General features: G+C 72.9%; 88 protein-coding genes, 3 pseudogenes and 1 riboswitch. Of the genes and pseudogenes, 43 read left to right on the top strand and 48 right to left on the bottom strand.

Translation table 11 applies throughout. The features are described from left to right. Positions 1–126 precede the first annotated feature (126 nt). Positions 127–744, bottom strand: coding sequence for a hypothetical protein (locus tag ACFVZH_RS29125; protein WP_384901830.1), 618 nt, complete (start codon positions 742–744; stop codon positions 127–129). Between the two features lie 118 nt (positions 745–862). Between ACFVZH_RS29125 and ACFVZH_RS29120 the strand changes: the two genes are divergently transcribed. Next, positions 863–2,113 (top strand): MFS transporter, encoded by a 1,251-nt coding sequence (locus ACFVZH_RS29120; RefSeq protein ID WP_384901828.1) that lies wholly within the window; start codon positions 863–865, stop codon positions 2,111–2,113. 14 nt (positions 2,114–2,127) lie between these two features. Here the strand turns inward: ACFVZH_RS29120 and ACFVZH_RS29115 are convergent. The 6 genes and pseudogenes from ACFVZH_RS29115 to ACFVZH_RS29090 all read right to left on the bottom strand — a co-directional run. Continuing rightward, positions 2,128–3,819, bottom strand: a pseudogene (locus tag ACFVZH_RS29115) (Tn3 family transposase); the annotation flags it as partial. A 308-nt stretch (positions 3,820–4,127) separates the two neighbouring features. Continuing rightward, positions 4,128–5,516, bottom strand: coding sequence for a hypothetical protein (locus tag ACFVZH_RS29110; RefSeq protein WP_384901826.1), 1,389 nt, complete (start codon positions 5,514–5,516; stop codon positions 4,128–4,130). 504 nt (positions 5,517–6,020) lie between these two features. After that, entirely contained in the window at positions 6,021–7,457 is a 1,437-nt protein-coding gene (locus tag ACFVZH_RS29105) for a DEAD/DEAH box helicase (protein ID WP_384901824.1), read from the bottom strand. Between the two features lie 213 nt (positions 7,458–7,670). After that, entirely contained in the window at positions 7,671–7,874 is a 204-nt protein-coding gene (locus tag ACFVZH_RS29100) for a cold-shock protein (protein WP_057577999.1), read from the bottom strand. 210 nt (positions 7,875–8,084) lie between these two features. Then, positions 8,085–8,873, bottom strand: a complete 789-nt coding sequence (locus ACFVZH_RS29095) for a DUF817 domain-containing protein (RefSeq protein ID WP_384901823.1) — start codon at positions 8,871–8,873, stop codon at positions 8,085–8,087. 112 nt (positions 8,874–8,985) lie between these two features. Then, positions 8,986–10,431: a glyceraldehyde-3-phosphate dehydrogenase gene (locus ACFVZH_RS29090; protein WP_384901821.1), complete on the bottom strand. Its 1,446-nt coding sequence runs from the start codon at positions 10,429–10,431 to the stop codon at positions 8,986–8,988. 137 nt (positions 10,432–10,568) lie between these two features. Between ACFVZH_RS29090 and ACFVZH_RS29085 the strand changes: the two genes are divergently transcribed. Continuing rightward, the gene (locus tag ACFVZH_RS29085; protein WP_384901819.1) at positions 10,569–13,733 is read left to right on the top strand and encodes a BTAD domain-containing putative transcriptional regulator; all 3,165 of its coding nucleotides are present in this window, start codon (positions 10,569–10,571) and stop codon (positions 13,731–13,733) included. A 53-nt stretch (positions 13,734–13,786) separates the two neighbouring features. Here ACFVZH_RS29085 and ACFVZH_RS29080 read toward each other — a convergent pair whose 3' ends face one another. The 4 genes from ACFVZH_RS29080 to ACFVZH_RS29065 form a co-directional block, all read right to left on the bottom strand. Continuing rightward, complete coding sequence (locus ACFVZH_RS29080) at positions 13,787–14,254, bottom strand: helix-turn-helix domain-containing protein (protein ID WP_384901817.1); 468 nt, start codon at positions 14,252–14,254, stop codon at positions 13,787–13,789. Positions 14,255–14,513: 259 nt separating this feature from the next. Further along, positions 14,514–15,167 carry a GNAT family N-acetyltransferase gene (locus ACFVZH_RS29075; RefSeq protein ID WP_384901815.1) on the bottom strand — a complete coding sequence of 218 codons (654 nt, stop codon included), beginning with the start codon at positions 15,165–15,167 and terminating at the stop codon, positions 14,514–14,516. Positions 15,168–15,381: 214 nt separating this feature from the next. Continuing rightward, the gene (locus ACFVZH_RS29070) at positions 15,382–16,413 is read right to left on the bottom strand and encodes a serine hydrolase domain-containing protein (RefSeq protein WP_384901813.1); all 1,032 of its coding nucleotides are present in this window, start codon (positions 16,411–16,413) and stop codon (positions 15,382–15,384) included. Between the two features lie 174 nt (positions 16,414–16,587). Beyond that, positions 16,588–18,327 carry a VanW family protein gene (locus ACFVZH_RS29065; protein ID WP_384901811.1) on the bottom strand — a complete coding sequence of 580 codons (1,740 nt, stop codon included), beginning with the start codon at positions 18,325–18,327 and terminating at the stop codon, positions 16,588–16,590. A gap of 237 nt (positions 18,328–18,564) precedes the next feature. Here ACFVZH_RS29065 and ACFVZH_RS29060 point away from each other — a divergent pair, with 237 nt between their 5' ends. The 5 genes from ACFVZH_RS29060 to ACFVZH_RS29040 all read left to right on the top strand — a co-directional run bounded on the left by ACFVZH_RS29060 (position 18,565) and on the right by ACFVZH_RS29040 (position 26,331). Beyond that, positions 18,565–19,326 carry an IclR family transcriptional regulator gene (locus tag ACFVZH_RS29060; RefSeq protein ID WP_384901809.1) on the top strand — a complete coding sequence of 254 codons (762 nt, stop codon included), beginning with the start codon at positions 18,565–18,567 and terminating at the stop codon, positions 19,324–19,326. A 45-nt stretch (positions 19,327–19,371) separates the two neighbouring features. After that, positions 19,372–19,701, top strand: coding sequence for a putative quinol monooxygenase (locus tag ACFVZH_RS29055; protein WP_384901807.1), 330 nt, complete (start codon positions 19,372–19,374; stop codon positions 19,699–19,701). A gap of 93 nt (positions 19,702–19,794) precedes the next feature. Beyond that, positions 19,795–20,829, top strand: coding sequence for a LacI family DNA-binding transcriptional regulator (locus ACFVZH_RS29050; RefSeq protein WP_384901805.1), 1,035 nt, complete (start codon positions 19,795–19,797; stop codon positions 20,827–20,829). A gap of 139 nt (positions 20,830–20,968) precedes the next feature. Beyond that, positions 20,969–25,555, top strand: a complete 4,587-nt coding sequence (locus tag ACFVZH_RS29045; protein ID WP_384901803.1) for an aminotransferase class I/II-fold pyridoxal phosphate-dependent enzyme — start codon at positions 20,969–20,971, stop codon at positions 25,553–25,555. After that, a complete protein-coding gene (locus ACFVZH_RS29040) occupies positions 25,555–26,331 on the top strand; it encodes a class I SAM-dependent methyltransferase (RefSeq protein ID WP_384901801.1) in 777 nt (258 codons plus the stop codon). The genes ACFVZH_RS29045 and ACFVZH_RS29040 overlap by 1 nt, the downstream gene beginning before the upstream one ends. A gap of 24 nt (positions 26,332–26,355) precedes the next feature. Here the strand turns inward: ACFVZH_RS29040 and ACFVZH_RS29035 are convergent, their stop codons facing one another. The 3 genes from ACFVZH_RS29035 to ACFVZH_RS29025 all read right to left on the bottom strand — a co-directional run bounded on the left by ACFVZH_RS29035 (position 26,356) and on the right by ACFVZH_RS29025 (position 30,929). After that, a complete protein-coding gene (locus tag ACFVZH_RS29035) occupies positions 26,356–27,456 on the bottom strand; it encodes a glycosyltransferase family 4 protein (protein WP_384901799.1) in 1,101 nt (366 codons plus the stop codon). A 51-nt stretch (positions 27,457–27,507) separates the two neighbouring features. Further along, entirely contained in the window at positions 27,508–29,430 is a 1,923-nt protein-coding gene (locus ACFVZH_RS29030; protein ID WP_384901797.1) for a glycosyltransferase family 4 protein, read from the bottom strand. 716 nt (positions 29,431–30,146) lie between these two features. Beyond that, positions 30,147–30,929: a glycosyltransferase family 2 protein gene (locus ACFVZH_RS29025; protein ID WP_384901796.1), complete on the bottom strand. Its 783-nt coding sequence runs from the start codon at positions 30,927–30,929 to the stop codon at positions 30,147–30,149. A gap of 215 nt (positions 30,930–31,144) precedes the next feature. Between ACFVZH_RS29025 and ACFVZH_RS29020 the strand changes: the two genes are divergently transcribed. Further along, positions 31,145–32,986, top strand: coding sequence for a glycoside hydrolase family 15 protein (locus ACFVZH_RS29020; RefSeq protein ID WP_384901794.1), 1,842 nt, complete (start codon positions 31,145–31,147; stop codon positions 32,984–32,986). Positions 32,987–33,031: 45 nt separating this feature from the next. Continuing rightward, a complete protein-coding gene (locus tag ACFVZH_RS29015) occupies positions 33,032–33,325 on the top strand; it encodes a hypothetical protein (RefSeq protein ID WP_384901792.1) in 294 nt (97 codons plus the stop codon). A gap of 117 nt (positions 33,326–33,442) precedes the next feature. Here the strand turns inward: ACFVZH_RS29015 and ACFVZH_RS29010 are convergent, their stop codons facing one another. Further along, a complete protein-coding gene (locus tag ACFVZH_RS29010; protein ID WP_384901790.1) occupies positions 33,443–33,691 on the bottom strand; it encodes a hypothetical protein in 249 nt (82 codons plus the stop codon). Between the two features lie 137 nt (positions 33,692–33,828). Between ACFVZH_RS29010 and ACFVZH_RS29005 the strand changes: the two genes are divergently transcribed. The 4 genes from ACFVZH_RS29005 (at position 33,829) to ACFVZH_RS28990 (ending at position 39,132) form a co-directional block, all read left to right on the top strand. Continuing rightward, positions 33,829–34,902, top strand: coding sequence for a phosphatase PAP2 family protein (locus ACFVZH_RS29005; protein WP_384901788.1), 1,074 nt, complete (start codon positions 33,829–33,831; stop codon positions 34,900–34,902). 44 nt (positions 34,903–34,946) lie between these two features. Beyond that, positions 34,947–37,169: an NADP-dependent isocitrate dehydrogenase gene (locus ACFVZH_RS29000; protein WP_384901786.1), complete on the top strand. Its 2,223-nt coding sequence runs from the start codon at positions 34,947–34,949 to the stop codon at positions 37,167–37,169. A 95-nt stretch (positions 37,170–37,264) separates the two neighbouring features. Then, the gene (locus tag ACFVZH_RS28995) at positions 37,265–37,558 is read left to right on the top strand and encodes a hypothetical protein (RefSeq protein ID WP_384901783.1); all 294 of its coding nucleotides are present in this window, start codon (positions 37,265–37,267) and stop codon (positions 37,556–37,558) included. Positions 37,559–37,671: 113 nt separating this feature from the next. After that, positions 37,672–39,132: a sigma-70 family RNA polymerase sigma factor gene (locus ACFVZH_RS28990; protein ID WP_384901781.1), complete on the top strand. Its 1,461-nt coding sequence runs from the start codon at positions 37,672–37,674 to the stop codon at positions 39,130–39,132. A 78-nt stretch (positions 39,133–39,210) separates the two neighbouring features. On the opposite strand, the gene ACFVZH_RS28985 is transcribed toward ACFVZH_RS28990, so the two are convergent. The 4 genes from ACFVZH_RS28985 to ACFVZH_RS28970 form a co-directional block, all read right to left on the bottom strand. Then, entirely contained in the window at positions 39,211–40,029 is an 819-nt protein-coding gene (locus ACFVZH_RS28985) for a CAP domain-containing protein (protein ID WP_384901780.1), read from the bottom strand. 151 nt (positions 40,030–40,180) lie between these two features. Further along, a complete protein-coding gene (locus tag ACFVZH_RS28980; protein ID WP_384901779.1) occupies positions 40,181–41,053 on the bottom strand; it encodes a universal stress protein in 873 nt (290 codons plus the stop codon). A gap of 147 nt (positions 41,054–41,200) precedes the next feature. Continuing rightward, positions 41,201–42,565 (bottom strand): acyl-CoA dehydrogenase, encoded by a 1,365-nt coding sequence (locus ACFVZH_RS28975; protein WP_384901777.1) that lies wholly within the window; start codon positions 42,563–42,565, stop codon positions 41,201–41,203. A 309-nt stretch (positions 42,566–42,874) separates the two neighbouring features. After that, positions 42,875–43,330 (bottom strand): RrF2 family transcriptional regulator, encoded by a 456-nt coding sequence (locus tag ACFVZH_RS28970; protein WP_384901775.1) that lies wholly within the window; start codon positions 43,328–43,330, stop codon positions 42,875–42,877. A 476-nt stretch (positions 43,331–43,806) separates the two neighbouring features. Between ACFVZH_RS28970 and ACFVZH_RS28965 the strand changes: the two genes are divergently transcribed. Next, a complete protein-coding gene (locus tag ACFVZH_RS28965; RefSeq protein ID WP_384901773.1) occupies positions 43,807–44,667 on the top strand; it encodes a glutathione S-transferase C-terminal domain-containing protein in 861 nt (286 codons plus the stop codon). Positions 44,668–44,689: 22 nt separating this feature from the next. Here the strand turns inward: ACFVZH_RS28965 and ACFVZH_RS28960 are convergent, their stop codons facing one another. Continuing rightward, the gene (locus tag ACFVZH_RS28960; RefSeq protein WP_384901771.1) at positions 44,690–45,727 is read right to left on the bottom strand and encodes an NAD-dependent epimerase/dehydratase family protein; all 1,038 of its coding nucleotides are present in this window, start codon (positions 45,725–45,727) and stop codon (positions 44,690–44,692) included. 142 nt (positions 45,728–45,869) lie between these two features. Here ACFVZH_RS28960 and ACFVZH_RS28955 point away from each other — a divergent pair, with 142 nt between their 5' ends. Together ACFVZH_RS28955 and ACFVZH_RS28950 are read left to right on the top strand one after the other, a co-directional pair. Next, positions 45,870–46,148, top strand: coding sequence for a DUF5133 domain-containing protein (locus tag ACFVZH_RS28955; protein WP_384901768.1), 279 nt, complete (start codon positions 45,870–45,872; stop codon positions 46,146–46,148). Positions 46,149–46,238: 90 nt separating this feature from the next. Beyond that, complete coding sequence (locus tag ACFVZH_RS28950) at positions 46,239–48,641, top strand: ATP-binding cassette domain-containing protein (protein ID WP_384901767.1); 2,403 nt, start codon at positions 46,239–46,241, stop codon at positions 48,639–48,641. 154 nt (positions 48,642–48,795) lie between these two features. On the opposite strand, the gene ACFVZH_RS28945 is transcribed toward ACFVZH_RS28950, so the two are convergent. Next, on the bottom strand, positions 48,796–50,028 hold the full coding sequence (locus tag ACFVZH_RS28945) for a D-alanyl-D-alanine carboxypeptidase family protein (protein WP_384901765.1): 1,233 nt from the start codon (positions 50,026–50,028) through the stop codon (positions 48,796–48,798). A 312-nt stretch (positions 50,029–50,340) separates the two neighbouring features. Here ACFVZH_RS28945 and ACFVZH_RS28940 point away from each other — a divergent pair, with 312 nt between their 5' ends. Beyond that, a complete protein-coding gene (locus tag ACFVZH_RS28940) occupies positions 50,341–52,269 on the top strand; it encodes a potassium channel family protein (protein WP_384901838.1) in 1,929 nt (642 codons plus the stop codon). A 106-nt stretch (positions 52,270–52,375) separates the two neighbouring features. Beyond that, positions 52,376–53,581 (top strand): cytochrome P450, encoded by a 1,206-nt coding sequence (locus ACFVZH_RS28935; protein WP_384901836.1) that lies wholly within the window; start codon positions 52,376–52,378, stop codon positions 53,579–53,581. Positions 53,582–53,612: 31 nt separating this feature from the next. On the opposite strand, the gene ACFVZH_RS28930 is transcribed toward ACFVZH_RS28935, so the two are convergent. From ACFVZH_RS28930 to ACFVZH_RS28910, 5 genes are all read right to left on the bottom strand, one after another. Next, on the bottom strand, positions 53,613–53,858 hold the full coding sequence (locus ACFVZH_RS28930; RefSeq protein ID WP_384901763.1) for a hypothetical protein: 246 nt from the start codon (positions 53,856–53,858) through the stop codon (positions 53,613–53,615). A gap of 62 nt (positions 53,859–53,920) precedes the next feature. Then, positions 53,921–54,397, bottom strand: coding sequence for an NUDIX domain-containing protein (locus ACFVZH_RS28925; RefSeq protein WP_384901761.1), 477 nt, complete (start codon positions 54,395–54,397; stop codon positions 53,921–53,923). A gap of 56 nt (positions 54,398–54,453) precedes the next feature. Further along, complete coding sequence (locus ACFVZH_RS28920; RefSeq protein ID WP_384901759.1) at positions 54,454–55,662, bottom strand: FAD-dependent oxidoreductase; 1,209 nt, start codon at positions 55,660–55,662, stop codon at positions 54,454–54,456. Beyond that, on the bottom strand, positions 55,659–57,077 hold the full coding sequence (locus tag ACFVZH_RS28915; protein WP_384901757.1) for an FAD-dependent oxidoreductase: 1,419 nt from the start codon (positions 57,075–57,077) through the stop codon (positions 55,659–55,661). Before ACFVZH_RS28915 ends, ACFVZH_RS28920 begins: the two co-directional genes overlap by 4 nt. Then, complete coding sequence (locus ACFVZH_RS28910; protein ID WP_384901755.1) at positions 57,074–58,540, bottom strand: FGGY family carbohydrate kinase; 1,467 nt, start codon at positions 58,538–58,540, stop codon at positions 57,074–57,076. Before ACFVZH_RS28910 ends, ACFVZH_RS28915 begins: the two co-directional genes overlap by 4 nt. Before the next feature lie 298 nt (positions 58,541–58,838). Between ACFVZH_RS28910 and ACFVZH_RS28905 the strand changes: the two genes are divergently transcribed. The 3 genes from ACFVZH_RS28905 (at position 58,839) to ACFVZH_RS28895 (ending at position 62,212) form a co-directional block, all read left to right on the top strand. Further along, on the top strand, positions 58,839–59,813 hold the full coding sequence (locus ACFVZH_RS28905) for a hypothetical protein (protein ID WP_384901753.1): 975 nt from the start codon (positions 58,839–58,841) through the stop codon (positions 59,811–59,813). Between the two features lie 103 nt (positions 59,814–59,916). Next, positions 59,917–61,449, top strand: a complete 1,533-nt coding sequence (locus tag ACFVZH_RS28900) for an amino acid permease (RefSeq protein WP_384901752.1) — start codon at positions 59,917–59,919, stop codon at positions 61,447–61,449. A gap of 409 nt (positions 61,450–61,858) precedes the next feature. After that, entirely contained in the window at positions 61,859–62,212 is a 354-nt protein-coding gene (locus ACFVZH_RS28895) for a hypothetical protein (RefSeq protein ID WP_384901751.1), read from the top strand. A 125-nt stretch (positions 62,213–62,337) separates the two neighbouring features. On the opposite strand, the gene ACFVZH_RS28890 is transcribed toward ACFVZH_RS28895, so the two are convergent. Further along, positions 62,338–63,102 (bottom strand): winged helix-turn-helix domain-containing protein, encoded by a 765-nt coding sequence (locus ACFVZH_RS28890; RefSeq protein ID WP_384901749.1) that lies wholly within the window; start codon positions 63,100–63,102, stop codon positions 62,338–62,340. Between the two features lie 183 nt (positions 63,103–63,285). Between ACFVZH_RS28890 and ACFVZH_RS28885 the strand changes: the two genes are divergently transcribed. Next, complete coding sequence (locus ACFVZH_RS28885; RefSeq protein ID WP_384901747.1) at positions 63,286–64,626, top strand: DUF2252 domain-containing protein; 1,341 nt, start codon at positions 63,286–63,288, stop codon at positions 64,624–64,626. Between the two features lie 91 nt (positions 64,627–64,717). Here ACFVZH_RS28885 and ACFVZH_RS28880 read toward each other — a convergent pair whose 3' ends face one another. From ACFVZH_RS28880 to ACFVZH_RS28820, 13 genes are all read right to left on the bottom strand, one after another. After that, a complete protein-coding gene (locus ACFVZH_RS28880) occupies positions 64,718–66,109 on the bottom strand; it encodes an NAD(P)/FAD-dependent oxidoreductase (RefSeq protein ID WP_384901745.1) in 1,392 nt (463 codons plus the stop codon). Between the two features lie 414 nt (positions 66,110–66,523). Continuing rightward, complete coding sequence (locus ACFVZH_RS28875; RefSeq protein ID WP_384901744.1) at positions 66,524–67,060, bottom strand: PadR family transcriptional regulator; 537 nt, start codon at positions 67,058–67,060, stop codon at positions 66,524–66,526. Between the two features lie 46 nt (positions 67,061–67,106). Further along, positions 67,107–69,122 (bottom strand): FAD-dependent oxidoreductase, encoded by a 2,016-nt coding sequence (locus ACFVZH_RS28870; protein ID WP_384901742.1) that lies wholly within the window; start codon positions 69,120–69,122, stop codon positions 67,107–67,109. Positions 69,123–69,285: 163 nt separating this feature from the next. Next, the gene (locus ACFVZH_RS28865) at positions 69,286–70,185 is read right to left on the bottom strand and encodes an ATP-binding cassette domain-containing protein (protein ID WP_384901740.1); all 900 of its coding nucleotides are present in this window, start codon (positions 70,183–70,185) and stop codon (positions 69,286–69,288) included. Further along, a complete protein-coding gene (cbiQ, locus tag ACFVZH_RS28860; RefSeq protein WP_384901738.1) occupies positions 70,182–70,931 on the bottom strand; it encodes a cobalt ECF transporter T component CbiQ in 750 nt (249 codons plus the stop codon). Before cbiQ ends, ACFVZH_RS28865 begins: the two co-directional genes overlap by 4 nt. A 6-nt stretch (positions 70,932–70,937) precedes the next feature. Continuing rightward, on the bottom strand, positions 70,938–71,465 hold the full coding sequence (locus tag ACFVZH_RS28855; protein ID WP_384901736.1) for an energy-coupling factor ABC transporter substrate-binding protein: 528 nt from the start codon (positions 71,463–71,465) through the stop codon (positions 70,938–70,940). Then, positions 71,462–72,160 (bottom strand): energy-coupling factor ABC transporter permease, encoded by a 699-nt coding sequence (locus ACFVZH_RS28850; RefSeq protein ID WP_384901734.1) that lies wholly within the window; start codon positions 72,158–72,160, stop codon positions 71,462–71,464. The genes ACFVZH_RS28855 and ACFVZH_RS28850 overlap by 4 nt, the downstream gene beginning before the upstream one ends. Positions 72,161–72,188: 28 nt before the next feature. Beyond that, positions 72,189–72,424, bottom strand: a riboswitch (cobalamin riboswitch). A gap of 50 nt (positions 72,425–72,474) precedes the next feature. Then, positions 72,475–72,867: a PTS-dependent dihydroxyacetone kinase phosphotransferase subunit DhaM gene (locus ACFVZH_RS28845; protein ID WP_384901732.1), complete on the bottom strand. Its 393-nt coding sequence runs from the start codon at positions 72,865–72,867 to the stop codon at positions 72,475–72,477. 131 nt (positions 72,868–72,998) lie between these two features. Next, a complete protein-coding gene (gene dhaL / locus ACFVZH_RS28840) occupies positions 72,999–73,673 on the bottom strand; it encodes a dihydroxyacetone kinase subunit DhaL (RefSeq protein ID WP_384901731.1) in 675 nt (224 codons plus the stop codon). Positions 73,674–73,725: 52 nt separating this feature from the next. Continuing rightward, positions 73,726–74,718, bottom strand: coding sequence for a dihydroxyacetone kinase subunit DhaK (gene dhaK, locus ACFVZH_RS28835; RefSeq protein ID WP_384901729.1), 993 nt, complete (start codon positions 74,716–74,718; stop codon positions 73,726–73,728). Between the two features lie 220 nt (positions 74,719–74,938). After that, positions 74,939–76,180 carry a serine hydrolase domain-containing protein gene (locus tag ACFVZH_RS28830; protein ID WP_384901727.1) on the bottom strand — a complete coding sequence of 414 codons (1,242 nt, stop codon included), beginning with the start codon at positions 76,178–76,180 and terminating at the stop codon, positions 74,939–74,941. 79 nt (positions 76,181–76,259) lie between these two features. Next, positions 76,260–76,667: a DUF1048 domain-containing protein gene (locus ACFVZH_RS28825; protein WP_384901726.1), complete on the bottom strand. Its 408-nt coding sequence runs from the start codon at positions 76,665–76,667 to the stop codon at positions 76,260–76,262. A gap of 2 nt (positions 76,668–76,669) precedes the next feature. After that, positions 76,670–76,999 carry a PadR family transcriptional regulator gene (locus ACFVZH_RS28820; protein ID WP_384901724.1) on the bottom strand — a complete coding sequence of 110 codons (330 nt, stop codon included), beginning with the start codon at positions 76,997–76,999 and terminating at the stop codon, positions 76,670–76,672. Positions 77,000–77,268: 269 nt separating this feature from the next. Between ACFVZH_RS28820 and ACFVZH_RS28815 the strand changes: the two genes are divergently transcribed. From ACFVZH_RS28815 to ACFVZH_RS28795, 5 genes are all read left to right on the top strand, one after another. Beyond that, entirely contained in the window at positions 77,269–78,324 is a 1,056-nt protein-coding gene (locus tag ACFVZH_RS28815) for a magnesium and cobalt transport protein CorA (protein WP_384901722.1), read from the top strand. 267 nt (positions 78,325–78,591) lie between these two features. Beyond that, positions 78,592–79,125, top strand: a complete 534-nt coding sequence (locus tag ACFVZH_RS28810) for a universal stress protein (protein WP_384901721.1) — start codon at positions 78,592–78,594, stop codon at positions 79,123–79,125. 190 nt (positions 79,126–79,315) lie between these two features. Beyond that, positions 79,316–79,570 carry a hypothetical protein gene (locus ACFVZH_RS28805; RefSeq protein ID WP_384901719.1) on the top strand — a complete coding sequence of 85 codons (255 nt, stop codon included), beginning with the start codon at positions 79,316–79,318 and terminating at the stop codon, positions 79,568–79,570. Positions 79,571–79,579: 9 nt separating this feature from the next. Beyond that, positions 79,580–80,929 carry a diaminopimelate decarboxylase gene (gene lysA / locus ACFVZH_RS28800; protein WP_384901717.1) on the top strand — a complete coding sequence of 450 codons (1,350 nt, stop codon included), beginning with the start codon at positions 79,580–79,582 and terminating at the stop codon, positions 80,927–80,929. A gap of 339 nt (positions 80,930–81,268) precedes the next feature. Further along, positions 81,269–81,637, top strand: coding sequence for an SAV_915 family protein (locus tag ACFVZH_RS28795; RefSeq protein ID WP_384901716.1), 369 nt, complete (start codon positions 81,269–81,271; stop codon positions 81,635–81,637). Positions 81,638–81,684: 47 nt separating this feature from the next. On the opposite strand, the gene ACFVZH_RS28790 is transcribed toward ACFVZH_RS28795, so the two are convergent. Continuing rightward, complete coding sequence (locus ACFVZH_RS28790; RefSeq protein WP_384901714.1) at positions 81,685–83,640, bottom strand: amino acid transporter; 1,956 nt, start codon at positions 83,638–83,640, stop codon at positions 81,685–81,687. A gap of 314 nt (positions 83,641–83,954) precedes the next feature. Between ACFVZH_RS28790 and ACFVZH_RS28785 the strand changes: the two genes are divergently transcribed. Continuing rightward, complete coding sequence (locus ACFVZH_RS28785; protein ID WP_384901712.1) at positions 83,955–85,793, top strand: APC family permease; 1,839 nt, start codon at positions 83,955–83,957, stop codon at positions 85,791–85,793. A 179-nt stretch (positions 85,794–85,972) separates the two neighbouring features. Continuing rightward, a complete protein-coding gene (locus tag ACFVZH_RS28780; protein WP_384901711.1) occupies positions 85,973–86,731 on the top strand; it encodes a DUF4118 domain-containing protein in 759 nt (252 codons plus the stop codon). Here the strand turns inward: ACFVZH_RS28780 and ACFVZH_RS28775 are convergent. The 4 genes and pseudogenes from ACFVZH_RS28775 to kdpB (ACFVZH_RS28760) all read right to left on the bottom strand — a co-directional run bounded on the left by ACFVZH_RS28775 (position 86,709) and on the right by kdpB (ACFVZH_RS28760) (position 90,698). Beyond that, positions 86,709–87,245 carry a hypothetical protein gene (locus ACFVZH_RS28775; RefSeq protein WP_384901709.1) on the bottom strand — a complete coding sequence of 179 codons (537 nt, stop codon included), beginning with the start codon at positions 87,243–87,245 and terminating at the stop codon, positions 86,709–86,711. The two genes, ACFVZH_RS28780 and ACFVZH_RS28775, sit on opposite strands and share 23 nt — an antisense overlap. Before the next feature lie 54 nt (positions 87,246–87,299). After that, positions 87,300–88,079 (bottom strand): GNAT family N-acetyltransferase, encoded by a 780-nt coding sequence (locus ACFVZH_RS28770; protein ID WP_384901707.1) that lies wholly within the window; start codon positions 88,077–88,079, stop codon positions 87,300–87,302. Positions 88,080–88,157: 78 nt separating this feature from the next. After that, positions 88,158–88,283, bottom strand: a pseudogene (locus ACFVZH_RS28765) (SDR family NAD(P)-dependent oxidoreductase); the annotation flags it as partial. Positions 88,284–88,544: 261 nt separating this feature from the next. Next, positions 88,545–90,698, bottom strand: a complete 2,154-nt coding sequence (gene kdpB, locus ACFVZH_RS28760; RefSeq protein ID WP_384901705.1) for a potassium-transporting ATPase subunit KdpB — start codon at positions 90,696–90,698, stop codon at positions 88,545–88,547. A gap of 1,258 nt (positions 90,699–91,956) precedes the next feature. Here kdpB (ACFVZH_RS28760) and ACFVZH_RS28755 point away from each other — a divergent pair. The 11 genes from ACFVZH_RS28755 to ACFVZH_RS28705 all read left to right on the top strand — a co-directional run bounded on the left by ACFVZH_RS28755 (position 91,957) and on the right by ACFVZH_RS28705 (position 104,316). Then, positions 91,957–92,748 carry a hypothetical protein gene (locus tag ACFVZH_RS28755; RefSeq protein ID WP_384901704.1) on the top strand — a complete coding sequence of 264 codons (792 nt, stop codon included), beginning with the start codon at positions 91,957–91,959 and terminating at the stop codon, positions 92,746–92,748. Continuing rightward, a complete protein-coding gene (locus tag ACFVZH_RS28750) occupies positions 92,745–92,834 on the top strand; it encodes a potassium-transporting ATPase subunit F (RefSeq protein ID WP_384901702.1) in 90 nt (29 codons plus the stop codon). Before ACFVZH_RS28755 ends, ACFVZH_RS28750 begins: the two co-directional genes overlap by 4 nt. A gap of 98 nt (positions 92,835–92,932) precedes the next feature. Then, positions 92,933–95,329, top strand: coding sequence for an ATP-binding protein (locus tag ACFVZH_RS28745; protein WP_384901700.1), 2,397 nt, complete (start codon positions 92,933–92,935; stop codon positions 95,327–95,329). A gap of 154 nt (positions 95,330–95,483) precedes the next feature. After that, entirely contained in the window at positions 95,484–96,197 is a 714-nt protein-coding gene (locus ACFVZH_RS28740) for an NAD-binding protein (RefSeq protein ID WP_384901698.1), read from the top strand. Positions 96,198–96,265: 68 nt separating this feature from the next. Next, positions 96,266–96,886, top strand: a complete 621-nt coding sequence (locus ACFVZH_RS28735; protein WP_384901834.1) for an NAD(P)-binding protein — start codon at positions 96,266–96,268, stop codon at positions 96,884–96,886. Positions 96,887–96,943: 57 nt separating this feature from the next. After that, complete coding sequence (locus ACFVZH_RS28730) at positions 96,944–97,099, top strand: hypothetical protein (protein ID WP_384901697.1); 156 nt, start codon at positions 96,944–96,946, stop codon at positions 97,097–97,099. Then, positions 97,096–97,185 (top strand): K(+)-transporting ATPase subunit F, encoded by a 90-nt coding sequence (gene kdpF, locus ACFVZH_RS28725; RefSeq protein WP_384901695.1) that lies wholly within the window; start codon positions 97,096–97,098, stop codon positions 97,183–97,185. Before ACFVZH_RS28730 ends, kdpF begins: the two co-directional genes overlap by 4 nt. A gap of 8 nt (positions 97,186–97,193) precedes the next feature. Next, positions 97,194–98,858: a potassium-transporting ATPase subunit KdpA gene (kdpA, locus tag ACFVZH_RS28720; protein WP_384901694.1), complete on the top strand. Its 1,665-nt coding sequence runs from the start codon at positions 97,194–97,196 to the stop codon at positions 98,856–98,858. After that, a complete protein-coding gene (gene kdpB / locus ACFVZH_RS28715) occupies positions 98,855–100,990 on the top strand; it encodes a potassium-transporting ATPase subunit KdpB (RefSeq protein ID WP_384901692.1) in 2,136 nt (711 codons plus the stop codon). Before kdpA ends, kdpB (ACFVZH_RS28715) begins: the two co-directional genes overlap by 4 nt. Before the next feature lie 6 nt (positions 100,991–100,996). Continuing rightward, on the top strand, positions 100,997–101,662 hold the full coding sequence (locus ACFVZH_RS28710) for a potassium-transporting ATPase subunit C (RefSeq protein ID WP_384901690.1): 666 nt from the start codon (positions 100,997–100,999) through the stop codon (positions 101,660–101,662). A 110-nt stretch (positions 101,663–101,772) separates the two neighbouring features. Next, entirely contained in the window at positions 101,773–104,316 is a 2,544-nt protein-coding gene (locus tag ACFVZH_RS28705; RefSeq protein WP_384901688.1) for an ATP-binding protein, read from the top strand. Between the two features lie 63 nt (positions 104,317–104,379). On the opposite strand, the gene ACFVZH_RS28700 is transcribed toward ACFVZH_RS28705, so the two are convergent. Beyond that, the gene (locus tag ACFVZH_RS28700) at positions 104,380–105,045 is read right to left on the bottom strand and encodes a DUF4097 family beta strand repeat-containing protein (RefSeq protein ID WP_384901687.1); all 666 of its coding nucleotides are present in this window, start codon (positions 105,043–105,045) and stop codon (positions 104,380–104,382) included. Positions 105,046–105,340: 295 nt separating this feature from the next. Between ACFVZH_RS28700 and corA the strand changes: the two genes are divergently transcribed. From corA to ACFVZH_RS28685, 3 genes are all read left to right on the top strand, one after another. Continuing rightward, positions 105,341–106,423 (top strand): magnesium/cobalt transporter CorA, encoded by a 1,083-nt coding sequence (gene corA, locus ACFVZH_RS28695; protein ID WP_384901832.1) that lies wholly within the window; start codon positions 105,341–105,343, stop codon positions 106,421–106,423. Positions 106,424–106,560: 137 nt separating this feature from the next. Beyond that, complete coding sequence (locus ACFVZH_RS28690) at positions 106,561–108,204, top strand: adenosine deaminase (protein ID WP_384901685.1); 1,644 nt, start codon at positions 106,561–106,563, stop codon at positions 108,202–108,204. A gap of 221 nt (positions 108,205–108,425) precedes the next feature. Further along, positions 108,426–109,019 (top strand): hypothetical protein, encoded by a 594-nt coding sequence (locus tag ACFVZH_RS28685; protein ID WP_384901684.1) that lies wholly within the window; start codon positions 108,426–108,428, stop codon positions 109,017–109,019. 30 nt (positions 109,020–109,049) lie between these two features. On the opposite strand, the gene ACFVZH_RS28680 is transcribed toward ACFVZH_RS28685, so the two are convergent. Next, a complete protein-coding gene (locus tag ACFVZH_RS28680; protein ID WP_384901682.1) occupies positions 109,050–109,241 on the bottom strand; it encodes a hypothetical protein in 192 nt (63 codons plus the stop codon). A 502-nt stretch (positions 109,242–109,743) separates the two neighbouring features. Further along, positions 109,744–109,944, bottom strand: a pseudogene (locus ACFVZH_RS28675) (hypothetical protein); the annotation flags it as partial.

The following is a 109,944-nucleotide window of genomic DNA, read 5'->3' as shown; positions in this document are numbered from 1 at the left end:
CTGATGTCCCTGTTCAGCGAGGTGTCCTCCGCCCTGCTGGTGCCGACACAGCAACTGTCGCCAGTTCGCATCCGATGCAATTGGCGGCGCTTGGAGGATCGGTACAGCGGTTATCGGTGAGAACAATCATGGTCCGGGCGGCACGAGGGTGCTGACCCGGTTCTCGTACTCGCGGCGGGCCTTGCGCTGGGCCGGGATCGCCGGGACGCCCTGGGCGCCGTCGAGTGGCTGGCAGCGGGCGAGGAGCCTGCGGTGCACGGCGGGGGCGGCGGTGACGCGCAGGGTGTAGCCCTGGCCGCGCCGCACGGTCACCCCCTGGTCGGGCGCTGCCCGTTCGGCGGCTTCCAGGTCGGCGGCGTGGAGGAAGTCGGCGACCTTGCCCGGCACGTCGAGGGTGACCGGCAGCCCCGGGGCCGGGCCGGCCTCCTGCTCGATGGCGGTGTGGTCGGGCATGAGTTCGGCGACGGCCGTGCGGATGGCACCGCGACTGACGCCGTGGTCGCGGGCGAGGGAGGCGATGGAGCGGCCCTCCAGGTACGCGGTGCGCACGTCGGCGGTCTTGCCGGCCGGGACGGCGGGGCGGCGTCCGCCCTTGTTGCCCTTGGCCTCGGCGGCGCGTAGGCCGTCGTAGGTCAGCTCGCGCTGGAGGTCGCGCTGGAGTTCGCCGGCGGCGGCGAGGGTCTGCACCATGAACTTCACGGTGGACAGCAGCTCGCCGGTGCGTTGACCACTTGAGGGTGCCATCGTTTGACGACAGAACCTTCGGGGTGGAGCGCTCCTCGTCCGGTCCTGTGGTGCAACCAAAGCACGCGATCTTGGTGCGACTGCTGCTGGATCAGCGGCCGCTGTTAGCCTGCCGTCCATGATCAAGGGCAGCCTGGCAGGCCGAATAGGCCGCTTAGTGGGGGACAGCAGGCCGGAGCGCGTGCTGATCGCCGCCAGTTTCGTCAACCGAGTCGGCAATGGTCTGTTCAACGCGGCGTCGGCGCTCTATTTCACGTTGGTCGTGGGCCTGCCCGCGGTGCAGGTCGGCGCCGCGCTCACCATCGCCGGAGTGATCGGCCTGTGCGCGGGGATACCAGGCGGGCATCTGGCCGACCGGCGCGGGGCGCGCACGATCATGATGGTGGCCCTCGCGGTCCAGGCGGTGTCGATGGCGGCCCTCGTCCTCGTCGAGAGCTGGGCCGCGCTCACGGTCATCGCGACGGTCGACCAGGTCGCCGCTGCGGCCGGCGGGGCGGCGGCGGGCGCTTTGGTGGTCCGGGTCGGGGGTGATCGCCCGGCCATGTTCCGGGCGAAGCTGCGCACGTTCGTCAACTTGGGCGTCATCCTGGGAACGGTGGGTGCGGGGCTGGCGCTGGCCGCGGACACCCGCGGCGCCTATGTCACGCTGATCCTCGGCAACGCGGCGAGCTTCGCCCTGTCCGCGGTGCTTCTGTTCCTGCTGCCCCGCTATCCGGTACTGGCAGCGCCGCCGCAACAGCGGCGCTGGCTCGTCCTCACGGATCGTCCCTTCCTGGCGTTCACCGCCCTCTACGGGGCCATGGGACTGCAGTACCCGGTGGTCTCGCTGCTCCTGCCGATCTGGATCTCCGAGCACACCGAAGCGCCGCGCTGGACGGTGGCCGCGCTGTTCGCCGTCAACTCCCTCTTCTGTGTGTTGATGCAGACCAGGATCGGCTCGCGTATCGAGACCCCGCGCGACGGCGGCCGGGCGTTTCGCACGGCGGGGCTGCTCTTCCTCGTCAGCTGCCCGATGATGGCGCTGGCGGCGTACACCCCGGTCTGGGCCGCGGCAGGACTGGTCCTGACCGCGATCTTCGTCCACAGCCTGGGAGAGGTCTGGGAGTCATCGGCGGGCTTCGCCCTGGGCTTCGGTCTTGCCCCCGACCACGCCCAGGGCCAGTACCAAGGTGTCCTCGGTCTCGGCTTCAGCGCGGGCCAGGCTCTCGCCCCCGCGATCCTCACCACGGTGGTGCTCGGCCTCGGCACGAAAGGCTGGCTGCTGCTGGCGGTGTTCTTCGCGGCAGTGGGCGCTGTCGGCCCATCTCTTGCCCGCTGGGGCACGCGGACCCGGCCGCAGCCAGGCGTTGCCGCGGAAGCGACGGGATGACCAGCGAGTAGGTGTCAGAAGCCTTCTTCCGCGTCGTCCCCTTCCAGCTCCGGCGCGTCCGGGTCGCGCAGCGGGCGCAGGGCGCCGGCGGCCGGGACGCTTGCGGTGAAGCTGTAGCGGCCGAGAAGGTTCAGGTTGCGGTGCTTGAGCGGGGACAAGCGGGCGATGTCTTCCTCGCGGAGCTCGTGGCCTTCGGCGCGGAGTTGGGCGACGGCGGCGTCGATGTACTTCGTCGTCCAGAGCACGATGGCGTTGAGGGCCAGGCCGAGCGCGCCGAGCTGGTCCTCCATCCCTTCGCGATCCGTCCGTACTCGGCGAATGCCTGGCCCAGCGGGGTCGGCCGTCCCTCCCGGCCGAACATCCGCAGGAGGTCGTAGGCGCGGACCTGTTTGGTGACCAGGGAGCCGGCGACCCGCAGCATGTCCGGCCAGTGCGTGATCACCTTGTTCAGGCTGACCCGGTTGCGGGCCAGGTCCTCCAGTACCCCGTACGTCCCTGTCTCGACCCCGGGCATCGTCGCGCGTCGGAACCGCAGGTAGTACTGGTCGACGTGCACGAGCCGGGCGCCCGCGTGAGCGCCTCGTGGCCCGGGTTCACCACCGGGGTCAGGCCGATGTTGCCCGCTTCCGAGACCAGCAGCGCGACCACCGAGGTGGTCAGGTCCTTCATCCGGGTCGTGCCGTCGCCGAGGTGGACGAAAGCGTTCAGGAAGCCGGTCCAGGCGTGCACCTCGAAGAGCAAGTCCGGCAGGTCGACCTTCGGGAGCATCTTCTCGACCCGGCCGCGCAGCCAGGCCAGGGACTTCGGCTCGCCGAGCGCGCCGAGCTTGTTCACGTTCAGCTTCGCCCGGCCGCTCTCGGTCGTCTCGATGCTGACCTTCGCGGCCGGGCCCGCTTCTGCGAGGCGTTCCGCGAGCTGCTTCCACCCGGCGTCCAGGCCCCGGACGAGCTCGGCCAGGTACTCATGGACCGGCATGTCCACGCTCAGCCCTGCCAGGACGTCCTCACGCACAACCTCCCACTCCGGGCCGTCCAGCAGCCGGGACCGCGGGTCGGACCAGCGGTGCGAGGGGGAGGCGAACACGTCGCGGCGTTGAAGCGCGCGGTGCAGCTGCTCCAGTACGCACACCACGTACGCGTCCCGGTCCACCGCCCCCTGCGGCAACCCCGGGTTGGCGTACACCGCCTTCCGCCAGGCCGGCGGCACGAGCTTGTCGTCGACCTCGCGCGGCAGCAGCGGCTTCACGCCGTGGCCGCCGCGGACAGCACCGCCGAACGCGGCGCGACCTCCTCCACCGCCGCCCACAGCGCCGCCACGTCCAGGTCCGCGCCGTGTTCCTCGACCAGTTCCGGCTCCTCGAACAGCACCTTCGCCGCCCGCGCGAGCGTCCGCGCCGCCTTCTCCAACTGCGGCAGCGTCGACAGCCGCTCCTTGTCCGTGGCCCGCTTCGCCGTGCTGATCAGCCGCGTCGCCATCAGCACCTGGAACAGGTCCAGGGCCTCGTCGATCGCCTTCGCATCCAGGTGCCGCATCACCGCCGTCCGCTCCAGCAGCGGTGCCTTCGACCCGAGCGCGTACCGGGCCAGAGCCGCCGGCCGGTTGGGTGGGATCTGCGACAGCCGCAGCCGACCGAGCTGGAACGCGCCGATCTCGTCCACCCGCTCCAGCGCGCGGGCGAACGCCGTACCCGCCTGCTCATCAGTCGGAAATTCCACCGGCACGCGGCGGACGGTAGCCGCCCCTCACCGGCGATCGACGATCTTCCCGGGAACCCCAGCGCAGCGCCGGATCGCTGTGCTGGCCGACCATGATCGTTCTCACTGATAACCGCTGTACCGCTGTACCGCTGTTCCCCGAGGCCGGCTCAGCGCACGCGGTCGTGGACCGGAGTCGACGTGCTGTGCTCGTCCGCCGGCCGGCTGACGAGTGCGCACTGCCCGGGCGCGCTGACCTCCTCGGCTCCTGGCGCCGTGGCCATGGAGCCCGGCGGGCCGAACTGCCTCCGGGGGGACCGTCAGCCGGTGCAGCCCGGGACCGCACCGGCCGGGCTGCAGTTGTTCGGCCGGTTGTCGCGAATGGCATCGCCGCTCAGGGTGAGGACGCCGGACGCCTTGAAGATGCCGCCGCCGTCGCCCGCCCGGTTGTGGGTGATGACGTTCTTCTCCAGCGTGGTGGTGCCCAGCCCGGCGGGTCCCCCGGCGGCGTAGAGGCCGCCGCCCTGTGCGGTGCCGTTCTTGGCGGTGACCGTGTTCCGGAGAACCTTGTTGCGCCTGGCCGTCAGGGTGCCGCCGTCGGGGTTGTCGATGCCGCCGCCCTGAGCCGTACCGTTCGGCGCGTCGGCGGTGTTGCCGGTGATGTGGCTGTCGGTCAGGTCGAGGGTGCCGAAGGGGCCTACGCGGACTCCGGCACCGCGTGCGGTGCCGTCCTTGGCCACCGCCCGGTTGCCGGTGATCTCCACCCCGCTCACGGTCATCAGGCCGTTGTTCGCGATGCCGCCGCCCTGGGCGACACCGTGCGGAGCGTCCGATGTGTTGTGGCTGATGGCGCCGCCGGTCACGGTCAGCCTGCCGGGCTCCGGGATGCCGTTGGAGACGGCGGCACGCGCGAATCCACCCGGGGCGAAGGAGCGGTTCCTGCTGATGACCGTGTCCTTGACCGTCGTCTCGGCGAAGCTGATGATGCCGGCCGCGAAGGCGGTGCTCTGGGTGTCCTCGGTGACGGTCGCGGTGTTCCCGGTCAGCCGGGAGCGGGTGACCGTCAGCGGGCCGTCGTTCGCGATACCGGCGCCGGCGGCGCCGCCGCCGGTTTCGCTCCCGCTGTAGATGACGTGGTTTCCGGTGACTTCGGTCTCGCTCACGCTTCCGGTGCCGGGGCTGTCGATGCCGCCGCCCTGGGCGAACACGTCGGACCGGGCCGTGTTGCCGGTGAACTTGCTGCGGGTCACCTTCATCGTTCCGGTGTTGGAGATGCCGCCGCCGCAGGCCAGGCCCGGAGGGTCGGGGAAAGCGGGGCAGTCCGTGGCGTAACCACCGCTGATCGTCGTGTGGGTGAGCGTGAGGTTCCCCGTCGGTCCGACGAAGAGGATCCGGAACTTCGGCGCGTCGTCCGCTCGTCCGTCGCGCCTGATCGTGGCCCCGCGCCCGTCGATGGTGATCTCACTGGCGATCACCGGCAGCCCGTTGCCGGGGGTCACGGGGTCCGGCGCCGTCAGCCTGTACGTGCACGTGCGCGCCAGCCGGAGTGTGTCCGGCCCCGGTGAGCTGTTCGCGGCGTTGATCGCCGCGACGAGATCCGGGACCGAGCAGCGAACCTGCGCCGTGGCGGCTTGAGCGGCCGGGACGGGGACCGCCACGAGCGCGCCCGCCACGAGGCCGAGGACGGCCGGGACATGCCGACGAGACATCGGAGACTCCTCCTTCTGCGGGGTACGGCCGGCCGTCAGGGGACCGCAACCAGCCGAGCCCAGCCGACCTGCGCAACCGCCGCCGGCTTCCCGGCCTGATCCGTACGGGCCTGCGGACGGCCCGTACGGAGCATGAGGACGCGCGGACGGGCCAAGACGCGCGAACGGGGCCGCCCTGGAGGGCGGCCCCGTTCGCCGTGACGCAGCTCGCTGCCCCTGGCCCGTGCTTCCCGCTCGACCGCGCTGCGGCCCCGCAGGCGTCCGGCCTTCCGATGTCCGTTCCCCGACGGGTCCGGCACTCTGGGCGCCCGGCACGTCAAGGGGGCGGATTCGTGGCGAGCTGCCGGCCGCGTCAGCCCTTGATCATCGCCTCGAAGACGTGCTCGTCCGGCCGCGGCTGAGGCGGACCGTCGATTTCTCCGGCCGCCGCGCGGAGCGGCCCTGGTGTCTGCCCCACAGGGAGACGGCGCTCACGTCGTGCGACGAACGGCCGGCCGGCCCGGGTCAGCCGCCGCGGCGGATGCGCGCGGCCTGCCGGGCCTCGGCGGTCTTGCGGGCCTCGGACGCGCGGCGGGACTCGTTCTTGGCGCGGCCCGGCCGTCCGGGGACGGTGCCGATGCCGCGGAAGGCCGCGCCGCCGCGCTTGACGCCCTCCTGGCTCGGCGCGCTGCCGTCGACGGGCACGCCGGACGGGGTCCGGGCGCCGGTGATCCGGGTCAGCTCGGCCTCGCCCGAGCGGACCTGGGTGACCTGGGGGCGGATGCCCGCGTCCGCCATCAGACGGGCCACGTCACGGCGCTCGTCGGGCGTGACGAGGGTGACGACGAGACCGGACTCCCCGGCGCGCGCGGTCCGGCCGCCGCGGTGGAGGTAGTCCTTGTGGTCGGCGGGCGGGTCGACGTTGACGACGAGGTCGAGCTCGTCGACGTGGATGCCGCGTGCCGCCACGTTGGTGGCGACCAGCACGGGGACCTCGCCGCTCCGGAAGCGGTCCAGGGTCCGGGTCCGCAGCGGCTGCGACTTGTCGCCGTGCAGCGCCGCCGCCCGTACGCCGCTGCCGAGCAGGTGCCGGGTGAAGCGGTCGACGGCCTGCTTCGTGCGCAGGAACATGATCACGCGACCGTCGCGGGCCGCGATCTCCGTGGCGGTGGCGAACTTGTCGGCGCCGTGCACGTGCAGCACGTGGTGGTCCATGGTGGAGACGGTGGCGGCCGACGGGTCGACGGAGTGGACGACCGGGTCGACGAGGTAGCGCTCGACGACGAGGTCGACGTTGCGGTCGAGGGTGGCCGAGAACAGCATCCGCTGGCCGTCGGCGTTCACCCGGTCGAGCAGCTCGGTGACCTGGGGCAGGAACCCCATGTCGGCCATCTGGTCGGCCTCGTCCAGGACGGTGATCGTCACCCGCTCCAGCCGGCAGTCCTTGCGCTCGACGAGGTCCGTCAGCCGGCCCGGCGTCGCGATCACGACCTCGGCGCCGTCGCGCAGCGCGGTGGCCTGCCGGCCGATCGACATGCCGCCGACGACCGTCGCCAGGCGCACCTTCAGGGCGCGGGCGTACGGCTCCAGGGCGTCCGTGACCTGCTGGGCCAGCTCGCGGGTGGGGACCAGGACCAGGGCCAGCGGCTTGCGGGACTCGGCGCGGCGCCCGGCGGTGCGCACCAGCAACGGCAGGCCGAAGGCCAGGGTCTTGCCGGAGCCCGTCCGCCCGCGTCCGAGGACGTCGCGGCCCGCGAGGGCGTCGGGCAGGGTGGCGGCCTGGATCGGGAACGGCGTCTCGACGCCTTCGCGGGCCAGTACGTCGAGCACCTCGGCCGGCAGGTCGAGCTCGGCGAAGGAGGTGGCGGCGGGCAGCGCCGGGGTGACGGTGGGCGGCGTCGCGAATTCGTCCTTCGGCGTGGAGCCGCCGCGTGCCTTGCTCGTACGGGGGGTGCTGTTCATGGGGGACCTTCCTCGAAACGGTGCGCTTCGAGGAATTCGCGACGGGCCGCGGCCCATGAATTACCAGAACGTACCGAACGCCAATTGCGTACGGATCCGGCCACGCCGGCGGGGTGAATGCGGCGTCCGGTCCGTGAAAAAGCCTGGAAAAACCAACGAGCCGAGGCCCTCACCTTGACGGTGGGGACCCCGGCTGCGTCGGACGTGTCAACGTCAGGCGGGAAGGATGTTCTCCGCCTGCGGGCCCTTCTGGCCCTGCGTGACGTCGAAGGTCACCTTCTGGCCTTCCTGGAGCTCACGGAAGCCGGAGGTGGCGATGTTGGAGTAGTGGGCGAAGACGTCCGGGCCGCCACCCTCCTGCTCGATGAAGCCGAAGCCCTTTTCGCTGTTGAACCACTTCACGGTGCCAGAGGCCATGTCAAAATCTCCTTCGGGGCGTAACCCGGGAAACCACACTGTGTGGAACCCGGCGTCGCCGTGATGATTGCCCCGTCGGAAAACTGCACCGAAAACACATAAAGTGCCTGACGATGTTTCCACCGTCGAAGGCACTCATAAGTTCTTTGGGAACCACAACTGCAACTGCCTTGACTGTAGCACGTCGTCCGCCGGGGTGCACGAAATTGTCTATTCGCGGGCCTCCCGCCGCGGCGGGAGGAGATATCCCGCCCGGTGCGCCGTCAGGACGAAGGTGACCGTGATGAGGAGGGCCCAGGCGCCGAACTTGGCGGGGGAGACCGGCTGCCAGCCGTCCAGCTGGTCCGGGTAGCTCCAGGCGCCGACGTACGTGGCCGCGTTCTCCGCGACCCAGAGGAAGAAGCCGATCAGGACGAACGACAGGGCCAGCGGCATCCGGAGGTCGTCCTGCCCCACCCGGAACCGCACCCAGGTGCCCGCCGTGGCGGCGCACAGCAGCGCGGCGAGGACCCAGCGGGCGTCGGGCAGCCAGTGGTGGCTGAGGAAGTTCACGTACACGGCGCCCGCGAGGACCGCCGTCACCCGGGGCCGGTAGCCCGTGAGCCGCAGGTCGAAGAGGCGCCAGGCCCGGCAGACGTAGCTGCCCAGGGCCGCGTAGAGGAAGCCGCCGTACAGCGGGACGCCGCCGAACTTGGTCAGCCCGTCCTCGGGGTAGCTCCACGAGCCCATCCGCACCTTGATCAGCTCGAAGAGCAGGCCGATGGCGTGGCACCCGGCGATCACGGCGACGTCCCGGCCGGTGTCCCAGCCGACCTTCCACGCCAGGACCGTGAGCCCGATCCCGTAGAGCAGGAGCAGGTCGTAGCGGGCGACGGGCAGTTCGGGGAGCAGGGTGGAGGCGGCGATGCCGCCGACGAGCGCGACGGCGAAGGCGCAGCAGCGCGCCTCCAGCACCGCGAAGCGCAGGAGCTGGCGTATCCCGTACGTGAGCGTCTTCATGGCGGGAGGGACGCCGGAGCGGCCCCGGTCGGTTCGCCGCCGGGAACGGCGGAGCGCCGCACCCCGAACGGGGTGCGGCGCTCCGCCGTGCCGTGGCGCCGTGCTGCGGGGATCAGACCGCCGGGGCCGGGAAGGTCGGGTACTCCACGCCGGAGACGTGCTGGACGACCCGGATGACCTGGCACGAGTAGCCGAACTCGTTGTCGTACCACAGGTAGAGGATCGCGTTGTCGCCGTCGACCTTGGTCGCGCCGGCGTCGACGATGGACGCGTGGCGCGAGCCGACGAAGTCCATCGAGACGGCGTCGGGGGCCGTGGTGAAGTCGATCTGGCGCTTCAGCGGCGAGTGCAGCGAGACGTCGCGGAGGTACTCCAGGACCTCCTCGCGGGTGGTCTCGCGGCCCAGGCGCAGGCTCAGGATGGCGATCGAGACGTCCGGGACGGGGACGCGGATCGAGCTGCCCGTGATGGGGGCCTTGAGGTCCGGCAGAGCCTTGGCGACGGCCGAGGCGGCACCGGTCTCGGTGATGACCATGTTGAGCGGCGCGGAACGGCCGCGACGGTCGGCCTTGTGGTAATTGTCCAGGAGGTTCTGGTCGTTCGTGAACGAGTGGACCGTCTCCACGTGGCCGCGCAGCACGCCGTACTCGTCGTCCATCGCCTTCAGCGGCGGGACGATCGCGTTGGTGGTGCAGGAGGCGCAGGACAGGATCTGCTCGTCCGGCTTGACCGTGTCGTGGTTCACACCGTGCACGATGTTCGGCACGTCGCCCTTGCCGGGCGCGGTGAGGACGACCTTGTCGATGCCGGGGCGCAGGTGCTTCGAGAGGCCCTCGCGGTCCCGCCACTTGCCGGTGTTGTCGATGAGGATGGCGTTCTCGATGCCGTACGCCGTGTAGTCGATCTCGGAGGGGTCGTTGGCGTAGATCACCTTGATGGTGTTGCCGTTGGCGACGATGGTGCTGTTCGCCTCGTCGACCGTGATCGTGCCCTGGAACTGGCCGTGGATGGAGTCGCGGCGCAGCAGCGAGGCGCGCTTCACGAGGTCCTGGTCGCCGCCGCCGCGGACGACGATCGCGCGCAGGCGCAGACCGTTGCCGGAGCCGGCCTTCTCGATGAGGAGGCGGGCGACGAGGCGGCCGATGCGACCGAAGCCGTAGAGGACGACGTCGCGTCCGTCACGGCGCTCGATCTTGTTCTCGCCGGTGGCGCCGGCGACGGCCTCGGCGGTGAACTCGGCCACGGTGAGACCGCGGGCGTCGGTCTTGTAGTCCGCGGCCAGCACGCCGATGTCGATCTGGCACGGGCCCAGGTCGAGGGTCGTGAGCGTCTGGAGGAAGGGGAGCGTCTCGGTGACCGAGAGCTCCTCGCCGTCGATCTGCCGGGCGAAGCGGTGGGTCTTGAGGATGCTGACCACCGACTTGTTCACCAGGGAGCGGCTGTGGACCAGGACGGTGACGTCCTGCTCCCGGTGCAGCTTCCCGATGATCGGGATCATCGACTCCGCGATCTCCTCGCGGTTCTTCCAACTGGTGAACGAGTCGTCATTGACAGTCACAAGATTATCTTTCGAGCTAGGCGGCGCTCATATGGTAACCCCCGGCCGCTTTGATCAATCAAGGGGTCCCGAACCGTACGATGGGGACCGTCGGGATCCGCCGCAGGCTGGCGGCCCGCCTACCTTGATGCGGGGGCATGGTGGTGAAGTTCGGGCTGCTGGGACCGCTCGTCGTCCACGACGGGACCGAGCCGCGGCCGGTGACCGGCCCCAAGGTCCGTGTCCTCCTCGCCGCGCTGCTGCTCCAGGCGAACCGCACGGTGTCCAGGGACGCCCTCAAGGAGGCGCTCTGGGGCGCGTCCGTGCCCGCCAGCGCCGACGCCGCCCTCGCCAACCACCTCACCCGGCTCCGCAGGGTCCTCGCCGCCGCGGACGGCGGCGCCGAGGAGCGCCTGCACACTGTGGCCCCCGGCTACCGGCTGCTCGTCCACGACGGCGAGTTCGACGCCGACGTCTTCGAGGAACGGGTCCGGGCCGTGCGCGACGCCCACCGGCGGGAGGACTGGGAGGAGGTCCGGCGCCAGACCGCGCTCGCCCTGCCGCTGTGGCGCGGCACACCCCTGGCGGATTTGGCCCCCTTCTCCGACACGGAGACGCCCGCCCTCCGGGTCCACCAGCTCGCGGAGGCCCGCCTCCAGGCCCTGGAGTGGAACTTCGACGCCGAACTCCGCCTCGGCCGGCACCACGAGGCCGTCGGCCCCCTGACCACCCTGGCGGCCGAGCACCCCCTGCGCGAGGAGTTCCACGGGCTGCTCATGCAGGCGCTGCACCGGTCCGGCCGCCAGGCCGAAGCCTTCTCCGCCTTCCAGCGGCTCCGAGGGAGCCTCGTCGAGGAGCTCGGCACGGAACCCGGCGCCGCCGTCCAGCAGGCCCACCGGGAACTGCTCGCGGGGGAGCCCGCGCCCCGCCCGGAACCCCGCCGGGCACCGCCCGCCGCCCCGCCGGCCCGTCCGCCCTTCCAGCTGCCCTGCGAAGGAGGCGCGTTCACCGGCCGCGAGGCCGAGGCGGCGACCGTACGGTCCCTCCTCGGCGTGCACCTCGCCGACGGAGGGACGCACCCGCACGCGGGGACACCCGAGAGCGCTGCGACCGATGCGGCCGGCCCGCCCCACCCGAGCGGTGCGGTCCACGGCAGCACCGTGTCCCACGGCGTGCCCCACGCGAGCACCGCGTCCCACGCGGCGGGTGCGCCTGACGAAAGCACCGCGCCCCACGCGCCCGGCCCGCCCCACCCGAGCGGTGGGGCGCCCGTGATCCCGGCCCAGTACCGTCCGGGCCCCTCGCAGGCGCCCTCGTACGTGAGGCCCGTGGTCATCTCCGGCATGGGCGGAGTGGGCAAGACGGCGCTCGCCGTCCACGTGGCGTACCGCGTCCGCGAGGCGTTCCCGGACGGCGCGCTCTACGCCGACCTGCGGGGCTACTGCGGTCACGGGGCGCGCACGGCCCACGAACTGCTCGCCCGCTTCCTGTCCGACCTCGGCGTGCACCACGAGGCGCTGCCCGACGACACCGACGACCGGGCCCTCCTGCTCCAGGCGGCGCTGGCCGACCGCCGCGTCCTCCTGGTCCTCGACAACGCGCGCGACGCCGCCCACGTGGCGCCGCTGCTCCCGGCCGGCGGGCCGAGCGCCGCGCTGATCACCAGCCGGCAGCTCCTCGCCGACCTGCCCGGCTCCGTCAGCGTCCCCCTGTCCCCGCTGCCGCCGGGCGATCAGCACGCGCTGCTCGCCCGCCTCGCTGGCGCCGACCGGGTGCGCAGCGAGCCCGAGGCCCTGGCCGACATCATGGCCGCGTGCGGCGGCCTGCCGCTCGCCCTGCACATCGTCGGCGGCCGGCTGGCGTCCCGCCCCCACTGGCCCCTCGCGCTGCTCGCCCGCCGGCTCACCCCGCACCAGGGACGCCTGGAGACCCTCTCCATGGGCACCTTCGACGTCCAGCGGACCTTCGACATGAGCTACGTGGCCATGCGCGACAGCGACCGCCCGCTGGAACGCGAGGCCGCCCGCGCCTTCCGGGTCCTCGGCCGGGTGTGGTCGGCGCACCCCGTCACCCCGCGGTCCGCCGCCGCGCTCTTCGACCTCCCCGAGGCCCGGGCCGCCGCCGTCCTCGACGTCCTGGCCGACGCGCACCTCGTCCTCAACCCCGAGCCCGACCGGTACGTGCTCCACGACCTGCTCGGCGAGTACGCGGCGCAGCGGGGCGACGAGGAGGATTCGGAGGAGGAGCGCACGGCGGCCGTCCTGCGGATGATCACCTGGTACGTCGCCGCCCTCGCGTCGGCGACCCGCACCGCCACCCGGGAGACGCAGTCCCCGCCGCCGCTCGACGGCGAGCCCGCGACGCCCCTGTCGCTGCCGGTGTTCGCCGACGACGACGAGGCGATCCGCTGGGCCGCCAAGGAACTCCCGGCCATCAGGGACGCGCTGGGCCAGGCCGGGGAACTCGGCCGCTCCGACATGGCGTGGCGGCTGGCCGTGGGGCTCTTCGGCTACGCCAGCACGCACTGGTGGACGATGGAGTGGGACGCCTGCCTCGCGCAGGCGATGGACGTCGCGCGCGCCCACGACGACACGCTCGGGCAGGCATGGCTGCACCGGCGGATGGCCGTCGCCCACGGCATGGCCTTCCGCAACGAGGCGTGCCTGGAGCACCTGCGGATCGCCCTCGACCTCTTCACCGCGCGCGGTGACCTGGTGGCCCAGGCGTCGATCCTCGGCAACATCTCCGCGCTCTACATCCAGGTCGAGGACGCCGACCAGGCACTCGTGCACGCCGAGCTCTCCCGCGACCTGTACCAGCGGACCGGGAACACCCGCGGCGAGGCCCTGCTGCTCAGCCGGATCGCGGATGTCCGGAAGCTGCGCGGCGAACTCGACCTGGCGGCGGCGGACTACCGGCGGGTCATCGAGCTGATCAGTGGTGCCGGTCACTGGGTGTTCCTGGCCACCGCCCTCACGAACCACGCGGACGTCCTCCGTGCCCTCGGGCGGCGCGACGAGGCGTTCGCCGCCCTCACGGAGGCGCTCGCCATCCGCCACCGGATGGACGACCACGGCGGCACGGCCGACTGCCTCGTCTTCACCGCCCGGGCCCACCACCACTTCGGGGAGTGGGCCGCCGCCCGCCGGACCTGGGAGACGTGTCTGGAGCTGGCGCGCAAGCACAACCTGCCCAAGCGGGTCGACGAGTGCCTGGAGGGCCTCGCCGAGCTGCCCCGGATGGCGCACACGGCACCGGGAGCACGCCCCGCACCGGCCGTACCCGTCACCCCGTGCACCTCCGGGACCTCAGGCGGACGCTAGGGCCGATCAGGCCGGGCGTGCCGGCGCCCGGCTCACGCCGCCGTACGCCCTGCCTAGGCCGCCCGTCGCCTCCCGCCGGACGCGGCGGCCCGCGCCACCGCGGCGGTGAGGACGCCGCCGACCACCATCCCGGCCGCGGAGACCAGCGCCAGGGTGCGGACGTCGGCCGGGGCGAGGCGGGCGGGCTGCGCCGGCCGGGAGCCCGGCCCGTGCTCCGCGGCGGCGGGGGCCGACGCGCGGGACAGGCCGGTCCGGGAGTGCCGCCGGCACCGGTCGAGCTGTTCGAGGAGCGGCCGGGGGTCCTGCCCGGCCGCCTGGGCGAACTGCTCGATCACCAGCCGGGTCGGCAGCTGCTTCTGGTTGAGGAACCGTTCCCACGAGGAACGGCTGTAGTGGGTGCGCTGGGCCAGGCCGGCGTAACTGAGCTCCGAGGTCTCCTTGATCTGTCGCATCTCCCTGGCCAGTCGATCCCACGGGTTCTGCTCGTCCGCCCCGCACCTCGTGCCGCTGTCCGTCGCCATACCCTGCCCCCTCCGGTCACGAGTCGTCCCTCGTCACCGACGATTCTCGGACCGGGCTCCAACGGATCGCCAACAGGCGCCCAACGGCCGTTCCCGCCCGTTGTCTGCGCCCGCCTGTGCCGACGCAGAAGCTAGCAACGACGCGCCGGTGGGGGACAGGGCCCGAGCGCCGTCCCGGAGCGGACGGGAGCCCCCGGGACGGCTCCCGCGCCGTACCCGGAAGGCCGCGCGGCGGGCGTCCCGACCGCGTCCCGGGAGGTCAGTCCCGGGAGGGGACGGCCGCCGCCCGGCGCTCCCGGTAGCCGGCGAGCCGCCGCTCCAGGGCGGCCCGGCGCTCCGGCCACTCCTCGGCGATGACCGAGAAGACGGCGGAGTCGCGGAGGCGGCCGTCCTCGCCGGGGGCCCAGGAGCGGGCCGAGCGCCGCAGGACACCCTCGAAGGTCGCGCCGACGCTCGCGATGGCGGCGCGCGAGCGGGCGTTGCGGGCGTCGGTCTTCAGGTCCAGCCGGGCCACGCCCCAGGTCTCGAAGGCGTGCCGGAAGAGCAGGTACTTGGCCTCGGCGTTGATTCCGGTGCCCTGGGCGGAGGCCGCGAGCCAGGTGAAGCCGACCTCGATGGCGCAGAGCCCCTCGCCGGTGGGCCACAGGCGCGGCTCCCAGAAGGAGGTGGCGCCCACGACCCGGCCGGTCGCCGCGTCCACCTGGACGTAGGGCGCGAGCCGGCCGTCGGCGGCGCGGCCGAGCTGCGTGTCGATGTACCCCTCGACCTCCTCCCGGCGCGGCACCCAGGTGAAGCCGTACGAGTCCCGTTCCTCCTCCGCCGCGTCGGCGAGACCGGTGGCATGGTGGTGCCCCAGCGGCTCCAGGCGCACGAACGCGCCCTCCAGAAGCGGCCCTTCCAGCGTGAAACCCATCGATCAGCACTCCGTACGTGTCGAACCCGTCAAAGATCGTCCAGCCGCTGTGCAGCGTCGCAGAGCCCCGCCCGCGCGAGCACCTCATTTCCGGGCCGGACGCGGGCGCGGGACTGTCACGCGACAGGGGACCGCCACGGGAGGGGGAGGGGGAGGGGGAGGGGCACGGGACAGGGAACCGCCACGGGAGGGAGGGGCACAGGACCGAGGACCGTCACGGGAGGGCGAGGGCCCGGAAGGTGTCCCGGACCCGGGCCAGCGGGCCGGCGTCGCGGGTCAGGTAGAGCCGGTTGGTGAGCAGGACGGCCCAGCGGCCCCGCGCCGGGGAGACCCACAGGGCCGTGCCGGTGAAGCCGAAGTGCGCCCAGACGTCGTCCGACGGCGCGGTGCCGGGCGCCGGGTGCCAGAAGAGGCCGCGCGGCGGGACGAGCGCGCCGGTGCGGACGCGCAGGGAGGCGGCCGTCCAGTCGGCGGAGAAGGCACCGGGCACCGGATCGAGGACCTGGCGCAGGAAGCGCCCGATGTCGGCGGTGGTGGTGAAGACCCCCGCGATGCCGCAGGCGCCGCCGAGGAGCCGGGCCGAGAAGTCGTGGACGGTGCCCTTGAGCCGGGTGCCGCTCTCCTCGTCGTACTCGGTGGGCGCGCACCGTTCCCTCGCCGCGGCGGGCAGCGGCCCGTAGCGGGTCTCGGTCATGGCGAGCGGCGTCCAGATCCGCTCCTCGGCGAGGCGGGGCAGCGGTCGGCGGGTGAGGTGCTCCGCGAGGTAGCCGAGGATCAGCGCCGCCCGGTCGGTGTAGGCGACGGCCTCGCCGGGGCGGTGCCGGAGCGGTTCGGCGAGGACGCCGTCCCGGACGTCCTGCGGGTCGGAGCCGTACAGGGCCTTCAGGTTGGCGCGGAGCGGCAGGCCCGCCGTGTGGGTGAGGAGGTCGTGCGCGGTGACCGTGGCCGCGGGCCGGCCGGCGGCCTCGGGCCAGTACGTGCCGAGGGGGGCGGCCGGGTCCAGTTTTCCGCCGTCGACGAGGGTGCCGGTCACGGCCCAGACCGCGAGGATCTTGGTGAGGCTCGCGACGTCGAACAGCGTGTCGTCGCGCATCGGTTCACCGGGGTGCGCGGGGTCCAGCAGGCCGGTGGCGCCGTGCGCCAGGGTGGTGCGGGCGTCGCCCACGGCCCATGCGGCACCGGGGATGACACCCGCGCGCACGGCGTCGTCGAGGAGCCGCTCGAAGGGGTCGCTGCGCTGTGCCAAAGCCTGCCTCCGACGGGTCGGGCGGGGCGGGCCTGTCGGACGGGGCTGACGGGCCGCGCTCCGAAGTGATGCCCCGGCCGTACGGGAAGACACCCTTCCGGCGCCGGCTGTCCCGGCCTGCCCGGTGTCGTCGCCCGGGCGGCCGGTCCGCTTCCCCGGCCGGTCAGCCGCGGGTCATTTGCAGGTCACCTCGTCGCGCGGGGTGTAGTGGGTCTTGAACGTCTCGCGCTTCACCTCGGCGCCGTCGTTCTTGAACACCCGGTCCACCGAGATGTCGAAGCCCTCGAGCGGCGGCTGCACGAGGCACTCCTTGCCGGTGCCCTCGCGCTTGGCGGGCTCCTTGAGGTTGGTGCGCGGTCCGGCGACCGCCTCCACGGAGTCGTACTTCTTCGTGCCGAGGAAGCTCACGGTGACCGACGAGTCCGTCGCGCCCGCCTTGATGTAGATCGGCTTGCCCGTGTCGTTGCGGAACTTCAGGTCGAGGCTGCCCCAGGCGACGGTGGCCTCCCGCCCGGCCGGGTAGCGCTCGATGTAGAAGGAGTGGGCGCCGTACTCGACCGGCTTCACCCCGGCGAAGAACATGGCGTTGAAGACGGTGGTCGCCATGGCCGACACGCCGCCGCCCGGGGCCTCGCGGTACTGGCCGTCGAGGATCATCGTGCCGTCGACGAAGCCGTTGTCCGGGGTGCGCTCGCCGACGGTCCTGTTGAAGCTCCATACCTCGCCGGGCTGCACGACGGAGCCGTTGATGAGCTCGGCCGCCCGGCCGATGTTCGTCGTCCGGTACGGCGCCGTGGGGAAGTTCACCGTGAACGTCGACATCTCCTCGGTGATGCCGAGCCGGGCCAGCGAATCGGAGGTCAACGCCGGCTGGGTGACCTTGGTGGCCACCGGAGCCGTCCGGGCCGTCTCGCCGGACCGGGTGAGCAGCGGGCGTACGGCGTCGCCGAGGGCCTTCGCGGTCACCTCGTGGCCCGGCCGCCCCTCCTTCTCCACCACGACCCTGCCGTCCCGTACCGCGAGGGCCGCCTCGACGGGCGCGCTCGTCAGCCCGGCGAGCGGCCGTGCCACGTCGGGGTCGCGCAGCAGCGCCTCCGGGTCGAGGTCGGCGGTCAGCCGGCCGCCCTCGCTCTTCACGGTGAGGTGGTCGCCGAGGGTGGCGGCCGATATCCGGAGCCGCTCGCTGCCCGCGGTGAGCGTCACCGGTCCGGACACGGCGGGCTTCGCGTACGAGTCGAGGAAGCGGGACACCTCGGCGGCGGGCAGCTTCGGCTCGGTGACGGAGACGGGGAGGTTCACCGCGGAGGCGCCCGTCGTGGCGGGGTAGGCCGCGCGCAGGGTCTCCACGGCCCGGCCGGTGTCCAGCTTCTGGCCGGTCACCGGCTGCGTGGCGACGGGCTTGCCGTCGCGGAAGGCGACCGATCCCTCGCGGACCGTCCGGTCGTTCCCCTTCGCGAGCACGGCCACGGCGGCCTCGGCCTTGGACTCGTCGTAGGCGAACACGGGGTGGATGTCCCGCTCGCCGGAGGAGAACAGCCGCCCGATGACGGTGATCGGGTCGCGGGCCGGGTCGGCGGCCAGGTCGGCGGTCTTCGCCACGTCCACGGTCATGCCCGCGGTGGCGGGGGCGACGGTGGTGGTGAGGTCGCCGACCTTCACGGGTATCGGCGCGGTCCACGAGGCCGGTGCCTCGGCCGCGAGTTTCGCCCGCGCCTCGGCGCGGCTCATGCCGCCGATGTCCACGCCGCCGACCCGGGTGCCGGCCGATATGTCGTCCCCGGCGGTGAGCAGCCCCGCCGCGTAGAGTCCGCCCACGGCGACGGCGACCACACCCGTCGCGATCGCCGCCGTGCGGAGACGAGGGCTGCGCCCCTGGCGGGGCGTCGGGGCATGGTCGGTCCTGGAGCGGGGCACACGCTCTCCCGTGGCGTCGAGGATGGGGAATCCACACGACGGTACGCCGAAAGAGTGTCTTATGCACATAAGCCCCCTTTGACCTGCGGGGATACGGAGCGGGGCAAAGCGGGCACGGAGCGTTCCCGGCCGGCGCCGTACCTCGCCGGGACACCGCCCCAGGGATGTCCCGCCGATCAGGCCAGGATCGACGGACAGGCAGGGATCGACGGACAGGGCACCGCCTAGGCTGGAGCGATGGCCACCCCCAGCCCGAGCCCAGGGCCCCAGTCCGTCGACAGGGCTCTCGCCGTCCTCGACGCGGTCGCCGACGCGGACCGGCCCGTCGGGGCGAAGGCGCTGGCGCGACGGCTCGGCTGTGCCCTCTCGACCGTCTACCACCTCACCGGGCCCCTGATCGCGCGCGGCTACCTCGTCCGCACCGCCGAGGGATACGCCCCCGGGCCCCGCGTCCCGGCCCTGCACCGCTCCCACCAGCGCCACCACGGACTCGGCGCGGGCACGGGCGAGCTTCTCGGCCGGCTGCGGCGCGCCACCGGGGCCGAGGCGTACCACACGGCCTACCGCGAGGGCCGGATCACCGTGGTCGACACCACAGCCCCCGTCACGGACACCGCCCACCCCTTCACACCCGGCCCCGAGGACCGCGCGCACGCCACCGCCCACGGCAAGGCGCTGCTCGCCGCCCTGCCGCGCCCGCTGCGCCGCCGGTATCTGGCGGAGCACGGCATGGCCCGCTTCACCGCGCGCACGATCACCGACGCCGAACGCTTCGAGGCCGAGACCGTCCGGGTGCGCGAGCAGGGCTTCGCCGTGTCCGTCGGCGAGGCGGACCTCGCGTACACCTGTCTCGCCGTGGCACTGCCGGAACGCGGCGACGGGATCGTGCACGCGCTCTCCGTCTCGCTGCCCACCGCCGACTTCGGGCGGCGGCAGGGCGAGCTCAGGGCGGCGCTGACCCGGGCGGTCCCCGGCTTTCCGGCCCTGCCGGAATCCTGACCTCCCCGGCTGGCCGCCGCGGGCGGGCCGCCGCAGAGTGAACGCATGATCTTCATCGCCGTGCGATTCACCGCCCGCCCCGACCACGCCGACCGCTGGCTCGACCTGGTCGCCGACTTCACCCGCGCCACCCGCGAGGAGCCGGGCAACCTGTTCTTCGACTGGTCCCGCAGCGTCGACGACCCGAACGTCTTCGTCCTCCTGGAGGCGTTCGCCGACGCCGAGGCGGGTGCCGCCCACGTCGCCTCGCCGCACTTCGCCGCCGGCCTCGCCGCCATGGCCGGAGCCATCGCCTCCACCCCCGAGATCATCAATGTCGAGGTCCCGCAGCAGGGCTGGGGCGCCATGGCCGAACTCGCCCCGACCGGCGTCTGAGCCGCCCCCGGCCGTCCGGGAGACGCGCCGTCCCGCCTGATAGGTTCGCGTGCACACGCAGGCGGGGCGGCGGCCCGAGGGGAGAAGCGGCACATGGCGGTGAGCGGACGGCAGACCGGCAGGCCCACCCTGGAGGAGGTCGCGGCCAGGGCCGGAGTCGGCCGCGGCACGGTGTCCCGGGTCATCAACGGCTCGCCCAAGGTCAGCGAACAGGCCAAGGCCGCCGTCGAGCGGGCCGTCGCCGAACTCGGCTACGTCCCCAACCGAGCCGCCCGCGCACTCGCCGGCAGCCGGACCGACGCCGTCGCCCTGGTGATCCCCGAGACCGAGGCCCGACTCTTCGCCGAGCCGTACTTCCTCGACATCATCCGCGGCGTCAGCAGCGAACTCGCCGACGCGGACAAGCAGTTGCTGCTCACCCTGATCCGCAGCGACCAGGAGCGGCAGCGCTTCGAGCAGTACCTCGCCGCCCAGCGCGTCGACGGCGTCCTCCTGGTCTCCGTGCACGGCGCCGACCCGCTGCCCGACCAGGTCAGGGCCCTCGGCCTGCCCGCCGTCCTCAACGGCCGCCGGACCGAGGACGAGCGCGTCGCCTTCGTCGACTCCGACAACACCGGCGCCGGCCGGACCGCCGTCGCCCATCTCGCCGCCCGCGGCCGCCGCTCCATCGCCACCATCACCGGCCCGCCCGACATGTACGTCGCCCGCTGCCGCCTCGACGGCTACCACGAGGGCCTCGCCGACGCCGGACTCGACGCCGACCCCGACCTCGTCGCCGCCGGAGACTTCACCGAGGAGGGCGGCCGCCGCGCCATGCGCGAACTCCTGGACCGCAGGCCGGACCTGGACGCCGTCTTCGCCGCCTCCGACGTGATGGCCGCCGGAGCCCGCGGCGTCCTGCGCGAGGCCGGCCGCCGCGTCCCCGAGGACGTCGCCCTCGTCGGCGTCGACGACTCGGCCGTCGCCCGGCACATGGACCCGCCGCTGACCAGCGTCCGGCAGCCCATCGAGGAGATGGGCCGCACGATGGCCCGCGTCCTCCTCCAGGAGATCGCCGACCCCAGCGGCCCCGACGACCAGCCGCGCCGGATGCTGCCCACCGAACTCGTGGTCCGCGCCTCCTCCTGACGCCGGCGGCCCGATCCAGGGCTCCGGGCGCCGAGATGCAACCGCCCCGGGAGCCCCGGAGAATGGACACCGTACGGGGTCCGTACCCGCGACCAGGGCGCTGCCGACTGCGTCCGACCCGACCAGGGGGCGGTCGACGATGCCACTGGGTCAGCCCGACCGGCCGCCCGCCGCGAGCGGGAAACTCCGCAGATGGACGCTGCTGTACCTGCTGGCCGTGACGCTTCTCACCGTCGCCTACCTGAAATACCCCGAACGGCACACCACGCTGTGGGCCCTCATCGGACTGAGCGGCGTCGCCGCCATCCTCGTCGGGGTCCGCATCCACCGGCCCTCCCGGCGCTGGCCCTGGCTGGTGCTGGCCGCCGCCAACCTCGCGTTCGTGGGCGGAGACACCACGTACAACGCCCTGGAGGCGTTCTTCGGCCAGACCAGACCCTTCCCCTCTGTCGCCGACGCCCTGTACCTGGTCACCTACCCGCTGTTCGCCCTCGGCCTCTTCGGCTTCATCCGCTACCGGGCCGTCGGCCGCGACCTCGGCGTCGTCCTCGACGCGCTGATCCTCACCTCCGGACTCGCGCTGCTCTCCTGGGTCAACCTCATCACCCCGCTGGCCCGCAGCGAGGAGATGAGCTGGACCGAGAAGGCCATCTCCATCGCCTATCCGCTCGGCGACGTGCTGATGCTCGCCATGCTCGCCCGGCTCCTCGTCCCCGGCGGTCTGCGCTCCCGCTCCGTGCAGCTCCTCACCCTCGGCACCTGCGGCATCCTCGCCTCCGACGTCATCTACGGCACCCTCCAGCTCAAGGGAACCTGGCAGGTCGGCACCCCCTGGGACCTCGGCTGGGTCGTCTTCTTCACCGCCTGGGGCCTCGCCGCCCTGCACCCCTCGATGACCGGGCTCACCGAGCGGGCCCCCGAACCGGCCCCGAGAGTCGCCGAGCGACGGCTCGCGCTGCTCGCCGGAGCCTCCCTCGTCGCCCCCGCCCTCCTCCTCCTGCAGTCGCTGCGCCACGACCGGGACCAGGACATCGCCGTCATCGCGATCTTCTCGGCGATCATGTTCCTGCTGGTCCTCACCCGGCTCTGGGGCATGATGAACGAGCACGACAGGGCCGAGGAACGCGAGCGCAGCCTCAGGACCGCCGCCGCCTCCCTCGTCGCCGCCCTGAGCCCCCGTGAGGTCGCCGGGGCCGTGGAGACGGCCTCCGCGACGCTCTTCGGCGAGGACACCGACCACCGGGTCCTGCTCCTCACCCGGGACCGCCGGGGCGGTCTCAACGCCGTGGCCACCAACGCCCACCCCTGGAGCTGCCGCACCGAGGCGCTCACCCGGCCCCCCGCCACCGCCTGGCCGCAGCTGGTCGCCGACGGCGCCCGGCTCCTTCCCGTGACCCGGCTCGACCCCGCCGTCGCCGCCGAGGTGGACTCCGAGACCCACGCCCTGCTCTGCCCGCTGGAACTCCAGACTCCCGCCGGACGCGAACCGCTGCTCGGCGTGCTGCTCTTCGCCGGCCCGGAGAAGAAGCTGGCCGAGATCGCCGCCTCCGCCCAGTCCCTCGCCTCCCAGGCCGCCCTGGCCCTGGAGCGCTTCGGACTCACCGAGGAGGTCAACCGCCGGACCAGCGAGGCGTACTTCCGGACCCTCGTGCACAACACCTCGGACGTCATCCTCATCGTCGACGACGACGACACCGTCCGGTACGCCAGCCCGTCGGCCGAGTCCATGTTCGGCCACACGCTCGTCCCGGGCACCCCGCTCACCGATCTGCTCGCCCCCGGGGACGCGGCCGGCGCCCTGCGGGTCGTCGCCGAGGCACGCACCCGTGACTCCTTCGACGACCGCGACGACTGGAAACTCCTCCACGGCGACGCCGCCGACCTGGAGGTCGAGGTCCGGTGCAGCAACCTGCGCAACGAACGCACCGTGCACGGTCTCGTCCTCACCCTGCGGGACGTCACCGAACAGCGGAAGCTGGAGCGCGAGCTGACCCACCGGGCGTTCCACGACTCCCTCACCGGGCTCCCCAACCGGGTGCTGCTCCTGGAACGGATCGAGCGGGCCCTGCTCCGCGGCCGCCGCGAGTCCACCCTCACCTGCATGCTCTTCGTCGACCTCGACGACTTCAAGGTCGTCAACGACACCATGGGGCACTCCGTGGGCGACGAACTCCTCGTCGCCGTCGCCCGCCGCCTCACCGCCGTCCTGCGGCTCACCGACACCGCGGCCCGGCTCGGCGGCGACGAGTTCGCCGTCCTCATCGAGGGGGCCCGCGAACCCCGCGACGCCGAGGCGCTGGCGGCCGAGATCGTGCACTCCCTGAGCCAGCCCTTCCATCTCACCGACGGCGCCGTCTCCGTCTCCACCAGCGTCGGCATCGCGACCGTCCTCGACAGCGCGCACGCCGAGGAACTGCTCGGCCACGCCGACCTGGCCCTGTACGCGGCCAAGGCGGCCGGAAAGAAGCGCTGGCGGCTCTTCCACCCCGAGCTCCACTCCCGGCTCGTCGCCCGGCACGAACTCCAGGCCGGCATGGACACGGCCATCGCCGACCACGCCTTCGCGCTGCGCTACCAGCCGATCGTCGAGGTCGACAGCGGCGCTCCGGCCGGGCTCGAGGCACTGATCCGCTGGCCGCACGCCCGGCGCGGGATGGTGCCGCCCGACCAGTTCATCACCCTCGCCGAGGAGAGCGGCCACATCATGCCGCTGGGCGCCTGGGTCCTCGAACACGCGGCCCTCGACATCGCCCGCTGGCAGCGCGCCCACCCCCGGGCGGCCCCGCTGTACGCCAACGTCAACGTCTCCGCCCGCCAGTTCCGCGACCCCGGGCTGCTCGAAGAGGTACGGCGCACCCTCCACTCCTCCGGACTCGCGCCCGGCTCGCTCGTCCTGGAGCTCACCGAGACCGTCCTCATGCGGCAGGACGCGCAGATCCGGACGACGATGGCCGCCCTCAAGGACATGGGCGTCGCCATCGCCATCGACGACTTCGGCACCGGGTTCTCCTCGCTCAGCTACCTCCGCGAGTTCCCCATCGACGTCCTGAAGGTCGACAAGTCGTTCATCGACGACATCACCACCGACCCCCAGCAGGTCGCGCTCGTCGAGGGCATCGTGCGCATCGCCGACGTCCTCGGCCTCCAGGTCGTCGCCGAGGGAATCGAGCACGAGGAGCAGCGGGCGCTGCTGGCCGACATGGGCTGCCGGTTCGGGCAGGGATTCCTCTTCGCCCGCCCGATGACCGCCCACCAGACCGAGTCGTACCTGCACCGCGCCCCGCCGCCCCCCGGCGACCGCCCGGCCGTCCGGCTCGCCGATCCCCCCGCGACAGGGCCGGCCGTTCCCGCCGCAGGGCCCGCCACCTTCCTCACCGCACCCACCACCCCCACCGCCCCCGTCGTCAGCCCCGCCGCCCGGATCACCGGCCGCGCCCCCGGTCCGGGCGCGGCGGCCCGCACCGGACGGCCCCCGCGCCCGTCCCGCTGGCGGGACCTGGAGCACCTCAAGCGGACCAGCCGCATGTGCGACGCCGTCATCGACGAGATCGACGGCCGGCGCATCCGGGTCGGCGACGACTGGCTCATCGACTTCGCCTCCTGCAACTACCTCGGCCTCGACCTCGACCCCACCGTCATCGACGCGATCGAACCGCAGGTCAGAGAGTGGGGTACGCACCCCAGCTGGTCGCGGCTCATCGGCAGCCCCCGGCTCTACCCGCGGATCGAGGAGCGGCTCACCGAACTCCTCGGCGCCTCCGACACCCTGCTGCTGCCCACCATCACCCTCATCCACCAGTCGGTCATCCCGCTGCTCGCCGGCACCGGACAGGTCTTCGTCGAGGCGCAGGCCCACCGCACGGTGTACGACGGCTGCGTCGCCGCCCGCGGCCAGGGCGCCGAGCTCCACCGCTTCCGCTCCGAACGGCCGGAGGAGCTGGCCGGCCTGCTGCGCGGCGCGCCCGCCGACGCCGGCCGGCTCGTCTGCATGGACGGCGTCAACAGCATGACCGGGAACTTCCCCGACCTGCCCGCCCTGGCCCGGATCTGCCGGGAGCACGGCGCCCTGCTGTACGTCGACGACGCCCACGGCTTCGGCGTCATCGGGGAACGGGGGCCCGGCGAGAGCAGCCCGTACGGCTCGCGCGGCAACAGCATCGTCCGCCATCTCGGCGAGACCTACGACGACCTCGTGCTGGTCGGCGGGTTCTCCAAGGCGTTCTCCTCGCTGCTCGCCTTCCTCGCCGTACCGAAGTGGCTGAAGGACCACCTCAAGGTGGCGGCGGCCCCGTACCTGTACTCGGGGCCCTCGCCGACCGCCTCGCTGGCCACCGCCCTCGCCGGCCTCGACGTCAACGACGAGCGCGGGGACGAGATCCGGGCCGGGCTGTACCGCAAGACGGCCCGCGTCCTCGCCCATGTGCGCGGCCTCGGGATCGCCACGCCCAACACCGACGGGCTGCCCATCATCGAGATCCCCCTCGCCGTCGCCGACGACCTCGACGCCGTCGCCGCCTTCCTCTGGGAGCACGGCATCTACGTGACGCTCGCCTCCTACCCGCTCGTCCCGCGCGACCGGGTGGGCTTCCGCGTGCAGATCACCGCGGCCAACACCGACGAGGAGATCGGCGAGCTGTGCTCGGCCCTCACGGTCCTCGCCGGCCGCTTCCGCCTCCAGTCCACCGACACCGGCCCCGTCGCCGCCGGCCGGCCGGCGGAACCGTGATGGACCGGACCGGGCGGCGTCCGCCGGTGGAGCCCCGCACCCGGCGCAACCGGGACGCCGACTGGAACGCCTGGCCCGTGGCCGACTACCTCGCCGAGAACTACCGCCGGCTCCACCCGTGCGACGTCGGCGTCATCCGCCACCACTCGGCCGTCTACCGGCGCCACGCCCCCGGCAGCCTGGCCCGCACGCTGGAGCTGGGCGCGGGCCCCAACCTCTACCCCCTGATGCTGGCGGGCGCGGCCGCCAGCCGCGTCGACGCCCTGGAACCGAGCGCCGCCAGCGTCCGCTACCTCCGCCACCAGCTCGCCCACGGGGCCGACGCCAGCTGGCGGCCCTTCTACACGCTCTGCCGCTCGCTCGACCCGGCGCTCCCGGCGAGCTGCGCCGAGGCGCTCTCCCGGGTGCGGGTGGTGCGCGGCACGGCCGACGACCTGGTCCCCGGCCGGTACGACCTCGCCTCGATGAACTTCGTCGCCGAGAGCGTCACCGAGGACTTCGAGGAGTTCAGTGCCCTTTGTGCCGCCTTCGTCGGCGCGGTCCGTCCCGGCGGCCGGCTCCTGGCCTCCTTCATGGAACGCATGCCGAGCTACCGCATCGGCACGGGACCCGTCTGGCCCGCGTGCCCCGTCGACGGGGCCACCCTGCGGGGCGTGTTCGCCCCCCGCACCGCCGGCCTGCGGATCGTCCGCCTGGCCAAGGACCTCACCCTGCCCGAGTACGGGGACACCGGCGTGCTCCTGCTGTCGGCGCGGCGTCCCCCGGCCCACGGGTGACGGCGGCCTCCCCGGGGGCCGTCGTCATGCCAGCAACTCACGGTAGAGGGCCGCGTAACGGGCGGCGAACCGCTCCGGGCCGAAGTGGTCCTCGGCCAGTGCCCGCCCCCGCTCGGCGAGCATGTCCCAGGAACGCGGCTGGTCGAGCAGCCAGGCCAGCTGCTGCCCCGTGCGGCGCGGGTCCCCGGCGGGGGCACGCAGCACGGCGGGGCCGAAGTCGGCGAACTGGGGGAGGTCGCTGAGGATGGCGGGCCGGCCCGAGGCGAGGGCCTGGAGCACGGTGAACGGGACGTCCGCCTTGCCGCCGAGGCCGGTCGGCGGGAACAGCAGCACCTGCACGGAGGCGAGGAGCGCGTGCATGTCCTCGACGTAGCCGCGTACCTCGACGTCGACGAGGCCCGCCGCACCGGCCCGTTCCCGCAGCGCCTCGTTGAGGGCCTCGGTGTCCTGCCCCGGCCGGCCGCGCATCGCGAGCACCAGCCGGAAGTCGCTCCCCGCGCGCCGGGCCTCCGCCGCCGCGTCGATCGACTCCTCCGCCCCGCCGTGCGGATCGTGGTGCCCCGAGAAGAGGACGGCGGGGTAGCCCTCCGGGCGCGGCAGGTACGGCCACTCGTCCAGGGCGATCATGGGCGGGATCACCCGTACGTCCCCGAACTCGGCGGCCCGCATCCGGCGTGCCATCGACTCGGACAGGGCCACGGTCGTCCCCAGCGGCCGGCCGCGCGCCAGGAACCGGGTGTCCATCACGCCGGGCACGGTGTGGACCACCGGCCGCCTGCCGAGCAGCAGCGGGCGCAGCCACGAGAAGGCGGGGAAGCCGCGGCCGACGGTCAGGAAGGCGTGCACCAGGTCGACCCGGCGGGCGAACACCGCCCCGGCGAGCACGGCCTGTACGCGCCCCGCCGGGTGCGGCGCGCCGTTCCGGGAGACGATCCGGACGGGCCGCCCGCGCGCGGGCGGGGCAGGCGTCGGGTGGCGGCCCGGCCGGGGCGAGAACCAGACGAAGTCCACATCCGGCAGGGACTCCAGGACGTCTGCGGCGAGCCGCACGTCGGACCCCTCCACCCCGTCCAGCGGACTGCCGGTCAGGAGGAGGACGCGGGGCCGCCGCTCAGCGCCGGGCATCGGGCGCCTCCGCGCCGGTGGCGCCGACGACCGTCCGGGCGGAGCGGCCGGTCAGCGGGTCGTCTGCCACGACGCACCCCTCTTCGTCGGCCGCCGCGGGGAGGCGGGCGTGTCGAGGAGCCGGTGGGCCAGGGCCAGGTAACGGCCCGTCGTCTCGTCCCACGTGTAGTGCTGCGCGGCCAGCGCCGAACGCCGTCCCAGACGGCGCCGGAGCGCCGCGTCACCGGCCAGCTCGGTCATCCGCTCCCCGAACGCGGCCACGTCGAACGGCGCCACCGCCACGTCCCCGCCGTCGCGCATCCAGTGCAGCGCGGGCAGGTCGAAGTGGAGGACGGGCTTGCCGTACGACATGGCCTCGAGGGCCACCCGGCCGAATGCCTCGTGGCGGGACGGCATCACCAGGAACGCGCTGTCACGCAGGAGTTGACGCTTGCGGTCCTCCTCGGCGTACCCGACCCAGTGGATCCTGGGCTCGGGTCCGCTCGTGCGGGCGGCGACGAGGGCGGCGAGCCGGCGTTCCTCGGCCGGGGCGCCGCTCCCGGCGAGCAGCAGGTCGAGGGGCGGCCCGGCGCGGTCGTACGCGTCGAGCAGCAGGTCCAGGCCCTTGCCCCAGGTGTCGATCCGGCCCAGGTACAGGATGAACTGCCCGGAGCCGAGCCGGGCCTCGTCGAGGCCGCGCTGCTCGACACCGTCGGCGAAGACCTGCACGTCGGCCCGTGGGCTGAGGCGCCGGACGGCCGGGCCGTCCGCCGCGTTCATCACCACGATGTGCCGGTAGCAGCGCAGCCCCAGCCGCTCCACCAGGGAGAACGGGACGTGGCGCCGCAGCCCCGGGGCCCGCGCGCCGCGGCCTTGGTCGATGCCGATGACGGGAGCGGCCGTCGTCAGCGGCAGGAAGCTCGTCGAGAACGGGGGAGTGAAGCTCTCCAGCCACAGGTCGTGCCGGATACGGCGGGAGACGAGCGGCAGCAGCGCCAGGAACAGCAGCCGTCCGGCGCGCGGCCCCGCCCGGCGGACGGGCAGCCGCACGTACCGGATGCCGTCGCGCTCCACGGCGCCGCCGTCCCGCCCCGCCGTCACCACGGTCACCCGGAAGTCCTCGGCCAGCCTCCGGGCCACCTTGCCGGCCACCAGGGCTCCGCCACCCCGGTGGCCGGGGTCCTCCGCGTCGTCGTACACCGACACCACCACGTGACGCCGCCCGCTGCCGTCCGGGCCTCCCCGTGGGCCCCGCGCGGCCTGGTCCGGCGCGGGTGCGGCGGCCGCCCTGCGCGCGCGTACGGCGGCGGCCTCCTCCCGCGCTCGTACGACGGACTCGTCCCGTTCCCGCAGCGCGCCGAGGACCCGCTCCAGGGCCGCACCCGCGACCAGGGACGGGGGTCGTTCGCCGTCCAGCCGCGCGATCCCCGGCAGCCGGCGCGACCAGCACCGGTACCGGGCCCACCAGGCGGCCGCAGGGCCGGCGCGGGAGTCCCGGTCGTGGCCTCGGGCCGGGTCCGGCCCGCTCTCCACGAGAAGCGTCAGGGCATAGCCCCGGGCGATCCGGTGGAAGGCGCGCGCCGCCCCGGAGGCGGCCGGGGGGTCGAACTTCACCAGGCCGTCCAGTGGGCCCCGGTCGGTCACGACCACGGCCGGTCCGCCGCGCGCCCGCTTCCGGGCCACGGCGCGGGCCCATGCGACGCGGGCGGTGAGCTCGCCCGCGTCGAGGAACGCGTGGGCACGGCGCAGCCGGGATCCCCGGCGCTCGGGATCCGAGGCGCGCCGCGCCCACCCGTCCCCACCCGGTTCCCCCGCATCCCTCACCCGTGGCGGAACCGGGAATCTGCGGCACAGGAAGCAGTCGTGGCCGTGTACGCCGACGACGGTGAGCCCGCGCTCGCGGAGCAGGGGCACGAGCCTGCCGGCCAGCGAGGACCCGCCCGTGCCGTCGGGGCCCGACACGGCGATCAGCAGAGGACCTCGTGGGGTGCTCACGGCACCCGCCTCCGGGCCCCGTCACGGAACGCCCGGGCGCGTGATCCGGGGTGCCGCGACGGGACGAGGGTGATGTGCGCGCCGGCGGGGAACGGGAGACCGCACCGGGCGTCGGTGGCACGGGACGGGGAGGGGCGCCCGAGCGCGTACGTGTCCGCCCGCACGCGGCAGAGCGGCCCACGGCCGTGCGGCGGCGGGCACTGGGGGCACGAAACGGCGGTCAGGAGTGCCGGGAGGACCGGTCCACGCTGCACCGGCGGTCGGACGGGCCGGTGGGGGAGCGGTACGGGTGGGCCGTCGGCGTCGGCTGGGCCGCCGGAATCGCGGCGGCGCGCGGCGTGGGTGCGGACCGTGCGGGCGCGACGGCGGCGGGCCGCTCCGCGCGGCCTGCACGCCCGGCTCAGGGGCGGGGTGGCGGCGGCGCGGATCCGGTCGGAGACCCGGCGTGCCGGGTGACCGGTCGGGCGGTGCGGGGAGGGGCGGGCCGGGCGGCGGCGGGCCTCGGCGAGGGGCCAGTCGGTCACCCGCCGCAGGGGATGCGGCGCGGGTACCGCCGGCGTTCGGCTGATCTGGAGTGAGGTCACGACGAGCCTCTTCCGGCAACCGACCCTACCGAGGGTCTCTGGCCTGTCCTGAGATGTCCGTCCGGACACCCGGCCGGAACTTCTGTCCCGAAATCATGCTGTTTCCAGGGTTAGCTTCCCGGGGGTCATTCGTCAACCGGGGGAGCCCCGGTACCGCCGGCCGTGCCCGTGGGTCAGCCGCGACAGCGCGTTGTGCGGCCGCTCGTCGAGGAGCGTGCCGAGGATGCGCGTGCCGTCACGGACGGTACGGGCGGGCGAGGGGCCGGGGCGGCGCGGAAGCTCGCGACTCGGCACCTCGGCCACCCGCAGGCCGTAGTGCAGGGCGTGCGTGACGAGTTCCGCCCCGAGTTCGACCCCGTCCTCGCGCAGGTCGAGGAGGTCGACGAACGAGCGCCGGAACGCGCAGAATCCGTACCAGAGATCGGTGAGGGGCTGCCCGTACAGCCGGCGTGCGACGCGCAGCAGCGCGCGATGGCCCACGCGCCGCACCAGCGCATGGTCGGCGACCTCTCCGCCGGCGATGAATCGCGATCCTTTGACGAAGTCGTAACCGCTTTCCAGATAGTGCAGGAAATGCGGGATCTCATGCGGGGACATGCTCCCGTCGGCGTTCATCAGCACGATCAGATCGCCGGTGGCGGCGAGGAGTCCCGCGTGCGGGATGTCGCCCCGCTCGAAGTCCCAGGCCCCCAGGCCCCGGACGGTCAGGCCGGGTCTCGCGCGGCCCTCGCCGGTGGGCCCGCCGACCAGCACGACCTCGCCCACGCTCGCCGGAACCTGGTCGAGGAGCAGGTCGAGGGCGGGTCCCGGGTCTCCGCCGCCGGGGCGGGCCGTGAGGACGAGACTCACCGTGCGCGTGCCGGACCCGGGAGCCCGGTCGGTCGAGCGGCGCCGGGGATGCGCGTCACTGCTCATCGGTACGGCTCATTACTCATCGGAACGGCCTTCCGCGCGGCGGACCCGCTTCTTCCAGAATCCTGCGCCGGCGGTGAAAGCGCCACCAAGAGCGGAAGAATATGCCGCCGGCCGCGAAGGGATAACCCCTTCCCGGGTCCGGAAAAGACTGATCGTTTCCCGTGGAATTCCCGGCCGTTTCGCCGAGTGGTCGCCGCGCGGCATACAATCCCGTCATGGCAGGGCGAATTGAGGACTACGCCCTCGTCGGTGACCTGGAGACCGCTGCGCTCGTCGGCACCGACGGGTCCGTCGACTGGTGGTGCGCGCCGCGCTTCGACTCGCCCGCCTGCCTCGCGGCCCTGCTCGGCGACCCCGACCACGGCCGCTGGCTCCTCGCGCCCGTCGGCGCCGCCCGCTGCACACGCAGGAGCTACCGCGGCGACACGCTCGTCCTCGACACCGTCTGGGAGTCCCTCTCGGGATCGGTCCGGGTCACCGACTTCATGCCGCCGCGCTCCCTCGGCGAAAGCTCTCCGACGATCGTCCGCGTCGTCGAGGGGATCTCCGGACGGGTCGCGATGCGGGGCGAGTTGAGGGTCCGCTTCCACCACGGCAGCATCGTGCCCTGGACCCGCTCCCTGGACCGCCGCACGGTCGCCTCCGTCGCCGGACCCGACGCCGCCTACCTCTCCTGCGGCCCCGGCGTCGATCCCGTCGTCACCCGGGACCGCACGACGTTCGCCTTCACCGTCCCGGCCGGACGCCGCGTCGCGTTCACCCTCGGCTGGCGCCCCTCGCACGCCAACGCACCGCCCGCCGACTCGCCCGCCAGGATCGACGCCGCCCTCTCCCGTACCCTCGCGCTCTGGAACGACTGGGCCGCCACGCTCCGTTACGAGGGCCCGGCGAGGGAAGCCGTCATCCGCTCCCTGCTCACCCTCAAGGCGCTCACCTACGCCCCCACGGGCGGCGTCGTCGCCGCGGCCACCGCCTCGCTCCCCGAGTCCATCGGCGGGCAGCGGAACTGGGACTACCGTTTCTGCTGGCTGCGCGACTCCACCTTCACGCTGTCCTGCCTGCTGCGCGGCGGATACCGCAGGGAGGCGCTGGCCTGGACGAAGTGGCTGCTGCGCGCGGTCGCGGGCGACCCCGCCGACCTCCAGCCGCTCTACGGGGTCGAGGGGCAGCGCCGGCTGCCCGAGACGCAGGCCGACTGGCTGCCGGGATACGAGGGTTCACAGCCCGTCAGATTCGGCAACGCGGCCGTGGACCAGTTCCAGCTCGACGTCTACGGCGAGGTGCTCAACACCGTCTACTCGGCCGTCCGGGCCGGCGTCGTCCTCGACCCGCCCGCCTGGACCCTGATCGCCGCGCTCCTGGAGTACCTCGGCGAGCGCTGGCGGGAACCCGACGAGGGGATCTGGGAAGTGCGGGGCCCGCGCCGCCACTTCGTCCACTCCAAGGTCATGGCGTGGGTCGCCGCCGACCGTGCCGTCCGGCTGGCCCGGGTCGCCGGACTGCGCGGCTCCGTGCACCGCTGGCAGGCCCTGCGCCAGGAGATGCACGCGGAGATCTGCACCCGCGGCTGGAGCGCCGAGCAGGGGTCCTTCACCCAGTCGTACGAGAGCCACCAGGTCGACGCCACCGCCCTGTTGATCCCCCGGCTCGGCTTCCTCCCCGCCCGTGACCCCCGGGTGCTGGGCACCGTGCAGGCGATGGAACGCCTCGACGACCACGGATTCCTGCGCCGGTACGGCGACGTCCGCGACGGCGGCACCCATGCCCTCGACGACCTCGGAGGCACCGAAGGTTCCTTCGTGGCGTGCACGTTCTGGTACGCCGACGCCCTCGCCATGTGCGGCCGCCCCGGCGAGGCCCGGGCCGTCTTCGAGCGGGTCCTCGCCGTCCGCAACGACGTCGGCCTGCTCGCCGAGGAATGGGACCCGGTCGCCGCCCGCCAGCTCGGCAACATGCCGCAGGCGCTCAGCCACGTGGCCCTGGTGAACACGGCGTTCACGCTGTACGGCACGCGCCGCCACGACCGCGCCCTCTCCGGTCACCTCGCTGTGGCATGATCGCGCCGACTTCCGGCACGGCGCCGGAGCCACAGGGGGTGGCACATGACCTGGTATCTCGCGCTGCCGAGCCTCGTGCTCGCCGTTCTGCTCGTCCCCGCCGGCGTGGCGGCGCTCCGCACCGGCTGGATGCTCCCGTGGCAGCGGCGGCACGTGTACCGGACGCAGCTCTTCGGCTGGGCACAGCTGGTCATGGCCGGCGCGTTCACCGTCCAGGCCGCCTCGGCCCTCCTCGACGACCGCGCGCTGCGCCAGGCCGCGAGCACGGCCGGCGTGCTGGGCATCCTCTGCGGGCTCGTCCTCCTCGTCCTGGCCCAGCGCCCCCGCACGGACCACTGAGCGGGCGGGGGCCTCGCCGGGCCCCGGAGCGCTGAGCGGGCGGGGGCGACGCCGGGCCACCGACCTGCCGAGCCGGTGCGTCGGAGCCGAGGTACCCGGACCGCCGAGCCGGCGCCGTCAGGGCCGGGGGCCCCGGTCCTCGTCGTGCAGGATCCAGCGCCCGTCGCCGCCGCGGCCCGGCCGGAAGCGGCGGCCGTCCGGCCGGGGCCGCGAGTCGTGCCACTCGCTCATCACCTCCAGGGCCACGAAGGCGGCGATCCCCAACGCCACCACGATCGCGCCCAGGACGAACCATCCGTTCGGTGCGAAGAACCCGATCGCGATGAGGACCAGCACTCCGATACCGATCTTGCGCGGCAGCGACATGTCAGACGTCTCCCCCCGGAGCGTGCGTGCGGATGTCCGGGCAGACGCCCGCGCCCGCCCGCCCGGTTCCCGACCCCGGCGTGTCGTTCGGGTGCGCCCAGCGGGCGTCCCGGCCGCGCGTGGGTTCGAATCGGGGCATGGCTTCCTACGACAGGCACCGCGCCGGCGGCTCCCCGAGGCCGATGGAGACCGGTGACACCTGGTGGTACGCCGCCGTGGCCGGCGAGGCCGCCGGCTCCTTCAGCGCCCGGGTCCGGACACGGACCCGGCGTGCCTGCCTCGGGGCGGTCCTCCTCCTCACGGTCGTGTACGCCGGCCTCGTCCTCACGGCGACCGGCCGCCGCTGGGGCGATGCCGCCCTGACCGGCCGACGCGCGGACACCGCCGCCGTCGACCTGCTGCGCGACCACCCCTCGCTCGCCGGCCTCACCACCTTCTCCCTGGCGGCCGGCTGCGTCCTCCTCCTCGCCGTCGGCCTGATACGCAAGCGGTACGCCCTCACCGGCGCCGCCGCGGGCGCCGTCGTCACGGCCCTCGCCCTCACCCTCCTGCTCCAGCGGTACGCGCCCCGCCCGCGCCTCGTCGACACCGGCGGCGCCCTCGTCCCCAGCGGCTTCCCCGGCATCCAGACCACGCTCGCCCTGGGCATCGCCTTCGGCCTGGTCCTCGTCGTCCCCTACCGGCTCCGGAGCCTCGCCGTCGGCGCCGGAACCCTGTGGGCCGTCGCCGTCGGCGCGTACACCATCGCCGCGGGGCGGCACCGGCCCGGCGACGTCATCGCCGCCGCCCTCGTCGTCCTCGCCGTCGAATGCGGACTCCTCGCCTTCCTCGCCCGCAAGGGCAAGGTGCGCCCCGGCCCCCGGCGCGGGCCCTTCCTGCCCGGCCTCCCGGTGACCGTCCCGCTCGCCCTGCTGACCGCCGCCGGCCTCGGCGCCGGCCTCTGGCTGCTCGGCGACACCCTCTCCCTGCCCGCCACCGCCCCCTACGACCCCGCCGAGCTCCGGCTCGCCCACCGCTGCGGCCAGGCCCTCGCGGCCGGTGTGACCGCCGCCACCGCACTGGTCCTCCTCGGGCTGCTCCGGCGCGTCGACGTGGACGGCGCCCCCGTCCCGTACCGGCTGGGCGGGCCGTTCGTGGAGGCCGCGGGGGTGCCGCGCGAGGGAGAGCTCGTGGGCCCCTTTACGGACGACCTCGATCACGAGATATCTTGATGTCGAGCAATCTCGCATACGCAGACGTGGAGCGGAGCACCCTGGTGACTGACTCGACCATCATTTACACCCACACTGACGAGGCGCCCGCCCTGGCGACGTACTCGTTCCTGCCCGTGATCCAGGCGTATGCCTCGCAGGCCGGCGTCACGGTCGAGACGCGGGACATCTCCCTCGCGGGCCGCATCATCGCCGTCTTCCCGGAGTTCCTGGAAGAGGGCCAGCGCATCGCCGACGCCCTCGCCGAGCTCGGTGACCTGGCCAAGACGCCCGGCGCCAACATCATCAAGCTGCCGAACGTCTCGGCGTCCATCCCGCAGCTCAAGGCCGCGGTCGCCGAGCTCCAGGCGCAGGGCTACGCCCTCCCGGACTACCCGGACGACCCGCAGACGGACCAGGACAAGGACGTCCGCGCCCGCTACGACAAGATCAAGGGCTCGGCCGTCAACCCGGTCCTGCGCGAGGGCAACTCCGACCGCCGCGCGCCCGGCTCGGTCAAGAACTACGCGAAGAACCACCCCCACCGCATGGGCGCCTGGACCTCCGAGTCCCGGACGAACGTCGCCACGATGGGCGAGAACGACTTCGCCTCCACGGAGAAGTCCGTCGTCATCGCGCAGGACGACACCCTCCGCTTCGAGTTCACCGCCGCCGACGGCACCACCGGCGAGCTCCGCGAGCCGCTGAAGGTCATCGCCGGCGAGGTCGTCGACGCCGCCGTCATGCGCGCCGCCGCGCTCCGCACCTTCCTCGGCGAGCAGGTCGACCGCGCCAAGGCCGAGGGCGTGCTCTTCTCCGTGCACCTCAAGGCCACGATGATGAAGGTCTCCGACCCCATCGTCTTCGGTCACGTCGTGCGCGCCTTCTTCCCGAACACCTTCGCGAAGTACGGCGAGGTCCTGGTCGCCGCCGGCCTGTCCCCCAACGACGGCCTCGGCACCATCCTCAACGGCCTGGACTCCGTGCCCCACCTCGGCGCCGAGATCAAGGCGTCCTTCGAGGCCGAGCTGGCCGAGGGCCCGGCCCTCGCCATGGTCGACTCCGACAAGGGCATCACCAACCTGCACGTGCCGTCCGACGTCATCGTCGACGCCTCGATGCCGGCCATGATCCGCACCTCCGGCCACATGTGGGGCCCGGACGGCCAGGAGGCCGACACCCTCGCGGTCCTCCCGGACCACAGCTACTCGGGCGTCTACCAGGCCGTCATCGAGGACTGCCGCGCCCACGGCGCCTTCGACCCGTCGACCATGGGCTCCGTCCCGAACGTCGGCCTCATGGCGCAGAAGGCCGAGGAGTACGGCTCCCACGACAAGACCTTCGAGATCGCCACCGCGGGCACCGTCCGCATCGTCGACTCCTCCGGCGCCGTCCTCCTGGAGCAGGAGGTCGCCGAGGGCGACATCTTCCGCGCCTGCCAGACCAAGGACCTGCCCATCCAGGACTGGGTCAAGCTCGCCGTCACCCGCGCCCGCGCCACCGGCGTCCCGGCCGTCTTCTGGCTGGACGAGAACCGCGCCCACGACGCCAAGCTGATCGCCAAGGTCGACGAGTACCTCACGCAGCACGACACCGAGGGCCTGGAGATCAAGGTCCTGTCCCCGGTCGAGGCGACGAAGTTCTCCCTGGAGCGCATCCGCCGCGGCGAGGACACCATCTCCGTCACCGGCAACGTCCTCCGTGACTACCTGACCGACCTCTTCCCGATCCTGGAGCTGGGCACCAGCGCCAAGATGCTGTCGGTCGTCCCGCTGATGGCGGGCGGCGGCCTCTTCGAGACCGGCGCCGGCGGCTCCGCCCCGAAGCACGTCCAGCAGCTCGTCAAGGAGAACTACCTCCGCTGGGACAGCCTCGGCGAGTTCTTCGCCCTGGCCGCCAGCTTCGAGCACCTCGCGACCACGACGGGCAACGCCCGCGCCCAGGTCCTCGCCGACACCCTCGACCGCGCCACCGGCACCTTCCTCAACGAGGACAAGTCGCCGACCCGTCGCCTCGGTGGTATCGACAACCGCGGCAGCCACTTCTACCTGTCCCTGTACTGGGCCCAGGAGCTGGCCGCCCAGACCGAGGACGCGGAGCTCGCCAAGGCGTTCGCGCCGCTGGCCGAGACCCTCGCGGCCAACGAGCAGAAGATCGTCGACGAGCTCGTCGCCGTCCAGGGCTCCCCGGCCGAGATCGGCGGCTACTACCAGCCCGACCCGGCCAAGGCCGCGGCCGTGATGCGCCCGTCCGCCACGTTCAACGAGGCCGTCGCGTCCCTCGCCTGACCGGCGCGAGACCCGTACCGCCCCGGCCGGAATCTCCTCCGGCCGGGGCGGTCCCGTCGGTGGCGCATCCGCCGTTCGGGTGTGAACCTGGATGGATGAGCTGGGCATCTTGGACGACCGCCGGTGTCTACACCGGGCGAGGTGGGGTGCTGACCGTCGAGGCAGGCGTCGTCACGGGCGATGTGACCGTGCACACGACCTGGACCGAGACCGAGGCACGCGTGGCCGTGCAGTACAGCGGCGCATCCGACTGGTTCACCATGTCGGGCAGTCCCGTTCCCTGCGCTACGGAGAGGGAGAGCCGCGATCTGCACGACGCCGTCGTGGCGGCCGTCCGGGAGGGGAACGGGGCCACGGTCCCGACCCTGCCCGCCGCACCACCGGTGTAAGGTCCCGCGCCAGGCGCCGGAAAGACGTGCTGTCGGCAAGAAGTGTTATCCCTCCCGCGCCCACGGGTCTCCGAACGACGGGGGACTCGTACCAGGGATGAGGGAGCAGACCCATGCACAGCGACGAGCGCCGCACCACCGCACTGGTGGAGGCGGCCAGGGCCGGTGACGCGCACGCCAGGGACACACTGGTACGCGCGTACCTGCCCCTCGTCCACAACATCGTCGGCCGGGCCCTCGACGGCCATGCCGACACCGACGACATCGTCCAGGAGACGATGGTCCGCGCCCTCGACGGCCTCACCGGCCTCCGCGACCCGGCCCGCTTCCGCTCCTGGCTCGTCGCCATCGCCATGAACGGGATACGGCGCCGCTGGCGCGAGAACCAGCAGGCACCCGTACCCGGCCTCGACCGGGCCGAGGAGCTCGCCGACCCGGCCGGCGACTTCACCGAACTCACCATCCTCCGGCTCGGCCTCTCCGGGCAGCGCCGCGACGTGGCCCGCGCCACCCGCTGGCTCGACGAGGACGACCGGGAACTCCTCGCCCTCTGGTGGCTGGAGGCCGCGGGAGAACTGACCCGCGCCGAGGTCGCCGAGGGCCTCGACGGGATATCCCCGCAGCACGCCGCCGTCCGTATCCAGCGCATGAAGGAACGCCTGGAGACCGGCCGGTGCGTCGTGCGCGCCCTGGACGCCGTGCCGCCGTGCCCGGAACTCGCGGAGATCCTCACGGGCTGGGACGGCCGCCCCTCCCCGCTCTGGCGCAAACGCGTCGCCCGCCATCTGCGCACCTGCGCCGGCTGCACCGGCCGTGTGACCGGCCGCCGCGGACTCGCCTCCGTCGAGAGCCTGCTGGTCGGCATCGGCCTCGTCCCCCCGCTCGCCGCCGGGGCGGCGCTCCGGGGCGCGGAGCCCTTCACCGCCGAGCCCGCCGGGTTCGGGACCGGCACCCGCTGGACGCGCGCCCGCCGGGCCTGCCTCGCCGGCGCCGCCGCCGTGGCCGTCCTCGGTGCCGTCGCCCTCCTCGTACCCCGGCAGCCCGAGACCCGCCTGACGCCCGCCCGGCCCGTCGCCGCGCCCCCGGCCACCGTGCCTCCGACCACCCCGGTGGCGACCGTCGCCGCCCCGGCACCGACGACCCGGGCGCCGAAACCCCGCAGGACGACCCCGCCCCCGGCACCCCGTCCCACCGCCGAGGAACGGCTGACCACACGCGTCAACCGGCTGCGCGCGGCGGCGGGTTGCGCCCCGCTGCACACCGACCGGCGGCTGGTCTCGGCGGCCCGGGCCTACGCCCGGGACATGGTCGCGCGCGGCTACTACGGGCACAGCAGCCCCGAGGGCGACTTCGCCGACAAGCGGATCACCGCCGCCGGATACGAGTGGAGCGCCTGGGCCGAGAACCTCGCCCAGGGTCCGTCCGACCCGGAGACCGTCGTCGAGGACTGGACCGACGGGGCGATGCACGAGGAGAACATGCTCGACTGCCGGTACCGGGACACCGGAGTGGCGTCCGTGCCCGGTCCCGAGGGCACCATCTGGGTGCAGAAGCTGGCCGCCCCCGCCTCCTGACGGCCGCGCCCCGACTCGGGGCGCCGCCCTAGCCGCCCGTCCGGTGGGGCGATCCGTCGGTCCGGCGATCCGTCGGACTCAGCGTCTGGCGCCGAAGTCCTGCACCCACCAGGGGCCGTTGGCGGTGAGGGTCACGCCGACGCCGATGTCCTTGAAGGCGCAGTTGAGGATGTTCGCCCGGTGGGCGGGACTCTCCATCCAGTCGTCCATGGCGCGGGCCGGCGTCGTCGGGCCGCGGTGGATGTTCTCCCCCCAGGTCGACCAGGAGTACCCGGCGCCGGTGATCCGGTCGCCCGCGTCCCGGCCCTCCGGCGTGTGGTGCTCGTAGTAGTCGCGGGCCGCCATGTCGTCCGCGTGCCCCTGGGCCGCGCTGCGCAGTCGGCTCTCGGAGCGCAGCGGGCCGCAACCGGCCCTCTCCCGTTCGGCGTTCGCGAGGGCGACGACCTCCTGGGCGAACTGCCCGATCCGGCCGCCGGCCGCCGCCTCGGCGGCACGACGGGGGGAATCGTGTACGGCGGCCGGGGCCGGCGCGGCCACGTACACCCCGAGTACCACGGTGAGCACGGCGGCCGCCGCCCCGACGAGGGTGACGGTGGTACGGAACGAGGGGCGGCGGAGTGTCCGGCGACGTGCCCGGCCGTCCTTGTGGTGCCGGCCGTTCGCGCGCGCCGCCGGTTCCCCGCTCCGTCCGGGTGCGGGGCGGTGGCGACCGGCGGGAGCGGCCTCGGGGGGCGTTTCGGGGCCGGCGTCCGCGGGTCGGCCGTGGCCTCGGTCTCCGGCACGGTCGGGCCAGCCGACGGGACCCGGGTGGCCGGGCCGGCCGACGTGACCGACGTGATCGGGCTGGTCGGGACGGCCGGGCTGGTCGGGACGGCCGGGACGGTCGTGGTGCCGCATGGAGCTCCGCTCTCTCGCCGAGGTCGCCGGAGGATCCGGTGCGGGGGGAGCCACCGGGGCGACGGCGGTAACACTTTCCGGCCCCGGCCGCCCCGACACTCTCCGTCAACCCGACGCGTCAACCCCTTGCGTCAACCCACGTCCGAGCTTTTCAGCCCTGCGGAACGACCGCCACCGGGCACGGCGCGAGATGGAGCGCCGCGTGCGCCACGGAACCGATCCGCGGCCCGATCGCGCCGCGCCGGGCCCGTCGGCCGACCACCAGGAGCTGGGCGGCTCCCGATGAGGACAGCAGGACCTGTCCCGCGCTGCCCAGTTCGACGTGCTCCGACACCGGCACGTCCGGGTACCGCTCCCGCCAGGGGGCCAGCGCCTCGCGCAGCGCCTTCTCCTCGTACGGGACGAGCCCGCCGGCCTCGTCGGCGAGCCGCATCGAGGCCGGGCTGTACGCGTAGAGCGACGGCAGGCTCCACGCGCGGACCGCCCGCACGGACGCCCCGCGCGCGGCGGCCGTCTCGAAGGCGAAGCCCAGCGCGGCGGCACTGTCCTCCGGATCGCCGTGCTGGCCCACCAGGACGGGTCCGGTGGGCGGTTCCGCCTGCTCCCCGTCCCGCGACCGGACGGCCACCACCGGGCGGTCGGCCTCCGCGATGATCTGCTGGCCGTACGAGCCGAGCAGGAATCCCGCCACGGGCCCGTGGCCGCGCGAGCCGATGACGAGCATCTCGGCCCGGTCCAGGCCGGCGAGCAGCGCGGCGACCGGGGTGTCGGGGAGCACCTCCGCCGACAGCGCGAGCTCCGGGTGGCGTTCCGCGATCGTGGCCTCGGCCTCGCGCAGGACGGCGAACGCCGCGCGCTGCTGGTCATCGGGATCCTGGACCAGGGGGAGATCGAGCGGTTCCCAGCGCCAGGCATGGGCGAGCCGGAGCGGGAGGCCCCGGTGGAGGGCCTCGCGGGCGGCCCAGTCGGCCGCGGCGAGGCTCTCCGGGGAACCGTCCACTCCGGCGACGATCTCACGACTCATCAGGCTGCTCCCGTGGGTGCGGTGACGGGCCCCGCCGGGGGCCGGGCCCTGTTGACTCCAGCTTGGGCCCATCGGCCGCCCGGCGAGAGGGCCGGACGTCCCGACATGCCGGACCGTCCGTCCCTTTTTCCGTACGGGGCGGTGCGCTCAGACCGGCAGGGTGAGCCGGGCGTGGGTGCCGTTGAGGTAGTGGTCCCCGATGTCGCGCAGCCGGTGGGCGGCCTGCGTCGGGGCGGTCAGCGCACGGGCGTTGCGCCAGAACCGGTCGAAGCCCGGGCCGCCGCCGCGGTCGTCGGCGCCCGCCGTGCCGTCGACGAGTTCGAGGACACGGGTGGTGATGTGGACGGCCGCCCGGCCGGTGACCGTCTCGGCCGCCGCCACCAGGACGGCGATGTCGGCCCGTTCCTCCGGTCCCAGCGACCAGCCGGCCAGCAGGCCGCGCGCCAGCGCGTCGGTCGCCCGCTCGACCACCGCCGCGGCGGCGTGCGCGGCCGTCGCCAGTTCCCCGTACGCGAGGAGGAGGTAGGGGTCGTCCCCTGCGGGTGCGGTGCCGTGCGCCTCGGAGGGGTCTCCCGCCGGGTCCGCCGGGACCGGGCCGGACTGCCCGGCCCGGCTGATGTCCCGGGCCTCGGCGAGCGCGCCCTCGGCGATGCCCAGACCGACCTGGACGAGCAGCAGCCGCAGGGCCAGCGGTGCGAGGGTGGTGAAGGGGGCGACGGCGTGCTCGTCGTGGGGGAGCGTGCCGAGGACGTGCCCGGGTTCCACCGGCACGTGGTCGAAGGTCACGGTCCCGGCGCCGGCGAGGCGCTGCCCGACCCGGTCCGTCCCGGCGTCCGTGAACACCCCCGGATGGGCCGGGTCCACCAGGACGACCAGCAGGTCGCCGGTGCCGCCGGGGCGGGCCCCGACGACGAGCCGGTCGGCCACCGTGACGCCGGAGGCGAACGAGCGGCGCCCGTCGAGGATCCAGCCGCCGCCGTTCCCCTCGGCCGGTGTGAGCGTGAGCCCGGGACCGCTTCCGGGCCGCGGCGGTTCGGTGCCGCCGGCGAGCAGCCAGCGCTCCTCCGCCGTACAGACGTCGAGGGCAAGGGGCCCGCCGGAGGCCGTCTCGCGGACGGGGCCCGGCGCCGCTGCAGGGCCGAGGAAGCGGCTGCTCCAGGAGAGCGCGTAGTGGTGGGCGAGGAGTTCGCCCACGGAGCTGTCGGCGGCGGAGATCTCGCGGACGACGGCGCACGCGGCCCGCCAGTCGGCGCCGCGCCGGTTCGGCCCGGGTGCGGTGAGCAGGGCGGGCAGCCCCGCCTCCTGGAGGCGGGCGACCTCGTCGAACGGTGCCTTGCCGGCCCGGTCCCTGGCGAGGGCGTCGACGGCGAGGTCGTCGGCGAGCTCGCGGGTGACACGGGGCCAGATCTCGTCGTCCGCGGGCCGGTCGACGGGCCGGCCGGCCCGCTCGGCGGCCGGTGCGGAGGTGGTGCGTATCGCTGGTCTCTTCGGCGATTTCCTCGGCGTACTCACGTCACCCCACCCGATCTCTCATATCCCCACTGGAATAGTAGGGATAGTGACAGAGGCGACCGGCCCGCCCCAAGGGGCGTCCGAAAGCTGGACAGGGTCGTCTTGATCTGTGAGACCACGTCAAGTCCGCGCAGGTCGCCGGAGGTTCACCCCACCGGGCGGGGCGGTGGGCAGGCCGCCGGCCAGGGTGCCGGTCGAGAGCCGGCCAGGGGATGGCAGGGTCGGCCGGAGGGGGGCAAGGGTCGGTCAGGGGTTGGCCGGGGGTTGGCCAGGGCCGGTCAGGGGATGGCAAGGGTCGGCCAGGGGTGGTCAGGGGTTGGTCCACGCCTCCGGGTCGTCCGCGAGCGACACGACCCCGGCCGGCAGCTTGGCCGCCGCCACCTCGGCGAGCGAGACCCCGAGGACCTCGCGGACGCCGGCCCGCAGCGCGATCCACAAGGTGAGCAGGGACTCGGCGGGCCCCGTGTAGGACAGGTCCGGCGGCCGCTCGCCGCGGACGGAGACCAGCGGTCCGTCCACGCAACGGATGACGTCCGCGACCGAGATCGTGTCCGCGGGCCTGGCCAGCCAGTACCCGCCGTTGCCGCCGCGCTGGCTCTCCACCAGGCCGCCCTTGCGCATGTCGCCGAGAATCCCCTCCAGGAACTTGTGCGAGATCCCCTGGCCCTCGGCGATCGCCTCGGCCTTCAGCGGCCCCGTGTCCTGGCAGGCGGCGAGTTGGAGGGCTGCCCGCACCGCGTAGTCGGCCCTGGCTGAAATGCGCATGCGCGCATTATTCCGTACGGGAGTGACCGGATCCGCGCGCCCGGCGGGTGAGCCGTACCGCACTCTTGACGACGCCGTCGGGCGGCCGGACACTCAAGGGGCGGGAAATCCGAGCGAACAGGTAGGGAACCATGGGACGCAACGGCCGGCGGGACACGTCACACGCCGCGCCCCTCCCGCGCTCCCTGCCCCTCACCTCCCGCCGGCACATCGATCTGCTGCGGGTCTGCAGCGCCGCGAGTCGCCCCTCCGGCCCGGGCGTACGTCCCACCCGCTGACCCGCCCGCACGTTCCCCCGGCGGATCGGGACCGGGACGCGCACCACCCGGAACGGCAACGCGCCGCGGTCCGCCTGCCCCTCCTTCCCGTACCTCTGCCGCCCCCGGACGCCGCTCCGGTGCCCCCGCCGCGCCCCGCGCGACCGGCGCCGCCGCCCGCCGTCCGGACCCGGCAATGAGCACCCTCAAGGGAGAAGCATGTCCGTCGTCCCGTCCTCGCTCCTGCCCGCCTCCGCCGTCCCCGCCTTCCGCGGCCGGATCGGCCGCGACGCGGCCAGCGGCCACTACGCCGTCCCGCACCGCTACCGCCTCCATGTGGCACCGTCCGGCCCGGGCTGTCTGAGGATCGCCGTGACCCACGGCCTGCTCGGCCTCGACGACACGCTCCCGCTCACCGTGCTGCCCGAGACCCCCGACACGCCCGACGGCGGATACGCCGCGCTCCGCCCGCTGTACGAGGCGAGCGCCCACCTCTACGCGGGGCCGGCCGCCGCCCCCGTCCTGAGCGACGGCTGGACCGGACGGATCGTCAGCACCCACGTCCCCGACATCCTGCGCGACCTCGCCCTGCGCTTCCGCGGCAACGGCCCCGACCTGCTCCCGAGGGAGCGGCGCCGCGAGATCGACGCGATCGCCGACCTGTGCGAACGGAGCGTCAACCGGGCCGCCCAGCGGGCCGGCGAACTCGGTATCGACGGCGAGGCCGCCCACCGCGACCCGCTCACCGTCCTCTTCGCGGCGCTCGCCCGGCTGGAACGCCGGCTCGCCCGCCACCCCTATGTCCTCGGCGACGCGCCGACCGCCGCCGACGTCCACGTCTGGGTCACCCTCGTCCAGCTCGACACCGTCCACCGCTGGCACCTGGACGCCGCCGCCATGGACCGCGTCGCCGGACACCCGGCCCTGTGGGCCTACGCCCAGCGCCTCGCCGCCCGCCCCGAGTTCGCCCGCCGGCTCGACATCGACGCCGTCCTGCGCCGCCACCGCGCCCACTGCCGCGGCCGTGAGGCCGCGGGCGCCGGGATCCGGCTCGTCGACTGGTCGGCCGGCCCGAACTGACGGCCCGCCGCGACCGGGCGGGTCAGCCGATCCGGTGGCCCGCCAGCGGAGCCGTGTCGTCGCCCGCGCCCGCCCGGACGCCGCGCAGGAACGCGGCGAGGACGTCCTCCGCGGCGACCGACGGCTCCCACTCCAGCTCCCGCCGCGCCCGCTCGGTGGCGAGCAGCGGGAGATGCCGCATTGCCTCGAACAGCCCGGGGGAGGCCGGGACGAGCCGGAGCCGCCAGGCCGCCGACAAGGCGCCCCGCACCGCGCCGGCCGGCACCTTCACGGGACGGGCGTTCAGCAGGCGGCCCAGCGTCGCCGCGTCGAGCGCCGGTTCGGCGGCGAGGTTGAACGCGCCGCGGACGTCCCGCAGCAGAGCCCGGTGATACGCGTCCGCCGCGTCGTCGGTGTGCAGGACCTGGAACCGCAGTCCCTCGAACTCCGGCAGCAGCGGCAGCAGATCGGGCCGCACCAGCTGGCCCGGGAAGAACCGCCCCGCGAAGATCCGCCGCTGCCCGCTCGCGGACTCCTCCTTGAAGAGGAACGCCGGACGCATCCGGACCACCCGGATCTGCGGATGGTCCCGCTCGAAGGTGTCGAGGACCCGCTCCAGATACGCCTTCTCCCGCGTGTACGCGGCGCCCGGCCAGCCGTGCGTCGGCCACGCCTCGGACACCGGCGCACCACCCGAGGGCCCGGGGGAGTACGCCCCCACCGAGGAGGCGTGCACGAGCACCGGCACCCGCGCCGCCGCGACGGCGTCGAAGACGCGCACCGCGCCGAGCACGTTCGTCCGCCACGTCTCCACCGGGTCGTGCGTCGGCCCGAACCGCCAGGCCAGATGGACGACGGCGTCCGCGTCCGCCACGTACTGGGCGAGCCGGGGCTCGTCCCCCTCCCGTGACAGGTCCACCTCCGCCCACTCCACGCCCGGCAGGTCGAGGGCGGGCCGGCGCCGGGCGAGACCGAGGACCGAACGGATCCGCGGCTCGGCGGCCAGGACCCGCACCAGGCTCGTCCCCACATTGCCGGTGGCACCGGTGACGACCACTCGTTGAAGCGTGCTCGGGTTCATGTATCCGACCCTCCGCCACGGGCGGCGCGGGCGCACCCGGAGCGCCCCGCGGACGGAGTCCCGTCACACAGCGTGTCCGTGCAGGTCGCGAGGGTGGCCGAGGGCCGGGAGGATGGAGCGACGCAGGAGACAGGAGAACGCCATGCTGCTGCCCGACAGGAACACGGTCGACCGGCTGCTCCGGCACTACCGCACCCAGGAGCGGACCGTGCTGGACAGTCCGTGCGACCTGTCGGCCCGCCGGCGCTTCGAGGACACCGTCTACACCCTGTGCGTCCTGATGGGAGAACGCACCGCCCACGAGGCCGTGTACGCCGCCGAGCGCTATGTCACCGGCGTCCGGCCCGCGCCGGCGGTCCTGGCCGAGCGGGTGACCGGACCGGTCCGGCGCCGACAAGCGCGGCCACCGGGCCGCGGTTAGCGTGGCGGGGTGCGTCGCGTGCCACCCGCCGCCAGCCGCGGCGGGACGCGCCGGCCCACGCCACGGCCCCGCCCGGCGGATGGAGACACGATGGCCAAGGCCCGCAGGACGGACACCCCGAGGACGGCCGGGGGGACGGCCGCGCCGCACGCCGCCGACCGGCAGAACCTGATCCGTGTGCACGGGGCCCGGGTGAACAACCTCAAGGACGTCAGCATCGAGATCCCGAAGCGCCGGCTCACCGTCTTCACCGGCGTCTCCGGCTCGGGCAAGAGCTCCCTGGTGTTCGACACGATCGCCGCCGAGTCGCAGCGGCTGATCAACGAGACGTACAGCGCCTTCGTGCAGGGCTTCATGCCGAACCTGGCGCGCCCCGAGGTCGACGTCCTCGAAGGGCTGACCACCGCCATCATCGTCGACCAGCAACGCCTCGGCGCCGACCCGCGCTCCACCGTCGGCACCGCCACCGACGCCAACGCGATGCTCCGCATCCTCTTCAGTCGGCTCGGAAAGCCCCACATCGGCCCGCCCGGCGCGTACGCCTTCAACGTCCCCTCGGTCCGGGCGAGCGGTGCGATCACCGTCGAACGCGGTGCCAAGAAGGCCGTCAAGGCGACGTTCAGCCGCACCGGCGGCATGTGCCCGCGCTGCGAGGGCCGGGGCACCGTCTCCGACATCGACCTCACCCAGCTCTACGACGCCTCCAAGTCGCTCTCCGACGGAGCCCTGACCATCCCCGGCTACACCTCGGGCGGCTGGAACCACCGGCTCTACGCCGAGTCGGGCTTCGTCGACGCCGACAAGCCGATCCGCAGGTACACCAAGCGGGAACTCCAGGACTTCCTCCACCACGAACCGGTCAGGATGAAGATCGCGGGCATCAACATGACGTACGAGGGTCTGGTCCCGCGGATCCAGAAGTCCTTCCTGGCCAAGGACAAGGAGGGGATGCAGCCGCACATCCGGGCGTTCGTGGAGCGGGCCGTCACCTTCACCACCTGCCCCGACTGCGACGGCACCCGCCTCGCCGAGGGCGCCCGGTCGTCGAAGATCAAGCGCAAGAGCATCGCCGACGTCTGCGCGATGCAGATCAGCGACCTGGCCGAGTGGGTGCGCGGCCTCGACGAGCCCTCGGTGGCGCCGCTCCTCACCGCGCTCCGGGAGACCCTCGACTCGTTCGTCGAGATCGGCCTCGGCTACCTCTCGCTCGACCGGCCGTCGGGCACGCTGTCGGGCGGCGAGGCGCAGCGCGTCAAGATGATCCGGCACCTCGGCTCCTCCCTCACCGACGTCACCTACGTCTTCGACGAGCCCACCACCGGCCTGCACCCCCATGACATCAACCGCATGAACGACCTGCTCCTGCGGCTGCGCGACAAGGGCAACACGGTGCTCGTCGTGGAGCACAAGCCGCAGACGATCGCGATCGCCGACCACGTCGTCGACCTCGGCCCCGGCGCGGGCACGGCGGGCGGCGCCGTCTGCTTCGAGGGAACCGTCGACGGTCTGCGGGCCGGTGACACGGTCACCGGCCGCCACTTCGGGGACCGCGCCGCGCTCAAGGAGACCGTGCGTCAAGCCACCGGCGCGCTGGAGATCCGGGGCGCGACGGCGCACAACCTCCGCAAGGTCGACGTCGACGTGCCCCTCGGCGTGCTGTGCGTCGTCACCGGTGTCGCGGGCTCCGGGAAGAGTTCGCTCGTCCACGGGTCGATGCCGGCCGGCGAGGACGTGGTCTCGGTCGACCAGGGCGCGATCCGCGGCTCGCGGCGGAGCAACCCGGCGACGTACACCGGTCTGCTCGACCCGATCCGCAAGGCGTTCGCCAAGGCCAACGGCGTGAAGCCGGCGCTCTTCAGCGCCAACTCCGAGGGCGCCTGCCCCACCTGCAACGGCGCCGGCGTCATCTACACCGATCTGGCGATGATGGCCGGCGTCGCGACCACCTGCGAGGACTGCGAGGGCAAGCGGTTCCAGGCGTCGGTGCTCGAATACCGCCTCGGCGGCCGCGACATCAGCGAGGTCCTCGCCATGCCGGTCGACGAGGCGGAGGAGTTCTTCGGCGCCGGCGAGGCACGCACGCCGGCCGCGCAGCGCATCCTGGAACGGCTCTCCGACGTCGGGCTCGGCTACGTCTCCCTCGGCCAGCCGCTCACGACGCTGTCCGGCGGCGAACGGCAACGCCTCAAGCTGGCCACGCACATGGCGGAGAAGGGCGGTGTCTACGTCCTCGACGAGCCGACCACCGGCCTCCACCTCGCCGATGTCGAGCAGCTCCTCGGCCTGCTCGACGGCCTCGTCGACGCCGGCAAGTCGGTCGTCGTCGTGGAACACCACCCGGCGGTCATGGCCCACGCCGACTGGATCATCGACCTCGGTCCGGGCGCCGGCCACGACGGCGGCCGTGTCGTCTTCGAGGGCACGCCCGCCGACCTCGTCGCCGGCCGCTCGACCCTCACCGGCGAGCACCTCGCGCAGTACGTCGGCGCCTGACCGGGATCCCACGGCACGCGCGCGTACAGCCCGCTTCCCCGCCCGGCGGTACGCGCGCGTGGGTATGGCCCCGTCCTCGTCGGGATGCGCCGAGCGACGACCGGCGGCCGTCACGCGTCCGACCGCCGTCCTCGGCCGAGCGGCCCGGGGCCGGTCAGCCCCGGCGCGCCGCCCGGAACCGCCGGCCCCAGAGCGCGAGCGCCGCGGCACAGGCGGAGGCGATCAGGGCCAGCGGCAGACCGGCCGACGGGCCCGAGGAATCCGCCTCCCGGGAGTCGTCCTTCCCGGCGGCCGCCACGGCCTCGGCCCCGTGGGCGGGGGCCGCCGCCCGGGCGTCACGTCCCTGGCCGGACACCACGACGGTCCGGGTGCCGGACCCGGCCGCCTCCTTCGTCGGTTCCGGTGTCAGCGAGCCCACCGGCCGGACCTTGCCGGCCGCCTCGAAGCCCCAGTCGAGCAGCGACCGGGCCTCCTCGTACACGGCGAGCCCGCCGCCGCCCTGCGGGTTCATCACCGAGACGACGAGCGTCCGGTCGCCCTGCCGGGCCGCGGAGATCAGCGTGTTGCCCGCGTTGGTCGTGTAGCCGTTCTTGATCCCGAGGAGCCCCGGATAGCGGCTCACCCCGTCCGCGCCCGTCAGGAGGCGGTTGGTGTTGGCGATGCCGTACGACCAGGAGCCCGCCGGGAAGTCCGCGTAACGCGTCGAGCAGTACCGGCTGAACTCGGGGTCCTGGAGCCCGGTCCGGCCGAAGAGCGCCAGGTCGTACGCGGAGGAGACCTGACCCGGGGCGTCGTAGCCGTCGGGGGAGACGACATGGGTGTCCCGGGCACCGAGGGACCGCGCCTTGTCCTGCATCTGCCGGGCCATCGAGTCCCAGCCGCCGTTCATGGCGGCCAGGACGTGCACCGCGTCGTTCCCCGAGCTGAGGAAGACGCCGTTCCACAGATCCGAGACCTTGTACGTGTACCCCTCCTTCACCCCGACCAGGCTGCTGCCCGCGCCGATCCCGGTCAGCTCGGAATCGGCCACGGTGTGCTGCTCGGCGGGCTTGTGGTGGGGGAGCGCGGTGAGGGCGAACAGCGCCTTGAGGGTGCTGGCCGGCGGCAGCTTCCGGTGCGCGTTCCGCGCGGCGAGCACCTCGCCCGAGGACGCGTCCGCCACCACCCAGGAGAGCGCCGACACCGAGGGCACGTCGGGCGCGCCCGGCAGCGGCTGCACCTGGGTGCCGGACCGGTCGAGCCGCGCGGGGTCGACGTACTGCCGCGCGGGCGGTGTGGGTTCCCCGACCGGCGCGGCCGGGGAGGCCATGGCCGCCGGAACAGGCAGGACGAACAGCAGCGCCGCGGTACCGGCGGCAGCATGACGGACAGCTGACATGACGATCATTCAGTCACCGTAGGGAGGGCGTCCGGAACGCGCAGATCGAAGTGCGCCGACCGGCGTAGCAGGTGTGCCGGACGGCGGCGCGTCGTGCCGCCGCCCGGGTGGTGGACGGCCGCCCGACCGGCTGTCGGTGCCGCAGGGCATGCTGGTGACGTGCCCTCACACCCGTACCAGACCAACGCCGTTCCGCCCGAGAGCGCCGGAGCGGCCCCCGCGGGGCCGGCCGCGCGGCCGCTGCCCGGCCCCGCCCGCGCGCCCGCCGGTGCCCCCGCCTCGCGGACGGACCGGCAGGCCCGTACGGAGCCCGCCGGGCACATGATCGTATGCGGCGACGACGCCCTCGCGCACCGCCTCGCACGCGAGCTGCACGAGGTGTACGGAGAGCGGGTCACCCTCCTGGTCCCGACGCCGCCCGACGCGCCCCGCACACCCGCCGCCCGCACCGGCCGCGCCCTGGCGCTGTTCGGCCGGGTGACCGCCGCCGTCACCCGGACCACCACGCCCGGCGCACCGGCCGCGGCCACCGGGGACGGCGGCGAACCCACCGGCACCCTGCGGGTCGTCGAGTCCGCCGAGGCGGACGACCGGGCACTCACGGACGCCGGAGCGGAGCGCGCCGCCGCGCTCGCCCTCGTCCACGAGGACGACGAGACGAACATCCGGGCCGCGCTCACCGCCCGCCGCCTCAACCCCCGCCTGCGGCTGGTCATCCGGCTGTACAACCGCAAGCTGGGCCAGCACCTGGAGAACCTCCTCGACCAGGCCGCCGCCGTCGCCGAACCGGGCCTGGACCCCGAGAAGCTCGACGCCGCCACCACCGTCCTCTCCGACGTCGACACCGCGGCTCCCGGCCTCGCCGCGGCCGCCGTCGCGGGCACCAGCAAGGTCGTCCAGGCCGGCGGACTGCTGCTGCACGCGGTCGACCGCCCGCCGGTCGCCGGTCGGGCCCCCGACCCGGGACTCTGCACGCTCGCCCTGCTCTCCGCCACGGCGGGCGACCCGGCGGGCTGCGAGGGCTCCGAACGCAGCGGCGACGCCGGTCCCCGGCTCCTGCCGGACGACCGCACGGTCGCCGCCGCCACCGGCCGCGCCGCCGTCACCCTGGAAGCGGTCACCCCGGCGGGCCCCGCCCACCCGGCGGCCCGGCTCGCCGCCTCGGCGCTGCCCGTCGCCTCGCTGTTCTCCCGCCGCCTGCGCTGGTCGCTCGCCGGCGCGGCCGCCGCCGTCCTCGCGCTCGCCCTCGCCTCCACCGTCACCACGGGCGACCACCCCCTGCACGCCGCCTATCTGACGCTGCTCGACATCTTCGCCATCGGCGACCCGGCCGTCGGCGAGCCGACCAGCCGTCAGCTGCTGCAGATCCTCGCCGGGTTCGTCGGGCTCCTTCTGCTGCCGGTGATCGTCGCCGCCCTCCTCGAAGGGCTCGGCACCTTCCGCACGGCGACCACCCTGCGCCGTCCGCCGCGCGGCCTCTCCGGCCATGTCGTCCTCCTCGGGCTCGGCAAGGTCGGCACGCGGGTCCTCGCCCGGCTCCGCGGGCTCGGCATCCCCGTGGTCTGCGTCGAATCCGACCCGGAGGCCCGCGGCATCGCCGTCGCCCGCCGGCTGCGCGTCCCCACCGTCATCGGCGACGTCACCGAGGAAGGCGTCCTGGAGGCCGCCCGCATCCACCGCGCCCACGCCCTCCTCGCCCTGACCAGCGTCGACATCACCAACCTGGAGGCCGCGCTCTCCGCCCGCGCCGTCGCCACCGACCTGCGGGTCGTCCTGCGCCTGTACGACGACGACTTCGCCACCGCCGTCTTCCGCACCCTGCGGACCGCGCACCCGACGGCCGTCACCCGCAGCCGCAGCGTCTCCCACCTCGCCGCGCCCGCGTTCGCCGGCGCCATGATGGGCCGCCAGGTCCTGGGCGCCGTGCCCGTCGAGCGCCGGGTGCTGCTCTTCGCCGCCGTGGACGTCGCCGCCCACCCGCTCCTGGACGGCCGGACGGTCGCCGACGCCTTCGTCCCGGGAGCCTGGCGGGTCATCGCCCTCGACGGCGCCGCACGGGGCCAGGGCGTCGGCACGGACCGCCAGGGGGGCTGGCGCCTGCACCCGGAGCGGGTCCTCGGCCCCGGCGACCGGGTCGTGGTGGCCGCCACCCGCCGCGGCCTGGCCGAACTCCTCGGCCGGGGCGGCCGCCGAGACCCGGCGGGCGGTGCCGGTGCGGTGGACAACTCCGTACGAACGTCGACGGGTTGACCGTAGGATCTGACCGCTCATGTGCCGAACCGGCCCGCATCCGCAGTCAGGAGTGCCTTCCTTGAACACACCGCACAGCACCGCCTCCGGCCGGCCCCCGTACCGCATGGACCCGTCGGGCGGCTGCCCGCACGCGGAGAACGCGAGGCTGCTCGCCCAGGGCGCCGTGACCCCGGTGATCCTGCCCGGGGAGATCGAGGGCATGGCGGTGCTCGGCCACGACGCCCTGCGGGACTTCCTCACCCACCCCGACGTCGCCAAGTCCCCCCGGCACTTCACCGCGCTCGCCGACGGCCGCATACCCGAGGGCTGGCCGCTGCTGACCTTCGCGACCGTGCCCGGCATGACCACCGCCGACGGGGCCGACCACCGCCGGCTGCGGACCCTGGTCAGCAGCGCCTTCACCGCCCGCCGCGTCGAGGAGCTCCGCCCGCGCGTCGAGGCGGTCACCGCCGGACTGCTGGACGGACTCGCCGAGGCCGCCCGCAGCGGCGACGGCGTCGCCGACCTGCGCCGCCACTACGCCCTGCCGCTCCCGCTCGGCGTCATCTGCGAACTCCTCGGCGTCGACCAGGTCCACCAGGACCGGCTGCACCACCTCTCCAGCAAGGTCGTCGCCACCGACACCGAGCCCGCGCAGGCCGTCGCCGTCAACCGCGAGCTCGTCGACCTCCTGGCCGCCATCGCCGCCGACAAGGCCGCCACCCCCGGCGACGACCTCATCAGCGCCCTCATCGCCGCCCGGGACGAGGGCGGCGACCGGCTCAGCCAGCCCGAGCTCCTCGGCACCCTGGTCCTGATGATCATCGCGGGCCACGAGACCACCCTGAACCTGGTCACCAACGCGGTCCGGGCCCTGTGCACCCACCGCGACCAGCTCGCCCTCGTCCAGGAGGGCCGGGCCTGCTGGGCGGACGTCGTGGAGGAGACCCTCCGCTGGGACAGCCCGGTCAGCTACTTCCCGTTCCGCTACCCCACCCGCGACCTCACGGTCGACGGCACCCTCATCCCGCGCGGCACCCCGGTCCTCGCCGGGTACTCGGCGGCCGGCCGCGACACGAAGGCCCACGGCCCGGACGCCGACCGCTTCGACCTCACCCGTACGCCGACGGTCAAGCACCTCTCGCTCGGTCACGGCGCCCACTACTGCCTGGGCGCCCCGCTCGCCCGGATGGAGGCCGAGATCGCCCTGGAGGCGCTCTTCACCCGCTTCCCCGACCTGGACCTCGCCCTCCCGGAGCACGAGCTGACCCGCCACGCGGGCTTCGTCGGCAACAGCGTCCGCGCCCTCCCCGTCCGCCCCGGCGCCTGACACCCCCCTCCGCGCCCGGGGGCGCACCGGCTCAGCCGGTGCGCCCCCACGCGGTCGCGGGGGAGACCCGGAGCGAGGAGACGAGCCGCAAAAGGCGGTCCTCGTTCCCCGAGAGGCCCGCGGCGCGGAGCGCCTCGTCCGCCTCGGCCATCGGATGGGTCAGCATCACCCCCGCGTACGGGGCGAGCTGCGGATCGGTCAGCACGGCCTGGGTGGACTCCAGCAGCCGCAGGTACGCCTGGGCGGCCGCGCGCTCGCTTGCGGTGAACGTGGTCATGTCGGGCTCCCTCTCGACAGTTCGGCGCTCACCACCCTCTCGTACGGGTCTGACAATCGGGGTCAGCCCCGCCCGCCGAGGTGGGCGCGGAGCCGTTCCAGGAAGACCCGCTGACCCGTCACCAGCAGCGGAGCGGCCGCCTCGGGGGCGAACCAGCCCACCCGGTCGATCTCCGGGAACTCCGCATGGATGCCGGACCGGGGCGGCCATTCCATGGTGAAGGTGCCCGGCACGACCCGCGCCGGGTCGAGATCGCCCTCGACGGCCCAGACGGTGACGATCTTTCCGCTCCGCTGCCGGGACTCCCCGAGCGCGAACCACTCGCCCTCCGGCGCCGGCAGCCCCAGTTCCTCGCGGAACTCCCGCCGCGCGGCGTCCTCGGCGGTCTCGTCCGGCTCGTACTGGCCCTTGGGGATCGACCAGGACTCCTCCTCGCGGGACTCCCAGTAGGGCCCGCCCATGTGACCGATGAGGACCTCGAAGCCCTCGCCCGCCGTACGGCGGAAGACCAGGAGACCCGCGCTGCGTTTGTCCGGCATGTGCCCCAGTGTGGCCGAACCCCCCGGCCGCCGCAGCCCCGTCGGTCGGCCCCCGCTCACTCCTCGACGCCGACCACCACCGGGCCGCCCGCTGGGTCGGCCCCTTCGGTCCACCGGGCCCCGAGCCGCACCGAACGCCACGGGGCCAGCGCGCCGCGCAGCCGGTCGCTCCGGAGCTGCACCCCGTCCTGGCGGGTGGTCAGGACCGGCCGCACCAGCCGGCGCTCCGGTCGGACGAGCAGGGGGACGGCCTCCGGGCCGAGCAGCCCAGGTGTCACCCACCGCAGGGGTCCCGAGGCCACCACGGCCACCCCGCCGGCCGGCCAGGGCGCGCCGGCGAGCCGGGCGAGGACGGCGCCGGCCACCGCACGCCCCTCGGCGGCGGCCCGCAGCGCGGGCTCCCCGCCGCGGAGCAGGTTGCCGACGGCGAACACCCCGGGCCCGGAGGTCCGGAAGGCGCCGTCGGTCACGGGGCCCCGGGTGCCCGGCGCGAGCGGCAGCCCACGGGCCCGGACCAGCTCGTGGTCGGGGATCCAGTCGCCGGTGAACACCACCGTGTCGCACCGCAGCACGGCCGCCCGGCCGTCCGCTCCCCGGACCGCGACCCCGGTCAGCCGGCCGCGGCCCATCAGCTCCGTCACCACCGTTCCGGTGAGCACGGGCACGGAGGCGTCCGACCCGGGTGCGGCTCCCGGCAGTCCGGTGACCACGGCCACCACGGTCACGCCCGCCTGCCGCAGCGTCCGCACCGCGCCGCGGGCCACCGGATCGCCGCCGACGACCACCGCCCGCCGGCCGAGGTACGCGTGCCGTCCCCCGAACCGGGCCGCCGTCCGCTGGAGTTCCCCGGTCGTCAGCACCCCGGCGGGCCGCGACCCCGGCACCAGACGGGCGCTGCGCGGCCGTTCGCGGGCCCCGGTCGCGAGGACGACCGCCCGGGCCCGGATCCTTTCGAGCCCGCTCGGGGCGGTCACCTCCAGGGTCAGCGGCCCCGCCCACCCGGTGGCCGAGACACCGGTGCGGACGGTGGCGCCCGCCCGCAGCGCCGCCCGGACCGCGCGCCGCGCGAACGCCGGGCCGTCCAGCGGGCGGCCCGCTGGGTCCGCGCCGAACCCCGGCCGGGCGCAGTGCAGCGGGACCCCGCCGGCGGCCGCCTCCCGCTCCAGGACCTCGACCCGGCCCGCACCCCCCGCCGCGGCACCGGCGGCCGCGGCGAGCCCGGCGGGGCCGCCGCCCACCACGAGCACGTCGACCGTACGGATCACCGGGCCCCCTCCCCGTACTCCTCGCTCAGCGCCCGCAGCTCCGCGCCGCAGAAATGGCCCTGGCAGCGCCCGCCGCGGGCGCGGGTCCTGCGCCGCAGCCCGTCCGGCCCCGCCGGGGGGATCGTGGAGGCGAACGCGGCCCGGATCTCGCCGCGGGTCACCCGCTCGCAGTGGCACACGATCGTGCCGAAGTCGGGATCGGACGCGATGAGGCCGGCATCCCGGTAGGGCCGGGGGAACGCCTCGCCGAGGTTCGGCATGCGGACCGGGACGAGGGGGCGTTCGGGACCCGGGTCGAGTCCGCAGTCGGCGAGGAGCCCCAGCACGTGGTCGGCGATCGCCAGGGAGGCGGTGAGCCCGGTGGAGCGGATCCCGCCCACCGTCACGTACCGCAGCTCCGGGTGGGCGGCGATCCGGTAGTCCTCCTGGCCGGTGGCCGCCCGCAGCCCGGCGTAGACGGCCGTGACCTCCTCGTCGAGCAGCGCCGGCAGGATCCGGCCGCCCTGCTCGCGCAGCCCGGCGAGCCCCTCGGCCGTCGTGCCGGTGGCGGTCTTGTCGTCCAGGTCCTCGGCGGTGGGCCCGAGCATCACGTTCCCGTACACGGTCGGCGAGACGAGCACGCCCTTGCCGAGCGGTCCGGGGACGGGGAGCAGGATGTGCCGGACGAGGTCGCGGGCGAACTTGTCGAAGACCAGGAGCTGGCCCCTGCGCGGGGTCACGGTGAAGTCCTCGCGGCCGAGCAGCGCGTCGAAGCCGTCGGCGTGCAGCCCGCAGGCGTTCACGAGGTGGCGGGCCCGCAGCACCCCGCGCCGGGTCACGAGGCGGTGGTACGGGTCGCCCGGACGCACCTTCTCCACACGGCAGTCGAGATGCAGGTCCACACCGGAGCGGACGGCCTGCGTCGCGTACGCCAGGGTCGTCGTCCACGGACAGATGACCGACTCGCCCGGCACTTCCAGAGCCGCGAGCGCACCGGGGCCCAAGTGAGGCTCCCGCAGCGCGAGTTCGGCGGCCGACAGCAGCCGGGTGGTGCGGTGGCCGTTGCGCTCCGCCTTCTCCGCGAGTCGGGGGAGGGCGGCGCGCTGCTGCTCGTCCCAGGCGACGAGGAGGGCGCCCAGCGGCTCCACGGGGATGCCCGCCTCCCGCGCGTACGCGCCGAGCAGCCGGTGGCCCGTGCGGACGAGCCGCGCCTCCAGGGTGCCGGGAGCCGCGTCGAAACCGGTGTGCAGGATGGCCGTGTTGGCCTTCGAGGTGCCGTCCCCGACGTCGTTCGCGGCCTCCACCAGCGCGACCCGCAGCGGATGCCGGGCGAGTGCGCGGGCGATCGCGGAGCCCACCACCCCCGCGCCGACGACCACGACGTCGTACGCGGCGGCCCCGTCGGCCGGCAGCGGTCCCGTCCGGGTGACGCTCATCCGGCCGCCCCCGCACCGCCGTCGCCTCCGGCGCGGTCGAGCAGGGCCGCCACCTCCGTGCGGAACCGGGCGAGCCGCGCGGCGGCCTCGTCGGCCGAGATCCGCGGCTCGTACACGGCCGAGGGCTTCCACCCCGGCACGGCCTCGCGGAGGGCGAGCCCCGGGTGGCGCCCCAGGGAGGCGACGGCGCCCACCCCGAGGGCCGTGGCGTCGGGCGACGAGGAGACCTCGACGGGGACCTGGAGCAGATCGGCCTGGGTCTGCATCAGCAGGGCGGACCGGGTCAGACCCCCGTCGGCGCGCAGGGCGGACGCCGGGGCACCCCGCTCCGCGGCGGCGGCCGAGGCCAGCTCGACCACCTGGGCGGCGATCCCCTCGCAGAGGGCCCGGACCAGCTGTCCGGGGCCGGTGTCCAGGCCGAGCCCGGTGAGCGAACCGCGCACGTCCCCCCGCCACCAGGGCGCGGCGAGCCCCGCGAAGGCGGGCACGAAGGTGACGCCGCCGCTGTCCGGCACGGAACCGCCGACGGTGTCGAGCTCCTCGGCGCCGGCGATCACGCCGAGGTCGGTGAGCCAGCGGACGGCCGAGGCGACCGTGTACACCTGGCCGTCCAGGCAGTGGGTCACCCGCCCGTCGAGCCGCCAGGCGACACAGCTCACCAGGCCCGAGGCGGCGCGTCGCGGCTCGGCCCCGGTCTGCGCGAGGAGGAAGGCCCCGGTCCCGTAGGTGCACTTGACGGCGGCCGGGTCGTCGGCGCTCTGTGCCAGCAGGGCCGCCTGCTGGTCCACCAGGAGGCCGGTGAGCGGCAGCGGCGGACCGAAGGCCGTCGTGGTGCCGACCGGGGTGTCGCAGTCCACGACCCGGGGCAGCCGCTCGCCGCCGAGTCCGTACAGGTCGAGGGCGGTGTCCGACCAGGAGACCGTGTCGAGGTCGAGGAGGCCCGTCCGTCCCGCGGTCGCCGCGTCGGTGACGAACGCGCCCGTCAGCCGGTGGACGAGCCAGGAGTCGCTCGTGGTGACGACGCCGGCGCCGGTGGCGTGGCGGCGGATCCAGGCCATCTTGGGCGCGGCGAAGTAGGGGTCCACCGGGAGGCCCGTCAGCCGGCGCAGCCGCTCGGCGTGCGCGTCGAGACCGGCGCAGATCCCGGCGGCCCTGCGGTCCTGCCACACCAGGGCGTCGGTGAGCGGCTCGCCGGTCCCCGGGTCCCAGGCGAGCACGGTCTCGCCCTGGTTGGCGAGGCCCACCGCCACGACGGGAGTGCCCGCCTCGGCCAGGGCGGCCCGCCCCGCGGCGACGACGGAGTCGTACAGCTCACGCGGGTCGACCTCGACGAGACCGCCCGGCAGGTAGCGGGGCCGGACCGGCGCCGTACCGCTGCCGATGACGCCGCGCTCGGGGCAGAGGACGAGGGCCTTCGTGCCCGAGGTCCCCTGGTCGACGGCGAGTACCGGGCCGCCTGTCATCGTGCTGCTCCCGTCCCTGGACCTCACGGTGATCATCCGATCACCGAAAGGGGTCAGGGTGCCGTCGGCGCGACCCGCCGTCAAGCCCCGGCGGGCGATCCCGTCAGGTCCACGAACATACCTGACGGTAAGTCAAATTCAGTCGTTGGCCGGATAGTTACTGTCAAGAAAGAAAGTGGACCGGTGCCATCCATCGCCCTCTATAGTGATCGCCGATCACGGCCGGGACGCCCGCCGGGGGACTGACCACCCCCTCCATCCACCGAGGACCCATGTCGACCACACCCCCCACCCCCTGATGGCCGCACACGGCTTCCGGCCCGTCTACCACCCCGCGGGCCACGACCACGCCCTGCGCAACGCCGTCCAGGACTTACGCACCGGCCGCTGGGTGGCCATGGCCCGGCTGCTCGACGAGACGACCGGCTGGGACGGCTGGACCCGGCGCACCCAGGTCCTCGCCGCCGTCGCCGCCGGCACCGACGTCGTCCACACCTGGCGCGCCGAACAGCCCGACAGCCCCGCCGCGGCGGTGATGCACAGCCGCGTCACCGTCGAACGGGCCGTACGCGCCCACCGCTCCGGCCACACCCGCACCCGGGAGCTCTGGCAGCAGGCGTGGACCGCCTGCCGCGAGGCGTCCGAGCGGTCCCCCGCCGACCCCGTGCCCTGGGTGGGCCTCATCGCCCTCGCCGCCCTCGACGAACGCCAGCGCATGGCCGAGCACCGGCTCACCCCACCCGCCCCGATGCTGCCCCCCGGCCCCTGGGGCCTGCTCGCCGAGGCCGAGAAACGCGACCCGTACAACCGCGAAGCGCACCACCGCATGCTCCAGTTCGTCTACGCCCGACGCTCCGGACCGCTCTCCGAGGCCGTCAACTACTCCCACTGGGCGGCCTCGGCGGCCCCCGTCGGCTCCGCCCTCCACGCGCTGCCGCTCTACGTGCGCGTCGAGCGCTACCGCCGGGAACGCGGCCACGAGCGCGCCCTCGACCTCCACTGGGTCGCCGAGGACGCCGTACGCGACGCCCGGCGCGCGCTCGACGACTGGTTCCTCTTCTGCGCCACCGACGAAGCCTCGCTGCTCGACCTCAACCACCTGGCGCACGCCCTCTTCGGCGCCCTCCGCTTCCCCGACGCGGCCCGGGTCTTCGAGGCGCTCGGCCCGTACTACACCACCCTGCCCTGGGCCTACCGCACCGCCCGCCCGGACGACCGCGCCCTCGCCGAAGAGGTCTTCCTGCGCGCCCGGGCCCGCTGTCTCGACGACTGAGGCCCGCCCGGGCCCCACCCCGCACAGCCCCCCACGTACACCCCCCGTGCACACCCCCGTGTGCCCTGCCCCGCTCACCGCCCGTCCCCCCCCGGAGGTACCCATGTCCCGCACCGAAGCCCCCAGCGACGCGATACGCAAGCCACCACCCGCGCAGGACGAGGAGGCGCGGCTGAGAGAACTCGGCTACCAGCCGGTCCTCGCCCGCCGCATGGGAGGCTTCGGCAACTTCGCCATCAGCTTCTCCGTCATCTCGGTCCTCTCCGGCTGCATGACCCTGTACGGCTTCGGCATGGGCACCGGCGGCCCCGCCGTCATGCTCTGGGGATGGGCCGGCGTCGGCCTCTTCGTCCTGTGCGTCGGCCTCGCCCTCGCCGAGGTGACCAGCGCCTACCCGACCTCCGGCGCCCTGTACTACATGGCCGACCGGCTCGGCGGCCGTCGCTGGGGCTGGTACACCGGCTGGCTCAACCTCCTCGGCCTCCTCGGGGCCATCGCCGGCATCGACTACGGCGCCGCCCTCTTCACCGGGGCCTTCCTCAACCTCCAGTGGGGCTTCACCCCCACCCCCGGCTCCACCTTCCTCATCTTCCTCGCGATCCTGCTGCTGCACGCCGTGCTCAACCTGTTCGGCGTCCGCCTCGTCAGCGTGCTCAACTCGATCAGCGTCTGGTGGCACCTGGCCGGCGTGGCGGTCATCGTCGGCGCCCTCGCGTTCGTCCCCGACCGCCACCAGTCCGTCGACTTCGTCTTCACCGAGTTCGTCAACGACACCGGCTGGGCCAACCCGTTCTACGTCGCCGCCATCGGCCTGCTCCTCGCCCAGTACACCTTCTCCGGCTACGACGCCTCGGCCCACCTCTCCGAGGAGACCTCCAACGCCTCCGTCACCGCCGCCAAGGGCATCGTGCGGGCCATCTGGGTCTCCTGGATCGCCGGCTTCGCCCTCCTCGCCGGACTGAGCTTCGCCATCCAGGACTACGCCGCCACGCAGAACAGCGCCACCGGGGTCCCGCCCGCGCAGATCCTCCTGGACGCCCTCGGCTCCGGCGGCGCCACCGCGCTGCTGCTCGTCGTCATCGTCGCCCAGCTCTTCTGCGGCAACGCCGAGGTCGCCGCCGCCAGCCGCATGGTCTTCGCCTTCAGCCGCGACAACGCCCTGCCCGGCTCCGCGCTCTGGCGGAAGGTCAGCGGCCGCACCCAGACCCCCGTCCCGGCCGTCTGGCTCGCCGTCGCCGTCGCCGCGGTCCTCGCCCTCCCGTCGCTGTACTCCGCCACCGCGTACGGCGCCGTCACCGCGATCAACGTCATCGGCATCACGCCCGCCTACGCCATCCCGATCTACCTCCGGCTGCGCGCCGGCGACCGGTTCACCCCCGGCCCGTGGAGCCTCGGCCGCTGGAGCAAGCCCATCGGATGGACCGCCGTCGTCTGGGTCGCCCTCGTGACCGTCCTCTTCTGCCTGCCGCAGAAGTCCCCCGTCACCGTCGACACCATGAACTACGCCGTGATCGCGCTCGCCGTCGTCCTCGTCCTCGCCAGCGTCTGGTGGTACGTCGCCCGCCGCTCCTACGGCACGCCGACCACCTACGGAACGCCCCGCGAGGAGGCCGAGATCGCGGAGGGCATCGTCTAGGGGCTTCTTGTACCGCTCCTCGTCGAACCCGGGTGGGCCCCCACCCGGGTTCGACTCCGTTCAGGCGATCGCGGCTCGCCGGGGCTTCACCAGCGCGACCGGGTTCAGCCGGGCGTTCCGCGAAGCCCACGGGGTCACCCCTACCGAACACCGTGCGTTTCTCCCTGGCCGCCCCGCGGCACGCAGAGTGCAGGAACCTTGCACGCCATGCACACCACCGCGCGCTGAGCCGGCCTACATTCTCCGCTGGAGACAGCGCCACAGCGTGAACGGAGCCACGGCCGACAACCCGGGCCCGACGCCCGGCACGCCATCGACCGTGGCATCGGCCTGTGACAGCCGCGCCTCCATGTCCCTCGCCTTCCCGCGAGGAGGCGTCCGAGATCCATCTCATGGGGGAAAAATGAGCGTGCGCAAGAAGCTTGCCACCACCGTCGGGGCCGCTGCCCTGGCCTTCGCCGCGGTGCTGGGCTCCGCGGGTCAGTCGTTCGCCGGATCGAACGGCCAGCAGATCCACTTCCACGACACCAGCACCGTCGTCTACTCCATCCGCATCCAGGGCTACAACCAGAGCGGCCAGTCGGTGTCGGGATGCTTCGTCACGCCGAGCCGGGACACCTGGATCGGCGGCTGGTGGTGGAAGGGGGAGGTCAGCGTCACCTTCTACCGGAACAACTCCTGCTCCTTCGCCACGTATTACGACGACGCGATCGCGTGGGTCCCCGGCGAGCAGAGCGGCGACTGGACGACCGTCTACTCCTGACCCCGCCCTTCGCTCCCTGACGCCCCTCGTCCGGCAACGGGGGGACAGGGGCGCACGGGTGTCGTGGTCGGACACCCGACACGGCAGGGGCGTCGCGCCGCACGGGCGGACGCCCCGTCGCCGTGTCAGGCGCTGAACTCGTAGGTCCAGGAGGCCGACTGGGCCGAGACGTCGATGTCCGTGATCTCCAGGGCGTGGCCGTGCTGGTCGCTCACCACCCGGTGGACGAGCAGCCGGGCCGCGCCGCCGGCCGTCGTCGTCACCGGGCCCGGCGGCACGCCGACGGACTCCCGGTGGGTGATCCGCAGCCCCGCCTGGTGCATCCAGTGGTACAGGAGACGCAGATCGGGCTGGTGGTGGAAGTCCCTGACCCGCCGGTAGCGGGCGAGCTGGGGGATCTCGGTCAGCGCGGGCCGTGAGAACCACGACACCGCCCGCTGGAGCGCGGACCCCTGCGGCCCGAGGACCACGTGCCGGTGGACGAGGGTCGGCTCGCCGGGAGCGAGCAGCAGCCGGGGTGTCAGCGGGGTGGGCGGCGGCTCCCAGGTCAGCGAGGCGCGCACCAGCGCCCCGGCCGCGCGCGGACCCCCGGGGAACGTGGGACGGCGGGCCGTCAGGACGGGCGCGGCCGGTTCGGCGTCGGCCGCGCCCGCCCCGGCGGCGGCGAACGTCCCCCGCCGGTCGGTGACCACGAGCCGCTCGTCCCGCAGGAGCTGGAGCGCGCTGCGCACGGTCTGCCGGTTGACGTGGTAGCGCTGCACCAGGGTGCGTTCCGACGGGAGCCGGCTGCCGGGGGAGATGTGCCGGTTGGCGAGGTCCTCGCGCAGGGCGGCGGCGACCCGGAGATAGAGCGGCGGTTCCGCCGCCGCCTCGGAATCGGGCTCGGCCATGTTCAACCCTCTCTTCGCTCAGCGTGACCGCATGGGCCGTGTGGGTGATCAATTCCTATCATTGGTCTAAACCATTTAGCTAGGGCGGCCCGACAGAGTGGCCGAAAGGAGCACCGCGACTTCTAATGAGGTTCCAGGTGGCGGAGACGACGCCGTGGCGGAGGAAGAGGCGGGTGAGGCCGGATGACGACACCGTCGGAGCGCGCCGACCAGGGCAAGGCGGCCCGCAAGCGCGTGTCCCGCTCCTCGCACGGCCGCTGGATACCCAGTTCCCAGCGTCCCGACGCGCTCCACGTCCTGGAACGCCAGTCCGAGGACCGCCTCCCCGACCTCGCCCCCCTCCGCTACGGCCGGATGGCGGTCTCCCCCTTCGCGTTCCTCCGCGGCGCCGCCGCCGTCATGGCCGCCGACCTCGGCGCCCAGCACCACACCGGACTCACCGTCCAGCTCTGCGGCGACGCCCACCTGCTCAACTTCGGCGTCTACGCCTCACCCGAACGGACGCTCCTCTTCGACGTGAACGACTTCGACGAGACGCTCCCCGGCCCCTTCGAATGGGACGTCAAGCGCCTCGCCGCCAGCGTCACCGTCGCCGCCCTCCAGAACGGCAGCACCAAGCCCAAGGCCCACCGCGCCGCCCTCGTGACCGTCGAGGCGTACCGGACCGCCATGCGCCGCCTCGCCGGCCTCGGGGAACTCCCCGTCTGGTACGAGCGGATCGCCGCCGACGACCTCCTGACCCTGGTCCGCCGCGACGAACGCGCCCTCGTCGCCGGCCGGCTCGCCCGCGCCCGGCGCCGCACCAGCCTCCAGGCCCTCGGCAAACTCACCGAGACCGACGACTCCGGCGCCCGGCACTTCGCCGAGGACCCGCCGCTCCTCGAACGGACCACGGACCTCGACCGGGTCTCCCTCGGCAAGATCTTCAGCGACTACCGCAGCTCGCTCTCCGAGGAGCGACGGGTCCTCCTCGACCGCTTCCACTTCGTCGACGCGGCCCGCAAGGTCGTCGGCGTCGGCAGCGTCGGCACCCGCTGCTTCGTCCTCCTCCTCGAAGGCCGTGACGCCACCGACCCGCTCATCCTCCAGATCAAGGAGGCGGGCCACTCCGTCCTGGAGCCGTACCTCGCCCCCTCCGCGTACGCCCACCAGGGCCGCCGCGTCGTCTGCGGACAGCGCCTCACCCAGGCCGCCAGCGACATCTTCCTCGGCTGGATGACCGGCCCCCAGGAACGCCACTTCTACTGGCGCCAGCTGCGCGACATGAAGGGCTCCGCCGAGGTGGAGACCATGTCCCCGAGCCGCCTGCGCGACTACGGCCGGCTCTGCGGCCGGGCCCTGGCCCGCGCCCACGCCCGCACCGGCGACCGGATCGCCATCGCCGCCTACCTCGGCACCACCGACGTCTTCGACCGGGCGGTCGCCGACTTCTCCCTCGCCTACGCCGGCCAGAACGCCGACGACTACGCGGCCCTCGGCGCCGCCATCGCCGCCGGCATGATCACGGCGGCCCCGGGCGCCTGAGGGGTGTCCTGCCGATCAGGCCGGGCCGGCGACGCCCGGCACCGCAAGACACCCCCGAGGAGCCACCCGGGGCCGTTCACCCGCGAGGGGACTACGCGTCGCGCCGCAGGGGCGGCTCCGCCGGCGTCTCGTGGACCGGGCCGAAGAGCACCGCCCGGGCCACCGCCGGGGCGAACAGGGCCGTCAGTGGCGCGGTCAGGGTCAGGGCCGCCCGGAACGGCGCCCCCACCACCGGGTCGCCCGCCGCCCGCTCCTGCACCCGCCGCAGATACCAGCCGACCACCTTGTCCGCCGGCCCCGGCCGCGCCGCGTCGCCCGTGGCGCCGGGCATCTTCTTGTCGGCGCCCGCCGAGATGTCCCACGCCTGCCGGGACGCGTCGAGCAGCGCCCGCTGCACCCGCTGGGTGCTCGCCCCGCGCTTCGGGTCGGCCAGCGCCTTGCGCAGCGCGACCGCCGTGAGCGCGGCGACCGCCATGCCCTGCCCGTAGATCGGGTTGAAGGCGCACAGCGCGTCGCCGGTGGCGAGGAAGCCGGCCGGACGGCGGCCCGGACGGTCGTACCGGCGCCGGATGTTGGCCGTCTTGCGGAAGCCGTACACCGGGGAGTCCGCCTCGGCCCGCGCCAGCCAGTCGCTCACCACCGGATGCGGCAGGCGCTTCGCGTACTCCTCGAAAGCCGCCTCGTCGGTGGGCGGTTCGTCACCCCGCAGCCCGGAGAGGGTGACCAGGTGCCGGCCGTCCCCGAGGGGCAGCACGACACCGCTGTACACCTGCGACGGATTGGGCACCACGTAGTAGCCGACCGCGTCCGTGCCCGGGTCCTGGGCCGGCGAGCGGTAGACCCGCGTCGCGTACGCCAGCCCCGTGTCCAGCGTCTCCTCGTGCGGGGCCTCCGCGCCGATCCCCGCCAGCCAGTCGGCGGCCTTCGTGGACCGTCCCGACGCGTCCACGACCAGATCGGCCTCCAGGACCCGGGTCTCCTTGTCGGCCCCCGCGCCGCGCTCACGCAGCCGTACGCCCCTGACGCGCGAGGAGTCCCCCGTCAGCCCCACCGTCTCGGTGCCCTCGACCAGTTCGATCCGCGGGTCGGCCAGCACACGCTGCCGCACCAGCCACTCCAGCTGCGGGCGCGGACCGGTGTAGAAGTGCGCGGTCGCGGGCGTCCGGCGGAACCACTGCCCGTTCTGCCACTGCACCATGTCCTCCGGAACGCCCACCTTCGGCGCCCCGAGCTCCCGCAGCTCCTCCATGAACCCCGGCAGCAGCTCGTCGAGCGCCGTCTGCCCGCCCGCGATCAGCACATGAAGATGCCGCCCCTGAGGCACACCCGGCCGCGGCTCCTGCCCCGCCGGGAAACGGTCGCGCTCGACGACCGTCACCTTCTCCGCGTGCTCCGCCAGCACCCGCGCGGCCAGCAGTCCTGCGAGACTTCCCCCGATGACCACCGCGTGACGTGTCACCCGATGCCCCAAGTCGTCGGCCATACCCGCCCTTTCACGTCGTGGAACTACAACTTCCCAGTATCCACGCCCCCACCACCCCCGTCGCCCCCGCCCGACCAGGCCACCGGGCCACCGGGCCCGCTTAGGCTGGGCTCCATGGCATCCGAACGCGCGACCGGACCCACCGACTTCAGGTAGCCGCCGGGAGACACCCGGCGATCGTCACCCATGGAGTCGTATGGCACGCACCGCACACCACCTTCCCCGCTCCCGCCGCCGGCTGCCGGACGCCCGGCTCCGGGGCGACCCCTGGTGCTCCGTGGTCGTCCGGGACCTCAGGTACAGCGCCGACCGCCTCGCCGATGCCGCGCGGGAGCAGACCAGACCCTGGCCCGAGCCGGTCCACCGGGCCGTCGACCTCCACTGCTGGCCCCGCTTCCGCCAGGACCGGTCCGGTCACTCCGTGCCGAGCTCCGCGAGGGCGCTCGTCAGCCACTCCACCCAGAACCGTTCCATGTCGATGCCGCCCCGCAGGACGAGGTGGCGGAGCCGGTCGGGCTCGGTGTGGCGGCGGTCCGCCGGGAAGTCCCGGCTCTCGATGGCGAGGTACTCGTCCAGTTGCTCGCGGTGGAGGGCGAGATGGCGCCGGAGCTCGACGCGGAGCCCGGGGCCTCCGACCACCGCGGCGGCCCGCATCCGCAGAAGCAGGGCGGCGCGCATCGGCTTCGGGTCCTCCGAGCGGGCGACCCAGGTGCTCAGTTCCGCCCGGCCCGCGGGCAGGACCTCGTACTCCTTCTTCTGTCCCCGCGCGGGCACCGGAGCGGGCAGGGCGCGGATGTGCCCCGCCTGCTCCAGCTTCCCCAGCTCGCGGTAGATCTGCTGGTGCGTGGCCGACCAGAAGTAGCCGATCGACTTGTCGAATCGGCGCGTCAGTTCGAGGCCGGAGGACGGCTTTTCGAGCAGCGCGGTGAGGATCGCGTGCGGGAGGGACATGCTCGCATCCTAGGTTCGGCCGGCCACGGTGATCACGGAGCGGCCGTCACAGGGCGGCGGCGAGACGGGTGCCCTGGTCGATGGCCCGCTTGGCGTCCAGCTCGGCGGCCACGTCCGCGCCGCCGATCAGGTGCGCCGTGCGGCCCGCCGCCACCAGCTCCTCGTACAGGTCCCGGCGCGGCTCCTGGCCGGCGCAGAGCACGACCGTGTCGACGGGCAGGAGCTGCTGCTCGCCGCCGATCGTGACGTGCAGGCCCTCGTCGTCGATCCGGTCGTAGGACACGCCCGCCACCATGGTCACGCCCCGGTGCTTGAGCTCGGTCCGGTGGATCCAGCCCGTCGTCTTGCCGAGGCCCGCGCCGACCTTGGAGTCCTTGCGCTGGAGCAGGTGCACCTGGCGCGGCGGCGCGTTCCGCTCGGGCGTGCGCAGCCCGCCCCGGTTCTCGTACGAGGTGTCGACGCCCCACTGCCGGAAGTACGTCTCGGGGTCCTGGCTCGCGCCCTCGCCGCCGTCCGTGAGGAACTCCGCCACGTCGAAGCCGATGCCGCCCGCGCCGATGATCGCCACGCGCTCGCCGACGGGCGCGCCGTCGCGCAGCACGTCCAGGTAGCTGACCACGCTCGGGTGGTCGACGCCCGCGATCCCGGGCGTACGGGGCGAGACACCGGTGGCGACGACGACCTCGTCGTAACCGTCCAGGTCACCGGCCGCGACCGGGGTGCCGAGCCGCACCTCGACCCCGCGCTCGTCGAGCTGGACGCGGAAGTAGCGCAGCGTCTCGTCGAACTCCTCCTTGCCCGGCACCCGCTTGGCGACGTTCAGCTGGCCGCCGATCTCGGCGGCGGCGTCGAAGAGCGTCACGGCGTGACCGCGCTCGGCCGCGGACACGGCGCACGCGAGGCCGGCCGGGCCCGCGCCGACGACGGCGATCCGCTTCGCGCGACGAGTGGGGGAGAGGACGAGCTCGGTCTCGTGGCAGGCGCGCGGGTTGACCAGGCAGGACGTGATCTTCAGGTTGAAGGTGTGGTCCAGGCACGCCTGGTTGCAGCCGATGCAGGTGTTGATGGTGTCGGCGCGGCCGGCGGCGGCCTTCGCGACGAAGGCCGGGTCGGCCAGGAACGGCCGGGCCAGCGACACGAGGTCGGCGCGCCCGTCGGCGAGGATCTCCTCGGCGACCTCGGGCGTGTTGATCCGGTTGCTGGTGACGAGCGGCACGGAGACCGCGCCCATCAGCTTCTTCGTCACCCAGGTGTACGCGCCGCGCGGCACCGAGGTCGCGATGGTCGGGATGCGCGCCTCGTGCCAGCCGATGCCGGTGTTGATGATGGTCGCGCCCGCGGCCTCGATCTCCTTGGCGAGCTGGACGACCTCCTCCAGCGTGGAACCGCCGGGCACGAGGTCCAGCATGGACAGCCGGTACACGAGGATGAACTCCGCGCCGACCCGCTCGCGGATCCGCCGGACGATCTCCAGCGGGAAGCGCACGCGGTTCTCGTACGAACCGCCCCAGCGGTCGGTGCGCTGGTTGGTGGCGGCCGCGATGAACTCGTTGATGAGGTAGCCCTCGGAGCCCATGACCTCGACGCCGTCGTACCCGGCCTCCTTGGCCAGCTCGGCGCAGCGCGCGTAGTCCTCCACGGTCTGCTCGACCTCGGCGTCGCTCAGCTCGTTCGGCACGAAGGGGCTGATCGGAGCCTTGATCGCGCTGGGCCCGACCAGTCCGGGGTGGTACGCGTACCGGCCGAAGTGCAGGATCTGCATCGCGATCCGGCCACCCTCGGCATGCACGGCCCCGGTGATCAGCCGGTGCTCCGCGACCTCCTCCTCCGTCGTCAGCTTCGCCCCGCCGTCCCACGGCCGCCCCGCCTCGTTCGGCGCGATGCCACCCGTGACGATCAGCCCCGCCCCGCCCCGCGCCCGCTCCGCGTAGAACGCCGCCATACGCTCGAAGCCGTGCTCGGTCTCCTCCAGGCCGACATGCATCGACCCCATGATCACCCGGTTGGGCAGAGTCGTGAACCCCAGGTCGAGCGGGCTGAGCAAATGCGGGTACGGGGTCATTCGGGCGCCTCCTCGCGCAGGATGTCGCCCTCAGTTCTAGGTGACCCACCCCGGTTGTGCAACTAGTTGCAGAAGAATCCGAGAGTGATTTCTACTACTCGGTAACCGGCGGGATCACACAACCGCCACGACTCCGCCCTGGACGGCGGCCGGATGCGCCGTGTCAGGGTCGGCTCGGGTGATCGGTGCGGTCCGGGTGGGTGGGTGCGTGGGGCCAGGTGTCCAGGTCTTCCGGGGTTCGGGGTGCGGGGGTGCCTGGGGGGAGGAGGCCGTGGGTGTGGAGGAGGCGGGTGACGGCGGTGGCCCAGGGGCGGCGGAGGCGGGCGGAGGTGAGGAGGGCGTCGTCGGAGAGGAGGGTGGAGACGGGGCCGGTGTGGAGGCCGGTGGGGGAGAGGACGGCGGCTTCGTCGGCCCAGCGGAGGGCGAGGTCGACGTCGTGGGTGGCCATGACGACGGTGGTGCCGGTGGCGCGGAGGCGGTGGAGGGTGTCGAGGAGCCGTTCCTGGCCGTGGGGGTCGAGACCGGCCGTGGGCTCGTCCATGATCAGGACGCGGGGCCGCATCGCCACGGCGCCCGCGATCGCGGCACGTTTGCGCTGCCCGTACGACAGGAGGTGCGTCGGCCGGTCCGCGAGCGCCACGATGTCCAGCGCCTCCAGGGCCTCCCGCACCCGGAGCCGTACCTCTTCCTCCGGCAGTCCCAGGTTCGTCGGGCCGAACGACACGTCCTGGCCGACGGAGGCGGCGAAGAGCTGGTCGTCCGGGTCCTGCACCACCAGCTGCACGGTGGTCCGCAGACGGGTCAGCCCCCGGCGGTCGTACGCCACCGGCGTCCCGTCCAGGAGCAGCGACCCGGTCCCGCACCGCAGACCGCCGCTCAGCAGGCGAAGCAGCGTCGTCTTGCCGCTGCCGTTGCGGCCGAGAAGCGCGATCGCCCGTCCCTCCGCCACCGCGAAGTCGACGTCCTTCAGGACCGTGGGTCCGTCCTCGTAGGCGAATCCCGCCTTCACCAGCTCCACGACGGGAGCCGGGCCCTGAGGCGTCGTCGGGTTCGGAGGCGTCACGGAAGGAACCTTTCCAGTACGAGGGTGAGGGTGACGAGCCCCGCGAGGAGCACGCCCGTCGCGGCGAGGAACCGGCGGGAGACGGCGCAGGCGGGCACCAGGACCCGGAGCGTCCCGTCGTAGCCCCGCCCGGCGAGCCCCGACTGCAGGCGCTGCGCCCGGTCGAAGGCCCGGACGAACGTGGTCGCGCCGAGGCCGGCGAGCGAGCGCCAGGTCGCGGCCCGGGTGGTGTGCCCCAACCGGGCCGCCTGGGCCTGCCGGATCTTGGCGAGCGAGTCGAGCAGCAGGAAGATGATCCGGTACATCACCAGGGCCACGTCCACCACCGGCGCCGGCACGCCCGCTCGGACCAGCCGGGGCAGCACGTCGGACACCGGCGTCGTGAACGCGAACAGGAGCACCCCGAGCGAGGCGGACGAGGTCCGCAGCAGCAGCTCGCCCGCGTGCACCGGGCCTCCCGGCGCGAGAGCGACCGCCCCGTGCGCCCCGCCCACCTCGAACAGCAGCGGGACCGCCCCGGTGACACAGAAACCGAGCGGAACACGGAACGCCCGCCACAGCTGACGGCCCGCCACACCGGCCGGACCGAGCAGCACCCCGAGCGTGGCCGCAGCCACGAGCACCGCTCCCGGCCACGGCGGCAGACACACCGCGCACAACGTCAGACCGAAACCGAGCAGCGCCTTCTCGGCGGGATGGCGGGCGCGCCAGCGACTGCTGTGCGCCGCCGCGTCGATGGGCAGCATCGGCGGCTACGCGTCCCGCTCGCCGACGGAACGGTCGGCCCCCGCGGCTCCGTCGGCGGTCACGCCCCCGCCGGTCCGCACGGAACCGGCGGCACCGTCGGCGGCTGTGGAACCGGCGGAGGCGACGGGCCCGCTGCCGGCCGTACCGGAGTCCACGCCCTCGACTCCGTCCCCGCCCCCGTCCCCGACCTCTCCGTCCGCAGTCGCAGCCGCCCCCGCCGCCAGGGCCACGCCCTGGCGACGTCCGCGGCGCAGGCCGAAGTAGTACGCCAGGACGCCGGCGCCCAGTGCTGCCTGGAGGGCGAAGAGGGCGGACTCGATCTCGCCGGACGGAGGTTCGTACAGGGGACTGAACCAGGGCTTGTAGTCCGGTCGGAGTTCGGTGATCGCGGTCTCCGCCTCCGCGTCGGCCCCGGTGAACGGCTCTTCCTTGTGGTCGCCGAGGCCCAGGACGAGCGGCAGGACGGCGAGCGCGGCGACGAGGAGGAGCAGGAGCGCGTTGATCTTCGTGTTGCGGCTGATCTTGGTGCTCATCGGGCGGCCGCCTCCTCGTGACGGTCCGTCCGCGACGGTGCGAGGACGCCGAGCCGGGTCAGTTCGCCCTTGCTCGACTGGGTCAGCAGCCGCATCACGAGCACGGTGAGCAGGCCCTCGCTGACCGCCAGCGGGATCTGCGTCACGGCGAAGATCCCGCCGAACTTGGCCAGCGCTCCGGGGATGCCGCTGCCCGGGTCCGGGAAGGCCAGCGCGAGCTGCACGCTGGTGACGCAGTACGTGGAGAGGTCGGCGACGAACGCGCCGAAGAAGACCGCGACCATCAGCGGCGTACCGAAGCGGCGCAGCAGTCGGTAGGTGCCGTACCCCGCCCAGGGCCCGACGATCGCCATCGAGAAGGCGTTGGCGCCGAGCGTGGTGAGACCGCCGTGGGCGAGCAGGAGGGCCTGGAAGAGGAGGGTGATCGTCCCCAGGACGGCCACGATCGGCGGCCGGAAGAGGATCGCGCCCAGGCCCGTACCGGTCGGGTGGGAACAACTGCCTGTCACCGAGGGCAGTTTGAGTGCGGACAGGACGAACGTGAAGGCGCCGGAGGCGCCGAGCAGCAGGGTGGACTCGGGGTTCGACCGCACCTCGCGGGTCAGCGCGCGGACCCCGTGGACGACGAACGGGGCGGCCGCGACACCCCAGGCGGCGGCGTGCGCAGGGGGCAGGTACCCCTCGGCTATATGCATGGTCGGGAGACCCTCTCCAGCACCTCGTGGATGGACAACGCACCCTGGCCGGTCTCCTGGCTGACGGTCATACGGTCCGGCTCCGCCTTCCCACACCGCGGCGGTCTCCCGTCGCGGTCCAGTGGCTTCCCCGAGGGTGTTACCCGCGGGGGTGGAGCCGGACCTCCCGATCACAGTGGCGAGGGCCGCACCGGTACTGCACCGGTTTCCCGTACACCAAGGCCCTGCGACATTAGTGCGTTGACCAGGTGCATCACAACACGGTCGCCACCCGGTGCGGCCCTTCCGTCACTCCGCGCACTCGCCGCGGAGGCTCATTCCTTGCGGTAGGCGTACGCCTCCGATGCCGCGGCCGCCACCGCGTCGAGATCCCCGCCCGCACTCGCCGTCACCAGCGCCGCCACCGCGCCCTCGACGAACGGCGCGTCCACCAGGCGGGAGCCGTCCGGCAGTTCGTCGCCCTCGGCAAGCAGCGCCTTCACGGTGAGCACGGCGCTTCCCAGGTCGACCAGCAGCGCCACCCCGGCCCCCCGGTCGACGTCCTTCGCGGCCCCGGCGATCAGCTCGGCATTGGTCCCCAGGCCCCCGTCGGGCAGCCCGCCCGCCGGGGCGACCGGTGCGAGGACCCCGCCGCCCGCGAGCCCCCGGGCCAGCTCGGCCACGGCCGCCGCGACCGCCGCGCTGTGCGAGACGAGCACGACGCCCACGAGCGCCGGGCCCTCAGTTGTGGGGCCACCGGCGGCGGGACCCTCAGCGGCCGGGCCACCATCGGTCGAGCCACCAGCCGCCGGACCCCCAGCCGCGGGACCCTCAGCCGCCGGACCCCCACCCGCCGTACTCACGACGCCCTCTCGGTGCCCGAGCCGTCAGCCGGTGCCGGCTCAGCGGTCCCCGCCGCAGGGGCCCGGCCCGTCGCGGTCTCGGCGAGCGTCGAGAACAGCAGTGCCGACGACGTCGCCCCCGGATCCTGGTGTCCGACCGACCGTTCGCCGAGGTAGCTGGCCCGGCCCTTGCGCGCCCGCAGGGGTACGGTCGCGAGGGCGCCGGCCTCGGCGGCGGCGCGGGCCGCCTCGAACGAGGTCCGCAGGCCCTCCACGGCCGGTACCAGCGCGTCCAGCATGGTCTTGTCGCCCACCTGGGCACCGCCCAGCTGGGACACGGCGGCCACACCGGAGCTCAGCGCGTCGGCCAGCCGCTCGCGGGTGACCTGTTCGTCCTCGCCCAGGGACTTCCCGGCGCGGCGCAGCAGTGTCCCGTAGAGGGGGCCCGACGCGCCGCCGACGGTGGAGATCAGCTGGCGTCCGGCGGTGGTGAGCACCGCGCCGGGGGTCGCCGGGGGCTCCTTCGCCAGCACGTCGGCGACGGCGGCGAAGCCGCGCTTGAGATTGGCGCCGTGGTCGGCGTCGCCGATCGCCGAGTCCAGCTCGGTGAGCCGGTCCGCCTCGCGGTCGACGGCCTCGGCGACCACGTCCAGCCAGCGCACCAGGAACTCCGCACCGAAGGTCTCCGTCATGCCGCCTCCCTCTTCCGTTCCCGCCGTCGTCCCGACGGTCCCCATCGTCGCCTCACCGGCCCCAGCGCAGCGCGGGCGTCTGCACCGGCGCGTCCCACAGGCGGAGCAGTTCCTCGTCCACCTCGCACAGGGTCACCGAACAGCCGGCCATGTCGAGCGACGTCACGTAGTTCCCGACCAGCGTCCGCGCCACCGGTACGCCTCGCTCGGCGAGGACGCGCTGCACCTCCGCGTTGAAGCCGTACAGCTCCAGGAGCGGCGTCCCGCCCATCCCGTTGACCAGCGCGATCACCGGACCGGCGGGGCTCAGGTCCTCGACGACCGCGTCCACGGCGAAGTCCGCGATCTCCCGCGAGGTCATCATCGCCCGCCGCTCGCGGCCCGGCTCGCCGTGGATGCCGACGCCCAACTCCAGTTCGCCGTCGGGGAGATCGAAGGTGGGGCTGCCCTTGGCGGGTGTGGTGCACGCGCTCAGCGCCACCCCGAAGGACCGCGACCGCTCGTTCACCCGGCGGGCGATCGCCTCCACCCGCTCCAGCGGAGCGCCCTCCTCGGCCGCCGCCCCCGCGATCTTCTCCACGAACAGCGTGCCCCCGGTTCCGCGCCGCCCCGCCGTGTACAGACTGTCCGTCACCGCCACGTCGTCGTCGACCAGCACCTTCGCGACCTGGATGCCCTCGTCCTCCGCGAGCTCCGCCGCCATCTCGAAGTTCAGCACGTCACCGGTGTAGTTCTTGACGACGAACAACACTCCGGCGCCACTGTCCACCGCCGCCGCGGCCCACACCATCTGATCGGGTACGGGCGAGGTGAACACCTCCCCGGGGCATGCCGCCGTGAGCATCCCCGGCCCCACGAACCCCCCGTGCAACGGCTCGTGCCCCGACCCGCCCCCGGACACCAGCGCCACCTTCCCCGCGACCGGCGCGTCCCGCCGCACCACCACCCGCCGCTCCACGTCCACGGTCAGCTCGGGATGGGCGGCGGCCATCCCCCGCAGCGCGTCGGCGACGACGGTCTCCGGAACGTTGATCAACATCCTCACGGGTACCTCCTGGTGAGATGAGCAGCCACGTCACTGAGCAGGGTTCTCGCAGGTCAGGGCAGGGGATGTCCTGTGCGAACGCGCATCATGGAGCAATTATCGACGCGAGGGCGCGGAGGCGCACCGGTGCGTCGCCGGCCGGATCCGGGTGATTCCGGTTCCACCAGGCAGGCACGCACGCAGGGAGGTAGGTACGTAGATACGTAGACAGGGAGGCAGGTCAGTCGTCGATCGCCTGGTAGAGGGTGGTCCAGAAGTCGTGGATGGCGCGAGCCGAATCCGGGGTGGACATGCCGGTCTGGGTGAGCAGGATGCCGACGAGCCGGTTGTGCGGGTCGGCGTACGTGGTGGTGCCGGTCCCGCCGTCCCAACCGAACTGGCCGACGGGCGCGTAGTCGCCGCGGTAGGCGCGCACGGCCATCCCGAATCCCCAGCCGCCGTGCTGCCCCTGACCGTGTGACAGATGGACGATGCTGCGGGCCCATGCCTGCAGGTCGGATGTCTGCTCGGGGGTGAGGCGGTTGGTGGTCATCAGCTCCACGGCGGCCCGGGACAGGATCCGTCGGTCGCCGTGCATGCCGCCGTCGAGCAGCATCCGGAAGTAGGCGTGGTAGTCGTCGACGGTCGAGTCGAGTCCTCCGCCGCACGACGGGAACGCCGGAGGCCGGCTGTGGTGCCCCCCTTCGGCCTCGTCCTCCACGACGAACTTCCCGGTCTCCGGGTCGGGGGCGTACAGGGGCGGCAGGCGGTCCATCTTGTCGGCGGGCACGTGGAATCCGGTGTCCTTCATGCCCAGCGGGTCGAGGACGCGTTCGCGCAGGAACGTCTCGAACGGCCGGCCGCTGACCCTGGCGACGAGCACGCCGAGCACGTCGTTGCTGATGTTGTACTGCCAGCGTTCTCCGGGCTGGTACATCAGCGGGAGTGTGCCGAGGCGGCGCACCCACTCGTCCGGCTCCGGTCCCGGGAGCAGCCATCCGTCCTCTTGGCCGTAGACCCCCCGCTCGAAGAGCGCGGCCAGGATGGGGGAGCCCGCCGCCGTCATGTCGATGCCGAGCCCGAAGGTGGAGGTGAGCAGGTCCCGGACCGTGACGGGCCGCTTCGCCGGGACGGTGTCGTCGAGCGGGCCGTCGGCCCGCCTGAGGACCTGCCGGTCGGCGAGCTCGGGCAGCCACCGGTCGATCGGGTCGTCCAGCCGCAGCCGGCACTCGTCGAGCAGGACCATCGCTGCGGCCATCGCGACCGGCTTGGTCGTCGAGGCCATCCGGAAGATGGTGTCCCGGCGCATCGGTGCGCCTCCGTCGTGGCGCATCGTCCCGATCGCTTCGACGTGGGTCTCGTCGCCCCGGCCGACCAGGGCGACGAGACCGGGAATCCGCCCGGACTCGACGTGCCGTGTCAGTACCTCGCGCAGTCTGCGCAGCCCCGCCGAGGAGAAGCCGCCAGTGCTGTGTGTCGCCATGAATCCCCCTGTGCAGTGGCTCGATACCCGCAGGCGCCGACGTCCCCGATGCCGGGTGCCGGCGCCTGCTGTGCCGAGATCAGGCCGTCTTGTCTTCCGTCTCGGCGATCTCGCCGGCGGCGTGCGCGATGTCGGTGGCGCGCGCGATGTCGTCGGTCAGTTGCTTTCGCGCACGGGCGGGGACGTAGCCACCCTCCGAGTAGTTCTGGGCGAACGTGTCGGCGAACTCGACCGGGTCCTCGCCGACGATCTCGCGGATCGGCGTCCCGTCCGCGGCAGCCTGGGCGAACAGGTCGGCGAGGTCTTCGAACATCGACGCGTTGCTGTCCTCGTCGGTCGGCACGAAGTGCATCAGGTACCGCTCGATGGCTTCGACCGCCGTACGGTGGTTCTCGGGAAGCTCCTTGACGCGCGCCCTGTACGCCCTCCAGCGCTTCTTGGGCCCGATCATCCTGGAGATGAAGCCGTTCTTCTCGCCGTCGGACATGGCTACTTGCCCCCTTCGCGGAGCTGTTCCAGTCGTTCCGTGAGGAAGCTCCACGTCCTCCAGAACTCTTCGAGGTACTCCCGCCCCTGGGCGTTGAGGGAGTGCACCTTGCGGGGCGGTCCCTTCTCGGACGGGACCTTCTCCACGTCGACGAGACCGCGCTTCTCCATCCTGATGAGCAGCGCGTAGATGGTTCCTTCGGCGATCTCGGTGAAACCCTGCTCCCGCAGCCGTGCCGTGATCTCGTACCCGTACGCGGGCCGGCCGGACAGGGACGCCAGGATGATGCCCTCCAGCGTGCCCTTGAGCATCTCCGTCATCAGCTTGGCCATGGAACACCTCCTTCCTGGACTACTAAGTGATGTTGACTACTGGTACACCGTAACGCTGACTACCAGTACTTAGCAAGACGGAATAGTGGGCGCCGGGGAGTCGGCACACCGCGAGCCCGGTCATCGACGGCCCGCAGAGTCCGGTCCTGGTCGAGACGGGACATTCCCGGTGAGTCGGAGGAGCATTTATGGGTGTGGGGCCGGCACGGCGCGCCGCGCCGCCGGGGAGCAGGAGGCGGCGCACGCCGGCCGGCCGCGAGGAGGTGGCCATGATCGTCGACTGCGCTCACTACCGGGACGGGCGTCGGCAGCACGAGGGCGCGATGCCACTGGAGCAGGCGGCCGCGCACTGCGGCCTGGGCGGGTTCGTCTGGCTGGGCATGTTCGAACCGAGCCCCGAGGAGCTGAGCCGGGTCCGTGAGGTCTTCGGACTGCACGAGCTGGCCGTCGAGGACGCCCGGACGTTCCACCTGCGGCCGAAGGCGGAGCAGTACGAGGACGGCACCGAACTGATCATCCTGCGCACGGCGCGCTACGACGACGAGCGCGAGGAGATCGACACCGGCGAGATCAGCATCTTCCTCGCCGAACACTTCGTGATCACGGTTCGCCAGGGCATCGCGAGCGAGCTGCACGAAGCCCGGAGCCGACTCGAAAGACGCCCCGAACTGCTGAAGGCAGGCAGCGCCTCCACGCTGTGGGCCATCTTCGACCAGGTGGTCGACAGCTACGCTCCGGTCGTCGAGGAGCTCGAACGCGACATCGAACAGATCGAGGCCACCGTGTTCTCCGGGGCGGTCGCGCCGACCGAACGGATCTACTTCCTGCGCCGCGAGGCGACCGACTTCTACCGTGCCGTGCACCCGCTGCTCGCGGTACTGGGACGGCGCCTGCAGTCCGGCAAGTCGCCCCCCGCGCTCCTCCCGTACATCCGCGACGTGCACGACCACCTGCAGCTGGTCAACGAGGAGGTCGCGGCCCAGCGGGACCTCCTGGCCACCGTCCTGGAGGCGAACATCGCGGTGATCTCCGTCGAGCAGAACAAGATCAATCTCCGGCAGAGTGCCACGATGGAGCGGCTCACCATCCTCGCCAGTGTGTTCCTCCCGCTGTCCTTCGTGGTCGGCTTCTTCGGACAGAACTTCGAGTGGCTGGTCAGCCACATCACCGGCTTCCCGGCGTTCCTCGTCCTCACCCTCTGCGGACTCCTGCTGCCCTGCCTGCTGCTCTACGCCTGGCTGCGCCGCCGCCGCGCCCACCCGTCACCACCGACGCCGGGGGTGACCGACCCCGTCCATCGCGGAGCGGCCGCCCCCAAGGAGTGAGCACGCGCGTCCGACGGTCCCGGCAGTCCGGTCAACGACGGCGGTTCCCCGGGCGCCGAAACCACCGCCGTCAAGGCCCGGCAGTTCCTGCGCCACGCGTGTTCCTGGGGGTGTTCTCGTACCGAGGGAGCTGCTGGGCGGGTCGCTCGGCCCATGGCGTCAGGGAAGCGTCAGGCGCACCCGCACACCATGGCCTGCGGGCCGTTCGCAGGCGTATGCAGGGAGCACAGACGTCCGTATGTGCGTATGCCTAGGGGTGATGGAGCGATGAGGGGTGCCGAGGGCCGGCGCGTCGTGGTCGGGGTGAGTGGTTCGATGGGCAGCCTGACAGCGCTGCACCGGGCCGTGGACGAGGCGCGTCGTATCCGGGCCGAGCTGGTGGCCGTACTGGCCTGGCTGCCACCGGACGGTGAGGTGGCGCAGCGGCACGTCGTGACTCCTCCGGCGATCGACTTCCGCCGGGCGGCGGCGGACCGGCTGCTCGAAACCATCGACTCCGCGTTCGGCGGTGCCGGCCCCGGGGTGCCGTGGCAGGGCATCGTCGCGCGCGGTCGTCCGGGCCCCGCGCTGGTGGAATCCGCCGACCGCGCCGGTGATCTCCTGGTGATCGGCGCGGGGCGGCGCGACGGTCTGCGGCGGCTGATGTTCCCGTCGGTCGTCCGCTACTGCGTCGCACATGCCGCCTGTCCGGTCCTCGCGGTACCTCCGTCGCCCCTGCTGAGCGACCTCGTCTCCGCGCACCGTCGGCTGAGCCGGTGGCTGCCGTTCGACGCCCGTCAGCTGACGGAGGGCACACCCTGATCGAGGCGTGCCGGCCGCCGTCGGCCCGACCTCCGTCAGGAGGGCGTTACGGGTCCGGGGGATGCCGTCAAAAGCACGTCAGTGAAGTGCCCGGAGCCCCGCCCGGCGGGCAAAGCTTCATTTCGGAGCCGGCACGGCCGACCGTCCGGGCGACACCACACCTTCCACTCCTTCTTCGAGGGGCATTGCCATGACTGAAGTCGAGCACTCCGAGGACCCCGAGCCTTCCGAACGCGTCCCGGCCGGACCTCTCCTCGTCCTCGCCCCCGGGGTCTCGGAGGTCCCCGGGGTCTGGCAGGCCCGCGGGGACTCGAAGGTCCGCGGGGTCGTGAAGGCCCGCGGCGACGAGGGCTCGTGGCGGACCTGGGACCCCCAGCGCGTGGGCGTCCTGCGGGTGGTGGGTGCCGCCGCCGTCATCTCGTGCATCGACCTCTTGATCGGCTGAGGAGGCGTCGTGTCCCTTTCCCTCACATCACCCCAGGTGCCGTGGCCCGCACCGGGCGACACCGACGGCCTGTCGATCTGGCCCCGCTCGGCCCGTCCCGGGCACGGCGGGGATGTCACCGTCGCCGCTGTGTCGCTCGCCGAGACCGCGGGCCGGTTCGGCACCCCCGTATATGTACTGGACGAGGACGAGGTCAGGGAGCGCTGCCGGACGTATCGCACGGCGTTCCCCGAAGCCGATGTCGTCTACGCGGCGAAGGCGTTCCTGTGCCGTGCGATGGCCCACTGGGTACGCGAGGAGGGCCTCGGCCTGGATGCGTGCTCGGCGGGCGAGCTGATGCTCGCCGTCACCACCGGCTTCCCGCCCGAGAGGATCGTCCTGCACGGCAACGCCAAGAGCCCCGAGGACCTCGACACCGCCGTGCGGCTGGGCGTCGGGAGGATCGTCGTCGACAGCGCATCGGAGATCGCGCGCCTCGCCGCGATCGTGCCGCACGGCTCTCGTCAGCAGGTCATGCTGCGTGTCGTGCCCGGCATCGCGGCGGGCGGGCACGCCAAGGTGCGGACCGGCACCGAGGACCAGAAGTTCGGCCTCTCCCTCACGGACGGCTCCGCGCAGCACGCGGTCGCCAGGGTGCTCGGCCAGCGCCGTCTGGAACTCGTCGGCCTGCACTGCCACATCGGCTCGCAGATCACCACCGTCAAGCCGTACGTCGCCGCCGTACGCCGCATGGTCGGCCTGATGGCGCGGATCAGGGAGCAGCACGGCGTGGAGCTGCCGCAGCTGAACATCGGTGGTGGCCACGGCATCGCCTACAGGCCCGGCGAGGAGAGCCTCGACGTGCCGCGGCTCGCGGCGCGTGTGCGGGCCGAACTGCGGGACGGCTGCGCCAAGGTGAAGCTGCCCGTGCCTCGGCTCACGATCGAGCCGGGCCGTGCGGTCGTCGGACCCGCCGTCGTCTGTGTCTACCGGGTCCTCGCCGTCAAGCGCACCGGATCGCACACCTTCGTCGCCGTCGACGGCGGCATGAGCGACAACCCCCGGCCCGCTCTCTACGGCGTCCGCTACTCACCCCGTCTGATCGGCCGGCACTCCACGGCGGCCCCCCGCCTCGTCACCGTCGTCGGCCGCCACTGCGAGGCCGGCGACATCCTCGCGGACGACGTCTCGCTGCCCGCTGACGTCCACCCCGGAGACCTCCTGGCCGTCCCGGTGGCCGGCGCGTACCACCTGTCCATGGCCTCCGGCTACAACCTGGTCGGCCGCCCGCCCGTCATCGCCGTGAAGGACGGCACCGCGCGCACGCTCGTGCGCCGGGAGTCGCTCGACGACATGAACCGCCGCGACATCGGCCTCTAGGGCGGAGGTACGGGTCCGAGCCGGCCCGTACCTCCCTCACGGTCCTCCGTCGGGCTCCCCTTCGGCCGAGGACCGTTCACCGCTGCCGTGAGCGGCCCGACGGATCACGGCGCATGCCCCGCCCGTCCCCGCGTTCGGCGTCATCGGCACGGCCTGCCCTGGTGCCGGCCGGCCTGAGCGTGTCAGGGATTCGCACGAAGACGACCGGTGACCGTCAAGGTCCCGTCAGGGGCCGGCGAGATGTGTGGGGACCGGGGCATAGCTTCGAAGCCGTGCCGGATCACGCTCACGCGACCGGCAGGTGCATCCATCCGTTCGAGGTTCCTCAAGGAGCGCCTCATGTGCCTCTTCCAGTACGACGACGATCCCGAGCCCGAGGAACCCGACCCGGCCGGGCCCCTGTACGTCCCGGTCCGGCCGGGAACACGCGCGGTGGCGGTCCGCGTCTTCCGCACGCCGCTGGGCAGCCGTACCGCGGTCGGGTTCACCACCGCGGAGAGGCTGACGGCCACGCTCGGCGCGGAGCAGCCTTGGATCCGGCTCTCGGAGGCGGTCCTGCGCTCGCTGGCCGAGCCGCTCGGCGCAGAGCTGCTGACCGTCGACCCGACGCTCACCGCCCCCGCGGTCACCGGTCCCTCGGGCTCCGCCCCGGCGTCGCGGGAGGAGCCGGCCGCCCACGAAACCGGTCAGGCGGCCCGGACCGCCTGACTGCGCCCCGCAAACCGCGACCCGCGCGCCCCACCCCGCGCCCCGCGTCAGCCGACGTGGACGCGGGGGCGGAGGTCCCGGTCCGGCTCCGCTTCGCGCAGGACCTCGCGGGTGACCGGGGCGACCTCGCCCTGGCCGAGGAGGAAGAAGCGGAGGAAGTTGGCGAAGGGGTTGCCCTCGGTCCACTCGAAGTAGACGTGGGGGCGGACGCCCGTCACGTCGCGGGCGTGGAGGAGCAGGGCGGCCAGGGCGTTGGGGATGGAGGAGGACTCGACGGTGAGGACGCGGTAGCGGTCGTGCAGGACCTCACCGCGGACGGTGAGCCCGGCCTCGAACTCGGAGGGGTCGGTGACCGTCACCTCGACGAAGACGAAGTCCTCGGTGGTCGGCAGGTCGTTGTCGGCGCGGATCTGCTCGATCTTCTCGCGGTACTCGGCGATGTCCCGCTTGTCCGGCTCGTTGGCGATGAAGCGCGGGGTGCGACGGGAGATGTCCTGGATGAACCGCTCGGCCATGTCGTCGAGCTCGATGTGGGTGACGCGCAGCTCGAAAGCGCGCCCGAGCCGGGAGAGAAGGGAGATGAGGATGATGCCGGCGATGAAGCAGGCGCCGATCTTGACGCCGTCGGGGCGCTCGATGACGTTGACGACGGTGGTGTAGAGGAAGACGGCGGAGATCACGGCGAAGCCGATGGTCCAGCCGCGCTGTCCGGCCTTGCGGGCGGCGATGGTCACGGCGATGGCGGCCGAGCAGATCAGGACCAGGACACCGGTGGCGTACGCGCCGCCCTGGGCGTCGACGTCGGCGTCGAAGATCCAGGTCACGAGGAAGGCGACGAGGGTGAAGACGATGACCATGGGGCGCACGGCGCGGGCCCAGTGCGGCGCCATGCCGTACTTGGGCAGGTAGCGGGGCATCAGGTTGAGCAGGCCGGCCATGGCGGAGGCGCCGGCGAACCAGAGGATCGCGATCGTCGAGACGTCGTAGATGGTGCCGAAGGTGTTGCCCAGGTACTCGTGGGCGAGGTAGGCGAGCGCACGGCCGTTGGCCTGGCCGCCGGACTCGAACTCCTTCTCGGGGATGAGGACGGTGGTGATGAAGCTCGTGCAGATCAGGAAGACGCTCATGATCAGCGCGGCGGTGGTGAGCAGCTTCTTCGTGCCCCGGATGCGTCCGGTGGGGTTCTCCTCGGTGTCGCCCGGATCGCCCTGCACGTGCGGCATGACCGCGACGCCGGTCTCGAAGCCGGACAGACCGAGGGCCAGCTTGGGGAAGACGAGCAGGGCGACCCCGACCATGGCGAAGACGTTGCCGTGTTCGGCGGTCAGGGCGGCGGTCCAGTCGGTGACGACATGGCCCTCGGTGAGGACGTGCCACAGACCGGTGATCACGACGGCCACGTTCAGGGTGAGGTAGATGCCGACGAGGACGACGGCGACGCCGATGGCCTCCAGGAAGCCCTTGAGGAACACCGCGCCGAGCAGTGCGATCAGCACGAGGGTGATGATCATCTGCTTGTTGTGCAGTGCCTCTTCGAGATGGGGGTTCTCGACGAGGTGGGTGGAGGCGTCGGCCGCCGACAGGGTGATGGTGATGAGGAAGTCGGTCGCCGCGAAGCCGAGGAGGGTGAGGACGAAGAGCTTGCCCTTCCAGAAGGACAGCAGCCGCGACAGCATCGCGATCGAACCCTCGCCGCGCGGACTCTCCTCCGCGACCCGCCGGTAGACGGGCAGCGCGCCCGCCAGGGTGACGATCACCAGGACGACCGTCGCGACGGGGGAGAGCAGCCCGGCCGCCAGGGCCGCGATGCCGGGCTGGTAGCCGAGGGTCGAGAAGTAGTCGACACCGGTCAGACACATGACCCGCCACCAGCGCTGACCCTTGTGCCCGGCGTCCGGTGCCGCCTCCACGGGCCGGGAGGGTTTCCCCTTCCCCATGTCGGAGAGGCCCTCCAGCATCCACGCGCGCAATCGTCCGGTGCGCGCGTCCGGTGTGGTGGCCATGGGGTACTCCTGAGCTGCGGCTGGATGTGGGGTATGCGTCCATACGTGCGGACGGCCGGGCCAGCGTAAGCAACGCGTCAACGACTGATCGGAGCGGGCGCGTCAGGAAAGCGTCAAGATGCACCGGTCGGGCTCATCTCCGGCATGCGGTGACCGAACGTGCCGGCGCTGTGTCGACCGGCGGTTCCCGAGCCCTCGTGTCAAAAACGCGTGAAGAGAGCGGTACCCGGCGCAAGGAATGCGCCAGGAAGTGCGGGAACCACGCCGGCCGGGGCACACCCTGAGCGGACCTGAACACGAAGGAGACCACCCGCATGTCCGCTCTGACCACCGAAAACGGGGCCACGCCCGTCGCCGGGGAGCCCCCGGACACCGGTGCGCGCCACAAGCTGACCGCTGTCACCGGACTTGCCGCGCTGTCGCTCGACGCCATGGCGTCGGTGGCGTACGGCCCCGAGGCCATCGTGCTCGTCCTCGCGGCGGCCGGCGGATACGGCCTCGGTTTCACGCTCCCGGTCACGCTGGCCATCGCGGGCCTGCTGGCCGTGCTGGTGGCCTCGTACCGGCAGGTCATCGCGGCCTTCCCGGACGGCGGCGGCTCCTACGCGGTCGCCAAGACGCACCTCGGCCGCCGGACGAGCCTCGTGGCCGCCGGCTCCCTGGTCCTGGACTACGTCCTGAACGTGGCCGTGGCCGTGACGGCCGGCGTCGCCGCCCTCACGTCGGCGTTCCCCGAGCTCTACGGGGACCGCCTGTGGATCTGCCTGGCGGTACTCGTCCTCATCACGGCCGTGAACCTGCGGGGGATCGTCGACTCGGCGCGCGCGTTCCTCCTCCCGACCGCCGTCTTCATCGGCGCGATCCTCGTGCTGATCGTCGTCGGTCTGTTCCGTGACGGCCCGGTGTCCACGGCCGCGTCCGCCGGCCACGCCTCCGTTCTCGCGGACAACGCCACCACCGTCGGCGCGCTGCTCCTGCTGAAGGCATTCGCCTCGGGCTGCTCGGCGCTCACGGGCGTGGAGGCGATAGCGAACGCCGTCCCGTCGTTCCGCGCCCCCGCAGCCCGACGGGCCATGCGCGCCGAGGTCGCCCTCGGCGCACTGCTCGGCGTGATGCTGATCGGCCTGTCCGTACTGATCTCCCGCTTCGGCCTCCAGCCGGTCGAGGGTGTCACCGTACTCGCCCAGCTCGCCGACGCCTCCCTCGGCCACAACTGGGCTTTCTACGTCGTCCAGTTCGCCACCATGGTGCTGCTCGCGCTCTCCGCGAACACCTCCTTCGGCGGCCTGCCCGTCCTGCTGAAGCTCCTGGCCCGCGACAACTACCTGCCGCACGTCTTCGGTCTCAAGGCCGACCGCCAGGTCCACCGCCACGGCGTCGTCTGGCTCGCCGTCGTCTCGGCCGCGCTGCTCGTCTTCTCCGGCGGCGACACCAACACCCTCGTCCCGCTCTTCGCGATCGGCGTCTTCGTCGGCTTCACCATCGCCCAGACCGGCATGGTCCTGCACTGGCGCCGCGAGCGCGGCCCCCGCTGGGCGGCGAAGGCCCTGCTCAACGGTCTCGGCGCGCTCCTCACCGGTATCTCCGCGGTCGTCGTCACGGCCACCAAGTTCCACGACGGTGCCTGGCTGATCGTGATCGCGCTGCCGGTTCTCGTCCTCGCCTTCGAGGCCGTTCACCGGGCGTACGGGAAGATCGGCGAGCGTCTCGGCGTCGGTCGCATCCCGGAGCCCCCGCACCGCGAGCGGTCCCTCGTCCTCGTCCCCGTCTCGTCCCTCACCCGCCTCACCAGTGAGGCGCTGACCGCCGCCGTCTCCCTCGGCGACGAGGTCCGCGCCCTCACCGTCTGCCACCCGGACCCCGAGGACCAGGCGGCCACCGAGGCCCTGGAACGCGACTGGGCCCTGTGGAATCCCGGTGTTCCCCTCGTACGCCTTCCCTCCGAGCGCCGCTCCCTCGGCCGGCCGATCACGGCGTACGTGCGCGACCTGGGGACGGCCGAACCCGGCACTCGGGTCACCGTTCTCATCCCGGAGGCCGAGCCCGAGCGACTCTGGCAGCGCGCCCTGCAGAACCAGCGGGGCGCGGTCGTCGCCCACGCCGTCCGCCGCGACACGAACGCCGTCGTGTGCCGGCTCCGCTTCCGCTGCTGACGACTGTTGCTGACGCCTGCCGCCGCCTGCCACAGCCGCCTACCGCTGACGCTGGCCTCTGACCGTCAGGAATCCGTAAGGGACTCCTCCGCCCGGTGCTCTCCACGCCGCACCGGGCGGAGGCTTGATGTGTCGGGGGCAGAGGGGGCAGAGGGGGACTGGATCCTGCGAGGTGGATCATGAGGATTCCGCTTCGGGACACGGCCGCCGTCGCCGCCGGAGCCCTGGCACCGCTTGCCGCGGCTCTCGTGCTGCTGCCGCTCCGGACGTCCGTCACGCACACCAATCTCGCGCTGCTGCTCGTCGTCGTGGTCGTCGCCGTGTCGGCGCTCGGCAACCGCTTCGCCGGCGCGCTCGCCGCCCTGTCGGCCGCCGCGTGGTTCGACTTCTTCCACACCGAGCCGTACCAGAGCTTCCACATCCAGGACCGTGCCGACGTCGAGACCGCCGTCCTGCTCCTGGCCGTCGGCCTGATCGTCTCCCAACTGGCCGCGCGTGCCCGGACGATGAAGCGGGTGGCGGTCACCGACGCCACGCATCTGGAGCGGCTGCACGGCACCACCCGCCTGGCCCGCTCCGCCACCTCCTCCTCCGACGACGTCGTCCGACGGGTGCGGCAGGAGCTCGTCGAGGTGCTGGAGCTGCGGGCGTGCCGTTTCCAGTACGGCACGCTCATCGGCCGTCCGCCACGGCTCGAACCGGACGGGACGGTGAAGGTGGACGGCTGGATCTGGGACCTGGAGCGGCAGGGCTGGCCGGAGGGCGAGATCGAACTGCGCGCCATCGTCCACGGCCGGTACCAGGGCCGCTTCCTGCTGAGTCCCGAACCCGGCTCCGTACCACCGCCGCTCGAGTCACGCCTGGTCGCCGTAGACCTGGCGGCGCGGGCCGCCGAGGCGCTCGACGACGACAGCGTCAGTGCAGGCCGGAGGTCGTGAAGACCGAGTGGGCGGTGTCCCGTTCGACGCGGCGGGCGAGCCGGTCGAGGTCCCGCACACCGTCCCTGAGGATGCCGTTCTCGTAGGACGTTCTCGCGTCGGTCTCCAGCAGCAGCCAGAGAGGCGGGTTGGCGAGGAGCACACGCAGGTCGATCCGGACCAGGCCACCCTCCGTGTCGGTCAGCACGAGACACCGCTCGATGCCGTGCGGCCAGCGGAGGGTGGCGAGCCGGTCCGTGCGGACGGCCGTCCGGGTCCACAGGGTCCGGACGGTCAGCCGGCCTGGCGCCGCGACGACCCTGGCGGGCAGCAGGACCACGAAGAAGGCGACAGCCAGGGCGATCCACAGCAGCGCCGTAGGCAGGTTCAGGCCGCCGTCGCAGGTGTCCACCGTCAGGGACACGGCCAGCAGGAGGCCGGCGCAGCCGGCGGCGGCCCGGGCCTCGCCGGCCCACGCGCTGTCCTGGACCGTGTGGCCGTCGGGCTCTGACTGCGGGACGAATCGTGGCTCCATGCAACGGACGCTAGAACCGCTACGGAACGCCGCCGGTCCGTCCTGACGCGGTTCCTACGCGGCCTCGCTCGACTTTGACGCGCGGCTGACGGGTCCGGCCACGTGGTGGACGTATTCGTGGGTCAGCCGGAAGCCGGCGGTCCAGGCGAGGAGGCGGCTCGGGCGGTTGTCACGGGAGCAGCTCCAGCCGGCGCGATGGCCGCGGGCCGCGATGTCGGCGGTCAGTCCGGCGACGCAGGCCAGGGCCAGGTTTTGACGGCGTTCGTCAAGCGCGGTGGCGCAGGCGACGTCCTCGTAACGGCTGCCGAGGAACCGCGAGCAGGCCACTGCCAGGACGCGGCCCCTGCGTGTCGCGATCCAGCCGTGTCCCGAGGAGGCGAGGGCGGCGGGCCCGTCCCAGCTCTCGTGGATCCAGGCCATGGCCGGGTCGAGCGCCCTGAGCGCCTGGGTGTCCTCGGGGGAGAGTCTGCGCACGGTCACGCCCCGGGGCACGCGGGGCGCGACGGCTGAGGCGCGGTGGACGTAGAGCATCCGCTCCCACGGGACGAGTTGCTCGAAGGCGGCACCGAGCACGGGGACGAACCGGCCTGGCGTCTCGACGTAGTGCCCGGCGAGTGGGGCCAGTTCGTCCGGAGTGATGGCGCTGGGGTCGCCGGCCAGGAGGGCGTGTCCGCCGCAGGTCACCGCCACGACGCGAGGCTCCTTGGCGCGGTCGGTCCACCACTCGCCGTGGCCGGTGGTGAGGACGTGCTCGGCGAGGGCCCTGGTGCCGGGTGCGCCGGAGAGGAACACACGGGCGGGCGCCGGCGGCTGGTGGGACGCGTGCGGGATCACAGGCACCTCCTGGTGCGGGAAGGACGCGGAAGAGGGGCGGCCCGGGTGCGGGCCGCCCCGGGGGGTTCAGCGGGCGCCGGCCCTGCGGCCGTGGACGAGCACCGTGGCGCCGCGCTCGGCGAGCAGCCGTGCGGTCTGGTAGCCGATGCCCGAGGTGGCGCCGGTCACCAGGACAGTGCGGGAGGAAAGGTCGGATACGGACATGACTGGTCAGTCCCTCAGGGATGAAAGGTGTGTACGGGTACGAAGAAGGGGCGCCGGACAGGGATGTCACGACGCCCCGGAACTCCGGAGTCCTCGGTCAGCGGTGGGCTGAGGTCTCCGGGCAGCGGGACTCACGACGGGGCGCCCTATGAGGCGGCCGGTCGAGCAGGAGCCACGCGCTGTTCATGCTCCCCATCGAAGCGGCACGGGAAGCCCCGGGCAAGCGGGGCGGGGGATCCCTGATGCCGCCCTGACGGAACTTCACCCGAGGCCGGGGATACCGGAGACGAGCAGGTCGATCGCCTTGATGCCGAGGAAGGGGAGAGCGAGGCCGCCGAGCCCGTAGACGGTCAGGTTGCGGCGGAGCAGGTCGTGTGCGGAGGCTGGCCGGTAGCGGACGCCGCGCAGTGCCAGGGGAATCAGGGCCACGATGATCAGGGCGTTGAAGATGATGGCCGAGGTGATGGCCGAGGTCGGGCTGTGCAACCCCATGATGTTGAGCGCCTCCAGGCTCGGGTAGGCGCCGGTGAACATCGCGGGGATGATCGCGAAGTACTTCGCGACGTCGTTGGTGATCGAGAAGGTCGTCAACGCGCCTCGGGTGATGAGGAGTTGCTTGCCGATCTCGACGATCTCGATGAGCTTGGTCGGGTTGGAGTCGAGGTCGACCATGTTGCCGGCCTCCTTCGCGGCCGACGTGCCGGTGTTCATCGCCACGCCGACGTCGGCCTGCGCGAGGGCGGGGGCGTCGTTCGTGCCGTCGCCGGTCATGGCGACGAGTTTTCCGCCCTCCTGCTCCTTCTTGATGAGGGCGAGCTTGTCCTCAGGGGTGGCTTCGGCGAGGTAGTCGTCGACGCCGGCCTCGTGAGCGATGGCGCGCGCGGTCAGCGGGTTGTCGCCGGTGATCATGACCGTACGGATGCCCATGCGGCGCAGCTCCGCGAACCGCTCCTTGATGCCGTCCTTCACCACGTCCTTGAGGTGGACGATGCCGAGGACGCGGGGGCCGTCCCAGTCGTTCACGGCGACCAGGAGCGGGGTGCCGCCGGCCCCCGAGATCCGGTCGCTCCAGGCGCGTGCCTCGCCCGGCACCGTACCGCCGTACATCTCGACCCAGGCGATCACCTGCGCCGACGCGCCCTTGCGGATGTGGCAGGCGGCGCCGTTGTCCCAGCGCAGGTCGATGCCGCTCATCCGGGTCTGGGCGCTGAACTCCACGAACCGGGCGTTCGCGAGCTCGCCCTCGGCCGGGGCCCGCAGTCCGTACCGCTCCTTCGCGAGCACCACCACGGACCGGCCCTCGGGTGTCTCGTCGGCGAGCGAGGCCAGCTGCGCGGCGTTCGCGAGCTGTGCCTCCTCGATCCCCGGCAGCGGGACGAAGTCGGCGGCCTCCCGGTTGCCGAGGGTGATGGTGCCGGTCTTGTCGAGGAGGAGGGTGTTGATGTCACCCGCGGCTTCGACGGCGCGTCCCGACATGGCGAGGACGTTGCGCTGCACGAGCCGGTCCATGCCGGCGATGCCGATCGCGGAGAGCAGCGCGCCGATGGTCGTCGGGATCAGGGTCACGAGCAGGGCGACGAGGACGGTGGTGGAGGGGGCGGCGCCGGCGTACGAGGCCATGGGCTGGATCGCCACGACCACCAGGACGAAGACGACGGTGAGCGCGGCGAGCAGGATGTTCAGCGCGATCTCGTTCGGCGTCTTCTGCCGGGAGGCGCCCTCGACCAGGGCGATCATCCGGTCCATGAAGGAGTGACCGGGCCGTGAGGTGACCCGTACGACGATCCTGTCGGACAGCACCGTCGTACCGCCCGTCACTCCCGTCCGGTCGCCACCGGACTCGCGGATGACCGGAGCGGACTCGCCGGTGACGGCGGACTCGTCGACCGCCGCGACCCCGTCGACGACGTCGCCGTCGGCCGGGATCAGTTCGCCCGCCTCGACGAGCACGAAGTCGAACAGCCGGAGGTCGGTGGCGGCCACGGCCTCCGTCTCGGCCCGGTCGAGGTCCGTGCCGTACCGCCAGTGTCTCAGCCGCAGTGCCACCGTGTCCGTACGCGCCCTGCGCAGCGACTCGGCCTGCGCCTTGCCGCGGCCCTCCGCCACGGCCTCGGCGAGGTTGGCGAAGATCACCGTCAGCCACAGCCAGACGCTGATCACCCAGGTGAACACGGACGGGTTGAAGACCGCCGACAGCGTCGTGAGCACCGAACCGACCCCGACGACGAACAGCACCGGATTGCGCACCAGGTCCCGCGGATGAAGCTTGCGCACGGCCTCCGGGAAGCACTTCACGAGCTGTACGGGATCGAGGAGCCCGCCGTGCGCCGAGCGCCGCCGCTTCGGAGCGGGGGCCGGAAAACGGGGCGGTGGCGGGGGAGCGGAGGGCGCCTGCTGGGGCGCGCGGGAATGCATCGCGGAAGACCTTCTGGATGAGCCCGGCCCCGCCCGATCGGCGCCGACCGGGAGTGCACGGCAGGGCCGTCCTCGTCCGCGCCCCGTGGGCGCACGGGGGATTCCCGCTGGGCGGATCCCCGGCGCCCACAGGACGGCTGCGGACGGACAGCGACGCTCGTGGTACGGGGGCACGGCAGCCGGATGGGAGCGGCAGCCGTGCCCCCGCGGTCCGGGGACGATCAGGCCACTGACGTCCGCGGCCCGGTGAGCGACCGAGAAGAAAGCTAGGCCCGCGGCGAGGCGGAAACGACACCGGAAGGCCCGAATTGACGTCTCTCTGACGGACGTTGGCCCTGGCCGTCAAGGGCCCGTCAAAACGGACCGGAGGACCGTCAGGGGCACGTCAATGCCGTCGGACGGCGGCCGCATCGGACCAAGGAATCCTCGGCACGGGGGATCGGACAACCGTCCGAGGTGTGAGGGTGGGAGGGGTGCGTGGCCACCGCAACCGGTAGCGCGCAAGGTCCGGACACGACGGCCCGGACCGCCACTCCCACACCCACGGCGGTTGTACGACCGGTGGGCCGTTCCGGTCCGCGACCACGAGGGGGTCGCGGGCCGGACGGCACGTCCGGCACCCCCGCCGTGCGGCGCGCGACCCACCGCCTGCACGCGCTTCGGCGCCGCGCCTGGGGCACGCTGCCCGCCAGGCTGCGCTTCCTGCGTGCGGTGCTCCTGCTGCTCACGGCGGCCTGCGCCGGACTGATGACCACGTCCGGGATCGCTGCCTCCGACACCTGGAGTGCCGTCACCGGCCGCCACGCCCCACGCACCGTCAGCGCCGCAGGGCTCAACCTCGCGCTCAACGACATGGACGCCCAGGCCGTCAACTCCCTTCCGGCGAACGGCGACGCGGGCAAGGGCCGGATGACCGTCCCGTACGACAAGGCCATCCAGCTGTACGACGAGGCGCGCGAGGCCGTCAGCCGAGACCTGCGTACCCTCGGCGTCGCGGCGGAGGGCGACGCCGAGGCCGAGCGCACCGTCGAACGCGTCACCGCGGACTTCGCCCGGTACCAGGAGTTCATCGGACGCGCTCTGGAGAGTGACACCCGCATCGGCGGGAAACCGGACGCCGTCGAGAACTCCGCACGGCCAACGGCATGCTCACCCAGCGGCTCCTGCCGGAGGCCCGGACCCTCGTCGACAGCACACCAATGGCCAGTTCGAGGACGCCTACGCCGCCGAACGATCCGACCTGGGCACCCAGGCGGCCTTGCTCCTGGCCCTGGGTGTCGCTCTGCTCGCCGTACTCGCCCTGCTCCAGCGGTACCTCGCCCGCCGCTTCCACCGCATCCTCAACCCCGCCCTGCTCACCGCCACCGCCTGCGCCCTCCTTGCCGTCGTCCTCGGCTCCCAGGCCCTCACTGCCACCTCGGAGCAGCTGCGGGTCGCCCGCCGTGACGCCTTCGACTCGGTCGTCGCCCTCTCCCGCGCCCGCGCGATCGCCTACGACGCCAACGCCGACGAGAGCCGCTACCTCCTCGACCGGGACCACCGCGCCGCCCACGAGGCCGACTTCCTCGCCAAGTCGCAGAGCCTGTACGGGATGAAGGACGCCGACCTCGCCTCGTACGAGTCACGGCTCGCTGAGACGTGGACGGCGTACCGGGAGGACCACGAGGACAAGCGGTTCACCGGCGAGTTCCGGCGCGAGCTGGACAACATCACCTTCCCCGGTGAGCGGGCCGCGGCCGACCGCACCGTCCGCTCCCTCGTCGCCGCAGGCCGGGCACAGGAGGCCGTCGCCTTCGGCATCAGCTGGGAACCGGGGAAGTCCAACGCCCACTTCGGCGCGTGGATGGAGGCCCTCGACGAGGTCACGGCCATCAACAGCCGTTCCTTCGACGCGGCCGAGCGGCTCCGCGTCAGAGATCCGCCAAGAGGCCGTCAGCATGCGGCGGCACCCCGCAAGGGACCCGTCAAAGTGCTCGTACGCGCGCCGCGCACCGGGTTTCCTCACCACGGGACACCTGTAGGGACTCACCAGGGAGTGAAGCGCTCATGAGCGTGGAGAACGTGGTCGGACTGATCGTCGCCGTCAGCATCGTCGGCTGTCTCGTGGCCGCGCTGATCCGTCCGGAGAAGTTCTGAACCTGCCCGCGCCGTCGGGGCCCGTCGACCCGGAAGTCCGTCCGGGGAGGCTCAAGGTCTTCGTCGGTGCCGCCACCGGGGTCGGCAAGACCTACCGCATGCTGGACGAGGGCCGGCGCAGAGCCGCACGCGGTGCCGATGTCGTCGTCGGCATCGCGGCCTGCCAGGGCCGCCCCCACACCGAGGCGATGCTCGAGGGCCTGGAGACACTGGAGCCCACCCACGCCGGCCGCGTCCGCCCCGAGCTCGACCTCGACCGGGCGCTTCGCCGCGCACCCGCCGTGATCCTCGTCGACGACCTCGCCCACACCAACGCACCGGGCCACCGCAACGCCCACCGCCGGCAGGACGTCGAGGAGCTGCTCGCCGCCGGCATCGACGTCCTCACCACGGTCAACGTCCAGCACCTGGAGTCGCTCAGCGACGTCGTCGAGAAGATCACCGGGGTGCCGCAGGACGAGACCGTTCCCGACGCCGTCGTCCGCCGTGCCGACCAGATCGAACTCGTGGACATGGATCCGCAGGAGCTCCGGCGCCGGATGGCTCACGGCAACATCCACCCGCCCGAGGACGTCGACGCCGCCCTCGCCAGCTACTTCCGTACGGGCAACCTCATCGCGCTGCGCGAACTGGCCCTGCTGTGGGTGGCCGACCGCGTCGACGAGGCCCTGCGCAAGTACCGCTCCGAGCGTGGCATCGGCGGCGTGTGGGAGATACGCGAACGGATCGTCGTCGCTCTCACCGGCGGACCCGAGGGCGACACCCTGATCCGGCGCGCGAGCCGTATCGCCGCCCGGACGGCCCAGGGCCGGCTGCTCGCCGTGCACGTCGTCCGCAGCGACGGCCTCGCGGCCGGTACCTCGTCCTCGGCCCTCGCCGGTCAGCGGCGGCTCGCCGAGAGCCTCGGCGGCAGCTACCACACGGTCGTCGGGGACGACGTGCCCACGGCCCTGGTGGAGTTCGCCCGCGCCGAGAACGCCACCCAGCTCGTCCTCGGCACCAGCCGGCGCGGCCGGCTCGAACGCTTCCTGACGGGCCGGGGAATCGGCGAGACGATCGTCGCGCTCTCCGGCGACATCGACGTCCACACGGTCACCCACGAGCGGGCGGGCCACGGCCGGCTGCTCCCCTCCCGCCGCCACGCGTTGCCCGTCTCACGGCGCGTCGTCGGCCCGCTCGCCGGGATTGTCCTGCCGGTCCTGCTCACCCTGCTCCTCGACCACACACGGGGGGTGTTCAACCTCACGAGCGAGGCCCTCCTCTTCCTCGCCACCGTGGTCGGTGTGGCCTGCCTCGGCGGGGTCGTCTCGGCGCTCGTCACAGCCGTCACCGCCTCGTTGCTGCTCAACTACTGGTTCATACCGCCCGTGGGTGCCTTCACCTTCGCCGACGCGGACAACATGCTCGCCCTCGCGGTCTTCGTCCTCGTCGCCGCCGTGATGGGCGGAGCCGTCGACCGCTCGCTGCGCCTGTCCAGACGCGCGGCCCGGGCCACGGCCGAGGCCGAGACGCTCTCCTCGCTCGCCGGTTCGGTGGTACGCGGCGACCACACGGTGTCCGCCCTGCTCGCCCGTACCCGGGAGATCTTCGGCGCCGAGTCCGCCGAACTCGTACCGGCCGCAGAGCTCCCCGCGGCCCACGCGGGCGAACCCGCCGTCAGCCAGGTCGCCGTCGGCGACGGCCACTTCCTCGTCCTGCGCGGCCGGACCCTGCCCTCCTCGGACCGACGCGTCCTGGCCGCGTTCGCCGCCCATGTCACCGCGGCCGCCGAACACGCCAGGCTCGCCGAGGCCGCCGCCGAGGTGGAGCCCGTACGGGCCGCCGACCGGATGCGGACGGCCCTGCTCGCCGCCGTCAGCCACGACCTGCGCACCCCTCTCGCCGCCGGATGGGCGGCCGTCGCCTCCCTGCGCAGTACCGACGTCGAGTTCAGCCCGGACGAGCGCGACGAACTGCTCGCCACCGCCGACGAGTCCATGGCCCGGCTGGCCCGGCTCATCGACAACCTCCTCGACATGAGCCGCCTCCAGGCCGGCGCTCTGAACCTCACACTCCGCCCCACGGCGCTGGAGGAGGTCCTGCCCGCGGCACTCGACGCGCTGCCCTCCGACGCACCCCGACCCGTCCTGCACGGCTTCGAGCAGGCGCCGCCGGTCTTCGCCGACCCGCCCCTGCTCGAACGCGTGATCGCCAACCTGGTGGGCAACGCGAGCCGCTTCGCTCCACCCGGCCACCCCGTCCTGCTCACGGTCAGCGCGCTCGCCGGCCGGGTGGAACTGAGGGTCGTCGACCGTGGCCCCGGACTGCCTCCCGGCGACCGGGAGCGGGTCTTCGAGCCGTTCCAACGACTGGGCGACACCGACAACACCACGGGTGTCGGCCTCGGCCTGGCCCTCGCCCGCGGCCTCACCGAGGCCATGTCCGGCACGCTGACCCCGGAGGACACCCCGGGCGGCGGTCTGACCATGGTCGTCTCGCTGCCCTGCGCGGTCTGAGACGGCGGCGGAACGGAGCCTCTGCGGCGATCCTCGGAACCGGGGCCTCCGGCGATCCTGACGCGACCTTGACACCGAACTCCCGTGCGACGGGGGACGTGGCGGGCTTCGTTCGGCAGGGTTGCCGGATGTGACGTCAACGATCCATCTAGGTATGCCACTTGGGCAGCGCTCCCAGCACATGGTGATCTGCGGGGACGACGCCCTCGCCCACCGCCTCGCGGTCGAACTCGACGCCGTGTGCGGCGAGGCGGTCACCGTCGTCCTCCCCTCACGGCGTGACCAGCACGGTGCCGACATCGCCGCCCTGCACCGCGACCCGCACTCCCCGATCGAACTGATCGTGGCCCCCGGACCCGACGAGCGGACTCTCAGAGCCGCGGGTGTCGAGCGCGCCGCCGCCCTCGCCCTCACCTACGCCGACGACCAGGTGAACATGACGGCCGCACTGCTGGCCCGGGGCCTCAACCCGTCCATACGTCTGCTTCAAGTCGACGGGAAGGTGTTCCGCGGCGTGGTGCGGGCGGCCGGAACCTCGCCGCACACCGCCGACCTCGCCACCCTCGCCGTCCTCTCCGGGGCGCATGAGGACGACCCGGCGAGCGAGGACAGCGCCGAGACCGCCGGCTCGGCGGTACGCAACTGCTGCCCGACACCAGGACCGCGGACCGGCGACAGTTCACCCACGGCCGCCTCATGCTCGAAGAGGTCACCCACCACCACGCGCCGCGCGTCCCGGACGACCGGAACGGCAGCCGCGCCTGGCTGCGGGCGCGACTCTCGCATCTCCCCTGGAAGGTGTTCCTCGCGCGCGAGGTCCTCGCCGTGTTCGGCGTACTCGCCGCGATCGTCGTCGTCCTCTCCGTAGCCACCTGGCTGGCCGAGGGCGACCCGCTGTGGCGCGCCGTCTACCTGCCGCTCCTGGACATCTTCACCATGGGCGACCCCGCCACCGGCGATGAAGAGTCCCCCGCACGGCGGATACTCCAACTCATCGCCGGTTTCGTCGGGCTCGCCATCCTGCCGCTGGTGGTCGCGGCGACCATGCACGCCACCGAAGCCTTCCGCACCGGCTCGGCGAACCAGCCACCCGCTCCGGAGATGGCCGACCACATCGTGCTCGTCGGCCTGGGGAAGATCGGCACCCGCGTCCTGGCCCGCCTGCGCACCACCGACCACAAGGTCGTCGTCATCGAGCGTGATCCGGCGGCCCGCGGCGTCGCCTACGCCCGTGAGCTGGGCATTCCCCTCCTCTTTGAGGACGCGACGGCACCCGGGGTGCTGGAGCAGGCCGGAATCCGGCACGGCAAGTCCCTGCTGGTCGTCACGCACGGCGACGGGGAGAACCTGGACCTCGCGATGGCCGCGCGGGAGATCAACCCGGCGATCCGGGTGGTCATGCGCCTGTACGACGACGATTTCGCCGCCACCGTGTCCGCGACCATGCGCGCCTCGTACCCCGACGCGCTCACCCGCAGCCGCAGCGTCTCCGCGCTCGCCGCGCCGGCCTTCGCCGCCGCGATGATGGGTTCGACGTCGCGAGCCAGGGAGCCGTAGGGGACGCGTCAAGACCGCGCTGCGGGGCGTATGGGGGCCGTTAACGAGGGCCGATCCGTGGCCGAAACGCGGTTTTCTCGTCTTGTCCGAGAATCCGTTCTTCCTTCTTCCTGCATCCGGGAGCTCACGATGGCCGACGTGGCCTTCGTCGTCACCACGATCGCGATCTTCGCGCTGGTGGCCTTCATCGCCAAGGGGGTGGCCAAGCTGTGACTGCCGAGAACGTCGTCGGTCTGATCGTGGCCGCCGCTCTGCTGGTCTATCTCGTCCTCGCCCTCGTCAAGCCGGAGAGGTTCTGAGTACGGATATGAGTCCTGTTCTTGCTGGAGTCCTCCAGCTTCTGGCGCTGGTCGTCGCCCTGGGCCTGTCGTACCGGCCGCTGGGCGACTACATGGCGAAGGTGTACTCCTCGGAGAAGCACTACAAGCCCGAGAAGTGGATCTACAAGGCGATCGGTGCGAACCCGAGCGTCGAGATGCGCTGGCCGGCGTATCTGCGGGGGGTCCTCGCCTTCTCCGCGGTGAGCGTCCTGTTCCTCTATCTGCTCCAGCGGGTGCAGGGCTCGCTGCCGGGTTCGCTCGGCTTCGTGTCGATCGACCCGGACCAGGCGTTCAACACGGCGGCGTCCTTCGTTGCCAACACCAACTGGCAGTCGTACTACGGCGAGCAGGCCATGGGCCACGTCGTGCAGACCGGTGGTCTGGCGGTGCAGAACTTCGTGTCGGCGGCCGTGGGCATCGCCGTGGCGGTCGCGCTGGTGCGCGGCTTCGCCCGCTCCCGTACCGGTGAGCTGGGGAACTTCTGGGCGGACCTGGTCCGGGGCGTCGTCCGCATCCTGCTGCCGATCTCCGTGATCGGCGCGCTGGTCCTCGTCGCCTGTGGTGCGATCCAGAACTTCTCCGGCATCCACGAGGTCGGGCAGTTCGCGGGCGGCTCGCAGCAGTGGAACGGCGGTGCGGTGGCCTCGCAGGAGGTCATCAAGGAGCTGGGAACGAACGGCGGCGGCTACTTCAACGCCAACTCGGCCCATCCCTTCGAGAACCCCAACGGTCTGTCCAACCTCTTCGAGATCTACCTGATCCTGGTGATCCCGTTCGCGCTGACGCGGACGTTCGGCCGGATGGTCGGCTCGCTGAGGCAGGGGTACGCGATCCTCGGCACGATGGCGGCCATCTGGGTCGGCTTCACCGCGCTGATGATGTGGACCGAGTTCGCCCACAACGGCCTGGCGTTCGACCTGGCCGGTGGCGCGATGGAGGGCAAGGAGACCCGGTTCGGGATCGGCGGCTCGTCGCTCTTCGCGGTGGCGACGACGCTGACGTCGACGGGCGCGGTGAACTCCTTCCATTCCTCGTACACCGGCTTCGGCGGCGGGATCACGATGCTGGGCATGCAGCTCGGCGAGATCGCGCCCGGCGGTGTGGGCTCCGGCCTCTACGGCATGCTGATCATGGCGATCATCGCGGTGTTCATCGCCGGTCTGATGGTCGGCCGCACCCCGGAGTACCTGGGGAAGAAGATCGGCACCCGCGAGATCAAGTTCGCCGCCTGCTACATCCTCGTCACCCCCGCCCTGGTCCTGTGCTTCACGGCGGCCTCGTTCGTCCTGGACACCCCGTCGCACTCGATGACCAACTCGGGCGCGCACGGTTTCTCCGAGATCCTCTATGCCTTCACCTCGGGTGCGAACAACAACGGCTCGGCCTTCGCCGGCCTGAACGCCGACACCCAGTGGTTCAACACCACGATCGGCATCGCGATGCTGCTGGGCCGGTTCCTGCCGATGGTGTTCGTCCTCGCGCTGGCGGGTTCGCTGGCCGAGCAGGCGCCCGTACCCGAGACGGCGGGCACGCTGCGGACGGAGAAGCCGCTGTTCACGGGCCTCCTGGTCGGCACGATTCTGATCATCACCGGTCTCACCTATTTCCCGGCCCTCGCGCTGGGCCCGCTCGCCGAAGGGCTCGCGGCATGACCAACGACGTAAAGAAGCACGAGGACGACATGTCCACCGCGACTGCGACCAAGGTGCCCCACGGCGACCTGTCCGGGGGCCACCACGCCCCCGGACGGATCGGCGGAGGTCTCTTCGACCCCAAGCAGCTGATCAAGTCCTTCCCGGACGCGGTCAGGAAGCTCGACCCGCGCGTGATGATCAAGTCGCCCGTGATGTTCGTGGTCCTGGTCGGCTCGGTCGTCACGACGGTGCTGGCCGTGAAGAACCCGGGGGACTGGTTCGGCTGGGCGATCACCGCGTGGCTGTGGCTGACCACGATCTTCGCCAACCTGGCGGAGGCGGTCGCCGAGGGCCGCGGCAAGGCCCAGGCCGACACCCTGCGCAAGGCCAAGACCGACACCGTCGCCCGCCGGATCATCGGGACGAACGAGGAACGGGTCCCGGGCACCGAGCTGAGGATCGGCGACCTGGTGGTCTGCGAGGCCGGCGACATCATCCCCGGCGACGGTGACGTCGTCGAGGGTGTCGCGTCGGTGGACGAGTCCGCGATCACCGGCGAGTCCGCCCCCGTGATCCGCGAGTCGGGCGGCGACCGCTGCGCGGTCACGGGCGGTACGAAGGTGTTGTCCGACCGGGTCGTCATCAAGATCACGACGAAGCCGGGCGAGACGTTCATCGACCGGATGATCAACCTGGTCGAGGGCGCCGCGCGGCAGAAGACCCCGAACGAGATCGCCCTCAACATCCTCCTGGCGTCCCTCACGATCGTCTTCCTGCTCGCCGTCGTCACCCTGAAGCCGTTCGCGATCTACGCGGGTGCGGACAAGCAGACCTCGATGATCGTCCTCACGGCGCTCCTGGTCTGTCTGATCCCGACCACCATCGGCGCGCTCCTCTCCGCGATCGGCATCGCCGGCATGGACCGGCTGGTCCAGCGCAACGTCCTGGCGATGTCCGGCCGCGCGGTCGAGGCCGCCGGAGACGTGTCGACGCTGCTCCTCGACAAGACCGGCACGATCACGCTCGGCAACCGGCAGGCATCCGAGTTCGTCCCGGTCAAGGGCACCACCGAGGCCGAACTGGCCGACGCGGCCCAGCTGTCCTCGCTCGCCGACGAGACCCCGGAGGGCCGCTCGATCGTGGTCCTCGCCAAGGAGAAGTACGGCCTTCGCGAACGCCACCAGGGCGAGCTGGCGCACGCCACCTGGATCGAGTTCACCGCCCAGACCCGTATGTCCGGTGTCGACGTGGACGGCAGGCAGACCCGTAAGGGCGCGGCCGGTTCGGTCGTCGACTGGGTCCGTGAGCAGGGTGGCCCGGTGGCCGACGACGCCGACACCCTGGCGAACAGGATCTCCGAGGCCGGAGGCACTCCGCTGCTCGTCGCGGTCAAGGACGAGAAGGGTGCCCGTGTCCTCGGTGTCATCCACCTGAAGGACGTGGTGAAGGAGGGCATGCGGGAGCGCTTCGACGAGCTGCGCCGCATGGGCATCAAGACGGTCATGATCACGGGCGACAACCCGCTGACCGCCAAGGCCATCGCCGAGGAGGCGGGTGTCGACGACTTCCTCGCCGAGGCCACGCCCGAGGACAAGATGGCCCTCATCAAGCGCGAGCAGGCCGGCGGGAAGCTGGTCGCGATGACCGGCGACGGCACGAACGACGCCCCCGCCCTCGCGCAGGCCGACGTCGGTGTCGCGATGAACACCGGCACGTCGGCCGCGAAGGAGGCCGGCAACATGGTCGACCTCGACTCCAACCCGACCAAGCTCATCGAGATCGTCGAGATCGGCAAGCAACTCCTCATCACCCGGGGCGCGTTGACGACCTTCTCGATCGCCAACGACGTGGCGAAGTACTTCGCGATCATCCCCGCGATGTTCGCCGTCGCCTACCCGTCGCTCGACAAGCTCAACATCATGGGCCTCACCTCGCCCGAGTCCGCGATCCTGTCCGCCGTCATCTTCAACGCGCTGATCATCATCGCCCTCGTGCCGCTCGCCCTCAAGGGTGTCCAGTACAAGCCGACCAGCGCCGACAAGATGCTCCGCCGCAACCTCGGCATCTACGGACTCGGTGGCCTGATCGCCCCGTTCGTCGGCATCAAGATCATCGACCTGCTCCTCTCCCTCATCCCCGGAATCGGCTGACCCGCGATGAACAATTCAGCAGCGAACACCGGCCGAGTGCTCTGGGCGGGCCTGCGCGCCCTGCTCGTCCTGACCGTGATCACCGGCGTCCTCTATCCCCTGGCCGTCACGGGCATCGCCCAAGTTGCCCTCCCCGGCAAGGCGAACGGCTCCGAGGTGAAGGTCGACGGAAAGGTCGTCGGTTCCGAACTCATCGGCCAGACCTACAACCTTCCGCTGAAGGACGGCGAGGAGACGCCGGCTCCGGACCTGAAGTGGTTCCAGCCGCGCCCCTCCAACGGCCTCGGTACCAACAGCGTCAACACCCAGTACAAGCTGATCCTCTCCGGTGCCACCAACCGCTCCGGCGACAACGCGGACCTGATCACCTGGGTCAAGGACGCCAAGGCGGCCGTCATCAAGGACAACTCGGTGAAGGGCTACACGGTGAAGCCGTCGGACGTCCCCGCCGACGCCGTCACCTCCTCCGGCTCCGGCCTGGACCCGCACATCTCCCCCGATTACGCGAAGCTCCAGGTCCACCGGGTCGCCGAGAAGAACCACCTGACCGTCGCCCAGGTCGACAAGCTCGTCGCCGACCACACCGACGACCGCATCCTCGGCTTCATCGGCGAACCCCGCGTCAACGTCCTCCAGCTCAACACTGCGCTCAAGGAATTGACCAAGGGCTGATGGCCTGATCGAAGCGGCACGGGAGCCGGCGGATCCGGGAACGCCCCGGACCCGCCGGCTCCCGCTGCACGACGAGATTCGAACCGTAGAACCTAGGAGAGACGCGGAACATGGGACGCGGAAAGCTGCGTATCTACCTGGGAGCGGCGCCGGGCGTCGGCAAGACGTACTCCATGCTCTCCGAGGGGCACCGGCGCGTCGAGCGCGGCACGGACTGCGTCGTGGCCTTCGTGGAGCACCACAACCGGCCCCGGACCGAGGTCATGCTGCACGGTCTGGAGATGATTCCGCGCCGGACGATCGAGTACCGGGGGACGTCCTTCACGGAGATGGACGTGGACGCCGTCCTGGCGCGGCGGCCGGCCGTCGCGCTCGTCGACGAGCTGCCGCACACGAACGTCCCGGGGTCGCGGAACGCCAAGCGCTGGCAGGACGTCGAGGAGTTGCTCGCGGCCGGCATCGACGTCGTGTCGACGGTGAACATCCAGCACCTGGAGTCCCTCGGGGACGTCGTCGAGGCCATCACCGGCATCCGGCAGAAGGAGACCGTCCCGGACGAGGTCGTCCGGCGCGCCGACCAGATCGAACTGGTCGACATGTCGCCCCAGGCGCTGCGCCGCCGCATGGCGCACGGCAACATCTACAAGCCGGACAAGGTCGACGCGGCCCTCTCCAACTACTTCCGCCCCGGCAACCTCACCGCCCTGCGCGAGCTGGCGCTGCTGTGGACGGCGGACCGGGTCGACGAGTACCTCCAGGAGTACCGGACCGAGCACCGCGTCTCCAAGATCTGGGGGTCGCGGGAGCGGATCGTCGTCGGTCTCACCGGCGGGCCCGAGGGGCGGGCCCTGATACGGCGCGCCGTGCGGCTCGCGGAGAAGGGCGCGGGCGGCGAGGTGCTCGCCGTGTACATCTCGCGCAGCGACGGCCTGACCTCGGCCTCCCCGAAGGAGCTGGCGGTCCAGCGCACCCTCGTCGAGGACCTGGGGGGCACGTTCCACCACGTCGTCGGCGACGACGTCCCCGCCGGGCTCCTGGCGTTCGCGCGCGGGGTGAACGCCACCCAGATCGTGCTCGGCGTGAGCCGGCGCCGTTCCTGGCAGTACCTCTTCGGCCCCGGTGTCAGCGCCACGGTCGCCCGCGAGTCCGGACCTGACCTCGACGTTCACATCGTCACGCACGACGAGGCCGCCAAGGGCCGCCGACTGCCCGTCATCGGGGGCGCCCGGCTCGGTCGCTCCCGGACCATCTGGGGCTGGCTCGTGGGTCTGGGAGGGCCGGCCCTCCTCACCCTGCTGCTCAGCACCGCCATCTCCGACGTGGGGCTGGCCAACGACGTCCTGCTCTACCTCACGCTCACCGTCGCCGCGGCGCTCCTCGGCGGACTCAAGCCGGCCCTGGCCTCGGCCGCCTTCGGGTCGTTGCTCCTGAACTGGTTCTTCACCCCGCCGATCCACGAGCTCACCATCGCCGACCCCCGCAACATCGTCGCCCTGGCGATCTTCGTCGGCGTGGCGATCTCGGTGGCCTCGGTCGTGGACCTGGCGGCGCGCCGCACCCACCAGGCCGCCCGGCTGCGAGCCGAGTCCGAGACCCTGTCCTTCCTCGCCGGGAGCGTCCTGCGGGGCGAGACGACGCTCGAAGCGCTCCTCGAACGGGTCCGGGAGACGTTCTCGATGGAGTCGGTCGCCCTCTTGGAACGCCCCGACGAGACGGAGCCGTGGTCCTGCGTCGCCGTCGTCGGCCACGGCCCGTGCGACCGTCCGGAGGACGCGGACGTCGACATGCCGGTCGGCGACCACCTCGCGCTCGCCCTCACCGGCCGGGTGCTGCCCGCCGAGGACCGGCGGGTGCTGGGCGCCTTCGCCGCCCAGGCCGCGGTCGTCCTCGACCGGCAGCGGCTCGTAGGCGAGGCTGAGGAGGCCCGGAAGCTCGCGGAGGGCAACAAGATCCGTACGTCGCTCCTCGCGGCCGTCAGTCACGACCTGCGTACGCCGCTCGCCGGTATCAAGGCATCGGTCACGTCGCTGCGCTCCGACGACGTGGAGTGGTCGGAGGAGGACCGTGCCGAGCTCCTGGAGGGCATCGAGTCCGGCGCCGATCGTCTGGACCACCTCGTCGGCAACCTGCTCGACATGTCCCGTCTGGAGACGGGCACCGTCACCGCCGTCGTCCGGGAGACCGACCTCGACGAAGTCGTACCGATGGCGCTGCTCGGCGTCCCCGAGGACGGCGTCGACCTGGACATCCCCGAGACGCTGCCGATGGTCGCCGTCGACCGCGGCCTCCTGGAACGGGCCGTCGCCAACATCGTCGAGAACGCGGTCAAGTACAGCCCGCCCGGGCAGCCGGTCCTGGTCTCGGCGAGCGCTCTGGCGGACCGGGTGGAACTCCGGGTGGTCGATCGCGGTCCCGGTGTCCCGGACGAGGCCAAGGAGCGCATCTTCGGCGCCTTCCAGCGCTATGGCGACGCTCCGCGCGGTGAGGGCGTCGGTCTCGGCCTGGCGGTGGCGCGGGGCTTCGTGGAGGCGATGGGCGGTGCTCTGGCGCCGGAGGACACCCCCGGAGGCGGGCTGACCATCACGGTCACCCTGCGGATGGCCGTCGGCGCCGTGCCGTCCGTCCCGGACCTGGCGGCCGAGGCGACCACCTGATGCGGGAGGGTCGGCGTGGCCATGATGCGCACTCCTGAGGGGCTGCGGGTCGGGGGCGTCGGGTCAGAGGCTGCGGGCGGCGATGTCGCCGTACGCCGTCGTGGCCTGGATCTTCAGGCCGGAAGTGCCGTCGTTCTTGAGGGAGTTGCTGACGCGGCCGTAGGCGGTACGGGCGTCCAGGGAGGCGGAGACGCCGGCGGCGGCGGCGACCGAGATGTCGCCCTTCTGGGTGGTCAGGCTGACCGTGCCGCCCGACGCCTGGGCGATGCGGATGTCGCCCCGTGCGGTGGTGATCTCGGCGGAGCCGGTGATCAGGCCGACCTCGATGTCGCCGTCGGTCGCGGTGAGGCGGAGGGCGGCCGCCTCGTCGATCTGGATCTGGCGGTAGGCGCCCTCGAAGGTCACGTCGCCGAGCCGTCCGACGGTCCGGAGTTCGGCGGCGGCGGCCTGGGCCTCGACGCGGGAGCCGGTGGGCAGCTGGACCGTCACCTCGATGGAGCCGGTGTCACCGAGGACGCCGTTCTTCGTCTTCGGGACCTCGATGCGCAGGACGCCGTCGGCATAGGCGACTTCGGTGCGCTCGGCCGTCTGCACGTCGCGGCTCTTGGAGGGGTCGGCGGGCAGGACCTCGACGGTGGTGTCGGTCCGGTCGGCGGCGATGAGGCGGATGCGGCCGGCGGGGACGGCGAGGAGGGTGACGATCGCGGCGGCGGTGTCGAACTTCTGCATGGTGCTTCTCCTTGGTCTTGGCGGGCGGTTGTTCGCCTCGATGTTTCCGATGAGTGAAAAGCTACGTTGCGTTCGAGAGTTCGGCAAGTGGTACGTTGCGTGAAATCGCCATCATTCCAGGTCAGTTGCTGCATTTCATTGCAATGATTCTGGATCTAACGCAACAAGGTCCGTGGGATTGTTGCAATGGACTGAAGGTGAACGCGATGCTGAGGGTGGGCATGACCGCCTGTCGTCCCCAAGGGGCTGGTGGCAGACTGTCCGGCGATCTGCCGAAGGAGAGCTCCCCGTGTCGATGATTCACCGCCTGCGCACCGCCGTCCGCCGGACGTACCGGCGTGCCGTCGATCTCAGCCACCCGGCGCGGTCGCCCCTCGGCAGTGCCGTGGTCAACTGCGTGGTCTACCGCGACGGAGTGCGGCAGGACGGGGTCCGGTCGACCGAGGAGGCCGTGCGGCGCGTCCGCAAGGCGGGTGACGGGTTCGTGTGGATCGGTCTGCACGAACCGGAGGAGAAGGAGTTCGCGGGACTGGCCGAGCTGTTCGGGCTGCACCCGCTGGCCGTGGAGGACGCCGTCCACGCCCACCAGCGGCCGAAACTCGAGCAGTACGACGACGTACTGTTCGCCGTCTTCAAGACGGTGCGCTACGTGGAGCACGACGAGCTCACCGCCACCAGCGAGGTGGTGGACACGGGCGAGCTGATGGCCTTCGCCGGGCCCGACTTCGTCATCACCATCCGCCACGGAGGGCACGGCTCGCTCGGCCCGCTCCGTGAGGCCCTGGAGTCGGAGCCCGAGCAGCTCGCGAAGGGGCCCTCCGTGGTGCTGCACGCGATCGCGGACCATGTCGTCGACGACTACCTCGCCGTCACGGAGGCCGTGCAGGACGACCTGGACGCGATCGAGACCGCGGTCTTCTCCGAGCAGGGCCACAGCAGTGACGTCGGCCGGATCTACCAGCTCAAGCGCGAGCTCCTCGAACTCAAGCGGGCCGTGGCGCCACTGGGCCGGCCGCTCCAGCGGCTGGCGTCCGAGCCCGTGCCGATCATCCCGGACGAGATACGCGCGTACTTCCGTGACGTGGCCGACCACCTGGCGCGGGTCACCGAGCAGGTCGCCTCCTACGACACGCTCCTGGACTCGATCCTCCAGGCCCACCTCGCGCAGGTGACCGTCGCGCAGAACGAGGACATGCGCAAGATCACCGCCTGGGCCGCGATCGTCGCGGTCCCGACGATGGTCTGCGGTGTCTACGGCATGAACTTCGAGCACATGCCCGAGCTGCGCTGGACCTACGGCTACCCCATGGTCCTCGGCGTCATGGCGGTCGCCTGCCTCGTCATCCACCGCGGCTTCCGCCGCAACGGCTGGCTCTGACCCCCGGGCGTGAGGGAGGGCATGTGTGTTCGTAGGCCGGGTGTTCTGTGCGAGGGGATCCCTCGTGCGGGTGGAGTGGTGGGGGAAGAGCCCCGTCAGGGGCCCCACGGCGCGTTGTTACTCGCGATCATGCCGGAGTGATCAATTCCGTATCTCCACGAGACCTCAACCGCAGCGCCCCGCGCCGCACTTCGCGCCGGCGTACGCTCCTCGTCGCCGCGCTGTGCCTGCTGCCGACCGCCGTCGCCGCCCCGGCGAACTCGGCGAGTGCCGCGCCCGGCGGGCCCGCGGCCGCGCCGCGGCCGACGCTGACGGCGGGGGAGGCGGTGGCCTCCGCACGGCTCGCCGCGATCCGCGACGAGCCGGCCGCGCTCCAGGCGTTCTTCCGGGCCCTGCCCAAGGGTGGCGAGCTGCACAACCACCTGTCCGGAGCGGTCACCACCGAGTACCTGATCCAGCTCGCCGCCGAGGACGGGCTGTGCATCGACACGAAGACGATGACGGCCGTCGTCCCGCCGTGCGGCCCGGGCACCCGGCCGGCCGCCGACGCGAGCACCGACCGTGCCTTCCGCGACGCACTCGTACGCGAGTGGTCGATGCAGGACTTCCCGCCCGGCGGCAACGGCCACGACCACTTCTTCGACACCTTCGGCAAGTTCGGCGAGGTGACCTGGCGGCACCGGGGGAAGCTGCTCGCCGAGTTCGCGGACAGCGTGACCGAGCAGAACCAGTTCTATCTGGAGACGATGGTCAGCCCGGCCTCCGAGAGCGCGAGGAAGCTCGCCAACGAGGTCGGCTGGGACGCCGACCTGGCCAAGCTGCACGCCAGGCTCGTCGCGGGCGGCAAGCTCGACACGGTCGTCGCCGAGGCCCGCAAGGAGGCCGACGACGGCGACGCCGAGTTCCGCACCGAGGCCGGGTGCGCCACCGACGCACCCCGCCCCGGCTGCGGGCTCACCGTGCGCTGGATCTCCCAGGTCTCCCGCGGCAGTACCAACGAGCGGGTCTTCACCCAGATGGCGCTCGGCATGCGGCTCGCCGAGGCCGACCCGCGCTTCGTCGCGGTCAACCTCGTACAGCCCGAGGACTGGGACACCTCCCTGGCCAACTACCGCACCCAGATGCGGATGCTGAAGTACCTGCGCGGCGTGTACCCGAAGGCCCACGTCACCCTCCACGCGGGCGAGCTGTGGCCCGGCCTCGTCAAGCCCGAGGACCTGACCTTCCACATCGGCGAGGCCGTGAACGTGGCCGGCACCGACCGCATCGGCCACGGCGTCGACCTCGTCCACGAGGACGACTGGCGGAAGGTGGCCGACACGATGGCCGCCCGGCGCGTCGCCGTCGAGGTGCCGTTCACCAGCAACGCCCAGATCCTCGGCGTCAAGGGCGCCGACCACCCCTTCGAGACGTACCGCGCCCACGGCGTCCCCGTCGTCCTCGCCACCGACGACCCGGGCGTCTCGCGCATCGACATCACCCACGAGTACCGGTACGCCGCCGAGACCTACGACCTCTCCTACCGCGAGCTCAAGGACCTGGCCCGCGCCTCCCTGGAGTACGCCTTCCTGCCCGGCGCGAGCATCTGGCACGGCAACCCCACCCGCGACGGCTACCGCCTCGCCGGCCCCTGCCGCCACGACCGGCCCGGCTCCGACCACCTCCGCCCCGCCTGCCGCCGCATCCTCGCCGCCAGCCCCAAGGCCGCCGTCGAATGGCGCCAGGAAGCCGCCTTCCGCACCTTCGAACGCCGCATCGCCCTGGGCCGCGCAGGCAGCTGAACCCGCTCTCCCCTCACCCCGCCCCGCCGTCCGCCCTCCCCGGGCGGGCGGCGGAGCCGCGTCATGGAGCCGACGGCGAACCAACCGCCCGCCTCCGCAATCCGAGGCCGATAGCCTGTGCACCGCCGCAGGTCTACTCGCCACCCGAGCATCTGAACACCCGAGCACCCGAGCACCGGCGACGGATTCCGGCCGCACGACGGAACGAGCGAGGAACGCGCATGAGCCAGGCCGCCGAACGCGAGGCACTCCGGCACCTCGTACCGCCACCGGACGAAGCCGCCGCACCCATCGACTGGCACCGGATGGCCACCTCATGGGGCCGCGAATTCCCGCCCGACTACCGGCACTTCGTCGACGTCTACGGCGCCGGGTCGATCCAGGGCTACCTGGTGATCCAGCAGCCCGAGTACAAGGACGCCGAACCGGCGTCCCCGTACGGAGGCATGCTCCTGGAGACACGCAACGCGGAGCACTCCTGGGCACAGGAGAACAAGTCCCCGGAGCTCGCCCACACCCACCCGGTGCTGATCACCTGGGGAGTCACCGCCGGCTCGGACCTGCTGTGCTGGGACGCATCCCGCACCGACCCCGCCACCTGGCCGCTCCTGGTACGCAACCGCGACGACAACCTGTGGCGACGCCACGACTGCGGCATGGTCGCCTTTCTCGTACGCCTCCTCCGCCGCGACTTCGCCGAATGCCCACTCGGTGACACCGCCCTCTGGGGCCGACCGTCGTCACTCTTCCTCCGCGAGGCCGAACAGAAGCGCCTCTGGGCACAGGGCGTGAACCCCTGGGAGGGGAAGCGCTGAACCGTGGTGCGCAGAGCGCGCTCGGGAGGGTCAGGACGCCGGCAGCGACGCGTTCCGCCAACGTCGCATCCGCGCCGACTCGCAGCCGGGTGAGGTGAGTTCCAGGGCCGGGTTGTCCTGGCCGGCGGCCATCTGGTCGAGCCAGCGTTCGTACCAGGCGAGGAAGTCGGGGGCCGAGGAGACGTTCGGGCCCCAGAAGGCGTCGGTGTTTCCGATGATCATGCGGCCGGTGAGAGGGCCGGTGATGCCTATCAGGACGAGGTCGCTGCAGCCGCGTTCGATGATGTGAAGGAGGAGGTCACCGCCCCTTGCGGGGCGGTCTGCCGGCCTGAAGCCTCGCGGTCCGGGGGTGGCCCCTCGGGGGTTCATCGTGAAGAGCCTGCACTCTTCCAGTGGGATCAGTCCGTAGTACGGAGACGCGCCGGTTCCGCCCAGCCCGGTGAGGAAGTCTCGGTAGGGCCGCGGGAGTTCCACACCGTGTTCGGCCTCGAAGTCGTCCACCCGGGCTTGCGGCAGTCGAGGGCCGAGTCGGAACGCGTGCCGCTCTTCCCCGAAGGAGTGGCTCCGCCCGGGTGTGTACGGAATCCGTGCCAGCTTGCGTCGCAGCCGCGGGATGCGGGAGTCCATGCGAGCTCTTCTCTTCGTGTCGCCCGCAATCTATCGCACCGCGTGGGTGGCACCTCGGGGTGAGGCAGTGAGGCCACAGGTGAGGCCACGGGTGGGCTCAGAGGCTGCGGGCGGTGATGTCGCCGTAGGAGGTGGTGGCGTGGATGGTCAGGGCGGCGTCGGTGCCGTCGGCGTTCTGGAGGGTGTTGCTGATGCGGCCGTGGGCGGTGGAGGCGTCGAGGGTGGCGGAGGTGCCGCGGGCGGCGCCGACGGTGATGGCTCCGGCTTCGGTGCGCAGGGTGACGGTGCCGTGCTGGGC

It is taken from the genome of Streptomyces sp. NPDC059534, from assembly GCF_042743475.1.
Taxonomy (GTDB): domain Bacteria; phylum Actinomycetota; class Actinomycetes; order Streptomycetales; family Streptomycetaceae; genus Streptomyces.
Note: the sequence above shows the minus strand (reverse complement) of the source record. Positions and strands in the feature narration are given on the sequence as shown.

Coding starts and splice junctions, on each gene's coding strand:
- ACFVZH_RS29125 (WP_384901830.1), bottom strand. CDS start 744: ATGGCACCCTCAAGTGGTCAACGCACCGGCGAGCTGCTGTCCACCGTG.
- ACFVZH_RS29120 (WP_384901828.1), top strand. CDS start 863: ATGATCAAGGGCAGCCTGGCAGGCCGAATAGGCCGCTTAGTGGGGGAC.
- ACFVZH_RS29110 (WP_384901826.1), bottom strand. CDS start 5,516: ATGTCTCGTCGGCATGTCCCGGCCGTCCTCGGCCTCGTGGCGGGCGCG.
- ACFVZH_RS29105 (WP_384901824.1), bottom strand. CDS start 7,457: ATGAACAGCACCCCCCGTACGAGCAAGGCACGCGGCGGCTCCACGCCG.
- ACFVZH_RS29100 (WP_057577999.1), bottom strand. CDS start 7,874: ATGGCCTCTGGCACCGTGAAGTGGTTCAACAGCGAAAAGGGCTTCGGC.
- ACFVZH_RS29095 (WP_384901823.1), bottom strand. CDS start 8,873: ATGAAGACGCTCACGTACGGGATACGCCAGCTCCTGCGCTTCGCGGTG.
- ACFVZH_RS29085 (WP_384901819.1), top strand. CDS start 10,569: ATGGTGGTGAAGTTCGGGCTGCTGGGACCGCTCGTCGTCCACGACGGG.
- ACFVZH_RS29080 (WP_384901817.1), bottom strand. CDS start 14,254: ATGGCGACGGACAGCGGCACGAGGTGCGGGGCGGACGAGCAGAACCCG.
- ACFVZH_RS29075 (WP_384901815.1), bottom strand. CDS start 15,167: ATGGGTTTCACGCTGGAAGGGCCGCTTCTGGAGGGCGCGTTCGTGCGC.
- ACFVZH_RS29060 (WP_384901809.1), top strand. CDS start 18,565: ATGGCCACCCCCAGCCCGAGCCCAGGGCCCCAGTCCGTCGACAGGGCT.
- ACFVZH_RS29055 (WP_384901807.1), top strand. CDS start 19,372: ATGATCTTCATCGCCGTGCGATTCACCGCCCGCCCCGACCACGCCGAC.
- ACFVZH_RS29050 (WP_384901805.1), top strand. CDS start 19,795: ATGGCGGTGAGCGGACGGCAGACCGGCAGGCCCACCCTGGAGGAGGTC.
- ACFVZH_RS29045 (WP_384901803.1), top strand. CDS start 20,969: ATGCCACTGGGTCAGCCCGACCGGCCGCCCGCCGCGAGCGGGAAACTC.
- ACFVZH_RS29040 (WP_384901801.1), top strand. CDS start 25,555: ATGGACCGGACCGGGCGGCGTCCGCCGGTGGAGCCCCGCACCCGGCGC.
- ACFVZH_RS29035 (WP_384901799.1), bottom strand. CDS start 27,456: ATGCCCGGCGCTGAGCGGCGGCCCCGCGTCCTCCTCCTGACCGGCAGT.
- ACFVZH_RS29025 (WP_384901796.1), bottom strand. CDS start 30,929: ATGAGCAGTGACGCGCATCCCCGGCGCCGCTCGACCGACCGGGCTCCC.
- ACFVZH_RS29020 (WP_384901794.1), top strand. CDS start 31,145: ATGGCAGGGCGAATTGAGGACTACGCCCTCGTCGGTGACCTGGAGACC.
- ACFVZH_RS29015 (WP_384901792.1), top strand. CDS start 33,032: ATGACCTGGTATCTCGCGCTGCCGAGCCTCGTGCTCGCCGTTCTGCTC.
- ACFVZH_RS29010 (WP_384901790.1), bottom strand. CDS start 33,691: ATGTCGCTGCCGCGCAAGATCGGTATCGGAGTGCTGGTCCTCATCGCG.
- ACFVZH_RS29005 (WP_384901788.1), top strand. CDS start 33,829: ATGGCTTCCTACGACAGGCACCGCGCCGGCGGCTCCCCGAGGCCGATG.
- ACFVZH_RS28995 (WP_384901783.1), top strand. CDS start 37,265: ATGAGCTGGGCATCTTGGACGACCGCCGGTGTCTACACCGGGCGAGGT.
- ACFVZH_RS28990 (WP_384901781.1), top strand. CDS start 37,672: ATGCACAGCGACGAGCGCCGCACCACCGCACTGGTGGAGGCGGCCAGG.
- ACFVZH_RS28985 (WP_384901780.1), bottom strand. CDS start 40,029: ATGCGGCACCACGACCGTCCCGGCCGTCCCGACCAGCCCGGCCGTCCC.
- ACFVZH_RS28980 (WP_384901779.1), bottom strand. CDS start 41,053: ATGAGTCGTGAGATCGTCGCCGGAGTGGACGGTTCCCCGGAGAGCCTC.
- ACFVZH_RS28970 (WP_384901775.1), bottom strand. CDS start 43,330: ATGCGCATTTCAGCCAGGGCCGACTACGCGGTGCGGGCAGCCCTCCAA.
- ACFVZH_RS28965 (WP_384901773.1), top strand. CDS start 43,807: ATGTCCGTCGTCCCGTCCTCGCTCCTGCCCGCCTCCGCCGTCCCCGCC.
- ACFVZH_RS28960 (WP_384901771.1), bottom strand. CDS start 45,727: ATGAACCCGAGCACGCTTCAACGAGTGGTCGTCACCGGTGCCACCGGC.
- ACFVZH_RS28955 (WP_384901768.1), top strand. CDS start 45,870: ATGCTGCTGCCCGACAGGAACACGGTCGACCGGCTGCTCCGGCACTAC.
- ACFVZH_RS28950 (WP_384901767.1), top strand. CDS start 46,239: ATGGCCAAGGCCCGCAGGACGGACACCCCGAGGACGGCCGGGGGGACG.
- ACFVZH_RS28945 (WP_384901765.1), bottom strand. CDS start 50,028: ATGATCGTCATGTCAGCTGTCCGTCATGCTGCCGCCGGTACCGCGGCG.
- ACFVZH_RS28940 (WP_384901838.1), top strand. CDS start 50,341: ATGATCGTATGCGGCGACGACGCCCTCGCGCACCGCCTCGCACGCGAG.
- ACFVZH_RS28935 (WP_384901836.1), top strand. CDS start 52,376: ATGGACCCGTCGGGCGGCTGCCCGCACGCGGAGAACGCGAGGCTGCTC.
- ACFVZH_RS28930 (WP_384901763.1), bottom strand. CDS start 53,858: ATGACCACGTTCACCGCAAGCGAGCGCGCGGCCGCCCAGGCGTACCTG.
- ACFVZH_RS28925 (WP_384901761.1), bottom strand. CDS start 54,397: ATGCCGGACAAACGCAGCGCGGGTCTCCTGGTCTTCCGCCGTACGGCG.
- ACFVZH_RS28915 (WP_384901757.1), bottom strand. CDS start 57,077: ATGAGCGTCACCCGGACGGGACCGCTGCCGGCCGACGGGGCCGCCGCG.
- ACFVZH_RS28910 (WP_384901755.1), bottom strand. CDS start 58,540: ATGACAGGCGGCCCGGTACTCGCCGTCGACCAGGGGACCTCGGGCACG.
- ACFVZH_RS28905 (WP_384901753.1), top strand. CDS start 58,839: ATGGCCGCACACGGCTTCCGGCCCGTCTACCACCCCGCGGGCCACGAC.
- ACFVZH_RS28900 (WP_384901752.1), top strand. CDS start 59,917: ATGTCCCGCACCGAAGCCCCCAGCGACGCGATACGCAAGCCACCACCC.
- ACFVZH_RS28890 (WP_384901749.1), bottom strand. CDS start 63,102: ATGGCCGAGCCCGATTCCGAGGCGGCGGCGGAACCGCCGCTCTATCTC.
- ACFVZH_RS28885 (WP_384901747.1), top strand. CDS start 63,286: ATGACGACACCGTCGGAGCGCGCCGACCAGGGCAAGGCGGCCCGCAAG.
- ACFVZH_RS28880 (WP_384901745.1), bottom strand. CDS start 66,109: ATGGCCGACGACTTGGGGCATCGGGTGACACGTCACGCGGTGGTCATC.
- ACFVZH_RS28875 (WP_384901744.1), bottom strand. CDS start 67,060: ATGTCCCTCCCGCACGCGATCCTCACCGCGCTGCTCGAAAAGCCGTCC.
- ACFVZH_RS28870 (WP_384901742.1), bottom strand. CDS start 69,122: ATGACCCCGTACCCGCATTTGCTCAGCCCGCTCGACCTGGGGTTCACG.
- cbiQ (WP_384901738.1), bottom strand. CDS start 70,931: ATGCTGCCCATCGACGCGGCGGCGCACAGCAGTCGCTGGCGCGCCCGC.
- ACFVZH_RS28855 (WP_384901736.1), bottom strand. CDS start 71,465: ATGAGCACCAAGATCAGCCGCAACACGAAGATCAACGCGCTCCTGCTC.
- ACFVZH_RS28850 (WP_384901734.1), bottom strand. CDS start 72,160: ATGCATATAGCCGAGGGGTACCTGCCCCCTGCGCACGCCGCCGCCTGG.
- dhaL (WP_384901731.1), bottom strand. CDS start 73,673: ATGACGGAGACCTTCGGTGCGGAGTTCCTGGTGCGCTGGCTGGACGTG.
- ACFVZH_RS28830 (WP_384901727.1), bottom strand. CDS start 76,180: ATGGCGACACACAGCACTGGCGGCTTCTCCTCGGCGGGGCTGCGCAGA.
- ACFVZH_RS28825 (WP_384901726.1), bottom strand. CDS start 76,667: ATGTCCGACGGCGAGAAGAACGGCTTCATCTCCAGGATGATCGGGCCC.
- ACFVZH_RS28820 (WP_384901724.1), bottom strand. CDS start 76,999: ATGGCCAAGCTGATGACGGAGATGCTCAAGGGCACGCTGGAGGGCATC.
- ACFVZH_RS28815 (WP_384901722.1), top strand. CDS start 77,269: ATGATCGTCGACTGCGCTCACTACCGGGACGGGCGTCGGCAGCACGAG.
- ACFVZH_RS28810 (WP_384901721.1), top strand. CDS start 78,592: ATGAGGGGTGCCGAGGGCCGGCGCGTCGTGGTCGGGGTGAGTGGTTCG.
- ACFVZH_RS28805 (WP_384901719.1), top strand. CDS start 79,316: ATGACTGAAGTCGAGCACTCCGAGGACCCCGAGCCTTCCGAACGCGTC.
- ACFVZH_RS28795 (WP_384901716.1), top strand. CDS start 81,269: ATGTGCCTCTTCCAGTACGACGACGATCCCGAGCCCGAGGAACCCGAC.
- ACFVZH_RS28790 (WP_384901714.1), bottom strand. CDS start 83,640: ATGGCCACCACACCGGACGCGCGCACCGGACGATTGCGCGCGTGGATG.
- ACFVZH_RS28785 (WP_384901712.1), top strand. CDS start 83,955: ATGTCCGCTCTGACCACCGAAAACGGGGCCACGCCCGTCGCCGGGGAG.
- ACFVZH_RS28780 (WP_384901711.1), top strand. CDS start 85,973: ATGAGGATTCCGCTTCGGGACACGGCCGCCGTCGCCGCCGGAGCCCTG.
- ACFVZH_RS28775 (WP_384901709.1), bottom strand. CDS start 87,245: ATGGAGCCACGATTCGTCCCGCAGTCAGAGCCCGACGGCCACACGGTC.
- kdpB (WP_384901705.1), bottom strand. CDS start 90,698: ATGCATTCCCGCGCGCCCCAGCAGGCGCCCTCCGCTCCCCCGCCACCG.
- ACFVZH_RS28750 (WP_384901702.1), top strand. CDS start 92,745: ATGAGCGTGGAGAACGTGGTCGGACTGATCGTCGCCGTCAGCATCGTC.
- ACFVZH_RS28745 (WP_384901700.1), top strand. CDS start 92,933: ATGCTGGACGAGGGCCGGCGCAGAGCCGCACGCGGTGCCGATGTCGTC.
- ACFVZH_RS28740 (WP_384901698.1), top strand. CDS start 95,484: ATGCCACTTGGGCAGCGCTCCCAGCACATGGTGATCTGCGGGGACGAC.
- ACFVZH_RS28735 (WP_384901834.1), top strand. CDS start 96,266: ATGGGCGACCCCGCCACCGGCGATGAAGAGTCCCCCGCACGGCGGATA.
- kdpA (WP_384901694.1), top strand. CDS start 97,194: ATGAGTCCTGTTCTTGCTGGAGTCCTCCAGCTTCTGGCGCTGGTCGTC.
- kdpB (WP_384901692.1), top strand. CDS start 98,855: ATGACCAACGACGTAAAGAAGCACGAGGACGACATGTCCACCGCGACT.
- ACFVZH_RS28710 (WP_384901690.1), top strand. CDS start 100,997: ATGAACAATTCAGCAGCGAACACCGGCCGAGTGCTCTGGGCGGGCCTG.
- ACFVZH_RS28705 (WP_384901688.1), top strand. CDS start 101,773: ATGGGACGCGGAAAGCTGCGTATCTACCTGGGAGCGGCGCCGGGCGTC.
- ACFVZH_RS28700 (WP_384901687.1), bottom strand. CDS start 105,045: ATGCAGAAGTTCGACACCGCCGCCGCGATCGTCACCCTCCTCGCCGTC.
- corA (WP_384901832.1), top strand. CDS start 105,341: ATGATTCACCGCCTGCGCACCGCCGTCCGCCGGACGTACCGGCGTGCC.
- ACFVZH_RS28685 (WP_384901684.1), top strand. CDS start 108,426: ATGAGCCAGGCCGCCGAACGCGAGGCACTCCGGCACCTCGTACCGCCA.
- ACFVZH_RS28680 (WP_384901682.1), bottom strand. CDS start 109,241: ATGATCATCGGAAACACCGACGCCTTCTGGGGCCCGAACGTCTCCTCG.